Below are 115,343 nucleotides of genomic sequence, written 5' to 3' on the forward strand. Positions count from 1 at the left end.
TGTGCATTTTTGAGCCAGGCGCCATTCACATGGCGATAAAAATCTTCTTGTGGCGCAACAGATTTGTCCTGGAATTTGGTGTCTATACCGGACAGCAATACGGAGGGCGACGCCGCTTTGGCAGGTTCCGCGGCATAACTGGTGGCAGTGCTGGTTGTGCCAGCGATGAGCAGCGCGATAACGCTGATAACTTGGGCTTTCACGTAAGGTTACTCCTCTTTAGTAGCGGGTCACAGATCTGGCTTTGTTGTATTCGTGACCTGATTATCGATATGGGTATGACAAAGTACGGCTGAAGTGTTTACTTCGACGTCAGAAAACACGTAAAGTTCAGCGTCAGCCTGATATTGACTGCACGCGCAAGCGTTTGCCAAATTGCAGGCATATTCACTGACGCACAGCAGTGTAACTGTATTGAGCATGAACACAATAAGCAAGGTGTCTGGTTTGGAAAAAAATGAGATAAAGCGTGCATATACGCTCGATTTGCCAGCAGGAAGCGGCCCCTTTCCCTGTCTGGTGTTGGCTCCCGGTTTGCGTTATGGGATGCAAAGAGAACTTTTCCTGGCTATCTCAACCGGGTTAACCCGCGCTGGGATAGCGGTCGCCAGATTTGACTGGGATTTTTTTCAAAAAAATCCTAAAGAAGGCCAACCTTCAGCAGATCTTTCAGCTGAAAGCAGGCAGCTACGCGAAGTAGTGCGCCAATTGCGGCTGGATGACAATATCCATTTTCAGCAGATTGCTCTGGCCGGGAAGTCTTTTGGTTCCGTGGTGGCCTGGCGTGTTTTATGTGAAGACGCCAAGTTTAAAGCAGGCATTTTTCTGACGCCCTTATTTGATGAAAAAAAAGATGGGCCAGAAGCCAGCTATGTCGCAGCGCGCTATTATCCGTATGCGTCTTCTTTGCGCTTGCCGCTCATGATGATTACCGGTGATCAGGATGCGCATTGTTCAGCGCGTAGTTTATATCGCTTTGCATTTGAAAATACCAGCGCGATCCGTATCGCCGTCGTTAGCGGCGACCATGGATTTAGTCAGGCTGCAGATGCGAAAATAAGTGAGAACAGCCATCCATTGGTGGCTGCCCATATACTGGATTTTCTGCGTCACACCGCTTTTGCCTGAACACAGCCAAACTTAGGTATCGATGTGTTCAACCAAGAGCTGTACCTTGGTCACGCCATTGTATTCATTCGCATCCAGGCGGAAAGCGACATTGACGACTTCATCCAATTCATCGGTATGTCCGAACCAGATCGCATCAAAACGCTGGCCATTTTTTTCCAGCACCAGCTTCAGATGACGTTCTTTCAGTATGCGTTGAGAAATCAGCCGGAACTGATCGCAAAACACGGGAGGAGGGAAGTGCTGCCCCCAGACTTGCTGGTCCAGTAGCTGAATAAAATCAATGCTGAAATACGCATCCTCCAGTGCGCCATCGGTTTCTATGATGCGCTCCAGCTGGTGCTTTTCCAGCCAGGATTGCCCGACTGCCTCAAAGGCTGCCTGAAACACGGCTAAGTCCTCATGCGCCAGACTGAGTCCTGCTGCCATCGCGTGGCCACCAAATTTGTGTATGACGCCGGGGATTTGCTTAGACACCAAATCTAATGCATCGCGCAAATGAAAGCCAGGGATAGAACGGCCTGAACCTTTGATCAGGCCATCGCCAGCCGGGGCAAAGGTAATGGTAGGGCGGTAAAATTTATCCTTGAGGCGGGAAGCCACTATCCCGATCACGCCCTGGTGCCAGCTCTCATCATAGACGCTGATGGTGTGGCTGTCTGCCACCTGCAAGTCATCCAGATGCAGTAGCGCGATGTCCTGCATCTCGCGCTCTATATCTTTACGATCGCTGTTGATCGCCTGCAGTTGCTGCGCAATGTGCCAGGCATGGGCCTCATCATCGGTCGTCAGGCAAGCGATGCCGAGTGCCATGTCCGCCAGTCTGCCTGCGGCATTCAGACGTGGCCCCAGGGCAAAGCCCAGATCAAATGGACTGGCTTTCTGCGCCTCACGTCCGGCGACACGAAACAGCGCGGCAATACCGGCACACATGCGCCCAGCACGCATACGTTTCAGGCCTTGCGCCACCAATACCCGGTTATTCGCATCCAGACTCACCACGTCTGCCACGGTGCCGAGTGCAACCAGATCCAGCAAGCTATCCAGCTTAGGCTGGGTTTGCTGATCAAACAGTCCGCGCTGGCGCATCTCAGCGCGCAAGGCCAGCAAGACATAAAACATCACACCTACACCGGCCAGGTTTTTACTTAAAAAGGTGCAGCCCGGCTGATTCGGGTTGACGATCACCGCGGCGTCCGGTAATTCTTGTCCGGGCAAATGGTGATCCGTGACCACCACCTCCACCCCCAGCTCTTTCGCACGTTTGACGCCATCGACACTGGCGATGCCATTGTCAACCGTGATAATGATGTCGGGTTGTTTTTCCCTGACCGTCAGTTCCACGATTTCCGGCGTCAGGCCATAGCCATATTCAAAGCGATTCGGCACGATGAAATCGACTCGCGCACCCAGCATACGTAAGCCACGGATACCAACTGCGCAAGCGGTGGCGCCGTCGCAATCGTAATCTGCCACAATAGTCATGATTTTGTGGCTGGCGATTGCATCGGCCAAAAAGCAGGCGGCTTCTTTGATGCCCTTCATTTCTGCCGGAGCATGCAGTCCAGACAGTTCAGTCGATAAATCTTTTTCAGTCGTCGCATGGCGTGCCGCATACAGTCGGGCTAACACCGGATGCATGCCGCGCTGACGCAAGAGTTCGGCTTCACGGAAGGCGTAGGGACGGGTCGCAATTCTGGTCATGCTGCGAGCCCTTCAAACAGAGGTGACAAGCTGGGCTTTTTCCAGAATTTCCACTTGCTGCTGCGCCGGATATGAAATTCAACGCAGCGCCGTGTATCTGTGCAAATTAAACGCAGGCTGTCGATTTCGCCGCTATTCAGGGCATCCAATGCAGGCTGCATAAGGTGCTGTTCCATTGCGTGGAAATGATCCAGCCAGCTGGCCCAGTCGCTATTGAGTGCGGTACTGATCAGCGCATCGTAATGCCACAATCCACTTTGCGTGGGCTGGCAGTGCGCACTCAGCCAGTGCGGCACATCCGTCTCTGTCACTGTGGATGCATTCAGATTTTCCGGCGTCGTGCCGCCATATAACCAAAGTGAGTTAACCGGCTTCAGGCCGCTCAGCTCGCGGCGTTGGTTGACTTCGTGCTCAAACCATTGCATCTGTACTTCATTTTGAAATTTGCGCCAGGCGCGCGCTGACTCGCCTTGCGGCATCCAGACGTCAATATTGTGACCGCAAGCCGCATCCGGCGTCGCCGTTTTCAGGTCGCGCCATTGATCGGCACGCAAAAACCAGTGGCTGCTATCATGCGCCAGCAATTCCAGCCCATATTCTTGCGCGGTCTTACTGGCGATTGCAAACAGTTGCGATGAATGCTCATCTGTCAGTGCCAGCTGGCGAAGATCGGTCAGTACCAGATGATCACGTGCGATATGGATGTGTACCGGTTGAAGGCTAAACCAGTAGCCCTCACGCAGAGCAGAGTGGGCTTGCAAGTGTTGAGGTGTAATGTAAGAAGGGCTCTGCAGCGTGCTTTCAGGCGGAAAACGGCCTGTCAGCCAGTATTCATGCGGTAAAGCACGCGCAAATGCATCCAGATCCGGGTGGCGCTGGCGCTCTGCCCAGCCTAGCAAGCTTGCTGTCGCGGGGGTGTTCAGATTGCGCAGCAAGTCTTTTTCAAGTCCGGAAGGCGGTATGCTGAAGGGAATAATCAATGCTAAATTTTTCATATTGAGTATTGTATGGCAAACTGACGCCACCTTAATTGATAACCCCAGATTTGCAGTGAAAAATCTCTCTTTTGAATGGCTGGTCGGACTACGCTATACCCGTGCCGGTAAACGCAGTGGCCGCAATGGCTTTATTTCCTTTATTTCTATGATTTCCATGTTTGGCATCGGTCTCGGGGTAGCAGCCCTGATCATCGTGCTGTCTGTGATGAATGGTTTTCAAAAAGAAGTACGCGACCGCATGTTGTCGGTGATCGCGCATGTGGAAATTTTTGATGCCACCGGCGCAATCCCCGATTGGCAGCAAACTGCTGCTGAAGTGCAGAAAAATCCGGCTGTGCTGGCTACGGCACCCTATGTAGACGGGCAATCCATGATCATCCATGACGAGGTGATGCGCGGCGTGATTATCCGTGGCGTATTGCCGGAACTGGAGCCTAAAGTCTCGGAAGTGGCTGACAAAATGAAAAGCGGCCATTGGCAGGATTTACGCTCAGGAGAATTCAATATCATTCTGGGCTCCGCACTGGCTGCCGGTTTGCGGGTGCAAGTCGGCGATAAAGTCACGCTGGCTGCGCCGGAAGGGCAAATGACGCCAGCCGGCATGGTGCCACGTCTGAAGGCTTATACGGTAGTGGGTATTTTTGAGGCTGGCCATTATGAATATGATTCTGGTATGGCTTTCATGCATGTCGATGACGCACAAAAGTTTTTCCGCCTCGCCAGTCCTTCTGGCCTGCGTGTCAAAATCAAGGATATGTTAAAAGCACCGCTGATTGCGCTGGAATTGTCGCGCAGTCTGAGCGGTGACTTGCTGATCCGCGATTGGTCACAACAAAATAAAAACTACTTCGCTGCGGTAAAGACAGAAAAAACCATGATGTTCATCATCCTGACGTTAATCGTAGCGGTGGCAGCATTTAATCTGGTCTCCACGCTGGTGATGACGGTGACGGATAAGCAGGCGGATATCGCGATTTTGCGTACTCTGGGTGCTTCTCCGGCTTCAATTATGAAGATTTTTATGATACAGGGCGGTATTACCGGCCTGGTTGGTACCGGGCTCGGTGTCTTGTTCGGGGTGCTGGTTGCGCATAATATCGACGTCATCGTGCCGTGGATAGAGCATACGATGGGCGTCGCTTTCCTGCCTAAGGAACTGTACTTTATCACCACTTTACCTTCCGATCTGCGTTCTGCCGATGTACTGCAAATCAGTGCTATCGCTGTCGTTCTGGCCTTCGTTGCCACCCTTTATCCGAGCTGGCGCGCTGCCCGTGTCAAACCAGCTGAGGCTTTACGTTATGAGTAATCGTTCTATGGAATCCCCAGTCGTGCTGTCCTGCCATCAGTTGAGCAAAAGCTTTAACGAGGGCAGCGATGCTGTTCATGTATTGAGCAATATTTCCTTTAGTGTCAGAGCAGGTGAAAGGGTCGCGATTATCGGCGCCTCCGGCTCAGGCAAATCCACGCTGTTGCATTTGCTGGGCGGGCTGGATACACCCAATAGCGGCAGTGTGAAATTGCTGGATAAAGAGCTGGCGACGCTGAGCGAAGCTGAGCGCGGCAAAATGCGCAATCAGTCGCTGGGTTTTGTGTATCAGTTCCATCATTTGCTGCCTGAATTTTCTGCACTCGATAATGTCGCCATGCCACTCATGATCAGACGCGTGCCACGCGCTGAGGCACAGCAAGCCGCGCAGCGCATACTGGAGCGTGTCGGTCTGGGAGAGCGCGTTAAGCATGTGCCGGGTGAGTTGTCCGGTGGTGAGCGGCAGCGGGTGGCACTGGCGCGTGCGCTGGTGGCGAATCCGGCCTGTGTACTGGCTGATGAACCAACCGGCAACTTGGACAGCGATACCGCGCAAAAGATATTTGCCCTCATGCTGGAGTTATCGCAAACCCTGGGCACTGCTTTTGTGATCGTGACCCATGATGCAGAACTGGCCGGGCGTTGTGACCGGGTTTTACGACTCAACCGGGATGGCTTGCTGCCAGCCTGAACCTATGATGAAGACCAACAAATATCTGCCTCAATTAGTCTGTGTGCTGGCCGTATTACCATGTCTGCCTGCCTCTGCGGCCAATGAATTGGTGCTGCAACTGGAGACTGCGCTGACCCGCGACACCAATCCTTTGCGTTTCACGGATCAGGCAAACACCGACCCTGGTCTTGTCAGCTCTGCGCAAAAACAGGCAGATACTGTGGCTGCTGCGGATTTGCGCTTTGGTGCTATCGTGCCAGTGCTATCCGATCAAACCAGACTGGTGCTGACCGGCTCGCTTGGTAATCGTCACTATAAAAACTATAGCCAGCTGGACCACCAGACAGGCGGTGCAGATCTCGCATTTGACTGGGTGGCAGGACACGCACTGTCGGGGCGCATCAGTGCTGGCAAGTCAAAACGCCTGTTCCAGTACATCAATGGCAGTCTGACTGAGCGTGATTTGTCGCATGAGCAGCGTGCAGGCAGCGATTGGCGACTGAGAATTAATAATGATTTCCTGCTGGCGGCCAGTCTGAGCCGGTCTGGTCTGGATTATGATTTGCCTGTGAATCAGCTATACAACTTCCGCGAACACAGCAAACAAGCGGGTCTCAGGTACACATCCACCACCGGCTCTATGCTGGAAGGCGGGCTGCGCTGGTCGGATACCGAATTCCCACAACGCACTGAGGCACAAATTACCCAGCTGGACCGCGCATACAAAGAGCGTGAAGCCTATCTGGATGCAGAATGGAATTACAGCGTCAAAACCGTATTCAGTACCCATCTGGGTTTGATCAAACGTAGCTATGAAACCCTGAGCGAGCGCGATACCAATTTGCTCAACACCATCGTTCGTGGCACCTACCTGTATTCACCGCAGCTTAGATTTGATCTGCAACTGTTTGACCGTCCGTTTTCCATCGTCGATCCTGCCATCCTGTATGTGCAGACTAAGGGGATAAGACTCGACAGTAGCTGGAAATACAGCCCTAAGTTGCAATGGAATGCCTCAGTGCTATGGCAGGACAGTGATCAAAAACTGATACCGCGTTTTGATACCGCTGCGGCGCTGCAATCGCGTAAAGAGAAGCTGCAACGACTAGGATTCGGTGGCAGCTATCTGATCGACCGTGGTTTCAGGCTGTTCCTGGACAGTGCTTATGAGCGCACGCAGCGTGAAGCCGATGGTGTGCAGCTAAAGCAGGCCATCATCAAGCTTGGTTTTGAATATACCTATGAAAACATCGCCGGTTCCGCAGCACGTATGGGCTTGAACCGCTACCAGCAATTCTATAGCGCTACTGAGGCCACTAAATGAGTGTCAGGACGCATTCCTTGATGCGCAAAGCCAGTCGTTTTGCGGCCAGGCATACGCTGCAGCGCTGGCTGCCACTTAGGCGTCAACGCGCAGTGATCAGCTTTTCATTTGATGATGTCGCACTCAGTGCCTGCACCACAGGCGCAGCGCTGCTGCAGGAATATCAGGCCAGAGCAACGTTTTTTGTCTGCGGCGGATTGGAGAATCAACTGGAGCAGGGACAACTCTGCCACCATGGCGCACAACTGCAACAACTGCACAGCGACGGACATGAAATCGCCTGTCACACCTATTCGCATTTGAATTGCGAGCTACAGCCGCTGTCTGTACTGCAGGCTGACTGGGATAGAAACCGCCAGTATTTGGCGGAACTGGGCATACCGGCCTCGGGTTTTGCTTTCCCGTTTGGTGCCTACGATCTGGGCAGTAAACATGCAGCGGCTCAGCGCTTCAGCTATAGCCGGATTACCGGCGGCGGCATGCAGCAGGGCAGGGCAGATTTGCATGCTTTGCGCGCGCAGGCTTTATACGCGGGTAAAACCACTGATGAGGAAATTAGTCATTTGATTGCGGAGGCCGCGGCACAAGGTGCCTGGCTGATTTTTTACTCACATGAAGTCAGCGATCAGCCTGGCCCCTGGGGGACCACGCCGGCACAGCTGCGTTTCGCGCTGCAGACCGCGCGCGATGCAGGTTGTGAATTGCTGAACATCCGCGATGCGATTCAAGCCTATCAGGCTTTTTCTGCGTGAAATGACTGCGGATGTTACAGATATTTACTGTATAAAAAAATAATTAAGTTAAACTCTGGGACTTACGAAAAATTGTTCAGGCAAGGCTTGGCGACGCAGGCAGTACGCAGTGTACAGGCTGTGCAACCTGGAGCCATAACGCCGCTGGGGCGTTTTTGCGTAAGTCCCTAACTCCCATTGTTTCGTAGATAGGATATGTAATGAGTCAACAAAGTCAGTTTGCCCTGATGACCCAGCGTCGCTTTGCGCCGTTTTTCTGGACTCAGTTTCTCGGCGCTTTTAACGACAATGTATTTAAGACTGCTTTACTGACCATATTGACTTTTGATGCACTCAGCTGGACCACGCTGGATGTTGGCTTGCTCAATCAGTTGATACCGGGCTTGTTCATCTTGCCGTTTGTGCTGTTTTCTGCGACTTCTGGTCAGTTTGCCGATAAATTTGAAAAAGCCGGGCTCGCCAGAAAAGTCAAACTGCTGGAAATCGCCATCATGAGCATGGCTGCATTTGGCTGGATGACGCATAACCTGTGGGTCCTGGTCGCTGCAGTCGCTGGCATGGGTATTCATTCCACTTTATTTGGCCCGGTCAAATACGCTTATCTGCCTCAGCATCTGAAAACCGATGAGCTGGTCGGTGGCAACGGACTGATAGAAATGGGTACCTTCGTCGGTATCCTGATCGGTGAAATTCTGGGGGCTATGCTGGTGGTCCATCAGCCTTGGGGGGGACAGCTGGTGGCTTTCGGTGCGATTGCGATTGCGGTGCTGGGTTATCTGACCAGCCTGAAAATTCCAGTCTCGCCAGCACCTGAGCCTGAACTGAAAATCAACTGGAATCCAGTCAGCGAGACCATACGCAATATCAGTTTCAGTCAGCAAAATCGCCCGGTCTTCCTGTCTTTGCTCGGCAATTCCTGGTTTTGGTTCTATGGTGCGATCGTACTCGCACAGTTCCCGCTGTATGCCAAGAATTATCTGCATGGTGATCACAGCGTATTTGTGTTGTTACTGACGGTATTCTCGTTCGGCATCGGTGCTGGCTCACTATTGTGTGAAAAATTATCGGGTCATAAGGTAGAGATAGGCCTGGTTCCTTTCGGTGCCATCGGTCTGTCTTTGTTTGGTCTGGATTTGTATTTTTCCAGTGTGTCTTACACCAATACCTTGACGGTTGGCGCGCTGGATTTTGTGCGCCAAACCGGTAGTCTGCGCATATTGGCGGATATCGTTTTACTCGGTATTTTTGGCGGTCTGTATATCGTGCCGCTGTTCGCCTTGATACAGACCCGTTGCGATCCTAAGCATCTGTCGCGCACCATCGCTGGTATGAACATCCTCAATGCATTGTTCATGGTGGTGGCTTCACTGGCCGCTTCCGTCATGCTGCTCAAGGGTTTCACTATTCCGCAAATCTTTATGGCGACCGCTATTCTGAATGCACTGGTTGCAGTCTACATCTTCAGCCTGGTGCCCGAATTCCTGATGCGCTTTATCGCCTGGTTACTGATACACACCGTTTATAAAGTCAGAACCGTGAATGCAGACAGCCTGCCTGCTGAAGGTGCAGGGGTGATGGTCTGTAATCATGTCAGCTATATGGATGCGATCGTGATCGTGGCTTGTAGCCCACGTCCTATCCGTTTCGTGATGGATCACAGAATATTCAACATACCTTTCCTGTCCTGGGTATTCCGTACAGCGAAAGCAATTCCGATTGCACCTGCCAAAGAAGATCCATGGCTGATGGAAAAAGCCTATGTCGACATCGCCCAGGCTTTGCACGAAGGTGAGCTGGTCTGTATTTTCCCTGAAGGGAAACTCACAGCGACTGGCGAATTGAATGAGTTCAAAGGCGGTGTCATGAAGATTCTGGAACGCACCCCGGTGCCGGTCTATCCTATGGCCTTACGCGGCCTGTGGGGCAGCTTTTTCTCACGTGATAAAACCAATCCGTTTGAGCGCGCGTTCAGACGCGGCCCGTTTTCCAAACTGGAACTGATCGTCGGTGATGTGATGTTGCCGACAGAAGTGACACCGGAAGTATTGCAAAAAGAAGTCAAATCCCTGCGCGGTGACTGGAGATAAAAAATGAAGAAGCATGTCGCAACTGTGTTGACCGGACTTACACTCTGTCTGCTGAGTGCCAGCGGGCTTGCTGCCAGTATTAGCAGCTTTTCGCCGCAGGGGGAAATCGCCAGCGTCCGGCAGGTCAGAGCGACATTTTCTGAGCCAGCGATTGCCTTTGGCGATCCCAAGGCCGACAGTCCTTTTGAGATTAAGTGCAGTGCGGCAGGCAGTGGTCGCTGGGCCGATGAAAAAAACTGGATCTATGATTTTAATCAGGATCTGGGGCCGGGCAGCAAATGCAGCTTTCAGCTGAAACCAGGATTCAAACTCAAGTCTGGTGCTGCGGTAACTGGCAAGACCCAGTTTCAATTCAATACCGGTGGCCCTTCCGTCAGCCGCGTACTGCCTTACACTGGCAGCGGCATCGAAGAAGATCAGGTCTTTATGCTGTTCCAGACCGGTGCCGCAACTGAGGCCAGCATTAAACAGCATACGTATTGTGAAATCTCCGGTGTGCAGGAACGCGTGCCGGTCAAGCTGATCAGCGGTGATGTACGTAAAAAACTACTGGAAAATTTCGCCAAAGGCAGCACGGCTGAGGCCGTCACGACCCTGCAGTGCCAGCAGAAATTTCCCGCTGAAGCGGATGTGAGACTGGTCTGGGACAAAGGTATAGCGACCACCAGCGGCATAGTCACCTCATCGAAACAGGAATTCAGTTTCAAAGTCAGAAGAGACTTCACTGCCAGCATGTCCTGTCAGCGCGAAAACGCCAATGCAGCGTGTACGCCTATTTTGCCGATACAGTTGTATTTCAGTGAAGGCATCAGTCGTAAACTGGCTGAGAAAATCGTACTGAAAAGTTCGAAAGGCAGCGTCAAACCTGACTTGCCGAAAGCCGAAGATAATCAACAAATTCAAAGCCTGAGTTTTACCGGTCCTTTCCCGGAAAAAACGGAATTGAGCATAGAGCTGCCTTCTGATCTCAAAGATGAAAGCGGACGTGCACTCGCGAACGCAGGGCAATTCCCGAAAAAATTCATGACGGCTGATTTCCCGCCACTGGCAAAATTTCCTGCCGCGCCATTTGGTATCGTGGAATTGAATGCAGATGCGACGCTGGCCGTCACGCTGCGCAATGTTGAAAACGATATCTTGATGAAGTCAGCCGATGGTAAACAGCCACCGGTCAAGCTCGCGAATTTGAAACTGGCGGAAGATGCATCCATCATCGAGTGGATCGCGAAACTCAATAATTATCACGAAACCAGTATCTACATTAACAAGGAAGCGGTTGAAACCCGCAGTCTGTCCTTGCTCAAAAACGAGACTAAGGCAGTCAAGCTGAATTTACCTTCGGTCGAGAAAAAGAGCGAACGCCCGTTTGAAGTGGTGGGTATACCGTTTAAAGACCCTGGCTTTTATGTGCTGGAACTGGAGTCTCTGAAGCTGGGCAGCTCTTTATTGGGCAAAGCTGCGCCTATGTATGTGCGTACCAGCGCCTTAGTCACCAATCTTGCTGTGCATATTAAGACTGGCCGTGAAAATGGCGCGGTCTGGGTTACCCAGCTGGATAACGGCAAAGTTGTTCCCGATGCGGCGATCCAGGTCTCTGACTGCAGTGGCGAACTGCTGTGGAAGGGTAAAACCGATAGCAAGGGTATCGCCATGCTGCCAGCAGGTTTGAATACCCGTTGCGAGGAAAGCAGCGGCCGTGCTGGTAAACGTAAGGTCTCGAAAATTAACGGTTATTTTGTCAGCGCGCGCAAGCAGGATGCGCAAGGCAGAATGGATATGGCATTTGCCTTATCGTCCTGGAATAATGGCATAGAAAGCTTCCGTTTTAATTTGCCGACTGATTTCAGTCCGGCATCCACGCTTAAGGCGCACACCATACTCGATCGCAGCCTGTTCCGCGCTGGTGAGACGGTATCGATGAAACACGTATTCCGTGCCGAGAACATGAAGGGCATGGCCTTCGCGAACGATACGGATTTACCTAAGCGTGTCAGGATCATACATCAGGGTAGTGGTCAGGAATTTCAGTTCCCGCTGAGCTGGCGCAAAGGTGGCGTGGCGGATAACCGCTTCGCAATTCCTGCCCAGGCCAAGCTAGGTCAATACGATATTTTGCTCGACCATGGCACGGCAAAAACGAATACGACTGAGAATGAAGGGGGTGAAAATGCCCCCATGTATGGCAGCCGCACTTATAGTTCGGGCAGCTTCCGGGTCGAGGAATTCCGCTTGCCACTGATGCAGGGCAAGCTGATACCGCCTAAAGGACCACACATCAGCCCGAAAGAATTACCACTCGGATTACAGCTGAATTACATCAATGGCGGCGGCGCTGCTTTACCGGTGCAAGTGACCAGCCTGCTCAGAAATAAATTCCTGCAATTTTCAGGCTACGAACAATTCACTTTCAATCATGTTGAGACGGAAGAAGACAGCCAAAAGATCGTGGCTAATAAACTGGCCGTCACACTGGATAAAAACGGCAGCGGTAAAACAGTGATAGGCAGTTTGCCTGCGATTACCCAGCCTCAGGAATTGCTGACTGAAATGACTTATGCCGACCCTAACGGCGAGGTACAGACCATTTCCAATGTGACTGCTCTATGGCCAGCCGGCGTGGTCGTCGGTATTAAGAGTGAAGACTGGGTTTCGGCCAAAAATAAAACCCGCTTTATTCTGGTGGCGCTGGATACCGCTGGCAAACCCTTAGCGGACGTGCCTTTGCAGGTCAATGGCACGCTGCGTCTGAATAACTCGCACAGAAAACGCATAGTCGGTGGTTTTTATGCCTATGAAAATGCAGAGTCGTCCAAAGACTTAGGTCAGTTATGTGCAGGTAAATCGGATCAGCGTGGCTTACTGCTGTGTGAAATTGAGCTTAAAGAGTCGGGCAATGTTGAGTTACTGGCTAAAGCCAAAGACGCCAACGGCAAAGTTGCGTCTGCCAAAAGCTCGATCTGGGCTACAGGTAAAGGCGAAGTCTGGTTCGATGGCGAAAATCAGGACAGAATGGATGTGCTGCCTGAGAAAAAACACTATAAGGCTGGTGAAGTGGCTAAATTCCAGGTGCGCATGCCTTTCCGCAGCGCGACCGCCCTGGTTGCGATAGAACGTGAAGGCGTGATCGAAACCATCATCGCAGAATTGCGTGGCAGTGATCCAAGTATCTCGGTGCCGATCAAAGCAGAGTATGGCCCGAATGTGTTTGTATCTGTGCTGGCTGTACGTGGCCGTATGCGTGAAGTGCCTTGGTATTCATTTTTCAGCTGGGGCTGGAAAGAACCGGTCAACTGGTGGCATGAATTCCGTGAATATCAGGCTCCGACTGCAACTGTCGATCTGGCTAAACCGGCCTATAAATTCGGTATTGCTGAAATTCAGGTCGGAACCGAAGGCAATCAGCTGAAAGTCAATGTCAGCGCCGATAAACAGCAATATCCTATCCGTGCCGTGTCTAAGGTGAAGGTCTCAGTCACCTTGCCGGATGGACGGCCAGCCGCAGGTGCAGAGGTCGCCATTGCGGCAGTCGATGAGGCTTTGCTGGAACTGCAGCCTAACGAGAGCTGGAATGTATTGAGCGCCATGATACAAAGACGCAGCTATGGCATAGAAACTGCGACTGCACAAATGCAGGTGATCGGTAAGCGCCATTATGGCCGCAAAGCGGTTGCTGCCGGTGGTGGTGGCGGCAAGGCGCCGACCCGGGAATTGCTCGATACCCTGTTGTTATGGAAGCCGGATCTGGTGCTGGATGCCAATGGCCAGGCCAGTATCGACGTGCCGCTGAATGATGCCTTGACCAGCTTCCGTATCGTTGCGGTCGCACAGTCTGGTGCTTCGCAATTCGGAACCGGCACCACTGCTATCAAGGCAACACAGGATTTGCAAATCATTCCAGGTTTGCCACCCGTGGTCAGAGAGGGCGACAGTTACCAGGCGATGGTGACAGTCCGTAACTCCAGTGCACGCACGATGGAAGTGCTGGTACAAGGGAAAATCCTGACCGCCAGTTCGCTGCCGGATCAGAAAATTAAACTGGCCGCCGGTGAATCGCGTGAGCTGAGCTGGACTGTGCAGGCGCCTGAACTGACGGCAGATGTGCTCAGTCAGCAGTTACAGTGGGAGTTGTCCGCGAAAGAAACGGCGCCACCGCAGGGTCAGGCCGCTGTGGCAGATGCGATTAAATGGAGCCAGAAATTGCTGCCAGCTACGCCAGTCACGGTGCAGCAGGCGACGATGCTGCAACTGGATCGCAGCATGAGTTTGCCAGTTGCACAGCCTGCCGACAGTCTGCCTGGTCGTGGTGGTTTGCAATTACATCTGTTGCCGAGTTTGCTCAACAGCGGAGAAGGCTTGAAACGTTATTTTGAAAGCTATCCTTACAGCTGTCTGGAACAAAAAACCTCCAAGGCGATAGGTTTGCACGACAATTCGATGTGGCAGAAAATCGTGAATGATTTGCCGGCTTATCTGGATGCAGATGGGCTTGCTTACTACTATCCACCTTCAGACAGTGCTGCGCGTCTGGGTAGTGATACGCTGACCAGCTATCTGATTTCAGTCACGCACGAAGCAGGGCTGAGCCTGCCGGACAGCGCCAGACAAAAAATGCTGGCCGCTTTGTCTGCTTTCGTGGAAGGCAAAATCACGCGTGATTTCTGGTCGCCACGCAAAGATCTGGAAACCCGTAAGCTGGCCGCATTGGAAGCCTTGTCACGCTATGGCATGGTACAGCCGCGTATGCTGGGTTCCATACAGATCACCCCAAATCTGTGGACGACCAGCGCCATTCTCGATTGGTATGCGATCCTGAAACGTACTGCAGCGATACCGAATCGTGATGCGGCTTTGAAAGAGGCAGATCAGATTCTGCGCAGCCGCCTGAATTACCAGGGAACACGGCTGGGCTTTTCGACAGAAAAAGACGATTACTGGTGGTGGCTGATGAGTAATACCGACGTCAATGCCAATCGCCTGTTACTGACGATGATAGACAATCCAGCCTGGAAAGAAGACTTGCCTAAATTAGTCAACGGCAGCATACAGCGGCAACACAATGGCGTCTGGATGACCACGAATGCCAATGTCTGGGGCTTGCTGGCACTGGAAAAATTCGCGCGTCAGTTTGAAACAGAAAAAGTGGCTGGTACATCTAAAGCCATGCTGCTGCAAACTGCCACAGCGACTCCGGTTCCTCCACTAAGCTTTAACTGGCCAGTCAGTGGCGGTGGCAAGCTGAATCTGCCTTGGCCAGCCAAAGCTGCTGCGGATGATAAGCTGAGTCTGAGCCACGAAGGCAAAGGCAAGCCTTGGATAGTGCTGCAAAGTCTGGCTGCAGTACCTTTAAAGACGGCATTCTCCAGTGGCTATCGCATCAAAAAAACCATCACGCCGGTAGAGCAAAAAGACAGCAAGCTGATGCAGCGCGGTGATGTCTTCCGGATTACGCTGGAAATTGATGCGCAGACCGATATGACCTGGGTGGCCTTGACTGATCCGGTACCAGCGGGAGCCAGCGTGCTGGGCTCAGGCTTAGGTCGTGATTCTGCCATCGCTGCCAAAGAGGATAGCAATGAGCAGGGCGGTGCCTGGCTGGCCTATGAAGAGCGTAGCTTTGAGGCCTATCGTGCGTATTACCAATTTGTCCCGAAAGGCAAATTTGTGAAGTCTTACACCATACGTCTGAATAATGCAGGCCAGTTTAAGCTGCCACCGACGCGGGTAGAAGCGATGTATGCGCCCGAGATGTTTGGCGAGTCACCTAACGCCGCAATACAGGTGAAGTAAGACGTGATTTCTGCTTTATGGCGGCAAGCGGCGCTTGCCTGTATCTGTAGTCAGCTGTGTAGTCTGCTGCCATATGCCGTCAATCCGGCATATGGCAGCGAACTCAGCGATTTTGCACGCTTCAAAGCGGCCTCTTTGTCTTCAGACGCGACGCTATACGATAGAAATGGCCAGGTTTTACAGCGTCTGCGGGTCGATATGCAGGAACGCAAGCTGGCCTGGGTCCGGCTGGAGGATATCTCTCCGGCCGTCAGAAATGCGCTGATCGCCTCGGAAGATAAGCGTTTTTATGAGCACTCTGGGGTGGACTGGAGTGCCGTTGCTGCATCGGCCTGGGGGAATCTGTGGAATACCCGCACCCGCGGTGCATCCACCATCACCATGCAATTGGCTGGCCTGCTGGAGCAGGATTTACGCCGCAAAGCTGGCAGCCGTAGTCTGGCACAGAAAGTGAATCAGGCCTGGGTCGCACAAACCCTGGAACGCAACTGGAAGAAAGACCAGATATTGGAAGCTTATCTGAATCTGGTGCCATTTCGCGGCGAACTGGTGGGTATTCATGCGCTATCTCAAGTCATGTTTCAGAAGCACCCCAGCGGACTCGACTATATCGAAGCCGCAATCGCCGTAGCCTTATTGCGCGGACCGAACGCAACTGAAGCCAAAGTCACTGAGCGTGCCTGTCTGATTTTGCGTGAACAAAAACAGCCCGGCTTATGCACCAATCTTGAAGGCCAGATCAGGCTCGCATTTGCTCAGCTGAGTCGTGGGCTTGCGGTAGCAGGCAACTTCAGCAACGAAACGGCGGTCGCCAATCTGGCGCCGCATTTTGCGCGTAAGGTCTTAAGTCTGCAACAACGCGAATTCCGCTCCAGTTTGTCGCGTCCTTTGCAGGTTTATGCCAGAGACAGCCTGGTCCGACATTTATCAGCGCTGGTCGAGCGCAATGTCGAAGATGGCGCGGTGCTGGTGCTCGATAATGCGACCGGAGAAATCCTGGCCTGGGTTGGCTCCAGCGGGCAATTATCGGATGCCAGTCAGGTCGATGGCGTGCAGGCTTTGCGCCAGGCCGGATCGACGCTGAAACCGTTTTTATTTGAAATGGCGATAGAAAACCGTTTGATTACGGCGGCCTCGGTGCTGGATGACACGCCAGTCAATCTGAGTACCAGTAATGGGCTGTACATCCCGCAGAATTACGATAAGCATTTCAAGGGCCTGGTCAGTGCGCGTACTGCATTGGCTTCTTCACTGAATATACCCGCAGTGCGCTTATTGGTATCGCTGCAGCCGGAAGCTTTTTTCCAGCGTTTGCGTGCGCTGGGCATGGATTTGCGTGAATCTGGAAATTACTATGGCTATAGCCTGGCTTTAGGCAGTGCTGATATCAGTTTGCTACAACTGACCAATGCCTATCGTGCGCTGGCCAATCAGGGTAGCTATACACCGGTCAAATGGTCAGTCGCAGAGCAGGAGACTACTGCTAAACAAGTGATGCAGGCCGGAGCCAGTTACATCATCAGCGATATCCTGAGCGACCGGGCAGCACGCTCTGTGACGTTTGGATTGGAGAATGCTCTGTCTACCCGGATATGGACCGCAGTCAAAACCGGTACCTCCAAGGATATGCGCGACAACTGGTGTATCGGTTATTCCGACCGCTATACAGTCGGCGTCTGGGTGGGCAATGCATCCGGCGCACCGATGTGGGATGTATCTGGTGTGACCGGTGCGGCACCCGTGTGGCAGGACGTGATGCATTATCTGCACCGCTCACGTCCACAGCGCGCCATTGCGCCACCGAATGGCCTGGTCAGACAAACGATACGCTATGACAATGCGCTGGAAGCAGAGCGCAGCGAATGGTTTTTAGCGGGCACTGCGCAAAGCCAGATACAGTTAGGTACATCAAACCAGATACAGCCACACATCCTGTATCCCAAAGCCGGCATGATCGCCGCGCTGGACCCCGATATCCCGCTCGAACGCCAGCGCATACGCATCGCTGCCTATAGTGAACGCGGCATGCTGGTATTGGATGGAAAAAAGCTGACTGCCAGCCTGAATCCGAAAAAAGAACTGAGCTACGACTGGTTCCCATTCCCGGGGCGACATATGTTGAGCCTGCTCGATGCAGAAGGCCATCTGCAAGATCAGATTATGTTTGAAGTGCGTGGCGCGCAAATGAAGGCGCCACGCTAAGCACTGTTAATGCGCACCACCCGCATCAACCGGCGCAGAAGATTTTTTTGGTCTGGTGAGCCAGACAAAGCCGATCAATACCAGGAAAATCATCGCTGCCATATAAAAGATATCGGTTGCCGCCATGGTACTGGCTTGCACGCTGATGCTACGGTCCAGCACGGCATATGCAGCCTGATCCGGCAATCCCGCTTGCTGCATGGTTTGCATATTCTGCACAAATGCAGGTGAGGCATAACCGGTGGCTTCGGTCAGTCTCGCATGGTGCAGGGTGCTGCGATCATCCCACATGGTGGTCATGATAGAGGCCCCCATGCCGCCACACATAATCCTGACAAAATTGGACAGACCCGATGCCGCAGGAATTTTTTCCGGTGCCTGACCAGACAGAATGATAGAGGTCAGCGGAATAAAGAACATAGACATAGCCGCACCTTGTATCAGGGTGGGGATCAGCAAACTGACGGTATCGACCTCGGTATTGAAGCGTGCACGCATAAAGAACACCAGCGCAAAACCGAGGAAGGCAAGCGAGGCGATGCGGCGTGCGTCAACTTTAGGCAGGATCTTGCCTATGATGGGTGACAAGATAATCGCAAACACACCAACCGGCGCCATCACTTTACCGGCTTCGGTTGCAGTGTAGCCAAGCTGAGTCTGCAGCCACAGAGGCATGATCACCAGACTGCCAAAGAACAGGCCATAGCCAACTGAAATCGCAAGCACCCCGGCGGAGAAATTTCTGCCTTTGAACAGCGAGAGATCGACCACAGGATGATCCTGACCGTTTTCCCAAACAATGAAATAGATCAGACCAACGACAGCGATCACGGTCAGCAGAATAATTTCGCCGGAATTAAACCAGTCCAGTTCCTTTCCTTTGTCCAGCATCAGCTGCAGGGCACCGACCCAGATTACCAGCAGTACCAGACCGATTTTATCTATCGGAATCGCGCGCGTGACAGATTCCCGTTTTGCATAGATGGACCAGGTGGCCCAGGCGGTAAAGAGTCCGACCGGAATATTGATATAAAAAATCCAGGGCCAGGAATAATTATCTGAAATCCAGCCCCCCAGCAGTGGCCCCATAATCGGTGCCACCAGCGTCGTCATACCCCATAGCGCGAGCGCCATCGAGCTCTTTGCGGGCGGATAGCTGCCCAGCAGCAGGGCCTGGGATAAGGGGATCATCGGTCCTGCGACTGCGCCTTGCAAGATACGCGCGGCAATCAGTGTTTCTATATTCGGTGCCATGCCACACAGCCAGGACGACAGTACGAACAACAGGATGGATGCCATAAACAGTCTGACCTGACCGAACTGCATGGTCAGCCAGCCTGTCAGCGGTACCGAAATCGCGTTCGCCACCGCGAATGAGGTAATGACCCAGGTACCCTGTTGTGGCGAGACGCCGAGGTTACCGGAAATGGCTGGAATCGAGACATTCGCAATCGACGAGTCCAGCACATTCATAAACACTGCCAGTGACAACGCCAGCGTGCCCATGGCCAGCTGGCTGCCTTGCAAAGGCGGATGGGGAATGCGGGCAGCTGCGCTCATTACTTCGCCTTTGTGCTATGGGATGCCAGATTGGCCTGGATGATGTCAGCGATACGGCGATCGGCATCCTGTGCGCTTTGTTCAAAGACGCGGGTCTGGAATGCCGGAATACTGCGTGCAGCCGGAGCAGCACTCAATGCCTGTCCTTGCTGTTGTGAGATATCGACTTTGACCTGCATAGAGACGCCTACGCGCAAAGGATGGGCAGCCAGTTCTTTCGGGTCCAATGAAATTCTCACCGGTACACGCTGTACCACTTTGATCCAGTTGCCGGTTGCATTCTGTGCTGGCAATAAGGCGAAGGCGGAACCGGTACCAGCTGACACACCCACGACCTTACCGTGAAATTCCACGTCGCTGCCATACACATCAGAATGCAGAACCACATCCTGACCGATGCGCATTTTAGCCAGTTGTACTTCTTTGAAATTGGCATCCACCCACAGACTGTTCAGCGGGACGATAGACATTAAAGGACTGCCAGCTGCGACGCGTTGACCGATCTGCACCGCACGCTTGGCGACATAACCGGAAATGGGCGCTGGTAAGCTGGTGCGGCTTTCGGCGATCATCGCTTCTTTCAGACGCGCAGCAGCGCGCAGCACGTTAGGATGCTGTTCTATGCTGGTGTTTTCGGTCAATACTTTATTGGAAGCGAGCTGCTCTTTGGCAGTGTTCAATGCTGCTTCGCTTTGTTTGACTGCATTGCGTGCGTGTTCGATTTCTTCGACTGACACCGCGCCGCTGTTACCGGCTGCCATGCGGCGCGCCAGATCTGCTTTTGCACGTTCCAGCTCTACACTGCGCATATCGGCCATTGCTTGCAGGCTGTTGTTATTGGCAAAGGTCAGACGAACTTCCCTGACGGTTTGCGCCAGTTGAGCTGCAGCCTGAGTGCTGCTGACTTTCGCATCGGTGTTATCGAGTGCAATCAGGGTTTTGCCAGCATCCACCAGGTCGGTGTCATCAGCATGGATGGCAACCACGGTACCGGCGACCTGCGAAGTCAGCTGCACCAGATTACCCGCCGCATAGGCATCTTCGGTGTGCTCGAAATTCTTCAGCACGGTCAGCCAGTAATAGCCGTAAGCTGCAGCGGCGATGAGCAGGATGATACTGATGATGATCAGGCGGGATTTGCGTTTAGCCGGTGCAGCTTCTGGTGCGACAGTCGCATTCTGTGTGTTTGCTGCGTCTTTATTTGTGGTGTTCATGAGGTTCTGAATTAAAGTTTAATTTGGCCGTTGGCTTGCGCTAACAGCGATTACTTGAATTATTCGCAGGACTTACGCAAATTGTCCCAACAAGGCATGGCGACGCAGGCAGTAGCTGTGTACGACAAGGAGCCATAACGCCGCTGGGGCGGTTTTGCGTAAGTCCTAATTCGTTTGAGTCTGGCTGAATTTACTGCTGGGCTGCCGGGTAAGCGCCACCAAGCGCTTTGATCAGATTCACACGCGCATCAAGCTGACGGGCGCTGAGTTCAGCCATGTTTTTCTGCTGACTGATGAGCGCTAATTCAGCACTGATGACAGGCAGACGGTTACTGGTGCCGGTCTCGAAGCGCTGACGGTTGATGGTCAGCACTTGTTGCGCAGCCTGTTGCGCCTGCTCCTGTTGCGCGATCTGTAATGAGGTGCTTTGCAGCGTCTGTAACTGTTCCGCTGCGTCCTTAAGGGCGTTCAGCACAGCCTGGTTATACTGTAAAACTGCGCTGTCAGTGTCTGCCACTTTGCCTGCTAACTGAGCACGCAGCCTGCCACCTTCGAACAGTGGTAAATGAATGGCTGGTCCGGCACCAATGATGGCGCTGTCGGATTTGAGTAGTTTATCCAGACCCAGACTGGATAAGCCCGCAAAGCCGACCAGATTGATATTCGGATAAAAACGATTTTTCGCGAGATCAACTTCGCCACGCAAGGCTTCTATGCGCCATTTTGCAGCGATGATTTCTGGCTTACGGCCTATCAGATCGAGTGGCAATTCGGCAGGTAGATAAAAATCCACTTTACGGGAGGTAGCAGGCGTCGCAATGCTGTTGGCAAATTCCGGTGTTTGTCCGGCCAGCAAAGCCAGTTGCAGTTTGGTCTGCGCGATGGCTTCGCGCCAGCTCAGCGCTTCCGCTTGCAGGTTGGCGACCGAAACCAGATTTTGCTGTAACTCAGAACGGTTATCCAAACCTGCTTTCAGACGTTGCTGACTCAGGCTATCCCAGTCTTTTCTGAGTTTTAGTTGCTGCTCTGTGAGTGCAAGCTGGCCAGCCTGTTTCTGTAACTGCACCCATTGCCGTGCAATCGCATTGGAGAGCAGTAATTTGGCACTCTCGGTTTCAGCTCTGGCCGCCTGTTCGGTAGACAGGCCTACGCGAGACTGGGCTTGATGCTTACCCCAGAAGTCGAGTTCATAACTCAGATTTACCGTCATCTGGTTATTCGATTCAGAACTGCCAGCCAAAGGTGGTGGCACCATGCCATTCTTAGTGAAACGCTGATACGTGCTTTCGGCGTTCCCGGTCAGGCTCATCTGACTGTCTGCGGCTAACTGATCTTGCAAAGCCCGGGCATTCGCTATACGCGTGGCAGCAATCTGTACGCCGGGATTGTGCGTCAGCGCAGTCTCAATTAACTGACTCAGCTGGGTGCCGCCCAGCTCCGCACTCCAGTTGGTATCCGGCCAGCGCACGGTATCTGCCTTGCCCGATTGACTGACTTTGAGTTCTGTTGCCTGCTCTTTAATGCCTGAGAAGTCAGCGCAGGCGGATAACAGCAATGCCGCGCTCAGGCTGGTCGCGATCAGACTGAGTCTGGCCGGACTGGTATTGGAAGTTTGCTTCATAGGATAAGTGATATTGAGATTATTGATTGCCTGAGCAATTAATTTGATAGGTATCGAGTTTGTCGCGATTAGCGAGTAATTTGCGTAGCAGGCACTTTAGAAAGCCCAGCTCTTCCTGCGTAAAGCCAGTCAGGGCCACATCCATCACCTCGCGGAATATCGGCGGCAGCTGTACTGCGAGTTGCTGACCTGCCTCAGTCAACTCCAGCCGGAACAGACGCTTGTCGGATAGATCTGCAACCCGCGTTATCCAGCCTTTTTCAGCCATCTTATCCAGTGTGCGCTTCATGGCTGCTGAGTCGATGAACAGGTCGCGTGCTAATTCGGCTGCAGTTGAGCATTTCTGCATATGCAGCATCATGAACACGCTGCCCTGAGCATGGGTGACGCCGAGGCGACTCAATGCTGCGTCGATAGAGCGCGACACCATGGTGCGTGAACGTGACATTAAATAGCCGACGCTATCCTCAATCTGGGTTACGTCGAACTGCAAAGGAGTGGGGGTGTCGTGCATATTTCCTCAAGTTAAATCATTGCCTAGGCAATAGTATAGTGCATCTGAAAATTTTCTGCAGGACATAAAAAAAGCACCGCGTACGGTGCTTTTTAAAGAGACTGGAAAGTACTCAGAGGATTTCACTAGCATGATCCGCCAGCCTGGAGCGTTCACCCCGGGCCAGCGTGACATGGCCGCTATGGGCCCAGCCCTTGAAACGATCTACAACATAAGTCAGACCACTCGAACCTTCGGTCAGGTAAGGCGTATCAATCTGCGCGATATTGCCGAGGCAAACGATCTTAGTGCCAGGACCGGCACGCGTGACCAGCGTCTTAACCTGTTTTGGGGTCAGATTCTGAGCTTCATCGATAATCAGGAACTTATTGACGAAGGTACGGCCACGCATGAAGTTAAGCGATTTGATCTTAATCTTGGAACGGATCAGATCCTGGGTCGCAGCACGGCCCCAGTCGCCGGCATCGTTATCGGATTTATTCAATACTTCCAGATTGTCGTCAAATGCGCCCATCCATGGTGACATCTTCTCTTCTTCTGTGCCTGGCAGGAAGCCGATATCTTCACCCACCGGTACAGTCACACGGGTCACGATAATCTCGTTATAGGTCTTGGTTTCCAATACCTGCGCCAGGCCAGAAGCCAATGCAAGTAAGGTTTTGCCAGTACCAGCCTGACCCAGCAGGGTAACAAAATCGCATTCCGGATCCATCAGCAGATTCAGTGCGAAATTCTGTTCACGATTGCGTGAGGTGACACCCCATACGCTGTGTTTCACATGCCCATAATCGCGCAGGGTTTGCAAGACTGCGGTTTTGCCATTGATCTGTCTGACCTGACCATAGAAAGAGGCTTCGCCGTTTTTAGGTTCCAGATAGACAAACTGATTGACCAGCAGGCTGGGAATCACAGGGCCGGTAATGCGGTAGAAGGTGGTGCTGATACCGTTTTTATTTTCCTGCCAGGTCTCTATGCCCTTGCCATGTTTATTCCAGAAATCGTCAGGTAACTGCACGATGCCGGTGTACAGCAAATCCGAGTCTTCCAGCACATGATCGTTGAAGTAATCTTCAGCAGGCAAGCCCATCGCACGCGCTTTAATGCGCATGTTGATGTCTTTGGAGACCAGTACGATAGGGCGGCCCGGGAATTCTTTTTCCAGTGCCTGAACCACACCCAGTATCTGGTTGTCGGCTTTACCTTGTGGCAGACCACGCGGCAGATCGATATTCTGTAATTTGGTCTGGAAGTAGAGGTGGCCGCCTGCATCCTTATTGCCAAGCTTGGACAGCGGGATGCCATGCTCGATTGCGTCATGGCTGATGTCTGCCACCAGGCCATCTAAAGTACGTGAAACCTGGCGTGCATTGCGTGCGACTTCAGACATGCCTTTTTTATGATCGTCCAGCTCTTCCAGTGTGATCATGGGCAGGTAGACATCATGTTCCTCAAAGCGGAACAGGCAAGTCGGGTCATGCATGAGCACATTGGTATCGAGTACGAACATTTTGCTGATACCGGATTTGTCCGCCGCGCGGCTGATGCCGGATTTCGCTTTATTTTGCGGATTTTTGGCTTTGACAGCAGCCACCTGTTGGGTCGCTTCACGCGCGTTCTGCGCAGGTGCTGCCGCTACCGCAGCAGGCGCCGGGCTGACGGCTGGTTTAGCTGGGGCCGCTGGTTTCGCGGCGGGCTTTTTAGCGATAGCTTCAGTTTTAAATACGGTTTTTTCCTTCTCTACAGCGACTTTTGCTGTTTTGCCTGTTTTCGCCTTCTCTGCGGTCGGATAGTCCTTAGGCGAGAGCAGGGCAGCTGGTTTTGTCGGCATTTTGGGCAATGGCATGAAAACCTCAATCAAAAAGTGAGAGCAGAAAAAATCAAAGCCACAGCGGCAAGCTCCTGTTGCTTCAGGGGCTTAGCCGTTGTGGCCTGAATAGATGAGAAAGCGAAGGAGTTCAATTAATTAGGGGCACTCACAAATTTAAGTACTTCATCGACGTGACCTGCAACTTTCACGCCTCTCCATTCTTTCACCAACTTACCTGTTGCGTCAATCACAAATGTGCTGCGTTCGACACCGCGCACCTGTTTGCCATACATGTTTTTGAGCTTCATCACATTAAACATGGTACACAGCGCTTCGTCAGGGTCAGAGATTAATTCAAACGGTAAGGCGAGTTTATTTTTGAAGCCTTCGTGTGAGCGCAGGCTGTCACGGCTGATGCCGAATACAACGGCGTTATGCGCTTCAAATTCGGCATGCAGATCACGGAAAGCGATGCTCTCCGTGGTGCAGCCCGGGGTATTGTCTTTCGGGTAAAAATACAGCACCAGGGTTTTTCCACTGTAGTCATTCAGGTCAAAAGGCTTCTGACCGGTCATGGCGGCGCTAAAGTGGGGAACCTGGCAATTTAGTGCAGAGGGGGTGTCAGCCACTGTCATCTCCTGAGTAATTGAAAGGAGACTGTTGCTGCCACCTCAGATGACAGCGACCAGATCTCCGGAACGTCCTGGTAAGCTTGCCCAAGTTAAGGGCTTAATTGGTAGTGCATCTGCTTTCAGGCCGGCAGAATAGTCAGCCATCGATATGCAACGGTATCCCAGCTGCTTCCAGCCAGTTAGCAATTGCTCGAATATGGGGGCAAGTTTCTGACCTTCAAGCTCGGCATGTAAAGTAAATACATGATCGCGCTGATCGCGGCATAAATCCAGAATGCAGGTGGCGATGTTCGAGGTCGTGATTTCTTTGCCTTTGATTTCACGTCCCAGCAATTCATCCAGCGTCGGCAAAGTGGTCGGCATTTGTATGCATTGCTGCAGCTTGCCATTCACTTGCAGCCGGTAAGGGCCTGCGGCTGGATCAGTCAGGCTGCCATCTTCATTGAGCATCGCTCTGCCATCAGACGCATACTGCATGCCAAATGCATCGAGTTTATCGAAGGCATACGGATTCATTTGCCAGCCTGCCGCTCCATGAGTGCGTGGCGCAGAGCCAAAGATGGAACTGAAACGTGCATATGCTGCATCCAGCTGACGCTCGGTCCAGGCACGGTCTTTGGTTCTGACATTATCCTGCCACACCACATGATCCCAGGTATGGATGCCGCATTCAAAACCGGCCTGCTGAACTGCGCGCATTTCAGTGACACAGGCACCGATATCGGGCGCCGGCAAAAAGACTCCATACATCAGGGTCTTGATGCCGTAATGTTCGACTACCGAAGTGCGCGACACTTTTTGGAAAAAACCCGGCCGGAACGCGCGCCTTAAGGCCCAGCCGGTATGGTCTTTACCCAGCGAGAACAGAAAGGTCGCGCCAGCCTGATGCTGGCTCAGAAGGCGTACCAGATTCGGTACGCCTTCTTTCGTGCCGCGATAGGTGTCTACGTCAATTTTAAGAACGATACTAGGCATGCGTTGCGACATCAGTCCATCAATGCGCGTGCTTCCGCAACCTGGGAACGGTATGCGTCGAAAATATTACGCATAGTGTCCTGCATGGTTGTCACTGGCTTCCAGCCCAGTTCTTCGCAAGTATTGGTGATTTTCGGCACGCGGTTTTGTACGTCCTGATAGCCTTTGCCATAGTAAGCAGCCGATGTGGTTTCGGTCAGCTCTACTTTTTTCGCGGTTTCAGCGTATTCAGGATATTCCGCAGCCAGATCCAGCATCATGTGCGCCAGTTCACGGATTGAGTAGTTGTTAGTCGGATTGCCGATGTTGTAAATCTTGCCGCTGGCGACACCATCTTTGTTATCGATGATACGCATCAGTGCGTCAATGCCGTCATCGATGTAAGTGAACGCACGTTTTTGCGCGCCGCCATCGACCAGAGAGATATTTTCGCCGCGTACGATATGACCAAAGAATTGGGTCACTACGCGTGAGCTGCCTTCTTTCGGTGTATGGATATTATCCAGCCCGGCGCCGATCCAGTTGAAAGGACGGAACAAAGTGAAGTTCAGGCCTTCCATGCCGTAGCCCCAGATCACGCGATCCATCAGCTGTTTAGCGCAAGAGTAAATCCAGCGTGGTTTGTTGATAGGGCCGCAGATCAGTTCAGATTCTTCCGGATCAAACTCTTCATCGTGGCACATGCCATACACTTCGGAAGTGGATGGGAATACCAGATGCTTACCGTATTTAGCTGCCGAACGTACGATAGGCAGATTGGCTTCAAAGTCCAGCTCAAACACGCGCAAAGGCTGTTTGACGTAAGTGGAAGGGGTTGCGATCGCTACCAATGGCAAAATGACGTCGCATTTTTTAACGTGATATTCCACCCATTCTTTATTGATGGTGATGTCACCTTCAAAAAAGTGCATACGCGGGTGATTGATCAAGTCGCCCAGACGTTCGGTCTGCATATCCATGCCGTAGACTTCCCAGTCTGTCGTTTCGAGGATGCGCTTGGACAGATGGTGACCGATAAAACCGTTCACACCGAGAATGAGGACTTTTTTCATAATGGTTTCTTCTTTAAAAAGGATGATTGCTATGTTTTTTATGTTGCTGCTTCAAGGGCCTGACTGTTTGAAATAGTCAGTAGCTTTAAGAAGCCAGCATGTCACGCAATTCTTGCGCTGTAAGGGCACGTGGTCCATTCAGCAATTCTAGTATTTTCACTGCACGGCCATCGCCGCACACGCCAAATATCATATTATCTAACACATGTAAGCCAATCGCCAAATTTCCGACTTCCCGGTCAGTTAATCTTGCCTTTCCAATCACGAAACGATGGCCGTTCTGATCAAAAAAGGCACCAGGGTAGGGCGGAGCGACAGCGCGATGCAGATTGTAGACCTGTTGCGCGGTTTGGGACCAGTCTATACGACCATCTTCCGGTTTGCGACCACCAAAATAACTGCCTTGTTCCAGCTGGTTAGGCAAGGGATGAACTCGTCCACTCAGCAAACCCGGCAAAGCCTGCCATAAAGTCTGTTCTGCCGCGACGGTCAGCTTGCCGAATACTTCATAAGCGGTATCGTCGGACAAAATAGGCACAGCAACTTGCGCGATGATCGCACCCGCATCCGGCTTGGCCGCCATTTCATGCAGGGTCGCGCCGGTTTCAGTTTCACCATGCAGTACCGCCCAGTTAACCGGGACGCGTCCGCGATACTTAGGCAGCAGGGAACCATGCAGGTTGTACGCACCGCGTTTTGCGAGTGCCAGCAAATTCACTGGCAGCATGTGGCGGTAGTAAAAGCTGAAAATAAAGTCGGGCGCGATGGCCGCGACTTGCGCATACAAGTCTTCAGACTTGGGGTCTGCTGGCGTGATGCTGGGTATGCCATGTTCTGCACACAGTGCTGCGACCGACTCAAACCAAATGGTTTCAGCCGGATTATCTTCATGGGTAACCACCAAAGCGATATCTATGCCTTTGGCGAGCAGGGTTTTAATGCTGCGTACGCCAACATTGTGATAGGCAAAGACAACGGCTTTTGCGTTTGTAGTCGTCAATTCAGTTTCCTTCTTTTTCATTCAGCGCATTATCTTGCAGGATAGTCTGCACCACATAGCGTGGACGACCTCTGACTTGCTGGTAAATCCTGCCTACGTATTCACCGAGCAAACCGATGCCGAACAGGATTACGCCCATCAGGAAAAAGGCGATTGCAAATAAAGTGAACAGACCTTCAGCCTCAGCACCAAAGACAAAGCGGCGTATCAGCAATAAACTGACCAGACCGCCGGACAATAGCGAAAGCATCATCCCCAGCATAGAGAACCATTGCAAAGGCATGATAGAGAAGCCAGTCATGAGATCAAAATTAAGCCGTATCAGACTGTACAGCGAATACTTCGATTCACCGGCGGACCGCTCCTCATGCTCCACCGTGATTTCGGTGGGTTTGCGTGCAAAGGTATAGGCAAGTGCAGGCACAAAGGTATTCACTTCACTGCACTGATTGATCAGGTCGATCACATTGCGGCCATAGGCGCGCAGCATATTGCCTTGATCTGTGATTTTGATACGGGTGATTTTTTCGCGCAGGCGGTTCATCGCCTTCGAGGCATAAGTACGCCAGGCAGAATCCTGACGTTTGCGGCGGATAGAACCGACATAGTCATAACCCTCGCGCATTTTATCGACCAGTGCACCGATTTCTTCCGGTGGATTCTGCAAGTCGGCGTCGAGTGTGACCACGATGTCGCCACGGGTGGCTTCAAAGCCAGCCAGTATCGCCATGTGCTGACCATAATTCCCGTTAAATAGCACCACCCGCGTCACATCAGGACGGGCGCGGAACTGATCGGCCAGGATCAGTGCCGTATTGTCGCGACTGCCATCATTGACAAAGATGATCTCGTAGCTCACGCCACGTGTCGCCAGCTGATCCAGTGCAGGATACAAACGGGCGAACAGATGGGCGAGGCCAGCTTCTTCGTTATAAACGGGAATAACAACGGAAAGTTCAGGTTTCATCGTGGTCGTAACTTAGGGCAAATTCAAAGAAGGCAGGATTTTACCGCAGACACCACTCTTTCGACATCTGCATTTGTCATCGCCGGGAATAAAGGCAGCGTCACGATCTGTTTGCCTACCCGCTCCGCGATAGGGAACATGCCTTCTTTGAAGCCGCGCTCACGGTAAAGTGTGAACAAATGGATGGCGCGATAGTGGTAACCCAGGCCGATTTTCACATCCAGCATTTTCTGCATGAATTCGCCACGATTCACAGTTTCCGGCAACACCACATGGAACATATGCCAGTTAGAGTTTTCAAAATCAGCCACCGGTAACTCAGCACCGCTCAGGGCTTCAAAGTCAGCACCGAAAGTGTCGAAATAATGCTGTGCCAGCGCTTTACGCTTGCCATTGAATTCTTCCAGGCGCTTTAGTTGTCCGAGACCGATTGCTGCCGCCATATCGGTCATATTGTATTTACCGCCCAGCACATCGACATCGATACCATCCAGACCCTGGCGTGACACGCCTTGCAGGCGGTATTTTTCTGCCAGTCTGGCTTCTTCCGCATTGTTAAGAACCAGGCAGCCACCTTCGCCTGTCATGATGTTTTTATTGACCTGGAAACTGAAAGAAGCAAAGTCGCCGAAAGAGCCGATACGCTTGCCTTTCCAGGTCGAGCCTATGGCCTGGGCCGCATCTTCAATTACGCGCAGCTTGTATTTCTCAGCAATGGCATATAAGTGATCCATGTCACAAGGCAGGCCACACATATGAACTGGAATCACCGCTTTGGTTCTTGGCGTGATGGCTGCTTCCAGCATATTGAGGTCGATATTATGCGTTTTTGGATCGATGTCCGCGAACACTGGCGTTGCGCCGACTTCGATAATCACATTCGCGGTCGCGACCCAGGAATTCGGCGTTGTGATGACTTCGTCGCCCGGGCCTATGCCCGCGATACGCAAGGCGATTTCCATGGTGCAGGTGCCTGAATTAAAAGTACGAACCGGACGGCCACCAAAAAATTCAGACAGCTTAGCTTCCAGTTCCTGTACTTTCGGTCCGCTGGTCAGCCAGCCTGAGCGCATCACATCGGCCACAGCGGCGATCATCTCTTCGTCAATAGTCGGTTTGGTAAAAGGCAGAAAAGCCAGTTCATTACTCATGATTTTCCTTTCAGGTCTGCGCAGGCGCAGGAATTTTTTATTGTTTGATGGGTAGTATTTTTCTTGACGCTTCCTGGAATCAGCTTTTCACCAGCAGTGCCACGCCGATGATAATGATGCCGATGGCCAGCATACGCTGCAGGGACATCACTTCACCAAGAAAATACCAGGCACCGATGGCGTTCACGATATAGCCTATGGACAGTAAAGGGTAGGCGATAGTCACATCGACGCGGGACAAGCCAATAATCCACACCACCACGGAAATGACGTAGCAACTCAGACCGCCTATGATCGGTAACTGAGTCGCCAGTTGCAGGCCGGTAGACAACCAGTTTTCTGCATTCAGATGGATAGCACCCACTGCATTGGTGCCTTTTTTTAGTAATAACTGAGCGACCGCATTGAGCAGAATGCCGGTCAGGATAAAGCCGAAAGTTTGGATATTCATTATTTAGTTTGGTCGATATTGAGTCTTATTTCGCAAGCGGAACTGCCACGATAATACGTTTAGGATCCTGAGCGATGACGCGCATAGCGACACCAGCTTTGTTCAGGTCGTCATACACATCATCACGCATGATGGCGACCGCAGGTTCGCCCGCTTGCTGATGGGCCTGCCATTTTGCGACAAAATCTTCGCGCTTTGGTATCCACAATTCAGGCTGCTGTTGTAAGCCGAATTGCATCTCGTCCGGGAATTCAACCAAAATCACTGTGCGTTGCAAATAGAAGGGTAAGGCTTGTTCATAGCGACCGACCGCATAAATCGGCGTTGTGGCGCTGACTAATTCTTTTTGTATCGCCGGGATGTGCGCGCTGCCTGCGATATACCGTCCCCAAGGCTCGTGACCCAGGAAAGCGATCTGGCCGAGCAGATAGCCGGACGTCGCCAGCACGATAATGGCCCAGTCTTTGCCGTTGCCAGGCTTACGCGCCAGCAGCCAGCTCACAGCACCGCCCAGCAAGGCCAGTGCAGCGACGACATACAGCCAGTTGGCATAAGCAGCACTTAAAGCCTGTTCCAGCGCCGGTTTATTTTTACTGATGTCGATTGCTTTGCCTACGCCCAGCAATCCGCCCAGTCCTAACAACACCATTAAGATGGCAGCCACTTGCAGGCTGCGGCTGCCACTTTGCTCAAGCTGCACTGCTATCAGCAGGGCGAGAGCAGGGAAGATAGGCAGGATATAGCCTGGTAATTTGGAACCGGAAATACTGAAAAAGAAAAAGAAGAACACTGCCCAGATCAATAGCATCAGCGAAGGTTGAAAGCGTGTTGGCGTTTTTTTCATCCCGCTCAGCAAGCCTTGTATCAGTGCGCCCAGCCAAGGAATGATGCCCAGTGCCAGCAAAGGGAAAAAGTAATGCCAGGCGCCGCCGCGCTTATGCACGCCGCTGGTGAAACGGTCAAAGTGCTCGTGGATGAAGAAAAAGTGCGGATGCTCAGGATTTTTCAGCGCAATCAATATGAACCAGGGCGCAGTGATGGCGAAAAACAGCAGCAGTCCTTTGCCAAAATGCAGCCGTGTCCACAAACGCCAGTCACGGGTAATCAAGGTGTATAGGATCAATACCGTGCCCGGCAACACAAAACCTATCAGGCCTTTAGACATGGTTGCCAGCGCCATACCGGCCCAGCAAATCAGCATCGCATTTCTTTGTTCAGTCGCGCTGACGCCGTCACGTTGCCCCAGCAGCAGACCGCACATGGTCAGTGTCATCATGCCCGACAAGCCCATGTCCAGCGAATTCACATGCCCCATGCCGGCCCAGTAAAAGCTGGAGCCCAGCACCAGAGCGGCAATCACACCAACCCGGGCAGAATATACGCGCTTGCCGGTCAGCCAGACTGCAGCCACACCGATCAAACCGCACAATCCGGTCCACAGGCGCGCCTGCCAGTCACCCAGGCCAAACAACGCAAAGCTGATTGCATTCATCCAGTTTTGCAGCGGTGGTTTTTCGAAATATTTAATGCCATTCAGGCGCAGCGTGATCCAGTCTCCGCTGGCCAGCATCTCCCGTCCCATTTCGGCATAGCGACCTTCATCAGTAGGCACTAAGGTACGGGCACCCAGCATATAGAACCAGATGATCAAAAAACTGATGGCTAAGGCCCATAGCGTACGCGTTGATTCCAATGGTGATTTGTGCCGTGACTTAAGCGTTGTGTGACTCATGCCTGCTCCATAATCAGCGCCAGTGCCACTTTGCGGCCTTCTGCCATCAGAATATTATAGGTGCGGCAGGCTGCCTGACTATCCATGCTCTCTACGCCTATACGTTTAGCGGTAAGCGCCTGTATAAGACGCGGATGGACAAACTGCTGTTTTGCACCGGTACCGAGGATGACCACATCTGGCTGGTGTGCCAACACCTGTTCAAAACTGGCCTCAGTTAACTCTGCAAAGCGATTGACCGGCCAACTGACGGGTTTAATTTCCGGCAGCACGATCAGGCTGTGTTGGTAGACGATAGCGTTAATTTCAACACTGTCCGTTTCGTACCCGGTAATGGTCTGGTACTGTTGTGTAGGCGTTGTGTGCAGCTTCATAGTGTTGCGGTATTCCAGCTTAGTTGACCGGTTGTTCCGGAAAGTGCGGCATTGTAACTTTTTTTCAGCCCAACGAAAGCGGCATTCATCATGCGAATCGTTTCCGCTTTCCTGATGCACGGACTTATTGCAAACAGGCATGGCGGGCGTTAACAGAAAAAGCAAACGATTTCCTAGGTAAAAACGACATAAGCTTATATGGATTTGGAATTAAATTCGGTGAAAATGCAATTTAAGTTTATCTAAATGCAGAAAACGAATTGATTTAAGTGCTTACCTTGGGCAAAATGCATCGTTCGGCAGTGCAGCAAATTCGCTTGATCCTTGCGGCCACAGACAGTGTTTGCGTCGTGGTGTCATCTTGGTGGCGGCAGCTAAGCTTGCACGCAATACTCGTATTGAATCTCGTGTTGCGTCTCTGGTGGAGATAGTCAACTGAAAGTTAAAAGGAATTCTGAGTGCGTCCTATTCAAAAATCACAAAAATTAGCCGATGTCTGTTACGACATACGCGGACCAGTTCTGGAAAAAGCCAAACAAATGGAAGATGAAGGGCATAAGATCATTAAGCTCAACATCGGCAATCTGGCGGTCTTTAACTTTGATCCGCCAGATGAAATCGTGCAGGACATGATACGGAATATGCACGGCGCTGCGGGCTACACGGATTCCAAGGGCATGTTTGCGCCGCGTAAAGCAATCATGCATTACACCCAGCAAAAGCATATCCATGGCGTGACGATAGAAGATGTGTATATCGGCAATGGCGCGTCTGAGCTGATCGTGATGGGCATGAATGCCTTACTCAATAGCGGCGATGAAGTGCTGGTGCCTGCGCCTGATTATCCATTGTGGACTGCAGCCGTCAGCCTGTCTGGCGGTAAGCCTGTGCACTATGTGTGTGATGAAAGTGCAGACTGGATGCCGGACATCGACGACATCAAGAAAAAAATCACACCGAATACCAAGGCTATCGTCGTCATCAACCCCAATAATCCTACCGGTGCGCTGTATCCGGTCGAGGTGCTGCAGCAAATCGTCGACGTCGCACGTGAACATCAGCTGATCGTGTTTGCTGACGAGATTTACGATAAGACCTTGTATGACGGCGAAGTACATACCTCGATCGCCTCGCTGGCGGACGATGTCTTATTCCTGACCCTGAACGGCCTGTCTAAGAACTACCGCTCCTGCGGTTATCGTGCTGGCTGGATGGTGGTGTCCGGTGAAAAGCGTCACGCCAAGGATTACATCGAAGGTTTGAATATGCTGGCTTCCATGCGGCTGTGCGCTAATGCGCCCGGTCAGTTTGCGATTCAGACAGCATTAGGTGGCTACCAGAGTATCGATGACCTGGTGGGCCCCGGAGGTCGTTTGCTCAAGCAGCGCGATCTAGCCCATAAACTGCTGACGGAAATACCCGGCGTAAGCTGTGTAAAACCGAAAGCAGCTTTGTATATGTTTCCGAAACTGGACCCCGAGATTTACCCGATCAAGGATGACCAGGAATTCATACACGAATTGCTGACTGAGCAGCGCGTGTTGTTAGTGCAGGGCACAGGTTTTAACTGGATCAAACCGGATCATTTCCGGGTTGTGTTCCTGCCAAATACGGATGATTTAACTGAGGCGTTCGGCAGAATTTCTCTTTTCCTCGAATCTTACCGAAAACGTCACGGTACTTATTAATTTTTTTTAGTCAGAGCTCATATGAAACCCATCAAAGTTGGTCTGTTAGGTATAGGAACCGTTGGTTCCGGCACATTCAATGTCTTAAAGCGCAATCAGCAGGAAATTATGCGTCGCGCTGGCCGTTCGATTGAAATTACCATGATTGCAGACCTCAACACTGAGCGGGCACGTGAGCTGGCTGGCGACAGTTGTGAAGTGGTGAATGACGGCAATCTGGTGGTCACGCATCCTGATATCGATATCGTGATCGAGCTGATAGGTGGCTATGGCATTGCCAAGGATCTGGTGTTAAAGGCCATCGCAAATGGCAAGCATGTGGTGACCGCCAATAAAGCCTTGCTGGCTACCCACGGCAATGAGATTTTTAAAGCCGCGCAAGAAAAAGGTGTGATGGTGGCCTTTGAAGCAGCTGTCGCTGGGGGCATCCCTATCATTAAGGCACTGCGTGAAGGCCTGACCGCCAACCGCATCGAATGGATAGCTGGCATCATCAATGGCACTACCAATTTCATTTTGTCTGAGATGCGTGATAAAGGGCTGGATTTCGCGACTGTGCTCAAGCAGGCCCAGGCTTTAGGATATGCCGAAGCAGATCCGACTTTCGATATTGAAGGTGTAGATGCAGCGCATAAAGCCACCATCATGGCTTCGATTGCGTATGGCATACCGATGCAGTTCGATAAGGCCTATGTGGAAGGCATCACCAAACTGGAAGCCAGCGATATCCGCTATGCTGAAGAATTAGGCTATCGCATCAAGCTGCTGGGTATTACCAAACGCACACCGGATGGCATAGAATTGCGCGTTCATCCTACCCTGATCCCGGAAAAACGCCTGATCGCCAATGTAGAAGGCGCGATGAATGCGGTACTGGTACAAGGTGATGCGGTCGGCGCGACACTGTATTACGGTAAAGGCGCAGGCTCTGAGCCAACCGCATCAGCCGTGATTGCTGATCTGGTCGACATTACGCGTCTGGCGACGGCTGATCCGGAACACCGTGTGCCGCATCTGGCTTTCCAGCCCGACGCGCTGAGCAATCTGCCTATTCTGCCTATGTCAGAAATCGTGACCAGCTACTACCTGCGTATGCATGTGGAAGATCGTCCTGGTGTATTGGCTGATGTAACGCGCATATTGGCTGATTTGACGATCTCTATTGATGCGATGCTACAGAAGGAGCCAGGCGATGGTGAAACCCGTACTGACATCATCATCCTCACGCATCAGACGAAAGAAAAAAATATCGTCGCTGCGATAGAGAAAATCGAGCAGTTGCAAACTGTGTTCGGTGCAGTCACTAAGTTACGCCTGGAAGAGTTGAGCTGAGTCCAGCTGCCGCTCCGTGGCAGCTTCTGACAAAAAAACGCGCCCATGGCATCATGGACGCGTTTTTTTATTTCTTCCACTCATGAGCCAATTACCCAACTGTGATGTAGCTGTGCTGAGCCGCTGGCAAATTCTGGCCTATGCCTTGTTTGCGTATCCGCTCGCCATCCTGGCCTTGCCAGTGTATGTCTATCTGCCGCAGTTTTACTCAGAACAGTTTGGCCTGAGTCTGTCGCTGATAGGCAGTATCTTGCTGGTATCACGTATGCTGGATGCTTTTTTTGATACGCTGGCCGGACAGTATATCGATCGCTATTCACCACAAGTTGGATTCCGCCGCTTTTTACTGCTTGCAGTGCCAGCTTTGCTCACAGGTTTTCATGCCTTATTCCATCCACCAACCTGGTCTGGCACGGCTTTACTGAGCTGGCTATGTGGCTCACTCTTGCTGGTGTACGCTGGATTTAGTCTGGCCAGCATCGCTTATCAAAGCTGGGGCGCAACGCTGAGTGCTGATCCGGCATGGCGTACCAGACTCACCGCAAGCAGAGAGTTTGTTGGTTTGCTGGGGGTCATTTCGGCCGCCTTATTCGTACAGTTTGCACCGGTTCAGCATCTGTCCTGGCTGCTGCTGATCAGCAGCGCGATCGCGCTCAGCAGTCTGTTGCGCTGGACCCCGGATCGCCGTCAGTCATCAACACCCGCTGCAGCCAGGAACAATGCGCTGTCTTTGCGCCAGCTATTTGCCGGGCGCGACTTCCGCAAACTGTTTTTGGTCTTTGTACTCAATGGGATAGCCGCAGCAATTCCGGCCACCTTATTTCTGTTTTTCGTGAAAGATAAATTAAGGCTGGAACAAAGCGCAGGGCTGTTATTGCTGGCCTATTTCTTAAGTGCTGCTATTTCTATGCCCGTCTGGAGCTGGCTGGCCGCGCGTATCCATGAGAGCCGCGCCTGGGCGCTGGCCATGCTGCTTGCGATCAGCAGCTTTGTCTGGGCTACGCTATTGTCTGCGGGCGATCTGACTGCATTTGCAGTGATTTGTGTGCTGTCCGGTTTCGCACTTGGCGCAGATCTGGCATTGCCACCAGCCTTGCTTGCGGGTGTGATACAGGCAGCCGGACATCATGATCAATACGAGGGCAGCTATTTCGGTGTCTGGAACTGGGCAAACAAAATGAATCTGGCACTGGCGGCAGGCTTGGTTTTGCCCGCGCTGGAATGGTCGGGTTATACACCGAATACAGTCTCAGGCAGCGTACAAGGTTTGAGTGCTTTGACGATTATGTATGCGGTCGTGCCGAGCATCCTGAAAGCAGCCGCACTGGCCGTACTGATGCGCGCAAAGCTGGATAAGGTTTAAGGCAAACACTTTAATCCAGCGCGAGAGATTCGCACTCAGCGCAAAGTTTTTTCCATAAATTCTGTGCTGCCATCGTGGTGAATTCTGAGCAGGGTTGAAACCCGGGTGCCATAGTCTTGCGACACGATGCAGGGGGAGGACAACAGGCGCTCGCGTTCGAAAGAAATGCCAGTATCGGGTAAACGGCAATCCGGAGCCTGCGTGGTATTTGACAGCATTTCAAAAAATGCGTCTTGCGGTGCCAGCTGACAAATCAGGCTCGCGAATTCTGCCTTAGTGCGGACTACTTTATGCCAGCAAGTATCGAGTGCAGCATTCGACACGCCATAAATGCCCGGTGCTAAAGCAATGCCATTCTTGGCATTGTCGCGGTGACGATTGGAATACCAGATCATGTCCTGACCATCATTGACCAATAGATTGTAGCCATTGTATTCATCATCAAAGGCCGCAATCTGACGCACGTATTCAGCCGCAGAGATGTCATTTTCGAGGAAGCGGCTGACCAGTTCTCCGCGGCTGCGTGCCGATTCTTTCGATTCAGAAGGCGCACGCACATTGGTTACGGCGGCAAACTTAGTCGCCTGCAGCGCATCCTGACTCAGGCTGCGTATGCCCAGCCAAGTGCCATGAGACTGTAAATCGCGACCAGCGAAAATACCCGGTTTATCTTGCCAGTGATGCGCCTCACTGGCGGCGCGGGCGTAATACTCATCGCGGTTGGCCGCAACAACCAGCGGTGTATCGGGGAGTAACTTCCAGGCAAAAACAATCAGGCACATACCACTACATCCACAAAATATTCAGCGTGACGCTCAGCATACTGCAACTCAGGAAAATCCACATGTTGCAATGCGGAGCGCAATTGCGCTTCAAAGTTGTCCGGCACCTCACGGTAAATTTCCATCCAGGTGATCAGTCCCTGCTTTAAATCGGGGCGGCGCTGCAATGCCATTCCTGTTTGCTGCAGTTCAGGAGACAGTGCGCGCAGACGCTGCTGCAGCAGCGCGACTTCCGCAATGACTGCAACGGCCTTTGCGTCCGGCATCTTAAAGTAAATATAGCAATCCATACTGATCTCTCGCTTTGCCCTGAAGTTCAGCGCATCATTAAGCTCAATCGCGCGTAACATCCACAATCGCGTAGGGCAGAGGCATCAGACTGATGACTGGGCCATCTGGGCTGCCTGCATGCAGTATGCCTGCTTCCTGATCAGCCAGCGTGGACTCGAATAAAATCAGACTGCTATCAGCGCCCGCATTTTCCGCGTTCACGATGGTGCCGCAGGCTTGCTCAGGGTGGTCTGCGTGATACACATCCATGCCAGCCGCCAGATCCGGCGTCGCTACCTGTCCCAATGCCATACGACGTTTTAATTTGCCCAGATACTGGCTGCGCGCCACGATTTCCTGGCCCGGATAGCAGCCTTTTCTGAAATTCACACCGCCGACTAATTCGAAATTAATCATTTGCGGGACAAATTTTTCTTGTGTCGCCGCCTGTATATGCGGGATGCCAGCCAGGATATTACTCAGATACCAGTCACTCGAATTACAGACCGCCAATTGCGCTGATAACTCAGTCCAGGCCTGATCCGCCAGCGCGACCGGGCATATCCAGATCAGGCGCAGCAAACCTTGCACGCCGTCCTGTCGTATCAGAGTGCCAGCCGCATTGCTGCGCTGTTCACCATCTGCTGGCAACTCCGGAAACCAGCTTTGTACCGCTGCGTGTGCCTGAGCTCCGCCAAGGGCGATGCTGACATACTGCTCGTTACAGTCAGCCAGCTTGGCTTTTGCACGCAGTACAAACATTTGCAAACGCTTTTGGGTACTGGCCTGTAAGTCACGCGCCATTTGCAGCATGATGCCTTGTTCGGTTTTCCAATACAAAACACTGGCCAGCATACGGCCCTTGGCTGTGCAATAGGCGGCGCGGCGCACGGCGTTTTGCGGCAAGCGCTCGACATCATTGCTGATCTGCCCGTGCAGAAAGCTGGCAGCATCGTCGCCGCTGATCAGTGTCAATCCCTGATCAGCCAGCAGGCTCACAAATCCTTGCTGAAATGCGGGCTGATTCCAGGCCGGTGGATAGCCATGAAGACGGTTTTCTGAAAATGTTAATTGGTGGCGGGCAGCGAATTCTTGCGACATAGTGAAGCGTAACCTTATAAAACAATTCGATATAGGGCGATATATATCATAATTGCTCAATTCGTGTATGACTGCGGGTTCTGCGCCCGCAGTGAAGCAATAAAATTTACAGCGATCCGCGCTCGATAAGCTCAACTTCGCAAGCGACATGCGGTAAACTACGCGCCTTACAAAATCCCGTTCTGCCACCCCCTGTTTGAGACTGATAAGACTGATGAGACTGATCAAAAACCTGATCGTGCTGTGTTTTTTAATCGCTGCCAGCGCAGCCGGCGGCTTCTATTACTGGTCTCAGCTGGCTATGGACATGGATAGCGCAAAAAAAGAATTCACGATACAACCCGGTAGCAGTGTGCGTGCTGCTGCACGTCAGATCGAGGCCGCAGGTGTGCCAGCGCCAGCATTGTTATTCGAGGCATTGGCACGTTGGTCAGGCAAAGCTAACCGGCTCAAGGCTGGCTCTTATGAAATTGAATCAGGCAGCACACCATTGGCACTGTTGGACAAGCTGGTACGCGGTGATTTTTCACAAGCGAGCGTGGCGATCATTGAAGGCTGGACTTTTGCTCAGATGCGCAAGCTGATTGATGCACATCCCGGCCTGCGTCACGATACCAGCCAGTTAAGCGAAGCCGAACTGATTCGCAAAATCAATCCTGAACTCAGCTATGCCGAAGGCATGTTTTATCCGGATACCTATCTGTTTGCCAAAGGTAGCAGCGACTTACAGGTGTATCAGCAAGCCTATGCATTGCAAATGAAAAAACTGGATGAGGCCTGGCAGGCGCGCGCCAATGGACTGCCTTATAAAAACAAGCAGGAAGCATTGATTATGGCTTCCATCATAGAAAAAGAAACCGGGCAACAAGCCGAGCGGCCCTTAATCGCTGCTGTGTTTGTCAATCGCCTTAAAACCGGCATGCTGTTACAGACAGATCCGACCGTGATCTACGGCATGGGCGCTAAGTATCAGGGTAAGATTTACAAAAAAGATTTGTTGACTGACACTCCCTATAACACTTACACACGGCCAGGCTTGCCACCCAGTCCTATCGCTTTGCCGGGGCTGGCATCCATTACGGCAGCTTTAAACCCGGCCAGCAGCGATGCGCTGTATTTCGTGGCGCGCGGCGATGGAACCAGCCATTTCTCGACCAATCTGAGCGAACATAACCGCGCCGTGAATCAGTATCAACGTTAAGGAATTAAGTATGCGTGGAAAATTTATCAGCTTTGAAGGTATCGATGGCGCCGGAAAATCGACCCATATCCGCTATGTGGCGGACTACCTGCAGCAGCGCTTGCAAGCATATGATCATCAGGTGATTTGCAGCCGCGAACCTGGCGGCACGCCGCTGGGCGAGCAATTGCGTGACATACTGCTCAAACAAAGCATGCATCTGGAAACCGAAGCCTTGCTGATGTTTGCGGTCAGGCGTGAACACATCGCTCAAGTCATACAACCTGCACTGGAGCGCGGTGACTGGGTAATTTCAGATCGCTTTACCGATGCCAGTTTTGCCTATCAGGGCGGGGGGCGTCATCTGTCGCTGGATAAACTGAATCAACTGGAACAATGGGTGCATCCTGATCTGCAGCCTGACATTACTTTTTTGTTTGATGTGCCCTTGGAAGTGGCGCGTGCCAGACTGGATGCGACACGTGAGCTGGATAAATTCGAACAGGAAAAGGCTCAGTTTTTTGCGGATACCAGAAATGAATACCTGCGCCGCGCCGCGCAATTCCCGCAGCGTTTCCGGATTATTGATTCCACCCGCAGTATTCCTGAGATTCAGCAAGAGTTAGCTGTTATCCTCGATCTGTTACTGCAGCAGGCAGAGTAAGTCTATGAATCCTTTATACAGCTGGCAATCCGGCTCCTGGCAGTATTTTCAGGGCTTGCGTGAGCGTTTGCCACATGCCTTCCTGCTCTATGGTCCGCAAGGCATAGGCAAAACCCGCTTTGCCGAGCAGATGGCGCAATCCCTGTTATGCGAAACGCCGGATAGTGCCGGCCACGCCTGCCAGCAATGTGCTTCCTGCGGCTGGTTTAGCCAATACAGTCATCCTGATTACCGCCGTGTGCGTCCGGAATTGCTGGATGAAGAAGAGGCTGCTGCGCAAGATGTGGAAGCTGACAGCAGTACCAAGTCAGCGAAAGCCAGTAAAACGCCATCCAAAGAAATCGTAATCCATCAAATCCGCGCCTTGTCGGATTTCATGAATATTTCCACCCACAGGCAAGGACGGCGTGTGATTGTGCTTTACCCGGCGGAAGCGCTGAATATTCCAGCAGCTAATGCCTTACTGAAATCCCTGGAGGAACCAGCCAAAGACACCGTCTTTATTTTGGTTTGCCACAGCATCGATAAGCTGTTGCCGACTATCCTGTCGCGCTGCCATAAATTTCCCATGAGTTTGCCTGAGCACACTCTGGCGCTGGACTGGCTCAAACAACAAGGCGTCGCCGACGCTGATGTCTGGCTTGCGCAACAAGGCGGTGCGCCGCTGGCGGCCATGGAGATGGCGCAGTCCGAAACCCGGGACGCAATGCAGGATTTTTTAAATCACATTGCGCAACCGGGTAGCGATATGGCCTTAAAACTGGCCGACAAAATGCAGAAAATGGATATACCAACCACGATCGCATGGATGCAACGTTGGTTATATGACCTGTTTTCTTACAAACAGAGCGCCAGAATCCGGTATTATCCGCGATATGAAAAAGAAATTGCTGGCCTCGCATTGCGCGTCAATATTGATCGTCTGATGCAAATGATCAAGGCTAACAATGAAAGACAAGCGATTGCCACCCATCCTTTGTCGCCCAAATTATTTCTCGAAGATATGTTGCTGGAATACGCAGCAGCCTTCGCTTAACATCAGGATATTCAGCTATGTCAGATATGTCGAATGATAGTGCCGCCGTCAGCGCACCTAACCGTCCCTCTGTTTTATCGCTCGCTATTAAGGAAAAGGCGGCGCTGTTCGCAGCTTACATGCCATTCCTCAAAAATGGCGGCATCTTTGTGCCGACCAATAAAAATTACCGTATTGGTGAAGAAATCTATTTGATTCTGACCTTGCTGGATGACCCGGCAAAATATCCGATAGCAGGCAAAGTCGCCTGGATCACACCAGCCGGAGCCGGTAACAATAAATCGCAAGGCATAGGTGTGCATTTCCCGCCGGATGAAACCGGTACCCGTATCCGTTTGCGCATAGAAGAGGCTTTAGGCGCAGCGATACGCTCCAGTCGTGCCACCCACACTATCTGATCACGAAAGTAGTTTGATGAGTTCCTGTTTCCATTATCGTCTGGCCCAGCATAGCGATTTACCTGCGATAGTTGCTATCTATAATTCCACTATTGCGTCCCGCCAGGTAACAGCAGACACGGAAGAAATTACAGTTGCCTCCCGTGAAAGCTGGTTTGCTGAGCATACGCCGGACCGCAGACCCTTATGGGTAAGTGAGGAAGATGGTAAAATCACAGGCTGGCTTTCGTTTTCCAATTTTTATGGACGTCCGGCTTACTCCGGAACAGCGGAGCTGTCTATTTATCTGCATGAAGACGCGCGCGGCCGCGGTTTGGGAAAAAAATTCCTGCAACTGGCTATAGCGCACGCCCCAACTATTCAGGTTCATACCTTATTAGGCTTTATTTTTGGACATAATCAGCCTAGTCTGGAATTATTTAAACGCTTCGGTTTCGACACCTGGGCCAATATGCCGCGCGTTGCCAATTTGGATGGCATAGAACGGGACTTACTGATACTGGGTAAGCGCATCGCCTGATCAGGTCCTCGACAGGCTACATCGCTGACGCTATCCGGATTCAGCAAACTTAAGCGAACTACGGCAATCTGCTTTGCAGCTTGCCTTTCATTTTTTATAGGAATACCAATCATGTTCAGCTATCGCCACGGCTTTCATGCTGGCAATCATGCCGACGTGTTAAAGCATTTTGTTCTGGTTCAGTTAATTCAATACCTGAATCAAAAAGATACCGCCTACACGTATGTTGACACCCATGCCGGTGCCGGCCTGTATGCCTTAGACAGCGGCTATGCCACCAAAAATGCTGAATTCGAGACTGGCATCGGCCCGCTGTGGGGTAAAACTGATTTACCGCCAGCCTTGGCAGAGTACATGAATCTGATCAAGGAAATGAACCCGAGCGGCAAGCTGCGTTATTACCCGGGTTCGCCATTTTGTGCGGAGAAAATACTGCGCGAGCAAGACAGGCTGCGTCTGTTTGAATTGCATCCCAGCGAAATCAAAGTGCTCAGCGAGAATTTCCGCAAGCTGGACGCGCACCAGGCAGAGCAGGGCAAGCGTCCTACCGTACGTGGCAAGCGGATTATCATCTCCGATACGGACGGTTTCGACAGTCTGAAATCCCTTTTGCCACCGCCATCACGTCGCGCATTGGTACTGATCGATCCACCTTACGAAGTCAAAGATGATTATCGTCGCGTTAAATCAGCGCTGGATGAAGCGGTCAAACGCTTCCCTAGTGGTACTTATGCAGTCTGGTACCCCATCTTGCAGCGTATGGAATCGCGTGAACTGCCAGAAAAGCTGAAACGGGTTGAGTGCAAGGAATGGCTGAATGTGAGTTTATCGATCAGCGGTCCGGCACCAGACGGCTTTGGCCTGCATAGCAGCGGTATGTTCATCCTGAATCCGCCCTGGACGCTGGTGGCAACATTAAAAGAAGTCATGCCTTACCTGGTTGCCGTATTGGGGAAAGACAAACAAGCTAAGTTTGAAATCCAAACCGGTACGCCTTTAACGGGGCAAAATCCACGCTTTAAGAAGCCCGGAGCCGTAGCCTGATTCCAGCACATACAAAACCGTAGCGTAAGCTGCGGTTTTTTTTTGCATTTTGTCGGTCAAATAAGGTACAAAAATAGCACGTAGATAAAGCATTAAATTTCGAAAGAAACAGTTGCTGCATTGCAAAATGAATAAAGATTGACCTTTCCGCACGGTCGTACAAAAATCTGCCATGAATTTAATTTAGTCTTTTCGCTCTAAAACCAACAAAACACTAACCAACCAGAATTCATACGAGGAGAACAGATGTCAGCCTACCCTAAGAGTCCTTTAATGGGTCAAATGATGGAAAAACCGATGCTGATTTCCAGCATTATTGAGCATGCTGACCGTTATTTTGGTACGAGTGAAATCGTCTCCCGCCGGGTAGAGGGAGATATTCATCGCTATAACTATAGCCAATGTCATCAACGCAGTAAGCAACTGGCCAATGCACTGACCCAGCTTGGGGTAAAGCTAGGAGATCGCGTGGCGACTATCGCCTGGAATGGCTACCGCCACCTGGAGGCCTATTATGCGGTGTCGGGCTCAGGCGCTGTATTGCATACGATTAATCCGCGTCTTCATCCGGAACAAATCGTCTACATGATCAACCATGCGGAAGACCAGTACCTGTTTTTCGACATCACTTTTCTGCCCATCGTGGAAGGGATTGCCGCCCACTGCCCAAGGGTGAAGGGCTTTGTCATGATGTGCGACAGATCCCATATGCCTGCAGACAGCAAACTCAGCAACTTGCTGTGCTACGAAGAGCTACTGGCGGCACAAAGCAGCGACTATCACTGGCCTTTGTTTGATGAAAACTCTGCGTCCAGCCTGTGTTACACCTCTGGCACAACCGGGCATCCGAAAGGCGCCCTGTATTCACACCGTTCCACCATCTTGCATTCCTATGCATCCGCCATGCCGGATGGCTTGAACGTATCGGCACGCGATACGGTATTGCCCGTCGTTCCTATGTTTCATGTCAATGCCTGGGGCTTACCTTATTCGGCACCACTGACCGGCGCGAAACTGGTGTTTCCGGGACCATTTCTGGATGGCAAATCTTTATACGAACTGTTTGAGCAGGAGCAGGTCACTTTCTCAGCTGGTGTACCTACCGTCTGGTTGGGGTTGTTAAACCATGTTAGCCAGCATGGCCTGCGTTTCTCCAGCTTTAAACGCACAGTGATAGGCGGTTCTGCCTGTCCACCTGCGATGATGCATACACTGCGGCACACCTACGGTGTCGAAGTGGTGCACGCATGGGGCATGACTGAAATGTCGCCTTTGGGTACATCCTGCACCTTACTTGCCAAGCATGCGGGATTGCCTGAAAGTGAAAAAGAAGCGGTTCTCACAAAACAAGGCCATGTACTGTACGGCGTAGAGATGAAGATCGTTGATGATGCAGGTGAGGAACTGGCATGGGATGGCAAGACGTACGGCAATTTGATGGTCAGAGGACCATGGATAATTCGCTCCTACTACAAAGCAGAGGGCGGTAATGTGCTGCAAGACGGCTGGTTTGCGACGGGGGATGTTGCAACTATAGACGCTGATGGTTTTATGCAAATCACTGATCGCAGCAAAGATGTGATCAAATCAGGCGGCGAATGGATAGGCAGTATTGATCTGGAAAACGTCGCGATGGGCCATCCGGCAGTCATGCAGGCGGCTTGCATAGGCGTATTTCATCCGAAATGGGATGAGCGCCCACTGTTGTTGGTTGTAAAAAAACAGGGCACTGAGGTTACAAAAGAAGAGCTTTTACATTTTTTTGAGGGTAAAGTGGCCAAATGGTGGATACCGGATGACATTGCTTTCATCGAAGCATTGCCGCTGGGGGCAACTGGCAAAATCCTGAAAAATAAGCTGCGTGAACAATTTAAAGAACATCAGTTACCGACCATCTGAATTTCTGTGAACAGGATCAGGCCAGACCTCAGTCTGTTCAGTGCAGACTGAGTAAGTTGCTGCTGGCAAACCGATAAAGACGCAAATTAAGAAAGAGTAGCAACATAGTTTCATGCAAGGCTGTACCCGTTTTCATGTAGTCCTTTCAGACCATCATACCGGAGAGTGAGCATATGAAATATAGCAATCCTGCAGTACACATCGCATTGGGCACATTGTTTTGCGCCAGCGCTTCCCTGAGTCAGGCCGAAACTATCAAAATCGCCTATATCGATCCTCTCTCTGGTCCATTCGCGCCAGTCGGACAAAACATTCTTAACTCCTTCCAGTACGTGGCCGACAAGGCAAACGCCGAAAAATGGGCGGGCGAACATAAGCTGGAGGTAGTTGGCTTCGACAACAAAGGCAGTCCTCAGGAATCGCTGAATGTACTGAAAACCGTGATAGATAAAGGCTTTCGCTATGTCACCCAGGGCAATGGCTCTGGCGTTGGGATGGCCTTGCTGGATGCTATTAACAAACACAATGAGCGTAATCCCGGTAAAGAAATTGTTTACCTTAACCATGCCGCAGTCGATCCGGATATGACCAATAGCAAGTGCAGCTTCTGGCACTTCCGCTTTGATTCGAATTCCGACATGAAGATGGAAGCCCTGACCACTTATATGGCGGCAGATAAGAACATCAAAAAAATCTACATCATCGGTCAGAATTATTCCTTCGGCCAACAAGTCACCCGCGCCGCCAAAGAGTATCTGGCCCGCAAACGTCCCGATATCCAGATAGTCGGTGATGATTTGCATCCTATCGGTCAGGTCAAGGATTTTGCTCCATATATCGCGAAAATCAAGGCAGCCGGTGCGGATACCGTCATTACCGGTAACTGGGGTGCGGATCTGGCACTTCTGATTAAGGCTGCTAAAGACGCAGATCTGAAAGCGAACTTCTATACCTACTACGCATCCACCACAGGTGTGCCGACCGCGATGGGCGCGGCCGGTATCGATCATGTGAAATATGTGGCCTATTGGAATCCGAATAACGAGACTTTCTCCGGTAAAGATATCGTGGAAGGATTCAAAGCGAAGTACAAAGACGACTATTATTCGATTGCGACTTATTCCGTGCTGTTAGGGCTGTCGAACGCGATGAAACAGGCCAAATCTACCGATCCGGTGAAGGTTGCTTTCGCGCTGGAGGGACTGAGCTTCCGCAGTCTGAACGGGGAAGTCACCATGCGTAAAACCGACCATCAGTTGCAGCAGCCCCTGTATATCGCCACCTGGGTAAAAACCAATGGTAAAGACGTCAAATACGACCAGGAAAATACCGGGCTGGGCTGGAAAACTAATCAGAAAATCGACGCTTTTGTCGCCTCCCAGCCATCTTCCTGCCAGATGAAACGGCCATCGTAAGCAAATCTGAAAGAGAGCCGCACTGCAGTGCCGGCTCTCTTTTTTTGCCTGTATTTGTCTGAAATCTGCCATTCGCGAAGAGTTAAGTACGCATACCAGTAGTTGGAAAGGATGTGTTGTGGAATTTATTTTGATTAGCCTGCTTAATGGCGTCAGCTACGGGCTGCTGCTGTTCATGCTGTCTTCGGGTCTGACTTTGATTTTCAGCATGATGGGGGTGCTGAATTTTGCGCATGCCAGCTTCTACATGCTGGGCGCATATTTCGCCTATATGCTGAGTAGTCGTTTCGGCTTTTGGCCTGCTTTTTTTCTGGCACCCTTGCTGGTTGGTGTATTGGGCGCGTTGGTGGAGAAGTACGGTCTGCGCCATGTCCATCGCTATGGCCATATTCCCGAATTGCTGTTCACCTTCGGTTTGTCTTATGTAATTGTGGAGCTGGTACAACTGATCTGGGGCAGATCCAATGTGCCCTATGTGATCCCGACCTCGCTGGAAGGTCCCTTGTTCACCATTTACACCACCACTTTTCCGGTCTACCGTGGCTTTATGATGCTGGTCGCGCTGGCGATGCTGCTAGCGATTTATCTGCTGCTGACCAGAACCCGCATCGGCCTGGTGATACAGGCGGCGCTGACCCATCCTGACGCTGTTGAAGCGCTCGGCCACAATGTGCCACGCGTATTCATGCTGGTATTTGGCGGTGGCTGTGCACTGGCCGGGCTGGCGGGGGTTGTGGGTGGAAATGCTTTCGTGACTGAGCCTGGCATGGCAGCCACACTGGGCAGTATTATCTTTGTGGTGGTCGTGGTCGGTGGCATGGGTTCGCTGGCAGGTGCGTTTGTCGCCTCACTGCTGATAGGCATCGTGCAGACCTTTGCGGTCGCCATGGATTATTCGCTTGCCAGCGTTCTGCTCAAAGCCGGTATGCCGTTGACGCCGGATTTGCCCGGCTATGCCTTAGCCCAGGTCACCATCTCTCAGGCTGCTCCGGTCATGCCGTATTTGCTGCTGGTGTTAATACTGATCTTCAGGCCACGCGGCTTGCTGGGTAACAGAGAGGGCTAAACGATGTTGACAACAATAAGATATAAGCCTTTGAATCTGGCACGCTGGCTGATCTGGAGCAGTTTCGCGCTGCTGTTACTGGCCGCCCCTAAGCTGTTCACGCATGGCGCTGCGCTCTCGCTGCTGTCACAGATAGGTACCCTGATGATTTTCGGCCTGTCTTTCAATATGCTGCTGGGGCAGGGTGGCATGCTGTCTTTCGGACATGCGGTGTATTCCGGACTCGGTGCTTTCTTTGCGATTCACGCCATGAATCTGGCCAGTGCCGGCCAAATCCCAGTGCCGCTGCCCCTGATACCTTTGATAGGTGGCCTGGCAGGTATGGCTTTTGGCATTTTATTTGGATATGTGACGACCAAAAAATCCGGCACCACTTTTTCCATGATCACGCTGGGAATGGTGGAACTGGTATTTGCCTGTTCGCTGATGTTTCCTAAATTCTTTGGTGGCGAAGGCGGCATCTCGTCTAACCGGGTGTATGGCGAAGCCTTATTCGGCATCAATTTTGGTCCCCAGATACAGGTGTATTACCTGATTGCGGTCTGGTTGTTTATCTCTACCGTCGCCATGTTTGCGTTCACCCATACCCCGCTGGGCCGCATCTGTAATGCCGTGCGCGACAACCCGGAACGTGCCGAATTTGTTGGCTATAACACGCAATGGGTACGCTATCTGACGCTGATTGTGTCGGCTTTTTTTGCCGGCGTATCGGGTGGCTTATCAGCGATCAATTTTGAAATCGTCACTGCTGAAAATGTGAGTGCCGTTCGCTCAGGTGCGGTGCTGCTGTTCACTTTCATCGGTGGTATTGGTTTTTTCTTTGGGCCAATGATAGGTGCTGTGATAGGCGTCTTCCTGACGGTGATGTTGTCCGATCTGACCAAGGCCTGGCAATTGTATCTTGGCTTGTTTTTCATCTTGATCGTGATGTTTGCTCCCGGCGGTATCGCCAGCCTGATCATGTTGCAGTTACGTGTGATGGCGCATGGCATGCTGCGTCGTATTGCCTTGCCTTTACTAAAAGTCAGCCTGAGTTGTGTATTGGCTTTTTGCGGCTTAGTCATGCTGATAGAAATGCTGTATCAACGCTCGCTGGAGCAGGCTGCAGAACCGGTATTGCATTTACTCGGGATCACACTCTCAGTACAAAGCTGGCAGGACTGGACACTGGCCATGCTGGTATTGCTAAGCGGTGCGGCTGGTTTCTTTTTCTTTAGCAAACCCTATATGCAAGTCTGGAGCCTCGTTAACACCGAAATAGAAGAAAAAATCAGGAGATCGCAGGCATGAGCTTCGCTTTGGAATTACAGGATGTCAGAAAAAGCTTTGGGCAAGCCGAAATTATCCGGGGTGCCAGTCTGCAGGTTCCGGCTGGCCAGAGGTTTGCCATCATCGGCCCGAATGGCGCTGGGAAATCGACTTTATTCAATCTGATTTCGGGGCGCTTTGGTATCAGTAGTGGCGATATACGCTTAAATGGCGAGAGCATCGCAAACCTGGCGCCATATCAAATCAACCGGCGCGGTCTGTCACGCAGCTTTCAGATCACCAATATCTTTCACAGGCTCAGCGTATTTGAAAATCTGCGCTGTGCCGTTTTATGGTCCTTAGGTTACCGCTATTCGTTCTGGCACCGTCTGAATGCCTTGAATAAGGTCCGCGACCAGGCGGAGCAAGTGCTGGAAGAAATAGGTCTGAAACGCAGGCGCGACGTGATCGCCGGGTCACTGACCTATGCGGAGCAACGCGCACTGGAAATCGGCATCACAATCGCAGGTGGCGCGCAGGTTATCCTGCTCGATGAACCGACAGCTGGTATGAGCCGCTCAGAGTCGGATGCGGCGGTCGAGCTGATCCGTCGTGTCACGGTTGGTAAAACCCTGCTCATGGTGGAGCACGATATGAGTGTAGTGTTTGGTCTGGCAGATCAGATCGCAGTGGTGGTGTATGGGCAGGTGATCGCCTGCGATACACCTCACAATATTCGTAACAATCCCCAGGTGAAAGAAGCCTACCTGGGCGGCCATGCCCACACAGGAGAACAGGTATGAGCCATTTACTTGAACTCCGCGATGTGCATGCGTTTTACGGCAAAAGTCATGTGCTGCACGGCGTGAATCTGCATGTTGACGCGGGCGAGATTGTCAGTCTGCTCGGACGCAATGGCGTCGGGCGCTCCACTACCGTTAAAGCAGCCATGGGCCTGGTCGATGCGCGCGGTTCGGTACTGTTTAAAGGCCAGCAGTTGTTAGGCTTGAAGGCATTTGAGATTGCGCATAAGGGTTTGGGCTATGTACCAGAAAACCGCGATATTTTCCCTACATTGACGGTAGAGCAGAATCTGCGCTTAGGTGAAAAATCGGGCAAAACTGCTTCCTCGCGCTGGCAGATCGATGACATGTATCAAATGTTCCCGCGACTGAAGGAGCGCCAGCATACTCAGGCTGGTGTGATGTCGGGCGGCGAACAGCAAATGCTGACCTTGTGCCGCACCCTGATGGGGGACCCGGACCTGATCATGATCGATGAACCCACAGAAGGACTGGCGCCGAAAATTGTCGATCTGGTGGCCGAATATCTGATGACATTGCGTCAAAAAGGCATATCCGTGCTGTTGGTGGAACAAAAGCTGGCGATTGCACTCGACATTTCACAACGTGTGTATGTGATGGGACACGGCAGCATCGTATTTGAAGGCAGCCCGTCAGACTTAAAGCAAGACCAGCGCATACGTCAGGAATGGCTGGAAGTGTGAAATGCAATTTCTGTGTATTCACCGTCCGAAAATTTTTCTTCGATTAAAAACAATAAATAATACGATCGTACTATTTTTAAGGTATAGTCAGACCCAGACCGGAAAATACATTGCTGGCATAACGCTTATATGCTGCCAACAATAACCATAGAATGACCGGCATGTAGATCTGAGCTAACACATCCCATCTATCCAACAAAGCTGAGGAAGAGACATGAGCGCTGAATATCAAGTACAGGGCAATCTGGCTGTCATTACCCTGAATAATCCACCGGTCAATGGTCTGGGTCACGCGACCCGCCAGGCCATCGTGCAAGGCATCAGCCGTGCGCAGGAAGATGCGGCCGTCACCGCCATCATCATTACTGGCGCAGGCAAAGCGTTTTCGGGTGGCGCGGATATCAAAGAATTCAATTCACCAAAAGCCTTCGCAGAACCCAGCCTGCATACCGTGATCAGCGTGCTGGAAGAAGCAGAGAAACCAGTCATCGCGGCCATCCACAGCGTGTGCATGGGTGGCGGACTGGAGCTGGCGCTGGGCTGTCATTACCGCATTGCGAGCCCGGGAGCGCAGATTGCACTGCCGGAAGTGAAGCTCGGCATCTTGCCTGGCGCCGGTGGCACGCAGCGCCTGCCACGTGTAGTCGGGCTTGAGACAGCCTTGAATATGATCGTTTCCGGCAATCCTGTGAGCTCAGAAAAGCTGGCGCAGACAGCGCTGTTTAATCAAATCGCCGAAGGGGATTTGATGACTGCCGCTACCGCCTTTGCTAATCAGGTGGCTGCCGTCCGTCCTTTGCCTAAAGTGCGCGATATCCGCATTGACTACCCCAACTACGAAGCTTTCCTGCAGTTTTCCCGAAACACCGTCAAAGCCATGTCCGGCCCATTCCCTGCGCCTCTGGCTTGCGTAGAGGCAGTCGCTGCAGCGGTCAGCAAGAAATTTGACGATGGCATACAGTTTGAACGCGAGTTATTCCTGAAACTGGTGCAAACCACAGAATCGAAGGCATTACGTCACGCGTTTTTCGCAGAACGTGCGGCCAGCAAGCTGCCTGACGTGCCAGACGATACCCCGGTACGCACCATTAAATCGGTGGCCGTGGTTGGCGCCGGTACCATGGGCGGCGGCATTGCAATGAATTTTGCTAACGCCGGCATACCGGTACGCATCCTCGAAATGAAGCAGGAAGCGCTGGACAAGGGCCTGGCGACTATCCGTAAGAATTACGAGAACACGCTCAAAAAAGGCAAACTGACGCAAGAGAAGTTTGAGCAGCGTGTGGCGCTGATCAGTGGCACGCTGGATTATCAGGAAATCGCTCAGGCAGATATCGTGATTGAAGCCGTATTTGAAGACATGTCGGTGAAGCAGCAAGTGTTTCAGCAACTGGATGCAGTCATGAAGCCCGGAGCGATACTGGCGTCCAATACATCCACGCTGGATGTGGATCAGATCGCCGCCTTTACCCAGCGTCCGCAGGATGTGATCGGCACGCATTTCTTCAGCCCGGCCAATGTGATGAAGTTGCTGGAGATCGTCAGAGGCAAGCTGACTGCGAAAGATGTACTGGCGACGGTTATGGCTTTATCGAAGAAAATCCGTAAAACCGGCGTGGTATCCGGCGTCTGCGATGGTTTCATTGGTAACCGCATGATAGAACAGTACAGCCGCCAGGCAGGATATTTACTGGAAGAGGGCTGCACACCTGAGCAAGTCGATAAGGCCGTTGAAAAACTGGGCTTCGCGATGGGCCCGTTCCGCATGGGCGATCTGGCTGGTAACGACATAGGCTGGTATATCCGCAAACGCCGTTATGTGGAGAAACCACACATCATCTATTCGAAAACCGCTGATCTCTTGTGTGAAATGGGACGCTTCGGTCAGAAAACCGGCGCTGGCTGGTATGACTATAAACCGGGTGATCGCAAGCCTTATCCATCGACAGTGGTCAATGACATGATCGTTAAGCACTCTGCGGATATTGGTGTGGAGCGCAGAAAAATCAGCGACCAGGAAATCACGGAACGCCTGATTTATGCGCTAGTTAACGAAGCTGCCTATATCCTTGAAGAAGGCATCGCTAACCGTGCTTCCGACATCGACATGGTTTACCTGACTGGCTATGGCTTCCCGCTGCATACCGGCGGCCCTATGTTTTATGCCGACACTGTAGGTCTGAGTAATGTGGTCAGAGCGATGGAAAAATACGCCAAGGGTCGCCACGGCGAAGCCTGGAAACCCGCGCCATTACTGGCTAAACTCGCAGCGGACGGTAAAACCTTTAACTGAAGCCGGGTCAGCATCAGAAGCTGATTTACAGACTGGCCTCCTGCAAAATTGCAGGGGGCTTTTTTATGTGGCCGATTTATCTGCCCGGCAATATCTGAGTATTTCTGCTAGACTCGGCCGAATTCTACTGACATCGATCAATTAAATTTGCACTATGAACCTGAGCACTTATATAGAACGCAGCGGCCTTCAGCAATATGCAGCTAACCCGGAATTTGAACAACAAGTTGCGGCTTACGCTGCAGAGCTAAAGCTGACATTGGCACAAAGTGGAGCTGCCGAAGTGCAATGGCAGTATCAGGTGCCCGAGCTGGGTGAGGGCGGAGCCTGTTCTTTGTTTGGGCAATTAGCGGCGCAGCCCTTTGATCTGGCCAGCGCACTGGGCGGTGTCAATGCGCAAAACACGCAGATGCTGCAGCAAGTCACTGCGCTGGTCGCCTTTTATCAGGCCCGCAGCGCCAGTCATTGGTTTGGTGTGTACCGCAAACAGGAACGTGCAGGTGCTGACGCGGTCTTGATGAAGCTGGCTTACTTCGGCGCTGCATCCCGCGCAGAATTTCCATTGACCCCCGAATTTGCAGCGATCAGTAACAACAGCACCGTGGGCTTATCGGGGAAGGGCAGGATTATCAATGATGTCGCGAGCTATGTCGCAGGCGGTGGCGAATACTATACCTGTGACCCGAAAGTAAAAGCGGAAGCCTGCCTGCCTTTGCTCGATGAACAGGGCGAAGTAGTCGGCATTATCGACTCTGAAGCTTTTGAACAAAACCTGTTCAATGGGCAAGAATTGGCCTTATTGCTGGCGGTGGTACTCGCATTGCCTGAGATACTGCAAGCCTGAGCCTGCTTGCCTGCGCCAATCAGCAGGCAGAATCAAATACTAAAGACGGGGAGTCCATGCTGGCCCCCGTCTTTTTGCCATATGACACCCGCAAGCGATGTTATAATGCAAGGTTAAATCCCATTCGTAATTGCTTTGTATCCTACAGATCACGCGGCTCTATGCAGCGCCTGATGGAGACAAACCGGTTCACTTTCTATTGCAAAAGGTTCTTCAGTGCTCTCAACAGCTAATATCACCATGCAGTTTGGCCCCAAGCCACTGTTTGAAAACATCTCAGTTAAGTTTGGCGAAGGCAATCGTTATGGTCTGATTGGCGCCAACGGCTGCGGCAAGTCTACTTTCATGAAAATCCTGGGTGGCGATCTGGAACAGTCCTCCGGTACCGTCATGCTGGATCAGAATGAGCGTCTGGGTAAGTTACGCCAGGATCAGTTTGCATACGAAGAAATGCGCGTACTCGATGTGGTCATGATGGGCCATACCGAGATGTGGGCTGCAATGTCTGAACGCGATGCGATCTACGCGAATCCGGAAGCAACGGATGAAGACTACATGAAAGCGGCTGATCTGGAAGCCAAGTTTGCTGAGTACGATGGCTATACGGCTGAGGCGCGCGCCGGTGAGTTGCTGTTGGGCGTAGGCATCCCTATCGATCAGCATCAGGGACCGATGAGTGCGGTTGCCCCAGGCTGGAAGCTGCGTGTGTTGCTGGCTCAGGCACTGTTCTCCAATCCTGACATCCTGCTGCTGGACGAACCAACCAATAATCTGGACATCAACACCATTCGCTGGCTGGAAGAAGTGCTGAATCAGCGCAACTGCACCATGATCATCATTTCCCATGATCGCCACTTCCTGAATCAGGTCTGCACCCACATGGCGGATATGGATTACGGCACGCTGAAAATCTATCCTGGCAATTACGATGACTACATGCTGGCATCGTCCCAGGCACGCGCGCAGCAACTGGCGAACAATGCCAAAGCCAAAGAGAAAGTCGCTGAATTGCAGGACTTCGTACGTCGTTTCTCGGCCAACAAATCCAAGGCGCGTCAGGCTACTTCACGTGCTAAGCAGATCGACAAGATCAAAATCGAAGAATTCAAACCTTCCAGCCGCCAGAATCCTTTCATCCGCTTTGACGGTGAAAAGAAATTGCATCGTCTGGCGGTAGAAGTTCAGGGCCTGACCAAAAAATACGATCGCACGCTGTTCAGCGGCTTTGATCTGATGGTCGAAGCCGGTGAGAAAATCGCGATTATCGGTGCCAACGGCGCAGGTAAAACGACGCTGCTGCGCTGCATAGGCGGCACAGACATCGCCGGTCTGGAGGCAGATCATGGCGTAGCAAAATGGGCTGAAAACGCCAATGTCGGCTATATGCCTCAGGATCCTACTGAAGAATTCGCGGTCGATAAAAACCTGACTGACTGGATAGGTGAGTGGACCCAGGAAGGCGACGATGATCAGGCGGTACGCTCCATCCTTGGCCGTTTGCTGTTCGGTGGTGATGATGTGAAAAAGTCGGTCAAAGTGCTGTCCGGTGGTGAAAAAGGACGCATGATGTACGGCAAGCTGATGCTGGGCCGTCATAATGTCTTGCTGATGGATGAGCCGACCAATCACATGGACATGGAATCCATCGAGTCACTCAACGTGGCTTTGGAAAAATATGCAGGCACACTGATTTTCGTATCGCATGACCGTGAATTTGTCTCTTCGCTGGCGACCCGCATTCTGGAAATCAAAGATAAAGAAATTATCGACTTCCATGGCACCTATGAAGAGTATCTGAACAGCCAGGGCATCGAGTCTTAATGGCTTAAGTTTCTGCCCCATAAAAAAAGCCAGGTTCGCCTGGCTTTTTTGTTTTTGTGACCTGTGTACTTGACCGCTTAGTGTTCAGCTGGCGCAAACACGCGCAAGCGATGGCCATCCGGATCCAGTGCCACAAAGGTATAGCCAAAATCCATCTGCGTCGGTGTTTGAGCAATCGTCAACCCGCGTGTGCACCAGCTCGCATACAGTTCATCCACTTCCTGATCGCTGCCGATTGCAAACGCTAATTCGCCGCCAAGCCCGTGCGCAGGTACCGATGGCTCTACAGTATGGCGACTCCATAAGCCCAGCATCATGCCGGAAGAAAGCGCAAACATTGCAAAAGTAGGGGAGGATTCTATCGGTGACTTACCCATTAAATCGGTATAGAAACGGGCGCTGGTTTCCGGGTTGTTGACGTACAAAAGAATGAAGTTAGGATCGATCAAGATAGTCTCCGCAATGGTGAGGTGAGTAATGAATAGGAATACGGGGTTAGCTGCCCGGTATTCAGCATCATAAGACTGGCTACTGTCAGTTTTTGTCAGTAGTCGTCACTACCCTTATTGCAGAGGAAGGCCCTCAGTTTCACGCCAGGCTTTGAGCAAGGCCTGGCGACGGCGTGGATAGCGCTGTTCTGTGACCCGCAGCGATACAATTCTATCGGTGCGAAAATGCCGGAAGCCTTCGCGTATTTCGCACCAGCCAACCAGGACTTGCGCCTGATCAAAATAGCCCAATGCAAATGGCCAAATGGTGCGCAACGTGGCCTTGCCTTTGAGGTCGCGATAATGCAGCTCTAATTTGCGTTCAGAGCGTATCGCATGACGGATTTGTTGCAGCGCTTCGTCGCTGTGGGGATGGCCGGTAGCAGGGCCTATCAGTAAGGCGGAAGCATCGAGTATATGCCTGAGTTCATCCGGCAACACGGCTGCAATCTTGGTGAGAGCATTTTTCGCTGCGGCAGCCAGCCTGTCATCTGTGCGTTGTGCGACCCAGCGCGAGCCCAGCACCAGTGCTTCTATTTCGTCTTCAGAAAACATCAGCGGCGGCAACACGAAACCGGGCCGCAAGACATAACCTAATCCGGGTTCGCCCGCGATATCGGCGCCTTGCTGCTGCAGGGTGGCAATATCGCGATACAGCGTGCGCAGGCTGATACCAAGCTGCTTCGCCAGCTCGGTGCCGGTCACCGGAAAACGATGGCCGCGCAGAATCTGAATCAGATCAAGCAGGCGTTGGGCACGTGACATGCGGTAAGAGGGCGCTATGTTGTAGATTGTAAAATCAGTTCGATCGCCTATTCGTCGTCCAGCACGGTGTGTCCGTGTATCTGGCGGCCCTGATACAACAAGATATCGAGCTGATCGCGCAAGTTGCGCGCAAAATCACGCCCTTTTGCCTTCATGACCGCTTCCAGAAAAGGAATGCGTAAGTATTCAAAGTCTTCCAGATTGCCAGCACGCTCCACCTTAAGCTGCAATGCAAAGCCTCGAAAGCCCAGATTGGCTTTTATCGTTTCATTGAAAAACCGGTAGACCGCCTGAAATTGTTCAGCACCAGATAATTCTGGTAATGGGACATCAGAAACCGAAGTCGATACGGTGGAAGGATCAGGCGAGCCCTGCTGATGCTGCACAGGCTCAAGCGCGTCGGGCGTAACTGGAAGGGTAGTCACAACTTCAACGCTGTCTTTTATCGGAGAAATGAAATCCCCATCGATCAGTTCCTGTACGCTATTTTCATCCAGACCCAAAGCCTGAACTTTGCGTAACAATTCAGCAGCACTTTGTTTGCCATCCACCATCACCAGTAGCGTACGTAAACGGTTTTGCAACTGGAATTGCCGGGTGGCGATTTCTTGTCGCCCTTTGTCAGTCTTATCGTAAATACTTGCGAACATGCAACAACGTCTCCATCAGTTTTTCATTCTTTTAACTTTCAGAATGATAATTTCAGGAAAGCATACCCGAGAGCATTAAGTTTGGCTATGTATCGTGGGGAATAGCAGGAAATTTCGTTGGTTACAGGCTATTGCTTTTTCAGATAAATCACTGTTTTCCCCTGCAATCTTGAGTCAATATCAGCTGAAACTGCTTTGACCTCCGATGAAGCGCAACCACCGCAACCTGATGAGCAGCTGTCGCCGCAAGTACGGGACAGTGCACGGAAGCGGCGGGCCGATGCAGGAGATATCTTTTGCAGACGCAGGTGTAAACGCGTCGCCCATGGCCCTGGCAACCACTTCAGCAACAAATACGCGGCAGCCATAAAAACCAGAGAAATCGTAATAATGGTCTGCAGCATTTTAGCTTCCCAATAAATAACGCGACACCTGATAAGTGATAAATGAAGCGGTGTATGCCAGACCGAACAGGTAAGCTGCCATCAGCAGTGGATAGCGCAGAGTATTGGTCTCACGTCTGACCACACTCAGGGTCGCGATACATTGCGGTGCAAACACGTACCAGGCAAGCAAGGACAATGCGGTTGGCAAGCTCCAGGATTGGGCGATCAGCGGCTCCAGCGAGTGCGCCAGTTCCTCACCGTTCTGGGATAATGCATACACCGTACCCAGTGCGGCGACAGCAACTTCACGCGCTGCCAGTCCGGGAACCAGTGCAATACAAATTTGCCAGTTAAAGCCAATAGGCGCAAACACTACTTCCAGCATGCGGCCAAGGTAGCCAGCAATACTGTAGTAAATCGCAGGCTGAGTTGCATTGTCCGGTGCACCCGGGAAGCTGCTCAGGAACCAGAGCAAGACCATGAGCGCAAGAATAATCGTGCCAACGCGGGTCGTGAAAATTTTCACGCGCTCCCACAAGCCCAGTAACAGGTTGCGGCCATTTGGCAGGCGGTAGTCAGGCAATTCCAGCATCAGCGGATGCTTCTCAGAGCTACCCCATTTTTTCTTGAAGACCAGTGCCACTAACATCGCTGAAACGATGCCAGCCAGATACAGACCAAACAGCACCAGACCTTGCAAGCTGAGTACACCCAACACTTCACGCTCAGGGATGAAGGCGGCAATGATTAAGGCATACACCGGCAGACGGGCAGAGCAAGTCATCAGCGGAGCAATCATGATGGTAACCAGACGATCACGCGGATTTTGTATGGTGCGGGTTGCCATCACACCCGGAATAGCACAGGCAAAGCTGGACAGCAGGGGAATAAAGGCACGGCCAGACAAACCGACCTTACCCATCACTCTGTCCAACAAAAACGCAGCACGTGGCAAGTAACCGGAATCTTCCATTACCAGGATGAAGAAGAACAGGATGATAATTTGCGGCAAGAACACCAGCACGCTACCGGCACCGCCTATCACACCCTTGACCAGCAAGCCCTGCAGCATACCTTCAGGCATATGGGTTTCTACCAGTGTACCAAAGGCTTCCATACTGGACTTGATGAACTCCATAGGAATCTGGGCCCAGGCAAATACCGCCTGGAATACCAGGAACATCAGCAGTGCAAAAATAAAGGGACCGATTATGGGATTCAATACCCACTGATCGACGCGGAAACTGAGTCTGTGCAATTCTGCCTGTTGCGCTGCCGGGCTGCGCACGCATTTTTCGAGCACTGCATTGACTTGTGCCTGTATCGCCTCTGGTGTCTGCTTATCCAATGCCAGTGGCAATTCGCGCTGCACAACGCTTAGCTGCTTTGCCAGCACTTCGAGTTCACCAAGCAAACTATCTATGCCATGATTGTCAACTGCGACTGTTTCCACGACTGGGATGCCAAGCTCTGTTTGCAGGCCAGCCACATCAATTTCCAGGTGGTGGCGGCGCGCTACGTCCATCATATTGACGGCCAGGATGCAGGGTAGATTCAGGCTTTTTAATTCAAACACCAAACGTAAGCCGCGCTTGAGGTTGCTCGCATCCACCACGCACAGCACAGCATCCGGCAGCGCTTCATTGGCGCGCTGCCCGGTAATGACTTCTTCGGTGATTTTTTCGTCCGGCGTAATCGCATGCAGACTGTAAGTGCCTGGTAAATCCAAGACCTGCCAGTGGCGACCGGAAGGAGAAGTAAACTTACCTTCTTTTCTTTCTATGGTGACACCGGCGTAATTGGCGACCTTTTGGCGTGCACCAGTCAGGCGGTTAAATAATGCAGTTTTCCCACAGTTTGGATTTCCTACCAGGGCAATACGGGGTGAGGCGAGGGTGGAACTTGTCATTAGCAGCTACCAGGCAGGGCTACACCTATCAGTGCAGCTTCAAAATGTCGTAAAGCAAAAGTGGATTGACCAACGCGGACAGCCAGCGGCTCACCACCAAAATATCCCTTGTGCAAAATCTGCACCATTTCACCGCTGACAAAGCCCAGTTCTTTCAAGCGTCGGGCAATTTCAGTATGGTTTCCCGGCTGATCATGCTGCTGACTGCTGACATCGGTCACAACTGCCTGGGTGCCAACACGCAAGCGATCCAGCGTAGTGGGAACGCCATTCAAAAAAGCTTTCATAGAGAGCCATTCCAAAGTAGGGTGAGGGAAGTGGATCACAACTTGATTGCCATGTGAACAAGAAACAACAGGCCCGGCACACAGGCGTCAAATTACTGGTCTTTTCCACTTCTAAATGATAATGAGAATATATCTCAATATCACTCAGTGTACAACACTTCTATATCGCATACTGGACGTGTCGGCCTGATCGCCCCAAAGAATGATCTGTATCAATAAAGAGGGGTGGCAAAGCGCCAGATGAATTATTCGCTTTGAAGCTTGCCAGCAAGTCTGGCTGCCGCAACGGATATTTCCCTTTGCATTTCCTGCGTCAGCTTCAACAGGCTGGCTTCGTATTGACGTCTTTCTGCTTCATGCAATTCACGCATTTCCAGTTGTTCAAGCTCTAATTTGCGACACTGTTTCTCCTGCTGTACATGCATGTGGCGCGTTATTTGCAGCTCATCATGCAATTGCTGGCGTTTTTGCTCACTGAGCGCCGTCTTGTCCGCCATTCCGGCCAATTCCTGATCGCGCAGCCGTATCGTGAACTGCAACTCTTGCAAGCTGAGCTTATCTTGCTCTGCGCTGAGTTTCAGTTGCTGATGGCTATTCAATAGTGCTTCATACAATTGCATCAGACTGGATTGTTCCGAGCTTTGACGCGCAAATTGCTCTTGCAGTGCCTGCTGTTGCTGGCGGGCTTGCTGCAGTTGTGCTTCTAATTGTGATGACCTGGCTTCAAAGCTTGCTCTTTCTTCCTGGCGCTGGGTCAGTGCGGCTTGTTGCAAATGCTCGAATTGCCTGATTTGCTGCGTATTTTGCTGCTTCAATTCAGTCACTTGCTGTTCCTTGTCAGTGAAACGCTGCATTAGCGCCTGATGCTCGGCCTGCAGTTGTTGCAATGACTTTGACATGTGCGCGCATTGCTTTTCTGTATCTCTGGCGGATTGCCGCCATTCCGCCAGCTCTGTACGCAATTGTTCATTTGTTGCGTGCAATTGCTGCTGCTCGGCCTGCCATGCGGCGCGTTGCGACGCAAAGTCAGTTTCTTTCTCTGCAAATTCCGCCTCCTGTGCCTGCATATTCAGCGCTGCGTCTTCTTTCAATGTTGCATACAAGGCCTTGACCTGATTCAGCAAGCCCTCGGGCAGGCTGGATTGCTGTAAGCGCGCTTCGCCTTCCTGGCTTTCTTTCCATTGTTTCAGATAGGGCGCAATCGTACTTTTGCTGCCGGTATCACCCATGGCTTTTCGCACATTGTCGACCGTCACCGTTTTTCCCGCCGCCAACAATTCGCTCGCTGCGCGGACTACATCTGAATACAGTATGCCAGCTCTCGCCATGATATCCTCAAATAAGATGCGTTATTACGTAATACGTAATAGTACATTAATTATTCATAAAAATTCGGTTTCTCAAAACAAAATGTAACACGCGATAATGTATATTATCGCGTGTTATAATCGAATAAGAAGTAAATTCAGGTGTAACGCCCGGCTACAGAAAAACAAAACCCCACATTCGGAATTTTCTCCACCAAATGAAGCTCACGCCCCAATCAAAACAGGAAAATGCCATCCATCCCGAGGAGGAGAAGGGTGTAACGATCGCAAATGGCAGGGCAGGGGAGTTGGTTTTGCGTCAGGCCGCTTATATCCAGGCAGCCAGTTCAGACAACACCAGGCGTACCTATCAGTCTGCGGTGCGTCACTTCTTGAAGTGGGGCGGCGTATTGCCTGCGAGTGAAAATCAACTACGGAATTACCTGCTTGCGCATGCTGAACAGCTGAATCCGCGCACCCTGGCATTACGATTGACGGCACTTTCGCAATGGCATCACCATCAAGGCTTTGCCGATCCGACCGCGCATAGCGGGCTGCGTAAATTACTGACTGGCATACAGCGCGTCAGCGGCAAGCCTAAAAAGAAAGCCAAGGCCTTAGAGCTTGAGCAATTAGAAGTACTGGTCACTTATCTGGACAGTCGGGATGAACTCAGCGCGCGGCGTGACAGCGCTTTGCTGCAGCTAGGCTTTTTCGGCGGCTTCCGGCGTTCTGAGCTGGTGAGTTTGCGAGTCGAACACATACAGTGGGAAAAAGCCGGTATACGCATCCTGTTACCACGTTCTAAGACTGATCAAAGCGGGGAGGGGATAAGCAAAGCCATCCCCTATGGTGAACATATTTGTTGTGCCGCGCGCGCCTTGAAAGTCTGGCTGGCCGCCGCCGGTATTACGCAAGGCCTGATTTTTCGCGGGATTAATCAATGGCAGCAAGTCGCAGAAGCAGGCCTGCATCCGGCCAGCATGAATACCATCTTAAAAAAACATGCAGGCAATTGCGGTCTGGGCGAGACAACTGGCTTCAGCAGTCATAGTCTGCGACGCGGCATGGCGACCAGTGCTTATCGCGCCGGGGCCAGTTTCCGCGACATCAAACGCCAGGGCGGCTGGCGTTTTGATGGCACGGTACATGGTTATATCGAAGAGGCGGATTTGTTTGAGGAAAATGCGATGATGAGTCTGCTCAGTCTATCCGCAGCAGGAAAAACTGAGCGCAAGAAATAAGTGCTGAGTTGCATCTATTTAGCGTCACCTTAGCACTTGTGTTTGACTCAGCCCGACAAGCGCTCTGAAAAGAAGAGCCCTTTGAGCCGTTTTCTGAAAATCGCCGTCAGCAAAGCCAGGCTGAAAAAGACCATATTAAAACCGAGTATCTTACTGCCACCATAATCCACAAATGGCACAGAATTCGACGGCATGGTCGCCGCGTTTAAGCCATGATCGTAACTTGCACCAATAACCTGGCCCTGATTATTTATCGCATTTGTCAGATACAGGCTTTTACCACTTGGATGCAAAATCATTTTGTTATCACGCCAGACAAAGGCGAGGCGCATGTCCGGCACATCGACAATACCAACCACATGCCCTTGATTATTAATGCCGGTCGCAAAGCTATCGCCAAATCCGATTTTTGCACCCAGGTCTATCATGCGCGTGCCATCGTGAATGAAAGCATGCCAGCGTCTGTCTTTAGTGAGGGAAGAGCCGACGACGACGCCATGGTCGTTCAGTGCAGTGGCGGAGCTGAGTTGTCCGCCCAGAGTGCCCAGGTCGCGCATCCCCGTCGCTTCGTCATACAAAAAAGCGTGACGATAACCATCATTGTCCATCGCCGTACCGACAACCTGATCACGGGCATTGACACTGCTGGCATAACTGACCTTGCCACCCAGTGTCCCCAGGTCTTTCACCGCTTGTCCATCTTTCTGGATAAAGGCATGCCAGTCACCGTCTGGTGTATCAGAAAAACCCACTGCAGTACCACTATTATTTAATGCAGCGCCATAGCTGTGACGGCCGCCGAGGCTGTCAATTTCTCGTCTGCCATTGGCATTGCTGTAGATGAATGCACGCCAAATTCCATCGCGCTTAGCCGAACCGATGATGTCGCCTTTTTCATTGATGCGCTTCGCTTCACTTTCTGAGACGTCATCTGCTTCCAAACGTGTCAGCTTGCCTTTATCGAGGACAACGGCGTGCGAAATGCCGTTTTTCTCCTTAATGACAGCGGCTACCTGACCGGACGCATTCATATCGTAGGCAATTGATTCGCCATAGATTTTGCGTTGTATGCCGAGTGAGTTCGTTGTAGCCAGTGCTTCAGCGCATAGGACGCTGAGCATCAAAATGAGCAGGGCGGGGCGGTAAGTGTAGCAGCGCATAACATCATCCTAAATCAGCGAAGTGAATCAATGAGTGACGGTGAATTGCTTCGTGCCAAATAATTTGGCAGTCTTACAAATATAAAGCGTTTTTCCTTAATGGCAAGAATTATTCTGTCATTAGTTGTATGTCTGATACGGATAATGTTGATCTTAATCTGGCGCAGATGCTGATTTTTATTGTATTTATCAGACTAAAGCGAAGGGCAATTGCCAGAAATCCTCAGCACTGGCTGGCCTTCAAAACGCTGTGCCAGCTGCAAGGGATCGATGGCACAGCCATCTTTTCATACAGCTGGATTTGTTAATGGAGAACGCAGCAAGTGGTCCGATACGAATTCATTGCTTTGCACCGGAGACCTGCTCGTGCTCCCCGGGCTTATTGCAGGGCCTCTGCCGGGCCGAAAAATTCATAACGGCGATTTTCCTCAGGCACGCCAAGCGTCTTCAGAACCTGATGAATAGCTCGCATGAAAGGCTTAGGGCCCAGAAAATAAGCATGGGACTGCGCCGGTATCCAATGCTTTAAGTGCGTCAGCGAAGGGCGGCCGGCAACTACATCATCCGTGCCATCTTCCAGCACAATATATTTCCGGAACTGCGGATATTCTCGCTCCCATTGCGACAAAGTAGCACTGAAAGCCTGCACTTCTGCATTGCGCGCATAATGGATGAACACGACTTCGCGATCTCCTGCCAACAAGGCCGCCTCACTCATTGCCAGCGTGGGCGTAATGCCGACGCCGCCAGAAATCAACACTAGGGGCGCAGTACCAGCTTTCAATACAAACTCACCAGCAGGCGGAAAAACCTCCAACACCTGACCAATCGCGACCTGATCGTGCAGATAGTTAGACACGATGCCACCGGCTTCACGTTTGACACTGATGCGTAAAGAACGACCATCAGCGTGCTGCGATAAAGAATAATTACGGCGCACTTCCTGTCCGTCTATCAATAATTTCAGTCCCAGATATTGACCCGGCTGATATCGAATCACCGCTGCACCATCCAAAGGCTCCAGATAAAACGAGGTGATTTCGCTGCTTTCTGGCTGCTTAGCGGCTACTTTGAACTGACGGGCACCACGCCAGCCGCCGGGGGCTGAAGCGAGTTTTTCATATTCACCCGTTTCAGCCGCAATCAGGATATTCGCCAATTGCCAATACGCTGCACCCCAGGCATCGATTACAGCATCCGTGGCGACTTCCGCGCCTAACACTTCGCGAATCGCACGTAACAGACAGGTGCCAACGATAGGATAGTGCTCAGGCAAAATCTGCAAAGCCACATGTTTTTGTATGATCAGCGCTGGCAAGTTTCCCATTGCACCCAGATTGTCGATGCAGCGTGCATAGCGCAAAATTGCGTTTGCCAAAGCTCTGGCCTGAGTTCCCTGTTGCTGATGGGCCTGGTTGAATAAAGAGCGGACTTCCGGATAGTCGCTCAACATGATTTTGTAGAAGTGTGTGGTCAGCGCCTCACCACCGGTTTCCAAAATCGGTACTGTGGCTTGAATAATAGAGATTTGTTCAGGTGACATCATCGTTGGCTCTTTTCTTAATAAAAGGAATAAGGGAAAGGGATTAAAGGGATTTGCTGGCGTTGCAGGCGCGGGCAGGGCGGGGATCGCTGTGATAAAACTCCACACAGACACTGACCTTGCCTAAGGGCTCAACAAAGTGATCTTGCTGCGGGGCCAGGTAGCCGGGATTGCTCGCATCAAGTACTTGTTCGGAATGGGGTTCCAAAAAGGTCAGCTTCAACTGCCCCTGTTTCACCCGGACCACACCCCATACGCCACTGGCCGTGTTATGGCGTCGTTTCAAAGCAGCCGGTAAGGTCGTTTCATTGAAATCAGCGGTCTTACGGTAGGGCGTGATAGCTGGTTTTTCAATTTCCAGCGTAGATGCATGCCAGGGGTAGGGCGCCAAATCTGGGCTGAGATCGAGGTCGACTGCGTGATCGCCCAACTGCGCTGCAAAGCCGTGATTCACATCGCGATGATGTGCCTCATCTGCCCTGACCACTAAAACCACATCGCGCAAAGTCGCATTGGCAGGCAAGCCCCAATACTGCAGCGCGATTGCCGGTGCCGGTACATTGGCACTGCGACCAGCATCGATTTCATTCAAATAGTGGGTATAACTGATGACCGCTTCCTCTTCGAAATAGCCAACCAGCCTGTGCGCGGTACGTGCACTGAACAAATACAAAACAAAGAAGCCGATATAAAACAGCCATTGCACCAACAAGATCAGCCAGCGCTCAAACAGCGTAGGCTGAGCGACGGCGACAAAGGTCATCAAGTGCATGCGCTCGTTTTCCGCTTCCTCCATTAAGGTACGGATCCAGCCCCGGTCCGCTTCCAGCTTGCGCAAACAGCGCAAATGGGTCAGCGTTGCGCCTACCATGCCTGGTACCGCAGCCACCGTTTCTAATACGATCGCTCTATGTCCATAGCGTTTCGCAAAAAAGGTATCCGCACACCAGCGCAACAGCTTGGTCACGCTCAATGCAAAGCGGTCAGACATATCGCCAGGTTGATGATGTACGCTCAAATCAACCACAGGAATAGTGGGGGTGTTATCTCGTTTCATGATCTTGTCCTCTTCAATTATTCAATGAATTCCTGATGCCAGATTTACCGATGCCGGCGAATTGGTGGCAGAACGTGGAATGTCCTGGTAAATACCGAACAGCGAAAATTGCAGGCTCTTGGCGATGTTCTCAGCCTTACTCAGCATTGCCTCAGCCAAGTCCGGCACCAGCAGTTCAGTACAGGTTTGCGACCATAGCCCCAGCCAACTGATAAACATTTCCGGCTGTATCGACTCAAGGTGACGCATATGCACCTGCATAGGTTTGCCGTGATAACGCCCGCGGCCCAGCATGATGGAAGACCAGAAGTCAACCATCAGCGCCAGATGTTGCGGCCATTTAGCCGCAGGAATAGCTGCAGCGAACACCGTCGATAATTCCTTATCCTGCAGCACCCGCTCATAGAAACGGTGAACAAGCTGAGTAATCTGTTCTTCGCTCACAACCTTAGCAGCTTCATTACTTTCAAATGCCATCATTACCTCCATGAAATTCAAAAACATTCATTTAAAATGAATTTTAATGCGAAAAAGAATTAGGTGCAAATTAAATGAATCTTTATATGCAGGAGTCTGGAACCTGAATATTGATTATTGGAAACTGGTATTTCAGCTTATACGCAAAAGTTCGTTGAAAATTAGTGCTTTACGCTAGTTTTCTGGAAGTCAGTTTATTAGAATCGAGCGATGATATAAGAACAATAATTATTAAGAACAGACCCGATAGTCGAGGTATCTATGCTGAACCTCAAATATCTATTCATTCCAGAGGTACATCGATGAATTTAGAGCAATGTTTTAAACAGCCTGAAAATGAACGTAAGGGATGCGTAGACTTGGAGCTAAATAACATCAAAGTACGTGCAGAGATTCAGGAAATTTATGCTAAGAAGGGACTTGTCTGGCAAAAATATTTCACCGTATATGAGGCCGCTCCAACTTTTGAATTTAATTATTTTTACTTTGATGGACGTATTTTCTTTGATTTTTATTCTGCTGCATTTGTTCACGTTAAATTGCCACAAGAATTGGTCACGGAGTCACCAAAAATACCGCCATATATTTCGGGCATCGAGCAATTATGCGGAGTTGCAGCACTATCAGTGATGCTGATTACTTCCGCGCTGATAGCGACATATAAGCGATATACGTCCCAGACTGGAGCGAATGCTAAAGACAAGGTAAGTCTACCTGGTGCCGAAACATGAGTATGCGTTTAAAAAAAGAGATTGCTGATCTTTCAGCGCCAAGCAGGATTAGCCCTTGCGTAGGCAAGCGCAGCTCAAACTGCATTTAACAATCCAGAGCCGTTTCCTGATGTAATTTACTGTAGTTAGTCAATAACGCATTTTACATAATATAAATTATGCGAAATCTACTACCTTGTAAAAATTTACCTCTTGTCAAAATGTTTTTCTCAGGCCGGACTAGAATCCGGCCTTTTCATTATCAATAGGACATTATGAAGTATCCAAACCTGCGCTACGGTGACGCTGAACAATTCCGCTATTTCCTGCAGTTTTCCACCGTCACGGCGATGGCTAAACGCCTAAGGCGATCTGAGAAAATCATCAGATTGTGGTCAACCGGAAAGCAGCCTGTCCCTTGGTGGGTAATCGAAATTTTGCGCCTGCAGGAACAGGAACATGCAGCCCGCATGCGTCTGATGACTGGCGTAAAGCACCATCAGCGCCTGGGTGTCGTTTCCGGCTCTGTTATTGAGTTCCCTAACATTTACCAGATTCAGGCGCGATCAGCAGAACGCAAACGCAAAGAGACTACCATCAGTGAAATCATTACAGAAATCAGTCAGCCCCTGCAGGCATAAAAAAAGCCCGCGATCTTGCGGGCTTTCCTCATTTCGTCATTGCTTTGGCTTCCACAATGGAATTTTGAATTTTTCTGCCTTTTTCACTAAATCTACGTCTATTGCTGCAATCGGAACATCCAGCTTTGCCGCTAAGTCAAAATAAGTCGCATCATATGCTTTCAGTTCCCACTTCAGCGCCTTCTGGATATTTTCCTCAATGCTCAGATTTGACGGTACAACGTCCGCCGTCACTAAATCAATAAATCGTGCCGCTTGATTTAATGTCGTCTGAGAAATTTTATTTTTATTGAATGCCTTCATTAGGACATATGGCACCTCAACAAAAAAAATATCCGGTACGATAAAACTTACTTTGTTCTTTTTTACAGCTTCCAGCAATGCTGCTGCGTATTCCTGCCGCTCGCCTATTGGATCAATAAACCATGCCAGCGCGACTCCCGCATCTAACACAACGACTTCAGCCACGCTCATTCCTTGCGTCTTCAAGAATTTCCCGTGAGTTCAGTCCTGTCTTTCGATTATTTGATTCCACCAATATTTCAGCCGCCATTTTCCTAGCTTCAGCCAGATTGCTTCTACGGTGAATAATTAAAATATCACCATTCGCAACGTTGATATTACGCATGCTTTTACCCGATTCGGCTGCGGTATTTTTTATACGTCTTTCTGTCACCATGACCATGATGCACCTCCATTTGTTAGCACTGATTATATATCATGAAAAGATCTCCGGAATATAAAGAAACAGCCGCTACTACTACGGCGGCTGTCATGGTTTTTTAATCATTTGCTTGGCTCCTTTTCGAAAAGAGTGCAAATCTTAGATTGCTATTGCAATTTAGTCAGCAAGTATCGGCTGAACACCCATGCACCGACTGCAGCAATTGCTGCATATTTGATGTATCTCATTTTGTCCGCCTGGCTTCCAGCGCCCTCAGGCGCACTTCGACACTGACACCCCATTTCATTACCCCTATTCCACCGGTGAACACACCCAACGATGACAGCAACTGCAACACTTCGATAAATGACATGCCGCCCATTTTAAGCCCCACTATCTACCGGAAAGCCCATCGGGTCACGTGGAAAGAACGGCAGCGCCACATCATTACCACCGGTCAGCAACTGCTTGAAACCTGGCTGCACAATTCCTGTATTCACGGTATCAACCGGAAATCCCATCGGGTCACGCGGTTCACGTGGAAAGAACGGCAGTGCCACATCAGTGCCACCGGTCAGCAACTGTTTTAAGCCCTGCGGCACAATGCCGGCATTCACGGCCTCTACCGGTTTTTGCACAATCGTAGTTGCGCCGGTCGTAATTGGCACTGTTCGTTTTTTCCAGATCACGGCAATTGCGACCAGCGCGCCGATCAGCATCAGGTTTTGCTTATTCATGCGCCTGTGACTCCCGAAGTACCATTGCCAACCCACCGCAGGCCACCGACAGACCATCGAACACAAGTGCCATAGTTGGCACTGCCACTTTCAAACCCTGCAGCACTGCTGCCAGCCCTGCCCATGTGCTGGGCTCTTTCAGTTGCTTCATCTGTTCCCCTTAGAAAATTGTATTTCCTGCTTGGTCTTTGACCGTCAGCGAGTTGGATTCGACAAACTTTTTGGCCTGAGGCCAGCGCGAAATGATGAACGCTGCCAGCAGGATGCCGCCCAATGTAATCAGCCCCTCGCGCACTATGGAAGTCGCAGGAGGCATCACGTTTTTAATATTCATAACTTCGAACCTCTCCAATCGCCCACCGCTGGCGCGACCACATTGCCTTTTTTGTCTGTTTCTGCCTTGAACGGGTCATAACCTGGCTGGCCTGCAATATTGGTTCCCAAGCCAGACATATCCGGATGCAGCCAGTCATATAAATCCGTTCCTATTGTCCCTTTGCTGCCCGTTACCTTCTGGTACAAGTCAATGGCTCCCGTGTTAATCACATTGTCATCATTCAGCGGATTGATCGCGTTGAGCGCCTCCCCTGCAGTGTCGATTACGTCACCAGCAATACCCGTTACACGCTGGTAAGCGTAATAGGCCACGCCGATAACGGCGATTCCGGCCACGGCATAACCAACTAAGCGAATATTCAAGGCGCACTCCAGATCAGTTTGCCGTTCAGGTAGTAATTGCCCTTAGGGTCAATCTCTGTGCCGTCCGAGAATACCTGCCAGCCCTTTTTACCTGTTTCAATTTCTACGGGCTTATCAGTGCTATCGCGCCAGAAAAACCACCATGCCGCACCGCCTACCGCTGCCAGTGTCAGCCCCAACATAATCAGTTCACCCTGTTTCATGCAATATCTGCGCGGATTTCTGCCGCCTTGATATGGCCTGTGTGATGCACCCACATACGTTTGATGAGGCCACCTGCCTGACCGTTAGGCAAGATCAGATCATTTTCACCGATGAAGGACAGCGCCTGCGTCATGCACTGGCGGCGCATGATGAAAGGGTTTTGAGTTGGACCACGGTAGTCACACTCAGCAATGATTGCACCAGCTTGCGCAACTGTCAGACTAGCATCCAGCGTGATTTCAAACTTTAACGTTTTCATCAGGTTAGCTGGCAACGAAGTCAGATACTGTTCAGGCGCACCACCGCGAGCACCTGGCTCTGTGAAGTCCAGCGTAATCACCTGAGGATCCACAAACGAGCCATTACCGGACAGGTAATTGTCACGCACGGTGACGTTATCGCCTGTGTCTTCGAAGAAGCGGCGATCATTGATCTTGCCTTCAATGCGGGTGATCTTGTTTTTGGTCACACCTGCAGGCAGTCGCAAGTGGATTTTGTCCACTGTACGATTTGGTGGAATAGTCAGAACCGCCACTGCACCTGGCGCACGGTTCTGAAAATCATTTAATTTATCAAACATGGCTTTTCCCTGTTCTTGATTGGTTTAACTTCGACTTCGCTCAGGCAGGCTTAGGCTGCTTTTTTAGCGCCTGGCAGGAATTCACCTACGACAGGTATCGTCATTACGTTTGCCTGAAAAAATGCGACAGCAGCAATGGCAGCTACGGCGATCAGGGCAGTGTGTAAAACTTGCTTATTCATGGTCACGACCTCAAAAAAATTAATGGATTTAATCCGACTGAAAACGCCCCCACTGTGCAACATCAGCCCGCCCCTGAAAATGCCCTGTATCGGTAACTAATCCGTTACCGTTACCGTTACAGGGATTTATTGACGCCGCGCCCGACCGTCAGATCTGGGTTTTTGTGGAAAAAATTAAAATTCGGCAGGTCTCGCAGTTGCTTTTGTGGGCGAATTGCGACAGCCGCGCCCTTTTTGCCGCTTCCGTAATCGGTCTGCAGGCCAAGCGCATCAGCCATTACCTTTGCGTCCGTGTCGTAGTTCACGCGGTAGCATCGTATTTCTGTGCAGTTGCCCAAAAAATCCTTGTCAATGTTCGCAGGCCGCTGACTGGTCCCGATCAACGTCAGGCCACGATGCCGCCCCGCTGTAGATAGGTTTTTCCATGCAGGCGGAGCCCATGACGCCATCGTGACGCGGCTCAACTCTTCTACCAGCACATGCGCCCCGTCGACTTCCCAGACGCATCGGCAGAATCGGTCAAACTGCGTCTTTACTTCCTTGTCAGACCCCTTCGGGAAATAGACAATTGACTTTGTTCCGGCTTTTATCTGCGCAATCAGATCAGTGATTTTTTTGACGACCACGCCCCCGCAAAAGCTGGCGTAATTGTCCGTTTCTTCCAATGGCGACCAGATCAGCAAACGGCTGTAGCGCTTCAGCAATTCGCCCTTGATGTACGAGCTTTTGCCCGTGCCTGACGCGCCAATCACCGCAATGATTGACGCCTTATTCATCGTTCCCTTAGCCTGCTGATTCACCGAAGCCCCCTACTGGCTGTGCCTCAGGTTCCGGCTGTTTGGTCAGTTCCGGCGCTTTCTTGGGCTGGTCTTCTTTTTTTGCATCCTTGCGCGCTTTGATTGCGTGATAGACAGGCACCGCCATCGGCAGAGTTGCTATACCCAGCGCAATTTCTGGTGCCCACTTCGCCATCGTGTCTTCAGCGGACCAGCCGTATTTATCAGATACCAAGGCCATCGCAGACCCCCAGCGGGTGCAGGCTGCTGGCGTAAATACTGCGTTCAGTTCCGGCATGACACTACCCAGAAACATGCCGATACTCATTGGTATCTGCGCCCATGCGTCTGCCGCTGGCATGCCTGGCGGTGTGTCATCCTGTGGGTTTAATATCGCATCTTGCGCGGCCTGTGCCGCCGCTTCGTCCCGCATGGCTTCCATGCCGATCATGTCCAGCGCGTCAAGCGTCTGGTCTGTGTTTTGTTGGTCTTCGCTCATCACGCCCCCAGAATTGGCTGGAACCAAGAGGATTTTTTAACAGGCTCAGGCTTCACAGGCAGCGCGTCAGGCTGTTTTTTTTGTACGGCTGGCACTTTGTCTGCTGCCGCTGGTTTTTTGTCCTGTGCGGGCTGTATTGGCTTTTCTGGCTGTTCCGGCTGTTTTGTCTGTTCCTGTACCGTTACCGTAACAGGGCGAATGTGTCCCATCAGAAGTTTATGGCGGTGCTCATTTCGAGTGAAAGTCTGCGCCGCGCAATCAGGGCAAAATATGAAGGCATGCCCGTTTTTATCCGGCTTTACTTCTGCGTCCGCATGTCTGCAGATTGGGCATGCTGTATGCCCTAAGATTTCTTTTTTCAATGGTTTCTCCCGTTTGGCGCGACCCGGTAAGGCCGCGCCTATGGTGTCTCTGCGCCCCTTATGAGGACGGTTCGACCTGGTAAAACTTACTTGATGAACTCTTCGATCTTTTTCAGGCGATCAGACAGACTGACGACCTCCTGAGCCATATCGATCAGGCCATCTTTCAAGTGCATCTTGTCCTGACTGGTAAAGTATTTTTCGATACGTTCCACCAGTTCCGGCTTTTGTTCGCCCACTACTTCGGCTTGTTCACTCATCGTTGCAACTCCTTTTTAAGGTTTTCCCACTTGTTAAAATCCGCGACATCGCGGAAAAATTTTTTTGTCTCTGGTTTCAAGGACAAAAAAAACCGGTTTTCGCGCCATAGTCGTATGGCCTCCTGCTCTAACTCTTCCGAACTTGACATTTTCTCGCTACCTCCAATAACCACACTGCAAAATCATCTGGTGTTGCTTCCCGCTCTCTTTTTGTAATCTCTGGCCGGCGCTTACTTCTGGTTCCATCTTTCCGGCGGCCGGCACTTGCCACGACACACGGTGCCTCACCCATCACGAACGGTATTTCTGGCAGTTCGCAAGGTTCAATGCCCACTATGTACAAAATCGTTTTTTTCTCAGCGCGGTGCCCCCACCAATGCTGATTCACTACTATTGAAAATCCGCCGAATTCATCGCGTTCACCTGGTTGAGGCAATCCCGCAGCTGCCCACAGCCTTGACTTTGCCGGGTGCTCAAGCACCCCCCCCACTTCACGGATTTTTTTAACTGCAAACAGTGCCAACTCTTTTTCATCAGGCCGTGGCTTTGCCATGTGCGCCAGCTGACCCCATGCCCGGCATGGCGGATGCGCTACTACTGCGCCGGTCGCTGCATACTTTCTCGCGTCGCGCTCAATGTCGTAACAGTCAACACCTGGCAAACGCTTGTAAATTGAGTCCTTCCGGACGAACAGAGCACCAATCATTTTCTATTCTTCCAATCCCTTACGAATTCCTCAATTGTTTGACTATGGCACTGGATTTTTATAGCCCCAGACCTCACACCTTTTGCGCGTTCACTCACTTTTTCAATGAACTCCTGCACATCTGGACCACCTGACTGCGTACAGTTATTTACACCAGTCCGAGGCAGGTCAAAGGCAACCCCGCCCTTTTTTAAAACTGTCCACTGATAGCGGATAGATTCGTACACAGCATCAGGCTGACTGACGCAATAAACCCCGCACGGCTTAGGCTCTGTGTAAGTCGCATACTTACCAGTAACTTCCGTGTCACGCCGTGCGATCTTGACCGCATAGCCACGGCCAACAGTTGCCCCGCCCTGAGCGCGGATATAGTCGGCAAAACATGCAAGAGATTCACCGTTTCTCTGTGCGGCAGACCAAGCCTGCTTAACTGCCGCTGGAGCCTGCAGCACAGCATCGTATTTAATCCTGCGCAGCTCACGCCACACAGAAACAGGAGCTCCGCCAATTTGCTGAAACTGTCTAATGCCATGAACCTGACTCCAGAGTGTTACGCGCTGGCTTGGCGTAATTTCTTGATTGCCCAACATATCCGGCGCGACTATCCAGCCGTCCGCCGTCTTATGGTCGCCCACGTGAGCGCCGTCAATATTCTTCGCAACGTACTTGGCGATATAGCCCGCCGCGCTGCCCTTCCCTGCTTCGATTTTGACCAGCTTGACGCGGTTTTCTGCCGCGCCCGCTTCTGTGCCGTCTTCGCGTAATGCGTAATCCCGAATGATCTGTTCCATGGCCTGCGCCTGTTCCGGCGCGACAAATAACAACATGTGCCAATGCGGACAGCCATCGTGATGCGGTTCCGCTATCCTGAAGCCATACGGGGCAATGCCGCACCGCTTAAACTTTGCACGTATCCGTTGCCATACTTTGCACAGGTAGTCCTGCGCCTCACGTGGTGAAAGGTTTTGATACTTCGGGTTCGACTCACCGGACTTTGCCAGCGAGCCATGAAATTTTGAGGGGCATGTAATTGTCCAGAACATGCCTACGTGTGACAGTTCTTTTGCTATCTCTTCCATTCCACGAATCCGCGTCATCATTTCACCACGGCGATTGGCGTTGTTTGACACACTCGTTTTTGATAACTCTTCCAGTGTGTAAATCTGCCCGTTTTCGTTCTGTACCTGAGTTTTCGCCAGCAAGGCCGCATTTTCTGCATTGCGCTTCATCTGCCTGACCGCGGATTCATTCGACAGATATACGCCTGCTTTGTAGGACACAAAGCCCAATTGAATAGCCACGTTCTCAAAGCGCCGAGCGTGTTCTTTTCTGAGGCCACGAATCCACCAACCACGATCAAGCGCCCGCGCCACCATTTCAGGGTAAGCATTGCCCTGCGGTGCTGCTATGCCCAACTGCCTGCACAGCATCGCAATGCCGTCAACGATCAGGGTATTACTCTGGTATTTCGCTGCATACGCGTAGACGCGCTTGACCATTTCGTCAGCACATTGATAGATCGCCGCATCACCAGCATCCAACGGGATACGCCCTGCATCTGCCTGGCGCTGTGCGGTGTACACCGCGTCACGCTTGCGCGGTTCGCAGTGATTCCATACGCGCACCATTTCCGCGCTGAATCTGCGCGGAATGCCTGGGATAAATCCAATGTCTTGCATATATCAGTGCGTATATTCGCCAGATGCAGCAGGCAACGAACCACCCTGCATGCAGCGGCCTATTTCTTCCAACTGCTTCAGCAATCGCTGCACTGAGATATTGATTTTTCCGCGCTCTAAGGCGTCGAACTTGTTTAGGGTGTCGTCTGCGCGTTCTTTCGGCAGATTGGCGGACATGACGGCAATACGGCGAACTGCAATCGGTAGCCGGTTCCAATGCGCGGCACGGACGGCCTCGCGGTCTGTTTTCAAAAGCGCAAGCGCCGCATCTATTGCGGCATTGCCGTTCGCATGGCTGAGCGCGTCTTGCTCAATGTTGTCTGTTTTCATGGTGTTACACTATTAATTTCATATTTAATTACGTAGTGCATCGACATAGGAGAAACGACATGCAGACCGTCTTGATCGCTGATAAACAAGTATCTAATTTCGACAGGCAAATCACGAGTGAGCTTGTTTTGGTAGTTGGCACCGAAAAAACCGTCCAACTTGAGCGCATGCAAATTGGCATACGAAACGAAAATGGAGATATCTACCGCGCCATCGGCATAACTGGCCTTGACCAGTTTCTCGATGCTATCGGCAAGCTGGTCAAGATTGGACTCGTTGACGAGCTCGAGCACGAACACAGCTCTAGATATGGCTACGACGCTATTTTCAAGCTGAGGAATTGAAGTTTTTTGATTGCTACTTTTAATCGCTTTCATGACACCCTCTCCTAAGGATTTCCCCGCCCTAAAGTTGCAAAATTAATACGGGGCGGGCTATGTTGCAGTACCTTAGGAGGGTTGATTGATCCCCGCCCCGATGCGAAATATAGTTCATCACTAACGAACGTGTCAACATGTAACGAACGTTCACAATCAACATATCTTGAACGTTCCCAGCCGTTAAACTACTATTCGGCTACAAACTACCTATAGGAGGGTAAAAAATGAACACCGTAGAATACTTAAACCATGCAAAAGAAAAGCTTGGCATTACATCTGACTATGCACTTGCAAAGTCCCTTGAGATGAGTCGCAGTGGCATGAGCGCACTTATTAACGGTAAGGTGACAATGAGCGATGAGACAGCAATGAAAGTCGCCGAAATTCTGGGAAAACATCCGGCAATAGTCCTTGCTGATATGCATGCAGAACGCGAAAAGAACCCAGCTATTCAAGCCGTTTGGCATGGAATAATGGAAAAGTTTTCCTTGGGTTTTGATGTCCTCATATCATGCGCTACCCCGCGCCGTTGCTCACTCTCGGCGTGATGATATGAGGTAAAGGGTAGTAGATACGCAATATAAATTATGCGAAATTAATGTAATTCCCGATGTGTTGCGTCTTTTGGCTTGCGCAACAGCTCACTCATCACTAGGACTTACGTAAAATCGACCCAGCGGCGTTATGGCTCCTTGCCGTACAAATGTAATGACTGCGTCACCAGCCTTGCCGGGATAATTATGCGTAAGTCCTAAATCTATGGGCGATTTAGGCGATACCATCGGCGAATCGTTCACGCAACACCTGGCCACGCTCATGGGTATATCTATGTCGAGGGAGTTGCGTACACGTGCTCAATCCTCGCAACAGTAGAAATGCTCTATTTGTGTGAAGTGCCTTTATTACTGGCGGTTCAGGCGCAGCAGTGAACCAAAACAACCAAGAATGTGAATTAAACTCATTAGAGAACATAGTTAAAATCGTGCACAAAGTTAATCACAAACGCCACCACTACAAATGCCGCCGGATAATCCTGGCCAGTACATCAAATGCTGGTGCGATGTTGGCGTCGTTGACGCAAGCGTAGCCTAGTACCAGCCCTGCGTTCCGGCTATCGGGAACATGGTAATAGGATGAAAGTGGCCTGACGATTACCCCTTGCTCCCTGGCCTGGCCGGCGATGAGTTGATCGTCGCATTTCTCTGGCAGGCGCAGTGCCAGATGGAGGCCGGCGTCGGTGCCGACAACTTGTACATCATCCGCAAAATGCCTTGCTATTTCTTGCTGTAGGATTTCCAGTCTGGCGCCGTACAGCAGACGCATCTTGCGAATGTGAGAACTGAAATGGCCTTGTATCATAAATTCGGCCATCGTCGCCTGTAACGGTGCCTGCCCGGAACGGTGCAACTCTTCCATTCCTGTGACAAAGGGTTGTTTTAGAGATGGCGGCAATACCAGGTAACCGAGTCGCAACCCAGGAAACATCGTCTTACTGAAGGTGCCCATGTACAGCACGCGCTCATCGCTATCCATCCCTTGCAACGATGCCAGTGGTCGTCCGTTATAGCGGAATTCGCTGTCATAGTCGTCTTCGATGATCCAGCATCCGTGAGTCTTCGCATATTCGAGCAAACTGCGGCGCCGAGCCAGACTCATCACCATACCAAGTGGATATTGATGCGACGGGGTGACAAAAATAAAGCGTGGTACCACAGCAAGATCGGCGTGGTCCGGGCATATGCCTTCCGGATCGACGCGTATCGGGCGTATGGTGATGCCGGATGCCGTGAGCAGGTTGCGCGCGCCCCAGTAACAAGGGTCTTCGACCCACGCGACATCACCTGGGTCGCTCAGTAAACGCAAACATAAATCTATCGATTGGTGGATACCATTGGTAATCACCACCTGCCCTGCCTCGCAATCTACCGAGCGCGAGCCTTTGAGGTATTCAGCAACCACTTCACGCAAGGGCTGATAACCGCCGCCGCCGCCATACGTTAGCGTGGCAACTGCAGGGTTACGCCATATTTTGCTTTGTAAGCTACTCCATATCTTGTGTGGGAACCGGGTCACATCCGGGACACCAGGCACGAATGCGCCCCATTGTTGCGGCGACGCGCCGGCATGCGCGACAAGGCGATGGCCGCGCTGTGATAATTGCGCCCAATCTGACACCGCAGCATTACTACCCCTTGGCGTCGGAGGCATAAACACGGTATCCGGAACGGTGTCTGCGACATAGGTTCCGCTGCCTGCACGCGCTTCAACATAGCCCTCGGCCAGTAATTGCTCATAGGCGTACAACACGGTATTGCGGGATATCTGTAACTCATTCGCCAAATCACGACTGGAAGGCAAGCGTGTGTCCGGGGGTAAAACACGATCCAGTATGGCTTGACGCATTAAGCGGTAAAGTTGTCGGTTACGTGGCGTATCGGACGTCTTATCGAGATATTGCAGTAAATAGTCGGAAAGATTAAACGTACGCATGCATCACCATGAATGGGATAGAAGACGATCCATTATAAATACATTAGCTTAATTGGCACCATCAAAATATCATAACCGGCACTATTTAATAGAGCCAAATCGAGGCACCATCCTTGTGCTTACTCAATCAACAGACAAGGAAAATCATGAGCTCGAATCTTGAATGGAAAGCACGCAAGGACAAGGCAACGCCACGCGGCGTCGGCGTGATGGCGAATTTTTATGCTGCACGGGCAGAGAATGCTGAAATCTGGGATGTTGAGGGCAAGCGTTACATCGATTTTGCAGCGGGAATCGCGGTGTTAAATACGGGTCATTGCCATCCGAAAATTATCGCCGCCATCATTGATCAATTGCAGCATTTCACGCATACCTGTTATCAGGTGGTTCCTTACGGTAGTTATGTAGCGTTGGCAGAAAAAATCAATTGTCTGATGCCAGGCATTCATGCCAAGAAAACGACTTTTTTCAGCACTGGTGCCGAAGCGGTAGAAAACGCGATAAAAATTGCACGTGCTGCCACCGGACGGCCGGGCGTGATCGCGTTTTCTGGCGCATTTCATGGGCGTACCATGATGGGGATGGCGCTGACAGGCAAAGTGGACCCGTATAAGCTGCATTATGGCCCCTTCCCCGGCGAAATCTATCACGTCCCATTTCCCAATGCACTACATGGCGTCTCTGTCGACGACGCGCTGGATGCGATACAGGTGCTGTTCAAAGCCAGCATAGATCCTAAGCGCGTTGCCGCCATCATTATCGAACCGATACAGGGTGAAGGTGGCTTCGTGGTCGCACCGCAAGCATTGATGCGGGCACTGCGTGCTATTTGTGATCTGCACGGCATTTTATTGATCGCCGATGAAATCCAGACCGGCTTTGCACGTACCGGTAAGCTCTTTGCAATGGAACATTACGATGTGCAGGCGGACCTGACTACCATGGCTAAGAGCCTGGCTGGAGGCCTGCCGCTGTCCGGCGTTTGTGGCCGCGCTGAGATCATGGATGCGCCCTCACCTGGCGGACTGGGCGGCACCTATGCCGGAAACCCGCTCGCAATTGCATCGGCATTGGCTGTGCTGGAGGTGATCGCAGAAGAAAATCTTTGCGAGCGTGCTAATACCTTGGGGCAAAGACTCGCAACACGCTTACAGCTAGTGCAAAAAGATGTGCCGCAGATAGCAGAAATTCGCGGCTTGGGCGGCATGCTGGCAGTCGAATTCAGGCATGCCGACACGGGCAAGCCAAATCCCGAATTTGCCAAAAAAGTGCAAGCCCACGCACTGGCTCAAGGCCTGCTGTTGCTGACTTGCGGCGTGTACGGCAACGTGATTCGCTTCCTGTTTCCAATCACGATTTCAGACGCAGTGATGAGCGAGGCGCTAGATATACTCGATGCAGCATTGCGTGCCTGAGGCGCTGCCTAATTCCAGCGTCACATAAAAACTCAACACCCAAAGACTGAACACTCATACCAAAGAACAAACAGGAGACTGCTGTGCTGAAACTAGAAGACCCCGAATTATTCCGGCAACAAGCATTCATCAATGGTATTTGGTGCGATGCCGATGATGGCGGCACGATCACTGTTAGCAATCCTGCGACTGGCGAGGCGCTGGGACAAGTTCCCAGAATGGGTGCCGCAGAAGCCAGCCGCACAATCAATTATGCCAATGCCGCGTGGAAGGTATGGCGCAATTTACTGGCGAAAGAGCGTGGTGCCATACTGCGCCGTTGGCATGATCTGATCATCCGGCACAGCGAAGATCTGGCACGCATTATGACTGCCGAACAAGGCAAATCCTTGGCGGAAGCGCGCGCTGAGATTGCCTATGGCGCGTCTTATATCGAATGGTTTGCAGAAGAAGGCAAACGCCTGTATGGCGATACGATACCGGCCACCTTACCGGGCCGGCGTATTATGGTGACTAAGGAACCGGTCGGTGTATGTGCTGCTATCACACCATGGAACTTCCCATCCGCCATGATTACCCGCAAAGCGGGCCCAGCCTTAGCCTCAGGCTGCCCGCTGATTGTCAAACCGTCTGAGCTGACGCCTTTTTCAGCACTTGCACTGGCTGAATTGGCGCAGCGTGCCGGTATGCCGGCAGGTATATTTAACGTCCTGACCGGGAACCCGGAGAGCATAGGAGCAGAATTCACCTCGAATTCTATCGTCCGGAAACTGAGTTTTACTGGATCAACCGCAGTTGGCCGTTTATTAATGCAACAATCCGCCAGTAGCATCAAGAAACTGTCCTTAGAACTCGGCGGTAATGCGCCATTCATTGTTTTTGATGATGCCGACCTGGATGCTGCTGTAGAAGGCGCTCTCGCCTCAAAGTATCGCAACTCAGGGCAAACCTGCGTCTGCGCAAATCGCATCTATGTGCAAGATGCCGTGTATGAACAATTTGCCGATAAACTGGCAGCAGCCGTGCATGCAAGCCTGGTCGTTGGAAATGGTGCCGACGCTGGCGTCAATCAGGGACCATTAATCAACGAACAAGCGGTACAAAAAGTAGAAAGCCATATTGCTGATGCGTTTGCCAAAGGTGCCCGTGTCTTGGCGGGTGGCAAACGACATGCTTTAGGACGGACTTTTTTTGAGCCCACGATACTGGCCGATGTCACGCAAGATATGTGCATCGCACGCGAAGAAACCTTTGGCCCTGTCGCCCCGCTATTCCGCTTTAAGACCGACGGCGACGTCATCGCTATGGCAAACGACACAGAATTTGGCCTGGCCTCTTATTTCTATAGCCGCGATATTGGGCGTATCTGGCGCGTCGCTGAACAGCTCGAGTACGGCATGGTCGGGATCAATACCGGCATTTTGTCGACTGAAGTGGCACCGTTTGGCGGCGTCAAACAATCCGGGCTGGGACGGGAAGGCTCAAAGTATGGAATCGACGATTATCTGGTCATTAAATACTGGTGCCTCGCCGGACTCTGAACCGGTCAGCAGCGGCCTTTGGGTCGCCAGGCAAACCCGCATCATGCGCTATTGAGTCAAGGTCAACTATGTCGAACTGTACAACAAAATCCCCCCTTCGCAAGCCTGTCGTTCTGATGCCTATGGGAGCGCAAGAACGTGCTGGTCATGACTATCAGGTGATGACCAAAAAATATATGCGCCCGCTGGTTGAGCATGCCTGCTGCACACCGGTTTTAGTTCCCAGCTGTTTTGGCAGCGACGATATTGAGCAATATTTGTCTATGGCGGATGGCATTTACCTCACTGGTGCAGGGAGTAACATAGACCCTGCCCTGTATGGACAAGACAATCTCACCCCTGAAAAAACTCAGGATCAGGACCGCGACCGGTTTGACCTGCCTTTGATCCATGCCGCTTTGGGATTGGGTTTGCCTTTATTTGTGATTTGCCGTGGCATGCAAGAATTGAATGTGGCACTGGGTGGCGATTTGCATCAAAAATTGTATGCCATACCCGATATGCTGGAACACCGGGAAGACTATGGTGCCAGCGTAGAACAGCAATACGCCGACGTACATAAGGTAAAGATAGTGCCGGGTACCTGGTTTGCCGGGCTGATGCAGGCCACTGAAATTTCCGTCAACTCCCTGCATGGTCAGGGCATCAAAACGCTGGGGTGTGGGCTGGAAGCGCTGGCACACGCTGAAGATGGTTTAATCGAAGCGCTGCATCTGCCACATTACAAACAATTTAGCCTGGGCGTGCAATGGCATCCAGAGTGGCAAGCAGCGCACAACCCCTATTCGATACGCATGTTCTCTGCATTCGGAGATGCGTGCCGACAGCGGCTTGCAGGCAGTTTGCAGCGCCAGAATAAGTTCTGATGGAATACTCACACTGCTTGTACCAGATGCTGAAATCAGCACCCTTGCTTATGCTCCTCCCTTTCATCCCTAGAAAATAAGGTAGTTTATGTCTTCCACGACTTCCAGTGACGCACATGCGCCCTCTTATTATGCGGCTTCCGCCAGCGTCAGCCCAGCTCGTCCGCCTTTACGTGGCGCAGTTGAAACGGATATCTGCATCATCGGTGCCGGGTATACCGGTCTGAGTTCTGCCCTTCATCTGGCGGAAGCCGGATTCAAAGTGGTGCTACTGGAACAGGCAAGAGTCGGCTGGGGAGCATCCGGACGAAATGGCGGCCAGATTGTGCATAGCTACTCACGGGATATCGACGTCATCGAATCGAGTTATGGTCATGACGTAGCAAAACCTTTAGCCGCGATGATGTTTGAAGGTGCACAAATCATCCGTGAACGCGTGGCGACTTACCAGATTGATTGCGATTTAAAAGATGGCGGTGTGTATGCCGCATTGACCCCTAAAAAAGTGTATGCGCTGGAAGAACAAAAGGAGTTATGGGAAAAGTGGGGTCATCAACATCTGACGCTGATCGACAACGCGGCTGAGATCAAAAAAGTCGTGCACACCGATCACTATCAGGCTATCCTGGTCGACAAAACCGGTGGCCATTTTCATCCGCTCAATCTCGCACTGGGTGAGGCCGCCGCAGTTGAGCACAATGGCGGGGTGATCTACGAACACAGTGCAGTGACCAAAATAGTACGAGGTGCAAACCCCGTGATTCATACTGCGGATGGTCAGGTGAAAGCCAAATTCGTCATCGTGGCCTGCAATGCCTATATAGGTGATCTGGAGCCAAAACTCGCTAAAAAGTCTATGCCTTGCGGAACTCAGGTGATTACCACTGCCCCATTAGGCCAGTTGGCGGATCAGCTCATTCCGTCTGACTACTGCGTTGAGGACAATAATTTTTTACTCGATTATTATCGTCTATCGGCAGATAAACGCATGATATTTGGTGGCGGTGTGAATTATGGTGCTCGCGATCCTGCGCATATCGAGTCCATCGTTGTTCCCAATATGTGTAAAGTTTTTCCTCAACTCAAAAAGGCTAAGATCGATTATGCATGGACCGGAAACTTCTTACTGACCTTGTCACGCTTGCCGGAAGTCGGTCAGTTAACTGACAACATTTATTATTCACAAGGCTGCTCTGGCCATGGCATCACCTTTACCCATTTGATAGGGCGATTACTGGCCGAAGCGATCAAAGGACAAGCGGAGCGCTTTTCTGCATTCGCCTGCCTGCCGCATTATCCCTTCCCCGGTGGCCGTCTGCTGAGAGTGCCGTTAACCGCCATGGGCGCAGCGTGGTATGACCTACGAGACCGCTTAGGGGTCTGATAACCATCGGTCATCACTGCACTGATAGCTGCTGCCGCCTTTGCTTAGCCGAAGATCAGGCAGCAGCCTAAGGCAAACTCAGGCGATCAGCTCAGGCCGGACTGAATCACAGAAGCAAGGATTTTTCCGTAATAAACAATCTTATCCGGAGTGACATAGGCATAGCCAACCAGCAGGCCGCGCCGCACTGGTAGTGAAAGATAGTAGGCCGAAAGTGCCCTCACCTCTATGCCCGATTCCGCCGCCAGTTTTTCCAGCGCGACATCATCGACGTGATCAGGCACTTCTATGAGCAGGTGCAGGCCTGACTCCTCATGGGAAATTCTGACTTGCTGATTCAACTGAGAACCAAATTCCCCAGCCAGGGTTTTACGCAGCAATTCGCGCCGTGATCCATAAATTTGACGGATTTTACGGATATGCGTTGCAAAGTGCCCAAGTGAAATGAAATCTGCCAATGCCGCTTGCACCATCAACTGACCAGGCCGCTGTAAGTCATATAAAGCACTCTTAAACGCGTCTGCCAAAGCGGCAGGAACCACCATATAGCCGACCTTGATGCCGGGATAAAGCACTTTCGAAAAAGTCCCCAGATACACTACGCGCTCATCCTTATCCAGCCCCTGCAATGACGCCAGTGGACGGCCTGTGTAGCGAAATTCACTGTCATAATCATCTTCCAGTATCCATGCATTTTTACGCACAGCGACATCCAGTAACTCACGTCGGCGGGCCAGGCTCATAATGGCACCGGTTGGATATTGATGCGATGGTGTGACGTAAATCAGACGCGGATCACATGCCAGATCGGCCGGCTTCAATGCCATTCCCTCACCGTCCACTGTAATTGGATGTAAATTCAGGTCGCAGGCTTCAAACACGCGTCTGGCACCCCAATAACAAGGATCTTCCACCCAGGCAGTGTCACCTACATCAGCCAGCAATTGTGCACACAGATCCAGCGATTGCTGCGTGCCAGAGGTAATGAGTATATTATGAGCCGTAGCCTTCACAGATCGCGATGCGGCGACGTATTCCGCGATCGCCTGGCGTAAGGGCAAATACCCGCCTGCACGCCCATAATCCAGCAAATCAGGGTGTATGTCACGCCAAACCCGGTTTTGCAAACGCTGCCACACCTTGAATGGAAAACTGCTGAAGTCATCGTCCGCCGGCACAAATGGAAAAATCTCGAAGCGCTCCCCTGCCCCAAACGCCGTGATATGCGCGCCACGCCGCGATAAAAGTGTGGTCTCAGCACCTGGAACCTCAGAGGCAAGTGGCGCTGGCATGACTTGCGCCGCCAGCTTCAATTCAGTCAGATTTGCAACATAGGTACCGCTGCCCTGGGCACTGGTGACATAGCCTTCCGCCATCAATTGCTCGAAGGCCGCGATGACAGTGTTGCGTGCCATTCCCAGATCGCGCGCCAGTTCCCGACTTGAAGGCAACTTACTTCCCGCACTCAGTTGTCCAAGATGAATGCTCACTTTTGCTACTTCATAAAGTCGCTTTTGCTGCGGCAACCTGGGGAAAAAATCAGGTTGAACCAATAATTTGGAAAATAAATCAGATGTGGCAGACATAAGCTGTAAGTGGTTCTATTAAAATCAATAAAGTGGAGCTAACAACAATACCAAATTCCCTATAAACTAATTTTCATATTGCAAAATCAACATAAAACATATTTTCCACATTGTAATTGGTGCAAAGCAGAACAATTAAAGATTTATAAGTGGATCTATTAAGGCTATTATTTTATTTATTATTATAAACCAATATATTTTTTCAAAGCAAAAATATAATCAAAATCATGCATAAGCCCATCGTCATAGTTCCAGCTTGCACGGCACAGATTGGTGCCCATGCGTTTCACGTTGCGCAGGCGAAGTATTTGGAAGCGGTGCAATTTGGAGCCGATTGCCTGCCTCTGATTTTGCCAGCTTTTGGCACAGCGACGGATCTGGACTCGGTGCTTGCCAGTGCTGACGGGATTATGCTGACAGGTGCCTACTCCAATGTACATCCCAGCCATTACGAGCAATCAGTCATCAATCCATCTCTTCCACAAGACTTGGCACGCGATGCGACTACGCTTCCTTTGATACGCGCCGCTCATGAGCGTGGCTTGCCATTTTTTGCAATATGCCGCGGTTTTCAGGAGGTCAATGTTGCACTGGGTGGCAGCTTGTACCAGGCAGTACAGCAAGTCGACGGTAAATTTGATCATAGAGAAGACAAAACACGACCTCAAGAGCAACAGTACGCGCCAGCCCATCTGGTCAGGCTCTCAGCCAACGGTGAACTAGCGCAAATACTGGATGGCGCATCCGAATTAATGGTCAATTCTTTGCATGGCCAGGGCATAGACAGGCTTGCCGCAGGTTTGCGCATAGAAGCCCGTGCAGACGATGGCCTGATTGAAGCCTACAGCTTTGGCAAAGAAGCTGGGTTTGCGATGGCTGTGCAATGGCATCCGGAATGGAATCTGGTCAACAACCCAGAGTCACTCAAACTGTTCCGGGCGTTTGGCCGTGCCTGCCGTGATTATCAAACCAAACGCGGACGGCAGCCATGAGAACTGATGAATTATGGGCGCGTGGCGTTCCTAAGCGCATCGTCAGCTAGCCTACGCAGCCCGCAATTGATGCACAACATAACGCCATCAGCGCCAGACATAAAAACAATATACAGAATTCAGAGAGACGATTATGGGAATACGCGACAACTTTACATATACCGACATGGACTTGTGGCTCAACGAAAACAGAGTCACTGAAATTGAATGCCTGGTACCTGATTTAACCGGCGTTGCGCGTGGAAAGATACTGCCGCGTGGAAAATTTACCCAAGAACGCGGCATGCGGATCCCCGAAGCAGTATTGGGTATGACAGTCACCGGCAACTATCCGACAGAAGATGAAGCTTATGACAGAGCCATATCTTCAACTGACCGCGACATGATTTTAAAAGCCGACCCCAGCACCATCACGATGGTGCCATGGGCCTGCGACCCAACCGCACAAGTGATCCATGACTGTTATTTTGCAGACGGCAAACTGGTGGATTTTGCGCCACGTTCGGTACTGCGTCGTGTGCTCAAGCTGTACGCAGATAAAGGCTGGAAGCCGGTGGTTGCCCCTGAACTTGAATTTTATCTGACTGCAAAAAATACCGACCCCGATTTACCTTTGAAACCGCCTATCGGGCGCAGCGGTCGCGCAGAAACCAGCCGCCAGGTGTACAGCATAGATGCAGTCAATGAGTTTGATCCTCTGTTTGAAGATATTTACGATTACTGCGAATTAATGAACCTCGATGTCGACACCTTGATACACGAGATCGGTGCTGGCCAGATGGAAATTAATTTTTTGCATGGCGACCCGCTCAGTCTGGCTGACAAAGTATTTTTCTTTAAACGTACTTTGCGCGAAGCCGCACTCAAGCATGATATGTACGCGACTTTTATGGCGAAGCCCATGGCTGGTGAACCTGGTTCAGCCATGCATGTGCATCAAAGTGTCGTCGACTGTAAATCCGGCCTGAACATTTTCAGCAATACGGATGGCTCGCCGGCACCTATATTCAAACACTACATAGGCGGACTGCAACGCTATATGCCTGCAGCGATGGCTATCGTCGCCCCCTATGTCAATTCTTACCGGCGCATTGTGCGTCACACCGCAGCGCCTATCAATATTCAATGGGGCATGGATAACCGTACTGTCGGTTTCCGCTTGCCTGAGTCTGGCGTACAAGACCGACGCGTCGAAAACCGCATCATCGGCGCTGATGCCAATCCCTATCTGGCTTTGGCCGTCACCCTTGCGTGTGGCTATCTGGGGATGGTGGAGCAATTAGAGCCCACCCCGATGACAGTCAACAGTGCCTATGACTTGAAGTTTGAATTGCCGCAAGGCTTGCCGGAGGCACTGCAACTGCTGCGTGCAGAAGACAAGTTGCGCAGCGTGTTAGGAGAACGCTTCATTGATGTGTATGCAGCCATCAAGGATCTGGAACACCAGGAGTTCATGACCGTCATCAGCCCCTGGGAACGCGATCACTTGCTGCTCCATGTGTAAGCGACACCGTTAGCTGAAAATTGCTTAAAGATTTTCGTATGAATGACAGAATTTAAAATTCAGGATTCCCATGCACTCTTTAAAACCAGGTTTTTCTGCAATCGCCAATCTAAATCAGGTGACTGAACCAGCTCAGACTTTCGATACAAAAGCGATACAGGCACTCGACACTGCGCACTATCTGCATCCTTTTACTGATTTCAAAGACTTGAATCAAAAAGGTGCCCGGGTCATGGTCAAAGGGGATGGTATCTATATTTGGGATTCGGAAGGAAAAAAAATACTGGATGCTATGTCAGGCTTATGGTGCGTCAATGTGGGCTATGGTCGCAACAGCATTTCAGCAGCCGTGTATCAACAAATGGAAACCCTGCCTTTCTATAACAGTTTCTTCAACACGACCAATGTGCCAGCCGCACAGCTGGCTGCCAAACTGGTAGAGATTTCTCCGCCTCAGTTCAGTCATGTATTTTTCACCAGTTCCGGTTCAGAAGGTAATGACACCAATCTGCGTATGGTCAGGCGCTACTGGGATTTGCTTGGATATAAAGACCGACATGTGATCATTAGTCGTCATAACGCCTATCACGGCAGCACCGTGGCTGGTGCCTCGCTAGGCGGCATGCGTGCAATGCATGCACAGGCTGGCCTGCCTATTCCCGGCATAGAACACATAGGGCAGCCAAATTACTTAGAGAGCGGCCGCGGTATGACTGAAGCCGAGTTTGGCATCAAAGCGGCGTCCTGGCTGGAAGACAAAATCCTTGAAACAGGACCCGAAAAAGTCGCTGCCTTCATCGGCGAACCAATACAAGGAGCCGGCGGCGTCGTGATTCCACCAGCGACCTATTGGCCTGAAATTCAACGTATCTGCGACAAATATGGAATTTTACTCATCGCCGATGAGGTCATTTGTGGATTTGGTCGTCTTGGCACCTGGTTTGGCTCAGAGCGCATGGGTATCAGGCCAGATTTAATGACCTTCGCCAAAGGCGTCACCTCTGGTTATATCCCTCTAGGCGGGGTCATGGTCAGTGATCGTGTTGCGGATATCTTGATCGAAAAAGGCGGTGATTTCAATCATGGCTTTACCTATTCCGGGCATCCGGTTGCATGCGCAGCCGCATTGGAAAACATCCGCATTCTCGAGCAGGAAAAATTAATCGGGCAAGTTGCAAACCAAACTGGTCCCTATCTGCAGCAAGCATTCGCGCAATTGGCCAGTCATCCCCTGGTTGGCTTTGCCAATAGCTGTGGGCTGGTCGCGGGTCTGAATCTGGTCAGGCAAAAAGCAGAGCTGCAACATGATTGTGTCTTATTCGGGACTGAACAAAACGTGGGAATGATTTGTCGTGGCTATATGTTCAGCCAGGGCATCATCATGCGCGCTGTTGGCGACAGGATGATCATCGCTCCCCCTCTGTGTATTAGTGTGATGCAAATCGATGAAATGACAGGACTGATCCGCTCTGCTTTGGATCAGACGCTAGAGGATTTACAAGCCCGTGGATGGGTCTAGTTGTTATGTAAAGAGCCGGACAGCTGCCAGTTAAGAGGCGCTGTCAATAATGGAAACGCATAGTAAGCATTTAAATTCATAAATTCATAAATTCAAATTAAAAAGACAGGAGACAAGCATGTGGACTTCTTTTAAAGATTTACGATTTACCCGACAGATGATGCGCAGCGTATCAAACGCTCTGGCAGCCAGCGCAGTCAGCTTTATCACACTCTCCACAGCGTACGCGCAAGAAGAAAAGGTACTCAATATCTACAACTGGTCAGACTATATTGCCGAAGATACGATTAAAAATTTTGAAAAGGAGACGGGTATCAAAGTACGTTATGATTTATTTGATACCAATGAAATTCTGCATGCAAAATTAGTCGCTGGTAAAACAGGTTATGACATCGTCGTCCCCTCTGCAAATTGGGCCAATTTGCAAATTCAAGGCGGCTTGCTGACTAAGCTCGACAAGAGCAAGTTACCTAACCTGGCCAATCTGGATCCCATCATCCAGGCTTCGCTGGCGAAGCTCGATCCCAACAACGAACACGTAATCGACTGGCTCTGGGGTTTTACCACGATAGGCATCAATGTTCAGAAGGTCAAAGCTGCCCTGGGTGATTTAACTATGCCCGCCAATGCATGGGATTTGGTCTTTGATCCCAAATACATCTCAAAATTAAAATCCTGTGGCGTCTCCGTCCTCGACTCTCCTTCCGAAATCATTCCGCCAGCTATGCAATATTTAGGGAAAAATCCTTTCTCAAAAACAGCGGGCGAGTATCAGGAAGCTGCCGCTTTGTTGAAGAAAATCCGCCCCTATATCAGCTTATTCAGTTCATCGGGTTACATTAATGATCTGGCAAATGGCTCAATCTGCGTCGCACTCGGCTGGTCGGGCGATATCAACATTGCCCGTCAACGCGCGATTGATGCCAAAAATGGTAATGAAATCCAGGCTTTAATCCCAAGCACGCATGCCATCCTGTTTTTTGATGTCATGGCGATCCCGGCAGATGCCCCCCATCCCAACAATGCCTATCTGTGGATGAACTACATCATGCGCCCTGAAGTTCATGCAAGTCTGAGCAATAAAGTTTTTTACGCCAACCCCAACCTAGCCGCAACCAAGTTCGTCAAGAAAGACATCACGGAAAACAAAACTGTGTATCTGAGCGATGCTGACAAGAAGAAAATGATTGCGCCCGAAGCAGTCAGTTCCGACATACGTCGTTTAATCACCAGAATTTACACACAGTTCAAGACCGGCATGTAACTGGGACAGTCGTCCGAACCGGCGGACGACCAGATTCTGAAAGAAAGTGCTGAACAGTCATTGGTTACAACGACTGCGGCTGAACTCAAGCTTTTTTAATGAAGGTAACTTATGGCGTCATCTTCTCATGGCGAAACAGCCACTCAAACAACGCCAACATCGTCGGCAAATGCAGGCAATCGTAACGGCCAGGCTTTTTTGCAAATAAACAATCTGATGAAAGAATTCGGCGATGTGCGTGCCGTGGATAACGTGTCCATCGCTATCGATAAAGGCGAAATTTTTGCGCTGCTCGGCAGTTCTGGTTGCGGCAAATCGACGCTGCTCAGAATGCTGGCGGGGTTTGAGTCGCCAACTTCAGGTCAGATTTTACTGGATGGTAAAGATATCGTTGGTGTTGCGCCCTACCATCGCCCGATTAATATGATGTTCCAGTCCTATGCACTATTCCCGCATTTATCAGTCTGGGACAATATCGCCTTTGGTTTGCGCAGAGACGGCATGCCCAGGGACGAGATTGCAGCTCGCGTAGAGAAAATGTTGGCGCTGGTACAGCTAAGCGCCTTTGGCAAGCGTAAGCCACATCAACTCTCTGGTGGTCAGCAACAACGCGTGGCGCTGGCGCGCAGCCTGGCCAAGCGCCCGCAGCTGTTATTGCTCGATGAACCGCTGGCAGCTTTGGACAAAAAACTGCGTGAGCGTACCCAGCTCGAATTGGTCAATATCATCGAACAAGTCGGCGTAACTTGTGTGATGGTCACTCACGACCAGGAAGAAGCCATGACCATGGCGTCGCGCATTGCGGTCATGAGCGAAGGGGTAATCCGCCAGACCGGACGTCCAAATGATATCTACGAAACACCGAATTGCCGCTTTGTCGCGGACTTTATCGGCAGTGTCAACATGTTTTCCGGAACCGTCACTGTGGATGAGCCTGATCACGTCATCATCGACTCGCCGGAATGCCAGCACTACGTTGCACACGGCATTACCGGAACCATCGATATGCCTGTCTCTATCGCCGTGCGCCCTGAAAAAATCACGATCAGTGCGGAAGCACCCGAGCAAAGCCATAACCTGGTGTTCGGCGAAATTGTGGAAATGGCGTATCTGGGCAGCTATACGGTGTATCACTTAAAGCTTGCCAGCGGCATGTTACTGAAAGCAACCATCAGCAACACCTTGCGCCATGGCGCCTTCGACCCCAAATGGGGCGATCAGGTGTATGCAAGCTGGTCCGATATTTCCATGGTGGTATTAACCCAATAACGGAAGTCATTGTGAAAAATACGCTGAAACACCTCAAACAATTTAGCTGGCTGCGCGGCAGTACCATAGTCATAGGCATCCCCTATCTGTGGCTGCTCGCCTGCTCGCTGGTTCCTTTCATCATTATCTTGAAAATCAGCCTGGTAGAAATGGAGATCAATAATCCATTTGGCACACTGTTCAGCTATGCAGACGGCATCGTGTCATTAAAGATCAAGATCAGCAATTATCTGTTCATTGCAGATGACAATTTGTACGTGCTGACCTATCTGAGCTCGATAAAATTTGCAGCCATCACGACCATGTATTGCCTGATCATCGGCTATCCGTTTGCCTATTTCATGGCGCGGGCCAGGGCCGCAATACGTCCGACACTGATGATGCTGGTCATGCTGCCATTCTGGACCTCGTTTTTGCTACGCATATATGCCTGGAAAGGGATGTTGGCAAATAACGGTGTAATCAACTATTTCCTGATGTCTGCGGGAGTGATTGATAGCCCGCTGCACATGATGAACACACAGTTTTCTTTGCTGGTAGGGATGGTCTACACCTACCTGCCATTCATGATACTGCCGCTGTACACCAACCTGTCGAAAATGGATGCGCGCTTTATCGAAGCTGCTGCCGATTTGGGGTCGACGCCCTGGAGCACGTTCTGGCGCATCACGGTACCGCTGTCTAAGTCCGGCATTATCGCCGGCTCTATGCTGGTGTTCATCCCCTGCGTTGGCGAATACGTCATCCCGGAATTACTGGGTGGCCCGGAGACCCTGATGATAGGACATGTGCTGTGGGATGAATTCTTCAGCAATAACGATTGGCCCATGGCATCTGCAGTCACTATCGTCGTAATCTTGCTGATACTGGTACCGATGGGCGTCTTCACCAAATATCAACAAACAAAATGAGGGAGCCGACATGAATGTATATCGCTGGTTTGGACGTGCCTGGCTCTCTGTGGGATATCTGTTCTTATATATTCCTATTCTGATGCTGATCGTTTTTTCCTTTAATAGCTCGCGCCAGGACATGATCTGGAGTGGATTTACGCTTAACTGGTACTCGGCACTGACAAAAGATCAGGAAATCATTTCCGGATTTATGCTGTCGCTGAAAATTGCCTTGTTAGCGGCAAGCGCGTCAGTAATTCTTGGGACCTTTGCTGCGTTCAGCTTGAACAATTACCGCAAATTTTCCGGACGCGCACTGTTCAAAGGCATGGTCAGTTCCCCATTGGTCATGCCAGAAGTCATCATAGGCTTGTCGCTACTACTGATGTTCGTTTCATTTGAAAAAATGTTCGGCTTTCCGCAGCGGGGCATGTTCACGATTTTGTTTGGCCACACCGTACTTGGCATGGCATATGCGACCGTCGTGATTGAATCCCGCCTGCAGGAAATGAGCAAATCCCTGTCTGAAGCAGCAATGGACCTGGGTTGTAAGCCATTTCAGGTATTTACGCTGGTGACTCTGCCCAATATTACTCAGGCACTTGCATCGGCCTGGTTACTGACCTTCACGCTCTCGCTGGACGATGTCGTACTGTCTGCTTTTCTGACCGGGCCAGGCTATTCCACCATGCCTATCATTATCTTTTCCCGTGCCCGGCTTGGCCTTGATCCAAGGGTAAATGTCATCGCGACTCTGACCATTTTGGCCGTGAGTATAGGTGTCATCTTCTCAAGCTGGCAGATAGTCAGAGCAGAACGTTTGCGCCAGAAACAAATATCTGCTGCATTTCAAGCGGACACATCCAAGTAAAAAAAGACGTAATTTCGAATCATACCGAGGAGTCACCATGCATATTCTGAAAAAGTCCGTCATTGCCATCGCGCTTGCAATTCCAGCGTTCGCCATGGCCCAAAGTGCGCAGGAAGTGAAAGCTGAGCTTGACGCCATGAAAACGAAAATCAAGCAACTTGAATCCATGATGGAGGCGATGAATGCCAAGTCGGCTGAAGCAGCAGCAACAGAGGCGGAGAAACGTGCCGAATTTAATCGCATGAAGATCAAGACCGAGGCGATGGAAGACCAGATCGAGGTGGCCGGATTCAAAGGCTTCAGGATTTCCGGCTTTATCGACCCGACTTATATCTATAACCAGCGGCAGAACACTGCCAGCGTGGTATTCATGAAGAATTTCTCTGACGTGAACGGGACAGGCACACATACCAGTCAGCGCGCCAGCTATGCCTATGACAATGCATTCTTTGGAACTGCTGCACTGCGTTTCGAAAAAGAGATGGAAGGTGGTACCAAATGGTTACTGGAACTGATGCCACACAAAAGCTATGGTGATGGCGGCGGCTATAACCTGGGTTCGCTTGTGAATCAGGCAACGGTATCAATTCCGGTAGACGGCTTAAACAACCGCTTTTTGGCTGGACAGTTTGGTTCTTTCCCGGGCTACGAATATCAATTGCCGGCAGGACTGCAAGCCAAAAAAACCATTACCAATGGTTTGTTATTTGATTTCACCGAGCCCTCCTTCTTTACTGGTTTTGGCTATGAACACCTAGAGGGAAAATGGGACATGAAGGCCTTGGTCGGCAATCCAAACAATGGACGTGTCACTGACCGCCGCTCCCCTGCTTTGCATTGGCGTGTCGACTATGCCAAAGGTGAGTTTAATGGTTGGGGCGCTTCCGGCCTGCATGGCAAAACATCCGGCAATACCTCAATAAACTATCTGGAAACTGATGCGTATTTTATCCGTGGTGATTGGACCTTACAGGGACAGTTAGAGAGCGGGCAAATTAAGAACGGCGCATTTAATGGTGGTGATGCGAGGTGGACAGGCTTGTCTACCCTGGCGGCTTACAAGTTCACGCCCAGAGTAGAAGGCATCGCACGTTTTGATTACATCAAGAACAGTGCTAACGGCGGCGGTGTGCCCAGCATCACCTTCGGCAGCGGTTGCAGAGCGCAGGATCTGGATGCCGATCCCAGCGGCGCAAAACCTATGGCCTCGTCCTGCGGCGATTACCGTAACGGGTTTGGCCCAGGCATAGACAACGTAACTGGCTTGATCAATGACCCGAACAAAGGGGCGAACCGCTATGCCTTGACGTTTGGGCTTAATTTTATCCTGACACCGAATGCCGTACTGAAATTTGAATTGCGGCGCGACGGTGCGTCAGAAAACACCTTCTATGACGTGAATTCCAAGACCTACAAAAAAGATAATTTAATGTTCGGCGCATCGACGGTGGTCAGTTTTTAAACATATCTGAATATAAATTCTGGCTGGTTATCAAAACTTCATCACTGAAGTCTTGTCACTCAACTGTGCACAATGAGTTCAAGCAGCAAGGCAGCGTTGATGTGGTGGTCTTGTTGGCAACAGGTCTATATCAGCAACTGCAATCAAATCCAGTATTTGTTTTGAGAACAAACAATTAAAACGCGCATCAAGAACAAGGAAGCATGATGAAAAACCGACTTTGGCATGACCGGGCTGCGACACTGAATTTCGATGGAAGAGCATTTATTGATGGGCATCGAAAATGGGCGCTGTCAGAAAAGACGTTCGACAATCAATCGCCAGTCGACGGTCGTCGTTTAGGGAAAATAGCACGCTGCGAAGCTGCAGATATCGATCTGGCTGTGGCCGCAGCACGTCGCGCATTAAACGATGGCCGCTGGGCGGGATTGGCTCCGGCAGCACGCAAACGGGTATTAATTCGGTTTGCTGATCTGGTACAGAAATATGGTGAGGAACTCGCCCTGCTCGAAACCCTGGACATGGGTAAACCGATCAAGTACAGCCTCAGCGTTGATGTCAACGCGACCGCAAATTGCCTGCGCTGGTATGGCGAAGCAATAGACAAAATCTACGATGAAATCGCACCGACAGCCGCAGATAGCCTGGCCTTGATCACCCGTGAGCCAGTTGGTGTGGTCGGCGCGATTGTGCCATGGAATTACCCTATGATTATGGCGGCATGGAAAATCGCGCCAGCGCTGGCTGCGGGTAATAGCGTGATTTTAAAGCCGTCAGAAAAGTCGCCCTTGACTGCAATGCGTCTGGCAGACATCGCTTTGGAAGCAGGGATTCCTTCTGGCGTGTTCAATGTCGTGCCAGGTTTTGGTCATGAAGCTGGCGCAGCACTGGCTTTGCATATGGACGTAGATTGCATAGGGTTTACCGGCTCGACGAAGATAGGCAAACAGATACTGCAAATGGCCGGGATGTCGAATCTCAAACGGGCATGGACAGAATTAGGAGGCAAATCCGCGAATATAGTCTGCGCCGATTGCCCTGATCTGGATGCTGCGGTGGCCGCTGCCATCGGCTCCATCTACTTTAATCAGGGGGAAAGCTGTAATGCGCCTTCGCGCCTGTTTGTCGAATCCTCTGTCAAAGACCGCTTCCTGGAAAAAGCACTGGCAATGATACCGCTTTTTCAACCGGGTGATCCACTGGATGAAGACAGCATTATGGGCGCTATCGTCGATGCCACCCAACTCAACTCTGTCATGGCCTATATAAGCGCAGGCACCAGGGAAGGTGCAAAGCTGTTAGCCGGTGGCATACAGCTGAAAGCGGAATCCGGCGGATACTATATTGCACCGACCTTGTTTGATGAGGTTAACAACGAGATGAAAATCGCACGCGAAGAAATTTTTGGCCCGGTACTGTCGGTCATCGGTTTTACCGATATCAATGACGCAATCCGCCAGGCCAATGACACGCCTTACGGTTTACAGGCGGCGATATGGACCGCAGATTTGAGTCGTGCCATCAACATTTCGCGCGCCTTGCGCGCTGGCACGGTACATGTGAATCAATACGATGGCGATGACATTACGGTGCCCTTCGGTGGAATAAAGCAATCAGGCAACGGGCGGGACAAATCCCTGCACGCGTTTGATAAATATACCGAGCTGAAAACCACCTGGATACGCATCACTTAATAGATACCTGGCTTAACTGTGCTTGAGTAGTAGCGGCATAGCTAAGCCTGCGGCCAAGGTAAAGAGTTTTGTAAAGCCAGCGTGTCATATCAATGTCGATTGAATCCCATCTATCATGAACCCAATATCCCCTGTCCGCGTCAAGGCACCCTTGTTTCCTGCTTCGGACCATACTGACGTTCAGGCTACACTGCTCAAACACAATATCAGATTCGTGTTTGCACAATTTACCGATATTCACGGATCAGCCAAAGGCAAGCTGATCCCGTTGTCACACCTTGAGCAAATAGTCTGTCCGGGTGCAGGTTTTTCTGGCGCCTCAATTTGGGGAACCGGTTTACCACGCACAGGTCCACGTGCTGAATACTATGGCCGTGCAGATTTGAGCACGCTGCAAAGGATGCCATGGCTGCCCGGTTACGCAAGAGTGATTCTGGATGGTTATGTGGCAGGTCAGCCATTTTCGCTGTGTCCGCGCCAGATACTGCATCAACAAGTGGCGCGACTGGCTGAACGCGGTTGGACACTCAATGCGGGCCTGGAACCTGAATTTTTTCTACTTGAGGAAAGCAACGGCAAGTTCGATTCCGAAACGGGTGACAGACTGGATAAACCCTCCTACGATACCAAAAGCCTGTTACGCCGCAGCCGCTTTCTGGAAAAACTGAGCACCAGCTTGGATGCATGTGGATTGCAGGTGTTCCAGATAGACCATGAAGATGCCAACGGACAGTTTGAAATCAACTACCACTACGCCGATGCACTTAAAGCAGCGGACAATTTCATGCTGTTTAAAATGGCTGCACAGCATATCGCCGAAGAAGAAGGTCTGCTGTTCTCTATGATGCCTAAGCCCTTTGCTGAGCGGCCTGGCAGTGGTTTGCATTTTCATTTATCGGTCACGGATATTGATGGCAAAGCGATCTTCAGTGCAGAAGATGATAGCGATCAAACCGGCCTAGGCCTGTCACCACTGGCGTATCAATTCTTGGCAGGGCTGTTACAACATGCACCGGCGCTGACTGCGTTTTGCGCACCTACTGTCAATTCATATAAGCGATTAATGTGTGGCGAATCGCTATCCGGCACCAGTTGGGCGCCTGCGTTTATCGGCTATGGCGACAACAATCGCACCACGGTTGCGCGCATAGTCAGTCAAAGAATTGAGTGGCGTTTGGCAGACAGCGCTGCCAACTCTTACCTGGCACTCGCTGCTGTGATTGCGGCTGGGCTGGATGGCATAGAACGCGCACTGAACCCCGGACCTGCGGTCAATCGCGACATCTATCAGATGACGAGTGAAGAGCGCAGCGAACTCGGACTACACGCACTGCCTCAAAATCTGGGTCTGGCCAATGACGCGCTGCGCCGTGACCAGCTATTGAGTCAGGCACTGGGCTTAGATTTCATTCACGAATTCCTCAGGCTCAAGAATGCTGAATGGGTGGAATACAGCCAACACGTGAGTAGTTGGGAAACTGCACGCTATCTGAACAGGTTTTAATTATGTTATTAAGCAAAGAAGCACAACTGACAGAAAATTCATATTACGAAGCCAGCGTTACACGACCCGGCCCCGCGCCAGCATTGCGTGAGCCCATCCGTGTTGATGTCTGCGTAATAGGAGCTGGATTTGCCGGTTTGTCAGCCGCGCTGGAATTACGTGCAAAGGGCTACACGGTCGCAGTTCTTGAAGCAAAAACAGCAGGCTGGGGCGCCTCAGGACGAAATGGTGGTCAGGCTATCGTCGGCTATGCCAGCGATGACGCGATAGAAGCACAATTCTCCGCAGAAGATGCGCGCCAGGCCTGGCAGATCACAGTCGAAGCATTGCAATTGTTGCGCAGTCGTATAGCGCAACATGCGATTTCATGTGATTTCGTACCAGGCTTCCTGAATTTAGCAATTAACGCGAAGAAAGGCCGCGAACTGGCCCAGGCCAGCGACAATATTCGCCAGCGCTACAACTACCCTTTGCAGAGTATCAGTCCGGCAGAGATCGGCAACTGGATAGACAGCAAGCGTTTTCATAGCGGTAGCTTCGATCCGCAATCGGGACATCTGCATCCACTCAAATATTGTTTGGGACTGGCTGAAGCAGCGAAGCTGGCCGGCGTGCAGATTTTTGAAAACTCAGCAGTGCTGCAATTGCGACGCGGCAGTCAGGTACGGGTAAAAACTGCGCAAGCTGAACTTGTGTGTGATTTTGCTGTATTAGCCGGCAACGTGTATCTGAATGAATTTAGTCACAAGCTGGCGCCGGAGCTGAACAAACGCATCATGCCGGTCGGCACGTACATTATCGCGACCGAGGCGATGGAGCCACAACGCGCCGAAGCATTGATACGCCAGCGCTGCGCAGTATGCGACAACAATTTTGTACTTGATTATTTTCGCCCGACTGCCGATCACCGCATGCTGTTCGGTGGTCGGGTCAGCTACAGCGCAGCAACGCCCAGAAATCTGGTCAGCAGTATGCGTCAGCGCATGCTCAATGTCTTTCCGCAATTAGGCGATCTGAAAGTGATCTATGCCTGGGGCGGTTTTGTCGACATCAGCATGAACCGCGCACCGGATTTTGGGCGGCTAGATCACAACATCTATTACTTACAAGGTTTTTCCGGACATGGACTTGCGCTGACCGGTATGGCAGGCAAACTAGTCGCCGATAGTATCGCTGGACAGGCTGAGCGTTTCGATTTACTGGCACGTGTCAAACATTATCCTTTCCCAGGCGGGAAGCTGATGCGTACACCAGCCCTGGTACTCGGCATGTTGTATTACCAAATCAAGGACTTGCTCTAGCACAGAAGCTAGCTGGCCTATGCCGCTACCAATACCAACATCCTTGCAGCATTCCTTATTAAACGGTCTCTGACACTGTCGTAACTATTAAAAACATGATGACTCTTCAAGAATTGAACGATTTTTTTCAGCGACATCAAGTTCGCGATGTTGAATGCATGTTCCCTGACATATCAGGCTATCCGCGCGGTAAGCTTATGCCTGCCAGTAGTTTTGCCAGAGGCGATGAACTGCGTATCGCCCAGGCTATTCCCATGCAAGCAATCACCGGCGAGTATTCGCTCAACCCGGTTTTTCCGGATACCGACCCCGATATCCGTCTGGTGCCCGATTACAGCAGTGTAAAACTGATCCCCTGGAGCAACGTACCACGCGCATTTGCCATCCATGACTGCTATGAGTTAGATGGATCCCTATGCCAGTTTGCCCCCCGTTCCCTATTGAAAAACGTATTGGCACGCTATACCGCTCTCGGATTGACGCCCGTACTTGCGCCGGAAATTGAATTTTACCTCACGGCGCCGAATGCTAATCCTGATTTACCCCTGAGCGCACCGGTAGCAAGAAACGGCAGGGTTGAAAATGGGCAATCAGCCTTTAGTATGAATATGCTCAATGAACTAGCTCCATTTTGGGATGAGTTTAATGCAGCCTTAGATGCGTTGGGCATACAGGCCGATACCTGGATCCATGAAGTAGGACGCTCGCAATACGAAATCAATCTGGTGCATGGTGATCCGCTGGCCCTGGCTGACCAGGCCTTTCTATTTAAGTACGCCGCCAAGGAGATCGCGATCAAACACGGTATCAACGCGGTGTTTATGGCTAAGCCTATCGCTGGCGAAGCAGGCAGCTCTATGCATTTACATCAGAGTGTGGTCGATGAACAAGGGCGGAATATTTTCTGCAATCCCGATGGAAGTAACAGTAAGAATTTTCATTATTTTATCGGTGGATTGCAAAGGTATCTGCCAGATATGATGCTGATGTTTGCACCGTCAGTGAATTCCTTCCGCCGCTATATATCCGGCAGTCAGGCACCGGTTAACTTGCACTGGGGCGTAGATAACCGCACTACCGGTTTGCGCGTACCACTGGGCGGACCAGCCGCACGTCGGGTAGAAAACCGGATTGCAGGTGCTGACGCAAATCCCTATCTGGCCATTGCGGCCTCACTGGCGGCCGGCCTGGCAGGAATTCAGGAACAGATTATGCCGGGCGCCGCAGTTGATGGCAGTGCTTATGCCTGCAGTCATGATCTGGCACCAGGCTTTATGGCGGCGCTCGCACAGATGGAAGCCAGCCCACTGGCGCGCAGCTTGCTTGGCGATGCTTTTGTAACCGGATACTGTGCAGTCAAACAAGTTGAATACCAAAGCTATCTGTATGAAATTGGGGCGTGGGAAAGGCGTTTCCTTGCGCCGCAAACCTGAACCTATGCTAAGCATGTCCTGGATTGGCGTCTGCCCGGCAGAGTGAGGATACAACTAATCAAAAGCAAGCTCTTCCTGGCATATCGAGGCTGTTTAGTTCAATGGAAGCATGCCGTATCAGCCAGTAGCAGCCACAAGCAACACAGTTCCGCCGAAACACTGTAAGCCCGGCGATTTTTAATCAACAGCGCGAGACACATGATGACAAATCACGATTTTGCTTATCGTTCCAGCGGTACTTACCTTAACGTAGCAAGGCGCGAAACCGCAGCAGATATGCCTTTTGCCGTGGCCGGCCTCAATTTTGATGGCGCCGTCAGCAACCGTCCCGGCGCGCGATTTGGCCCGCAGGCGATACGGCTGGCATCACAAATGCTGTGCGATGCAATCCATCCCTATTTTGACACCAGCCCCATAGGCTTACTATGCGATGCAGGTGATCTGGCGCTGCCGAATACCGGGATAGAAGCGATGCGCGCCGCGTTAATGCCTCAGGCGCTGGCTTTATTGGCGGCACATCATATGGTGTGGCTGGGGGGCGATCATTCGGTCACGCTGCCTGTGTTACGCGCGCTCAATCAGGTACATGGCGGTCCAGTTGCGATGCTGCATTTTGATGCCCACTGCGATACCTGGACGAATCACTTTGGCGAACCCTCCGGCCACGGCACCTGGGTTTATGAGGCGATGCAAGAGGGATTATTGATACCGGCAGCGTCCATCCAGATCGGCATACGATCCTCGGGCGAACGCGACGCCAGGGAATACGTCAATACCGTCGGTGGCAGGGTATTTACCGCACGCGAATTACGCGGTTTGGACAGTCCGTCCCAACTCGCCTCAGTACTGGCCGAGATACGCAACAGAATGGCAACTGCTGGCAACCCGCCAGTCTACCTGACACTGGATATCGACTGCCTGGACCCAGCCTTTGCACCCGGTACAGGTACTCCTGAACCAGGGGGCATGTCGGCAGCGCAAGTGCTGTCCATCATCGAAGAATTGGCTGATGTAAACTGGTGTGGCATGGATTGCGTCGAGGTGTCCCCGCCCTATGACCACGCGGAACTCACCAGTAACGCTGCCTCAGCCTTTGTATGGACTTATCTGTGTGCTCAAGTAAAGAAGCGCCAGTCAGACGCCAGTGCAAACTGACGCAAAAACGATGTTCTGCTCAAAATGCCAGGCTTGAAAAATGCGTTGATCAAAACAAAAAAAACCGCTGACTGCTGTCAGCGGCTTCCCGGAAAAACTGTTCGTATCAGGATGGAGTATTCAAATCCGCCAGTTTTTTATTGAACTTGAACAGCCAGATACGGTTAGGACGTTCACTGTCCGCACCGCGTGCAACGCGCATGGTATTGCCAGCGGTACAGCCCAACGCACCGGCGGTCGTCGTCAGTGCGCCGTTCGCGTCAACAGTACATTTCGTGACATCAGCACCCGGAATGATCGCACCGTTAGGATCAAGGATGACGGTTTTCATGCCAAAGTCATTATCATTGGTCAGTGCCAGGGTGTATTCATCGACCAGTGCCAAACCTTCGGCTTTTTCTGCCAGCCAGCCTGCATTGTTCAGATCAAATAACTGCGTCTTTTTAAGCAGCACGATGTTTGCATAATTCACGCCATTCACCGCTGCGCCAGTCATGCTGCTCTTTTCCAGATCGGTACCCATGGCCGCAATATCTGTGACATTGGCGGGTACCTGAACCAGCATCAGCTTATTGAAGGCTTTGCCATTCGGGTCTGTGCCCTGCTCGATCACGATGAATTTGCCATTGCCCAGCGAGACCATGTCACCCAGTTTGGCATTGCCGGTTTTGCCTGCGCTGTATTGCGTGCTGTCGATAGGATAGGCGTACAGCCTGGTTTTTTCAGTGGCTGGATCGAATTCGACCCAGCGGTTGAATTTTGCGTAATCTTTGATGCTTTCATTAGTCGCGACATTCGCACCGGGCACGATATAGCTGGCTTTACCATCATCGAGTGGGCTCTGCACGAAACCATTGAGCTTACCGGTTGCCACGTCCAGCGACAGGCCTTCCATGCCACGGTTAGCACGGCGTTTGAGCAATACCGCAGGCAAATCACCCGCATTGCTGCCTGGTTGGTATTTTTTCTGGATGATGCCGGTATTTACATCGATCTTCAAAATAAAAGGACCGTATTCGTCGGAGACCCATACCACACCGCGCGCAGCGTCATAGACGATGGATTCGGTATCGAGGCCATAATCGCTAAACGTCGTTTTGCTATTAGGATCAAAACGCGCGGCGTCATTCAAAGGTACCTCAGCCGAAGAGCCAACTTTGCCGGCAGCGATAGACAGGCCAGATGCGTTGATAGTGCTGCTGAACTTAATCGGCGTGCTTGATTTCAGAACTGCGCCGTCTTTTCCTATGCTGATCAGACCAAATGAAGGCGTAAAACTTGGCGATGGAAAGAATTTCGCATCGCTGGTTCCTGTTGCACCGGGCGTCACGACAGAATTCGGCACCTTAGGGCCATCGCCATTCGGACCACGGTCGGTGATGCCATAAAACTCCAAAGAGCCATCGGCTGCCTTACCTTTGAAGGTCAGGCCAGAGCCATAAGAAGGCAGGAAACCCTTAGGAAACGCGGCCTTGACCGCGGCATTACTGCCTTCGTAAGGAACAAAGAAATTATCTGCAGCCTGTATCTGATAACGGGTGACACTGGCACTGATACTGCCCAGCGCATTGGTTTGGGTCACGGTATGCACCACAGGTGCGCCCAACTTGGACGCCAGAGTGTCTTCAAAATGCTCGCGTACCAGGGTGCGGCGATCAGCATCGACACTAGGCTTTTGTACATTCGCTGGCAGCTTGTCCAGCGTTGCCGTCAGCGCGGCATTGAAAGCAGTGGCACTGGCATTGAAATCCAGTGTTTGTGTAGCTAATGCAGTTTTGACGGCAGCCGGGATTTTGATGCCAGTCGCCGTATCATTATCCTCGTCCAGCAATTGCAGGAACAACAGACGATTGACCACATTGTCATCCATCACATTGGTGGATGCAGCCAGTGTCAGTGGTGTGATGCTGGCCGCGCAAGGCGCAGAACCGAGTGCGACGCCACCAACAGAGAACGTAAGCGTTTCACCCTGATTGCAGCTAAAGCCGCCATTGGCCGTGGTGCTGAGTTTGCTGCCTGCGCCTGCCGTATAGTCCAGGCCTTCTACTGCAGCATCCAAAAATACGCCATTCACAGCGACAGGCGGTGTCGCTGGCGTGCTGTTAGAGGTGCTCGAATTGTTGCTGCCACAGGCGGTCAGCAGTGTGGCGGCGGCCAGGCTGCTCAACATCAGGGTCTTGCTGCTTTGCTTCATTTGATTAACCTCAAGAGTAGAAAAGTTTGCACAAAAATGAATGCCCGCAATGTACTCCTGACGCATGACTTGGCGATGACAAGGCTAAATTGCCCTGTCATCGTCAAGTCACCTACTGCTCTTACAGTATGCGCTCCTCACTCAATGGAGTCGCTGCCATGTCGAATTCTGCTTTCCCCCGTGTTCTTTACAGCGCCGCGCTGAGCTTAGCGCTCAACATCGCGCTGCCACTCTGCCCTGCTGTCGCCGCCAGCAATATGGTGCCCGACTACGAAGTCAAGTTACTTATGAACCCGAATGTCGTGCTGGATGCTGACCACAAACTGAAGAGCACAGTCCTGGCCACCTTTAATATGCCCGCCAGCGTCACCAAAATGAACGTGCAGTTCATGGATAGCAATGACAAAGAAATTTATAACAATGGCTGGATCGCGCGCATACGCAAAATCGAGGGCGACAAGGATTTTGAACTGAGCTACAAAAAACGCTACGCCATCGACAATGGCAATATCAATGAAGCTCTGTACAAGGCCAACGCAGAAGGATTTGACGTATCGGATAAGAATTACGAAGCCCAGATCGAATGGGGCTACCAGAAGAAAACCTTGAGCATTACTAACAGCAAGATGGATAGCAAAGCCGGTTACAGCGGCATGGACCTGCCATCCAACAGCGATGCGCGCAGCCTGCTCAAAAAGAATGTGCCGGGCAAAATGAATAACTGGCTGTATCCGGGTTGGGGCTTGTCTATGCTCGATAACTCGCGTAAGTACGGCCCGGTACTGGCCAAACGCTCAGTCGGCAGCTGGAGCGGCATGACCCTCTACATCGAAGTCTGGCCCATCCTGAACGCATACGGCACAGGCACCGACTACATCGTCGAAGCCTCGTTCAAGACCAAAAGCGAAGCCACCGCATCGGCCAAACACAACGAATTACAAGCCTACCTGATCGCCCGAGGCTGGTTCGTGGCCGAAGACTCCCTGAAAACCCAGCTCATCATGGACCGCTACTAAGCCTGCGCTGGTCTGCGCTAGCCTGAGGCACAAACAGCAACCTACGTAATCAGAAACCGGGCCAGCTCAGGCGGCCTGGTAACTCCTGCATCGTGCGTATATCTTGCCCACGCTGTAACAAGGGGTGCAAAGTCAAGGTGCGAAGGCTGAAGAAATCTTAAAATCTTTGACTGGTAACGATGGCAGTGCAGACATTGGCCGCTTGTGGCTCTATGTCAAACCAGGCGCAACTAAATAATTCAGAAAAATCAGTTCAACGGGCCGCAAACTTGCGGCCCGTTTTTCATCCCAAACTACGTTTCTCTGGTCGCCCCTGTTCATCAACCAGGACAACATGCGTCAAGCCTGAAAATCGGTGGCGTTTAATGTCTTCTTCAACTCCTTCGCCGTGCGTCAAGTTGACCCATAGTTGATTTGCTTCGACTTGCACCAAAGCTTGCATGTGTTTAAGTATATCGGAGCGTTTGGATTCAGCGATATGTAAGGCATAACGATGTAAATCTGCGTTGGGCGTGAAGTGTGCTCCCCAACTAGCTTTATACCAAACTATGCCATTCCCAAACACGGGTGGCGTAATACCCAGATTAATCGCAGAAAAACCTAGCTCTATGTTTAGGCTGATCATCTTGTGATACAACAGAGCATTCAATTGACGCATACGCTCTTTGTCCGCGTACACTGCTGGATGTAAGCCCAATTTATTGAAATATGTCGCCCCTGAAATACGCGGTTTAAGCAATAGAAAACCACCCAATCTCTGTCCATTTTGCGTAACAAAAATCAAATGCGAACGTTCAGCTTGCGCATACAGATTTTCAAGCGTATCCAGATACGCATACTCGCCATGACGTGTACGCAAATAAGGAATCAACATTTGTGTATGAAATTCACGATAGTCGTCTAAGCTCAGGCCTTCCTCAAAGTAGGCCTCGCTTTTCAATGCCTGCTGTACGCTACGCCGCGTATTGCCGCGCAATTGCGCCATGAAACTCTCCATGCTGGCTGGCAGCGGCAAGATCGCCTCTAAATAGTCGGGCAACAGCAATGTTGGACGCGTTTGCCAAGGCAGATGCGGAGTCAAGACTACATCAGCGGAACCATAACGTTGCATTGCTGCTTGCAAGCGTAAAGGCTGAAAAGAGCCCAAGGACTCTTGCTGATAGCCCGGATTCAAAAACGCATCGGCTAATAAATTGCTGGAACCATAGAACAATAAATTCAAAGGCTGATCGGTTTGCCTTAAGCTACCCGTAAAACGGGTGACGCTCCATTCGGATCTGCTCAATAAACTTTGAGCGTAGCGCAGGTATTTGCGTAATTCCAATAAGTATGCCTGCATAAAAATCCGTAAAAAAATTGATCGAATAACTTGCGAGCATTCAAGCTGGATTTGGATAAGAGTCAAAGTCCTGTTCGATGAAAATTCACAATACTTGTGCCGCATTTTAAAGAAGCTTGGTGTAAATTTTCAAGCCCCTGCACTTCAGGTGTATATAAACGTTAGGCACATCGTATTGATTGAGTGAGTTTTCAGGCCATCAGTCAAAACATTACACACCAGACTCACCTTCGTTTTTGACACAAGCAACTGCTGATAGCCTGTTTCTTTATTGCCAATTCCATCTCCCCGCTTTACAATCATTCATCTTTTTTTTCAGAGTCAGCATGCGTTATGGGTCACCGTTCAACTACCAGCCTAACGAACCGTTGCAGCGGATCGTCTGCGGCGCCCGCTGAACTCATACGTTAGAGCGCACGTAAATGGAACGCGTCAAAGGCTTATCTACCGCCCCGACTGAGGTCGACGAGCTACAAGAAATCGCTCGAATAGCAACCCGAGTAGCACTTGAAGAATACGAGCGCATTCCAGTAGAGTGGGACAAAAACCTCACTCTGGGCACTTACTTTGATGGAGACGACAAAATCTTTGAGCTTTACATTGCCGCTGAGCGCCCTTCGGAGGCTGTAGTAATTAGTTCGGCCCGCGTAAATCGCAAAATAAAGACTGCGAGCGTTGCCATCTCAAATCTGGCAAAGAAAGCAACTCCGTGACCTTGCAGTCAAGGCCGCTCCCTCCGGTCGCTGGACGCAGCGCGATAAAGCGCCGCGCAGCGCCACTTACCTACATCGTTAGGCGTCACCAAGAAAGAACTCATGACCTTCACCTGCCGTAAACCTCTCCTGCTGGTTGCAGTTGCTACTTTGCTTTCCTCATGCACCTCGACCCCGGCACTGAACGAACCGGACGAGGCCTCGTTGGGCCGCTCAAAATTCTCGCCGGTCGAAGTTTGCAGGATCTCCGGCAAAGACGAGTATCTGGCTCGCTTGGTCTGCGAGTCTGGCGACCGGATTGAGATCGGGCAACGCGGGAATGTCGGCCCACGCACCGAGATGAAGTCGAACGCGACTCAAGATGAAGTGCGCGAGATGATTCGCCGCAATCTCCAGTACTCGTCGCCCGCCGCTGGTGTACCCGACTACCACATAGTCGATGTCTATCCCGTCAAGTGCGGCGCAACGGTCCGATTTGTTTACCTGGACATGTACCACTGCGACAAACCGTCGCCACAGAATGCTCCACGTGGGTTCAAGCTTCTGCCCACTCAACGCTAGTGCCGCGCGAGTTACGCCTAACCACTCGCTCAACCGGACCCGCTACGGCAGGCAGCGTAAGGCGCTTCCTCATGCCACGAATGAAAGTACTCGCTCGAACAACGCTGATGTGCGCGTTGGCGCTCACAGCTTTTTGCTGCCAAGCGCACCTGATTACCCCCTATGCAAGAGCGCAGGAAAACATCAAATACTTCAACGAGGCTCTTGCGCAGCCGGAAAAATCAGACTATTTCCGAATACTCGTAGAAGTTCAGCGCGGCAAGCTGAACGAACACTTGTGGCTGAACCGAGTGAGGTTGGACGGAAACATCTGAGAAGAATCTGCCGAACAAATGTCATACTGGAACATCGCATGCAAGCCCCCAAAATAAGCAACAAGTCAATCTTCGCTTGGGGTTTGCGTCTAACTGGGCGTTCAACAGGACGTCAACCCGCTTCGCGGCTTACCACCTGTTAACTCTGCGTTAGGCAGCTGTAGAGGAGCCACACGAATTGGCGATGCAAATTTATCCATTCCCGGTGATGCCAACTCGCCCGTGTGCTTTCTGTCTATGCTTACAAGATGGGCGCGTGTTTGCCGATTTTGATTTCGATGCCGAAGGACTTGTATCTCTTCGGAGGATCTCATTTGATGGCTACGGGTGCTGCAAACCGACCCTCCCAACCCAAAAAATAAACCTTTCCGATTCAGTCCAAATCAGATCAATGGTCGATTCTCACACTCAGGAGCAAGATGGGGTCGAATATCCTGAAATTGAGCAGATTCTGCGCAACTACTTCAAGGCGAACTTTGAGGTTCTTTGGGAAGATGCTTTGAAAGATCACGAGCTGGTTTGATTCAGCGCCTGGAGCCAAAGAATGCGTACAGAGATCTCGCACCAGCCGCCTAACCGCCCAATGCACTCGACGGTACCGCTGCGCGGTCCCGCGAGTGATTGCGATCGTTAGGCACATCGTCTTGATTAAGTGAGTTTTCAGGCCATTAGTCAAAACACTATTCGGAACTTTTTACACCAGGCTCACCTTAGTTTTTGCCCCAGGCAACTGCTGACAACCTGTTTCTTTATTGCCAATCTCATCACCCCGCTTTACAATCAGTCATCATTTTTCATCAGGGTCAGCGTGCGTTATGCATCACCGCTCAACTAGCAGCCTGACGAACCGTTGCAGCGGATCGCCTGCGGCGCCAGCTGGACTTTCACGTTAGGTTGTACAGGTCACCATGTACCAATACCGCATAACAAAGTACGACCCAAACCATCGCGATCCTAGTGGCGCTTACCCCGTTGCTGGTTGGACTTCGCGCTCAGACATAGGGAAGTCATTCGGTGGCGTACGTCTGACCGAGGAAAACTATCTCCACGTTGAGCAGGCTTATCTAGAAGCTGCAGCGGTATTTCTACGTGAAGCGAGAATCTCTGAGCTCACAGTCATTGGCCTCGAAAATCACGGCCAAACACCCAATGTACCGCAGGACGGGAGCTGCATAAGGGCTGAAGATGTGCCAGCAGTCTTGCGATCGCTACTGAGAGAAGATTTCTGGTGCAAGCTGGAGTCTCCAACCGCATTCATCCACGTTGGCTACGACTACTACATGTACATCGGAACTTCAATTCAGAGCACGGACGCCTGTGCCATCGCGCAAGCCAATGGGCTTTTCGCAGAGGCGTTCAAGTCTCCATATGCGCAAAGTGCGGCCTAACCCTTCCTTCAAGCGGCCCCGTCCGGCGGCGCCCGTTAATTCGAACGTTAGCCTCCTGAAAGGAATCACATAGTGTTTCTTCTAGTACTAAACGAAAATCAATCTTCTGCATTTTTAGGCAGGCCTTGGATATCCATAGCTGTGGGAAGCGCGCTTACCGGAATAGCCGCACTCTTTGGTGGGCTCTCTCTCTATTTGGCCGCTGCTCTGATACTTCCAATTCTTGAGTGCGCGCTTCGGTATGGGGCGCGACTTCGGGTGCCACGCGCAGCACTGCTTCCGTTGGCGGTCACTGTATTTCTCGCTCACGCAGCATTTCTCGCCTTTATGCAAGAGGGCGCGATTGGAGCGCAGAAACTCGCTGTTAACATTGCTTATGTCTTTACTATCGTTATCGGTGCTGGAATAGGCAGCTTGTTATTTCGGCGAGCAATCGTTGCTGCAAAGCTTCCTGAACATGCCGAGTAACTCAATGGCACAGCTGGCTAACCTGTCGTTCGAGCGGGACGCCGCAAAAGTGCGGTGCCCCTCAACTTTACGTTAAGTAAATCGTTTTGATTGAGTGAGTTTTCAGGCCATCAGTCAAGACACTCTCCGAAATTTTTTGCACCAGCCCCACCCCTTTATTTTGACACAAGCAACTGCTGATAGCCTGTTTCTTTATTGCCAATTCCATCACCCCGCTTTACAATCAGTTATCATTTTTCATCAGGATCAGCGCGCCTTATGTCTCATCGCTCTACGACCAGCCTGACGAGCCGTTGCAGCGGATCGCCTGCGGCGCCCGCTGAACTTAAACGTTAGGTGGCTCGTATGGCGCTTCAGTGTCCCCAATGCAAGAGCGAGTCGGTAGTACGTCATCCTGGCGAACCTAGGTCGATGGAACGGTTCACTTGCTCCACGTGTGGGAACGAGTTCTTCGTGCATTGCTACTACATTATTGGCGAACAACTCAACCCGGAACCCGTTGATCTACTACTTTGTAGCTATCGACCATCAGAGGCCATGAATCGTGCAAAGGCGAGAATTCATCTTGAGCACTTGCTTGCCAAGTACGAACCACATCGACGGGGGAGTCTGAGTCAGCAATACTTGATCAATGCTCCGGTTTGGGTTCTCGGTGTCTTGCGTCGAGATGAGTTCGAGAGCTTTTCATCGGAGGCTGCTGTGCTGGGTCTACACATCGAGGCTGAAATTGAACCGTCACGTTAGTCATTTGTTCACCCCGTCGCTAGGTTACCTTCTGGCGTCTAGTCGCGGCAGCAACCTAACATTCCCTCCCACGGGACTGCCTACGGAAGCCCGTGAAGTCAGGCGTTAGGCACCTTTATCCTTTATGTTAAGCCCGAGACAGGCAGCTACGTGTTAGTGGCAAATCATTTTGTTGAAAAAGCCAAAGCACTTGAACTTAGCATCGCGTTTAATCGCGCGCGTATTGAGTACGCAAAGACTCAGCTTCCAAAAGACATCACCATGTGTGCTCTCGTCTACGACATTCGTGGCCCAAAAGTAGCAGCAGGTGCCATTGAACAATTGCGTTCTGCTTTTTCTGATATTTCCGAGTTAAGGGTTAGTCGTAATGGCACTTCAATTCATTGTTCAATGCCAGAGCAGCAACGAAATATCTGCTATCCTTGGCAAGCTAGCCGAGTCTATCGATTTATTTCCGGTGTCTAGCGCATTGTGGGGCGTATCAATCCCTAGCAAAGTGGTCAATGTTGTTGGCGAAGAGCGCATTCGCAATAGCCTAGCGAAATTCAATGTTTACAACCTTTACACTGGCGAGTAGCGCTATACCTAACATTACGGTCAAGGCCACTCGCTCCGGTCGCTGGACACTGCGTGATAAAGTGCAGCGCGGCGCCCCTTAACTACAACGCTAGGCGTCAAAGGACACACCGTGATCATCGAAAGAATATTCATCAGCCCTGAGCACGGCGCTCTCCAAGTTGAGTGCGAGCGCATTACCGTCCAAGCCGGACTCGGTCCAATTGGAGATCGAAACTTCGGGGTCACTTTGCATCCGGGGCAGAACCTTACACTTGTCGAAGCCGAAGAAATCGAGCGTTTCTTTGCCCTGCACGGGCAAGCCCCTGACCTTTCAGTCACACGGAGAAACTTGGTCACTCGAGGCGTCCGATTGAATGACCTCATGCATACCGAATTCGTCATCGGCAACGTAAAGCTGCGTGGCGTCGAGCTGTGCGAACCGTGCTCTATCATGGGAAACAACATGCGCACCGAGTCGCTTACACCAGCGGCAATCATCAAGCACTGGGTCAGTCGCGGCGGACTGCGCGTCGATGTTCTTACTTCCGGAGAAATCGTCCGTGGTGCCCACCTGCAAACTGATGCCTGACCCATCGCCCAACCGGCCCTTCATCGGCATGCCACCTCCGGGCCTCATTTCATTCTGGCCCTTCAGCACCCTGCCGTCGCGGGCCGGCTAGCTCAAACAAAAGGACTTTGCCATGACGCACATACAATTAACTTTAGCTTTGCTTATCGTGCTAGTTTCCGGACTGGGTCAGTTCTTTATCAACAATTTCGTACACCACGCGCCATTACCTGAACATATAAAGTATTTCTGCCTGTTCCTCGGTGGCATCGGCACAGCGGTGGTTTACGTTACCGGTCTTCTGCTCAACTCACAAAACATACCAAAGACCAATTCTTCGCGTAGGCTCCCAGGACTATCTCTCGCACTTGGCTTTTTCATGATATCAGTGGGATTTTGTTTAGGGGCTATCGCCTACGCTTTCGCTGGTTCGTATCTTATGGTCCTTAGTAACATTCTCGGGCTCACGATGACACTGGTTATGTGGGTCGTTGCACGGAACTTTTTTCCCGCAAAAGAAGATGCTAACGATTGACCACTGGCCTAACCCGGCAATCAACCGGACCTGCGTGAAAAGCCGCGCAGGCTGGATATTTCTACATTACGCAAATCGTTTTGATTGAATGAGTTTTGAGACCATCAGTCAAAACACTACCCGAGATTTTTCACACCAGACTCACCTTCGTTTTTGACACAATCAAACTACTGTCAACCTGTTTCTTTATTGCCAATTCCATCGCCCCACTTTACAATCAGTCATCATTTTTTATCAGGGTCAGCGTGCGTTATGTCTCATCGCTTAACTACCAGCCTGACGAGCCGTTGCAGCGGATCGCCTGCGGCGTCAGCTGAACTCAAACGTTAGGCATAATTAAATTGGCGATGATTAACAAACAAAACAGTCCAGTTGGTTGGGCTATGCTTATGTATGAATTGGAAGATGCAAAAGAACACCTAAGCAACCTTATCAATCAGATTGAAAGTGACCCTGATTATGAGGAAGCAAATTTACGCATTGACCTTGGCCATGTTTATTCTCACTTAAACCGCGCATGGCATAGACGCGATAAAGCCGATGATGTTTCAGAACAAGAATGGATTGAAGCATCAAAGTTTCCTAGTGATTTGGAACCTATCTAAGTGCAATGTTGCCTAACACATCCATCAAGCGGGACGCCTTGCGATGCCCCTTATGTCAAACGTTAGGCACATCGTCTTGATTAAGTGAGTTTTCAGGCCATCAGTCAAAACATTACCCGGAACTTTTTACACCAGGCTCACCTTAGTTTTTGACACAAGCAAACCGGTGACACCCTGTTTCTTTATTGCCAATCTCATCACCCCGCTTTACAATCAGTCATCATTTTTATCAGAGTCAGCGTGCATTATGGGTCACCACTCAACACCCAGCCTGACGAACCGTTGCAGCGGATTGCCTCCGGCATCCGCTGAACTCAAACGTTAGGCATCATTAGGTCGGCCGCATGTCAAGCAAAGATAACTTCCCAAGAGAAAAGCGTTGGAAGAACTTGTACACCCGTTCGGTCAAACTCGCTCGAGCACAGCAGCTCGGGGGCGACTATCCTCGAACTACAGAGAAGCAGCTCATACAAGAAGAGGTCATGACAAAGTCTGAAGGGAAGATCAACTTACTGTTCATATGTAGTAGAAATCAATGGCGGAGCCCAACTGCAGAACAACTGTGGCGGAAGCATCCAAACATAAATGCTCGCTCCGCAGGAACAAGCCCGAATGCACGCCACAAGGTTTCAATCGAAGACATTCGATGGGCCAGCATCATCTTTGCCATGGAAGAGAAGCACAAATCAAGGCTGGTTGCTGAGTTCAACAGACTCCTCGAGAACAAGCCCATTCATGTACTTGACATACCCGACGAGTACAAATACATGGATCCTGAGTTAATCGATATGCTGGAGCAATCGGTGAACGGCATTCTGGGGGCCGAATGAAGCAACTCGAAGCGCCAAGGCACACATGCTGCCTAACTGGGCGTTAGAAGGCTATCGTGCACTACTGCTACGTCTGCGGGGCGCCCTGTGTAGACCCACCTTGGGGAGACGATGGTCGTACGCCGCTTTTCGAGATCTGCCCCTGCTGCGGTTGCGAGCATGGCTACGAAGATGCATCAATGAAGGGCATTGATGCTCTC

Annotated in this window: 111 protein-coding genes (1 of these 111 only partly in view); 59 read left to right on the forward strand and 52 right to left on the reverse strand. The window is 51.3% G+C overall.

Annotated features, from left to right (window positions below; translation table 11 throughout):
* A protein-coding gene (locus H8K43_RS01345; protein WP_186902181.1) for a M13 family metallopeptidase crosses the window boundary here: on the reverse strand, nt 1-203 show its beginning. It extends 1,858 nt beyond the left edge of the window; only the first 203 of its 2,061 coding nucleotides appear in the window; it begins with the start codon at nt 201-203; its stop codon lies off the left edge, out of view.
* A 217-nt stretch (nt 204-420) separates the two neighbouring features.
* On the opposite strand from H8K43_RS01345, the gene H8K43_RS01350 reads away from it, so the two are divergent.
* A complete protein-coding gene (locus tag H8K43_RS01350; protein WP_186902182.1) occupies nt 421-1,128 on the forward strand; it encodes an alpha/beta hydrolase in 708 nt (235 codons plus the stop codon).
* A gap of 12 nt (nt 1,129-1,140) precedes the next feature.
* On the opposite strand, the gene recJ is transcribed toward H8K43_RS01350, so the two are convergent.
* Both recJ and H8K43_RS01360 read right to left on the reverse strand, forming a co-directional pair.
* Entirely contained in the window at nt 1,141-2,832 is a 1,692-nt protein-coding gene (gene recJ, locus H8K43_RS01355) for a single-stranded-DNA-specific exonuclease RecJ (protein ID WP_186902183.1), read from the reverse strand.
* Complete coding sequence (locus H8K43_RS01360) at nt 2,829-3,827, reverse strand: hypothetical protein (protein WP_186902184.1); 999 nt, start codon at nt 3,825-3,827, stop codon at nt 2,829-2,831. Before H8K43_RS01360 ends, recJ begins: the two co-directional genes overlap by 4 nt.
* Nucleotides 3,828-3,882: 55 nt before the next feature.
* Here H8K43_RS01360 and H8K43_RS01365 point away from each other — a divergent pair, with 55 nt between their 5' ends.
* The 7 genes from H8K43_RS01365 (at nt 3,883) to pbpC (ending at nt 17,964) form a co-directional block, all read left to right on the forward strand.
* Entirely contained in the window at nt 3,883-5,139 is a 1,257-nt protein-coding gene (locus H8K43_RS01365) for a lipoprotein-releasing ABC transporter permease subunit (RefSeq protein ID WP_329604462.1), read from the forward strand.
* A complete protein-coding gene (gene lolD / locus H8K43_RS01370) occupies nt 5,132-5,830 on the forward strand; it encodes a lipoprotein-releasing ABC transporter ATP-binding protein LolD (RefSeq protein WP_186902186.1) in 699 nt (232 codons plus the stop codon). Before H8K43_RS01365 ends, lolD begins: the two co-directional genes overlap by 8 nt.
* Nucleotides 5,831-5,834: 4 nt before the next feature.
* On the forward strand, nt 5,835-7,136 hold the full coding sequence (locus tag H8K43_RS01375; RefSeq protein WP_186902187.1) for a hypothetical protein: 1,302 nt from the start codon (nt 5,835-5,837) through the stop codon (nt 7,134-7,136).
* Nucleotides 7,133-7,888, forward strand: coding sequence for a polysaccharide deacetylase family protein (locus H8K43_RS01380; RefSeq protein WP_186902188.1), 756 nt, complete (start codon nt 7,133-7,135; stop codon nt 7,886-7,888). The genes H8K43_RS01375 and H8K43_RS01380 overlap by 4 nt, the downstream gene beginning before the upstream one ends.
* 200 nt (nt 7,889-8,088) lie before the next feature.
* Nucleotides 8,089-9,975, forward strand: a complete 1,887-nt coding sequence (locus tag H8K43_RS01385; RefSeq protein WP_186902189.1) for an MFS transporter — start codon at nt 8,089-8,091, stop codon at nt 9,973-9,975.
* A 3-nt stretch (nt 9,976-9,978) separates the two neighbouring features.
* Complete coding sequence (locus tag H8K43_RS01390) at nt 9,979-15,762, forward strand: alpha-2-macroglobulin family protein (RefSeq protein WP_186902190.1); 5,784 nt, start codon at nt 9,979-9,981, stop codon at nt 15,760-15,762.
* Between the two features lie 3 nt (nt 15,763-15,765).
* A complete protein-coding gene (pbpC, locus tag H8K43_RS01395; RefSeq protein ID WP_329604463.1) occupies nt 15,766-17,964 on the forward strand; it encodes a penicillin-binding protein 1C in 2,199 nt (732 codons plus the stop codon).
* 6 nt (nt 17,965-17,970) lie between these two features.
* On the opposite strand, the gene H8K43_RS01400 is transcribed toward pbpC, so the two are convergent.
* The 14 genes from H8K43_RS01400 to H8K43_RS01465 form a co-directional block, all read right to left on the reverse strand.
* Nucleotides 17,971-19,524, reverse strand: coding sequence for a DHA2 family efflux MFS transporter permease subunit (locus tag H8K43_RS01400; RefSeq protein WP_186902191.1), 1,554 nt, complete (start codon nt 19,522-19,524; stop codon nt 17,971-17,973).
* Nucleotides 19,524-20,738: an HlyD family secretion protein gene (locus H8K43_RS01405; protein WP_186902192.1), complete on the reverse strand. Its 1,215-nt coding sequence runs from the start codon at nt 20,736-20,738 to the stop codon at nt 19,524-19,526. The genes H8K43_RS01400 and H8K43_RS01405 overlap by 1 nt, the downstream gene beginning before the upstream one ends.
* A 190-nt stretch (nt 20,739-20,928) precedes the next feature.
* On the reverse strand, nt 20,929-22,359 hold the full coding sequence (locus tag H8K43_RS01410) for an efflux transporter outer membrane subunit (protein WP_186902193.1): 1,431 nt from the start codon (nt 22,357-22,359) through the stop codon (nt 20,929-20,931).
* A 19-nt stretch (nt 22,360-22,378) separates the two neighbouring features.
* Nucleotides 22,379-22,873 (reverse strand): MarR family winged helix-turn-helix transcriptional regulator, encoded by a 495-nt coding sequence (locus H8K43_RS01415; RefSeq protein WP_186902194.1) that lies wholly within the window; start codon nt 22,871-22,873, stop codon nt 22,379-22,381.
* 112 nt (nt 22,874-22,985) lie between these two features.
* Entirely contained in the window at nt 22,986-24,716 is a 1,731-nt protein-coding gene (locus H8K43_RS01420; protein WP_186902195.1) for a PhoH family protein, read from the reverse strand.
* A 116-nt stretch (nt 24,717-24,832) separates the two neighbouring features.
* Nucleotides 24,833-25,315, reverse strand: coding sequence for a peroxiredoxin (locus H8K43_RS01425; protein ID WP_186902196.1), 483 nt, complete (start codon nt 25,313-25,315; stop codon nt 24,833-24,835).
* A 36-nt stretch (nt 25,316-25,351) separates the two neighbouring features.
* Entirely contained in the window at nt 25,352-26,287 is a 936-nt protein-coding gene (locus H8K43_RS01430) for a polysaccharide deacetylase family protein (protein ID WP_186902197.1), read from the reverse strand.
* Between the two features lie 11 nt (nt 26,288-26,298).
* Entirely contained in the window at nt 26,299-27,339 is a 1,041-nt protein-coding gene (locus tag H8K43_RS01435) for a bifunctional UDP-4-keto-pentose/UDP-xylose synthase (protein ID WP_186902198.1), read from the reverse strand.
* 85 nt (nt 27,340-27,424) lie between these two features.
* The gene (locus H8K43_RS01440; RefSeq protein WP_329604464.1) at nt 27,425-28,339 is read right to left on the reverse strand and encodes a formyltransferase; all 915 of its coding nucleotides are present in this window, start codon (nt 28,337-28,339) and stop codon (nt 27,425-27,427) included.
* Between the two features lies 1 nt (nt 28,340).
* Nucleotides 28,341-29,306 (reverse strand): glycosyltransferase, encoded by a 966-nt coding sequence (locus H8K43_RS01445; RefSeq protein ID WP_186902200.1) that lies wholly within the window; start codon nt 29,304-29,306, stop codon nt 28,341-28,343.
* A 23-nt stretch (nt 29,307-29,329) separates the two neighbouring features.
* Nucleotides 29,330-30,457, reverse strand: a complete 1,128-nt coding sequence (locus H8K43_RS01450; RefSeq protein WP_186902201.1) for a DegT/DnrJ/EryC1/StrS family aminotransferase — start codon at nt 30,455-30,457, stop codon at nt 29,330-29,332.
* A gap of 79 nt (nt 30,458-30,536) precedes the next feature.
* Nucleotides 30,537-30,908, reverse strand: coding sequence for an EamA family transporter (locus H8K43_RS01455; RefSeq protein ID WP_186902202.1), 372 nt, complete (start codon nt 30,906-30,908; stop codon nt 30,537-30,539).
* 25 nt (nt 30,909-30,933) lie between these two features.
* Nucleotides 30,934-32,640: a glycosyltransferase family 39 protein gene (locus H8K43_RS01460; RefSeq protein WP_186902203.1), complete on the reverse strand. Its 1,707-nt coding sequence runs from the start codon at nt 32,638-32,640 to the stop codon at nt 30,934-30,936.
* Complete coding sequence (locus tag H8K43_RS01465; protein WP_186902204.1) at nt 32,637-33,014, reverse strand: Mth938-like domain-containing protein; 378 nt, start codon at nt 33,012-33,014, stop codon at nt 32,637-32,639. The genes H8K43_RS01460 and H8K43_RS01465 overlap by 4 nt, the downstream gene beginning before the upstream one ends.
* Before the next feature lie 458 nt (nt 33,015-33,472).
* On the opposite strand from H8K43_RS01465, the gene H8K43_RS01470 reads away from it, so the two are divergent.
* From H8K43_RS01470 to H8K43_RS01480, 3 genes are all read left to right on the forward strand, one after another.
* A complete protein-coding gene (locus tag H8K43_RS01470) occupies nt 33,473-34,702 on the forward strand; it encodes a pyridoxal phosphate-dependent aminotransferase (protein WP_162018545.1) in 1,230 nt (409 codons plus the stop codon).
* A gap of 21 nt (nt 34,703-34,723) precedes the next feature.
* Complete coding sequence (locus tag H8K43_RS01475; protein WP_186881422.1) at nt 34,724-36,034, forward strand: homoserine dehydrogenase; 1,311 nt, start codon at nt 34,724-34,726, stop codon at nt 36,032-36,034.
* An 82-nt stretch (nt 36,035-36,116) separates the two neighbouring features.
* On the forward strand, nt 36,117-37,397 hold the full coding sequence (locus H8K43_RS01480) for an MFS transporter (protein ID WP_186902205.1): 1,281 nt from the start codon (nt 36,117-36,119) through the stop codon (nt 37,395-37,397).
* Between the two features lie 35 nt (nt 37,398-37,432).
* Here the strand turns inward: H8K43_RS01480 and H8K43_RS01485 are convergent, their stop codons facing one another.
* Genes H8K43_RS01485 through ygfZ form a run of 3 tightly spaced genes read right to left on the reverse strand, consistent with a single transcriptional unit; the run spans nt 37,433 to nt 39,550 of the window.
* Complete coding sequence (locus tag H8K43_RS01485; RefSeq protein ID WP_186902206.1) at nt 37,433-38,179, reverse strand: NRDE family protein; 747 nt, start codon at nt 38,177-38,179, stop codon at nt 37,433-37,435.
* Complete coding sequence (locus tag H8K43_RS01490; RefSeq protein ID WP_186902207.1) at nt 38,170-38,469, reverse strand: DUF4936 family protein; 300 nt, start codon at nt 38,467-38,469, stop codon at nt 38,170-38,172. Before H8K43_RS01490 ends, H8K43_RS01485 begins: the two co-directional genes overlap by 10 nt.
* A gap of 43 nt (nt 38,470-38,512) precedes the next feature.
* Entirely contained in the window at nt 38,513-39,550 is a 1,038-nt protein-coding gene (ygfZ, locus tag H8K43_RS01495) for a CAF17-like 4Fe-4S cluster assembly/insertion protein YgfZ (RefSeq protein WP_186902208.1), read from the reverse strand.
* Nucleotides 39,551-39,764: 214 nt separating this feature from the next.
* On the opposite strand from ygfZ, the gene mltG reads away from it, so the two are divergent.
* The 15 genes from mltG to H8K43_RS01570 all read left to right on the forward strand — a co-directional run bounded on the left by mltG (nt 39,765) and on the right by H8K43_RS01570 (nt 56,485).
* Nucleotides 39,765-40,751, forward strand: a complete 987-nt coding sequence (gene mltG / locus H8K43_RS01500; protein ID WP_186902209.1) for an endolytic transglycosylase MltG — start codon at nt 39,765-39,767, stop codon at nt 40,749-40,751.
* Nucleotides 40,752-40,761: 10 nt separating this feature from the next.
* Nucleotides 40,762-41,394: a dTMP kinase gene (gene tmk, locus H8K43_RS01505; protein ID WP_186902210.1), complete on the forward strand. Its 633-nt coding sequence runs from the start codon at nt 40,762-40,764 to the stop codon at nt 41,392-41,394.
* Between the two features lie 4 nt (nt 41,395-41,398).
* The gene (gene holB, locus H8K43_RS01510; RefSeq protein WP_186902211.1) at nt 41,399-42,430 is read left to right on the forward strand and encodes a DNA polymerase III subunit delta'; all 1,032 of its coding nucleotides are present in this window, start codon (nt 41,399-41,401) and stop codon (nt 42,428-42,430) included.
* 17 nt (nt 42,431-42,447) lie between these two features.
* Nucleotides 42,448-42,828 carry a PilZ domain-containing protein gene (locus H8K43_RS01515; RefSeq protein WP_186902212.1) on the forward strand — a complete coding sequence of 127 codons (381 nt, stop codon included), beginning with the start codon at nt 42,448-42,450 and terminating at the stop codon, nt 42,826-42,828.
* Nucleotides 42,829-42,844: 16 nt separating this feature from the next.
* Nucleotides 42,845-43,348, forward strand: a complete 504-nt coding sequence (locus H8K43_RS01520) for a GNAT family N-acetyltransferase (RefSeq protein WP_186902213.1) — start codon at nt 42,845-42,847, stop codon at nt 43,346-43,348.
* Between the two features lie 111 nt (nt 43,349-43,459).
* A complete protein-coding gene (locus H8K43_RS01525; RefSeq protein WP_186902214.1) occupies nt 43,460-44,392 on the forward strand; it encodes a 23S rRNA (adenine(2030)-N(6))-methyltransferase RlmJ in 933 nt (310 codons plus the stop codon).
* A 246-nt stretch (nt 44,393-44,638) separates the two neighbouring features.
* Nucleotides 44,639-46,291, forward strand: a complete 1,653-nt coding sequence (locus H8K43_RS01530) for a 3-(methylthio)propionyl-CoA ligase (RefSeq protein ID WP_186902215.1) — start codon at nt 44,639-44,641, stop codon at nt 46,289-46,291.
* Nucleotides 46,292-46,464: 173 nt separating this feature from the next.
* Nucleotides 46,465-47,706 carry a branched-chain amino acid ABC transporter substrate-binding protein gene (locus tag H8K43_RS01535; protein WP_186902216.1) on the forward strand — a complete coding sequence of 414 codons (1,242 nt, stop codon included), beginning with the start codon at nt 46,465-46,467 and terminating at the stop codon, nt 47,704-47,706.
* A 118-nt stretch (nt 47,707-47,824) separates the two neighbouring features.
* Complete coding sequence (locus H8K43_RS01540; RefSeq protein ID WP_186902217.1) at nt 47,825-48,772, forward strand: branched-chain amino acid ABC transporter permease; 948 nt, start codon at nt 47,825-47,827, stop codon at nt 48,770-48,772.
* Between the two features lie 3 nt (nt 48,773-48,775).
* Nucleotides 48,776-50,062 carry a branched-chain amino acid ABC transporter permease gene (locus tag H8K43_RS01545; RefSeq protein WP_186902218.1) on the forward strand — a complete coding sequence of 429 codons (1,287 nt, stop codon included), beginning with the start codon at nt 48,776-48,778 and terminating at the stop codon, nt 50,060-50,062.
* Entirely contained in the window at nt 50,059-50,823 is a 765-nt protein-coding gene (locus H8K43_RS01550; RefSeq protein ID WP_186902219.1) for an ABC transporter ATP-binding protein, read from the forward strand. The genes H8K43_RS01545 and H8K43_RS01550 overlap by 4 nt, the downstream gene beginning before the upstream one ends.
* On the forward strand, nt 50,820-51,527 hold the full coding sequence (locus H8K43_RS01555) for an ABC transporter ATP-binding protein (protein WP_186902220.1): 708 nt from the start codon (nt 50,820-50,822) through the stop codon (nt 51,525-51,527). Before H8K43_RS01550 ends, H8K43_RS01555 begins: the two co-directional genes overlap by 4 nt.
* 214 nt (nt 51,528-51,741) lie before the next feature.
* Nucleotides 51,742-53,820, forward strand: coding sequence for a 3-hydroxyacyl-CoA dehydrogenase NAD-binding domain-containing protein (locus H8K43_RS01560; protein WP_186902221.1), 2,079 nt, complete (start codon nt 51,742-51,744; stop codon nt 53,818-53,820).
* 154 nt (nt 53,821-53,974) lie between these two features.
* Entirely contained in the window at nt 53,975-54,664 is a 690-nt protein-coding gene (locus H8K43_RS01565) for a histidine kinase (RefSeq protein ID WP_186902222.1), read from the forward strand.
* Between the two features lie 216 nt (nt 54,665-54,880).
* On the forward strand, nt 54,881-56,485 hold the full coding sequence (locus H8K43_RS01570; RefSeq protein WP_186902223.1) for an ABC-F family ATPase: 1,605 nt from the start codon (nt 54,881-54,883) through the stop codon (nt 56,483-56,485).
* Nucleotides 56,486-56,562: 77 nt separating this feature from the next.
* Here the strand turns inward: H8K43_RS01570 and H8K43_RS01575 are convergent, their stop codons facing one another.
* From H8K43_RS01575 to H8K43_RS01605, 7 genes are all read right to left on the reverse strand, one after another.
* The gene (locus H8K43_RS01575; RefSeq protein WP_186902224.1) at nt 56,563-56,934 is read right to left on the reverse strand and encodes a VOC family protein; all 372 of its coding nucleotides are present in this window, start codon (nt 56,932-56,934) and stop codon (nt 56,563-56,565) included.
* Between the two features lie 114 nt (nt 56,935-57,048).
* On the reverse strand, nt 57,049-57,738 hold the full coding sequence (locus H8K43_RS01580) for a helix-turn-helix transcriptional regulator (RefSeq protein WP_186902225.1): 690 nt from the start codon (nt 57,736-57,738) through the stop codon (nt 57,049-57,051).
* A 47-nt stretch (nt 57,739-57,785) separates the two neighbouring features.
* A complete protein-coding gene (locus H8K43_RS01585; protein ID WP_186902226.1) occupies nt 57,786-58,388 on the reverse strand; it encodes a hypothetical protein in 603 nt (200 codons plus the stop codon).
* A 128-nt stretch (nt 58,389-58,516) separates the two neighbouring features.
* Nucleotides 58,517-58,792 carry a hypothetical protein gene (locus H8K43_RS01590; protein ID WP_186902227.1) on the reverse strand — a complete coding sequence of 92 codons (276 nt, stop codon included), beginning with the start codon at nt 58,790-58,792 and terminating at the stop codon, nt 58,517-58,519.
* 1 nt (nt 58,793) lies between these two features.
* On the reverse strand, nt 58,794-60,683 hold the full coding sequence (gene feoB / locus H8K43_RS01595; protein WP_186902228.1) for a ferrous iron transporter B: 1,890 nt from the start codon (nt 60,681-60,683) through the stop codon (nt 58,794-58,796).
* Entirely contained in the window at nt 60,683-60,970 is a 288-nt protein-coding gene (locus H8K43_RS01600; RefSeq protein ID WP_186902229.1) for a FeoA family protein, read from the reverse strand. Before H8K43_RS01600 ends, feoB begins: the two co-directional genes overlap by 1 nt.
* 245 nt (nt 60,971-61,215) lie before the next feature.
* A complete protein-coding gene (locus H8K43_RS01605) occupies nt 61,216-62,298 on the reverse strand; it encodes a DNA-binding protein (RefSeq protein ID WP_186902230.1) in 1,083 nt (360 codons plus the stop codon).
* Between the two features lie 197 nt (nt 62,299-62,495).
* On the opposite strand from H8K43_RS01605, the gene H8K43_RS01610 reads away from it, so the two are divergent.
* Complete coding sequence (locus H8K43_RS01610; protein ID WP_186902231.1) at nt 62,496-63,521, forward strand: site-specific integrase; 1,026 nt, start codon at nt 62,496-62,498, stop codon at nt 63,519-63,521.
* 47 nt (nt 63,522-63,568) lie between these two features.
* Here H8K43_RS01610 and H8K43_RS01615 read toward each other — a convergent pair whose 3' ends face one another.
* From H8K43_RS01615 to H8K43_RS01630, 4 genes are all read right to left on the reverse strand, one after another.
* A complete protein-coding gene (locus tag H8K43_RS01615; RefSeq protein WP_186902232.1) occupies nt 63,569-64,681 on the reverse strand; it encodes an HAF repeat-containing protein in 1,113 nt (370 codons plus the stop codon).
* Between the two features lie 379 nt (nt 64,682-65,060).
* Nucleotides 65,061-66,227, reverse strand: coding sequence for an NO-inducible flavohemoprotein (gene hmpA, locus H8K43_RS01620; RefSeq protein ID WP_186902233.1), 1,167 nt, complete (start codon nt 66,225-66,227; stop codon nt 65,061-65,063).
* 40 nt (nt 66,228-66,267) lie between these two features.
* Nucleotides 66,268-67,281 (reverse strand): alternative oxidase, encoded by a 1,014-nt coding sequence (locus H8K43_RS01625; RefSeq protein ID WP_186902234.1) that lies wholly within the window; start codon nt 67,279-67,281, stop codon nt 66,268-66,270.
* Between the two features lie 21 nt (nt 67,282-67,302).
* Nucleotides 67,303-67,761: a group III truncated hemoglobin gene (locus tag H8K43_RS01630; protein WP_186902235.1), complete on the reverse strand. Its 459-nt coding sequence runs from the start codon at nt 67,759-67,761 to the stop codon at nt 67,303-67,305.
* Between the two features lie 299 nt (nt 67,762-68,060).
* Between H8K43_RS01630 and H8K43_RS01635 the strand changes: the two genes are divergently transcribed.
* Together H8K43_RS01635 and H8K43_RS01640 are read left to right on the forward strand one after the other, a co-directional pair.
* On the forward strand, nt 68,061-68,489 hold the full coding sequence (locus H8K43_RS01635; RefSeq protein WP_186902236.1) for a hypothetical protein: 429 nt from the start codon (nt 68,061-68,063) through the stop codon (nt 68,487-68,489).
* A 254-nt stretch (nt 68,490-68,743) separates the two neighbouring features.
* On the forward strand, nt 68,744-69,109 hold the full coding sequence (locus H8K43_RS01640) for a hypothetical protein (RefSeq protein WP_186902237.1): 366 nt from the start codon (nt 68,744-68,746) through the stop codon (nt 69,107-69,109).
* Nucleotides 69,110-69,145: 36 nt separating this feature from the next.
* Here H8K43_RS01640 and H8K43_RS01645 read toward each other — a convergent pair whose 3' ends face one another.
* From H8K43_RS01645 to H8K43_RS01720, 17 genes are all read right to left on the reverse strand, one after another.
* On the reverse strand, nt 69,146-69,577 hold the full coding sequence (locus H8K43_RS01645) for a type II toxin-antitoxin system VapC family toxin (protein ID WP_186902238.1): 432 nt from the start codon (nt 69,575-69,577) through the stop codon (nt 69,146-69,148).
* Nucleotides 69,570-69,794: a hypothetical protein gene (locus tag H8K43_RS01650; protein ID WP_186902239.1), complete on the reverse strand. Its 225-nt coding sequence runs from the start codon at nt 69,792-69,794 to the stop codon at nt 69,570-69,572. The genes H8K43_RS01645 and H8K43_RS01650 overlap by 8 nt, the downstream gene beginning before the upstream one ends.
* A 362-nt stretch (nt 69,795-70,156) precedes the next feature.
* On the reverse strand, nt 70,157-70,510 hold the full coding sequence (locus H8K43_RS01655; RefSeq protein WP_186902240.1) for a hypothetical protein: 354 nt from the start codon (nt 70,508-70,510) through the stop codon (nt 70,157-70,159).
* Complete coding sequence (locus H8K43_RS01660) at nt 70,503-70,661, reverse strand: hypothetical protein (RefSeq protein WP_186902241.1); 159 nt, start codon at nt 70,659-70,661, stop codon at nt 70,503-70,505. The genes H8K43_RS01655 and H8K43_RS01660 overlap by 8 nt, the downstream gene beginning before the upstream one ends.
* 9 nt (nt 70,662-70,670) lie before the next feature.
* The gene (locus H8K43_RS01665) at nt 70,671-70,844 is read right to left on the reverse strand and encodes a hypothetical protein (protein ID WP_186902242.1); all 174 of its coding nucleotides are present in this window, start codon (nt 70,842-70,844) and stop codon (nt 70,671-70,673) included.
* Nucleotides 70,841-71,209, reverse strand: coding sequence for a hypothetical protein (locus H8K43_RS01670; protein WP_186902243.1), 369 nt, complete (start codon nt 71,207-71,209; stop codon nt 70,841-70,843). The genes H8K43_RS01665 and H8K43_RS01670 overlap by 4 nt, the downstream gene beginning before the upstream one ends.
* On the reverse strand, nt 71,206-71,412 hold the full coding sequence (locus H8K43_RS01675; RefSeq protein WP_186902244.1) for a hypothetical protein: 207 nt from the start codon (nt 71,410-71,412) through the stop codon (nt 71,206-71,208). The genes H8K43_RS01670 and H8K43_RS01675 overlap by 4 nt, the downstream gene beginning before the upstream one ends.
* Nucleotides 71,409-71,993 carry a major capsid protein P2 gene (locus H8K43_RS01680; protein WP_186902245.1) on the reverse strand — a complete coding sequence of 195 codons (585 nt, stop codon included), beginning with the start codon at nt 71,991-71,993 and terminating at the stop codon, nt 71,409-71,411. The genes H8K43_RS01675 and H8K43_RS01680 overlap by 4 nt, the downstream gene beginning before the upstream one ends.
* A gap of 50 nt (nt 71,994-72,043) precedes the next feature.
* Nucleotides 72,044-72,175, reverse strand: a complete 132-nt coding sequence (locus H8K43_RS19065; protein ID WP_268970137.1) for a hypothetical protein — start codon at nt 72,173-72,175, stop codon at nt 72,044-72,046.
* Nucleotides 72,176-72,291: 116 nt separating this feature from the next.
* Nucleotides 72,292-72,951: a hypothetical protein gene (locus H8K43_RS01685; RefSeq protein ID WP_186902246.1), complete on the reverse strand. Its 660-nt coding sequence runs from the start codon at nt 72,949-72,951 to the stop codon at nt 72,292-72,294.
* A gap of 7 nt (nt 72,952-72,958) precedes the next feature.
* Nucleotides 72,959-73,450, reverse strand: a complete 492-nt coding sequence (locus tag H8K43_RS01690) for a hypothetical protein (RefSeq protein ID WP_186902247.1) — start codon at nt 73,448-73,450, stop codon at nt 72,959-72,961.
* Nucleotides 73,450-73,812: a hypothetical protein gene (locus H8K43_RS01695; RefSeq protein ID WP_186902248.1), complete on the reverse strand. Its 363-nt coding sequence runs from the start codon at nt 73,810-73,812 to the stop codon at nt 73,450-73,452. The genes H8K43_RS01690 and H8K43_RS01695 overlap by 1 nt, the downstream gene beginning before the upstream one ends.
* A gap of 86 nt (nt 73,813-73,898) precedes the next feature.
* Nucleotides 73,899-74,072 (reverse strand): hypothetical protein, encoded by a 174-nt coding sequence (locus H8K43_RS01700; protein WP_186902249.1) that lies wholly within the window; start codon nt 74,070-74,072, stop codon nt 73,899-73,901.
* Between the two features lie 127 nt (nt 74,073-74,199).
* Complete coding sequence (locus H8K43_RS01705; RefSeq protein ID WP_186902250.1) at nt 74,200-74,778, reverse strand: hypothetical protein; 579 nt, start codon at nt 74,776-74,778, stop codon at nt 74,200-74,202.
* On the reverse strand, nt 74,775-76,457 hold the full coding sequence (locus H8K43_RS01710; protein ID WP_186902251.1) for a replication endonuclease: 1,683 nt from the start codon (nt 76,455-76,457) through the stop codon (nt 74,775-74,777). The genes H8K43_RS01705 and H8K43_RS01710 overlap by 4 nt, the downstream gene beginning before the upstream one ends.
* 3 nt (nt 76,458-76,460) lie before the next feature.
* Nucleotides 76,461-76,787, reverse strand: coding sequence for a hypothetical protein (locus H8K43_RS01715; RefSeq protein WP_186902252.1), 327 nt, complete (start codon nt 76,785-76,787; stop codon nt 76,461-76,463).
* Nucleotides 76,784-77,164: a hypothetical protein gene (locus tag H8K43_RS01720; protein WP_186902253.1), complete on the reverse strand. Its 381-nt coding sequence runs from the start codon at nt 77,162-77,164 to the stop codon at nt 76,784-76,786. Before H8K43_RS01720 ends, H8K43_RS01715 begins: the two co-directional genes overlap by 4 nt.
* 227 nt (nt 77,165-77,391) lie before the next feature.
* Here H8K43_RS01720 and H8K43_RS01725 point away from each other — a divergent pair, with 227 nt between their 5' ends.
* Nucleotides 77,392-77,715 carry a DUF3693 domain-containing protein gene (locus H8K43_RS01725; RefSeq protein ID WP_186902254.1) on the forward strand — a complete coding sequence of 108 codons (324 nt, stop codon included), beginning with the start codon at nt 77,392-77,394 and terminating at the stop codon, nt 77,713-77,715.
* Between the two features lie 463 nt (nt 77,716-78,178).
* Here H8K43_RS01725 and pdxR (H8K43_RS01730) read toward each other — a convergent pair whose 3' ends face one another.
* A complete protein-coding gene (pdxR, locus tag H8K43_RS01730) occupies nt 78,179-79,657 on the reverse strand; it encodes a MocR-like pyridoxine biosynthesis transcription factor PdxR (protein ID WP_186902255.1) in 1,479 nt (492 codons plus the stop codon).
* A gap of 146 nt (nt 79,658-79,803) precedes the next feature.
* On the opposite strand from pdxR (H8K43_RS01730), the gene gabT reads away from it, so the two are divergent.
* The 4 genes from gabT to H8K43_RS01750 all read left to right on the forward strand — a co-directional run bounded on the left by gabT (nt 79,804) and on the right by H8K43_RS01750 (nt 84,863).
* Nucleotides 79,804-81,072: a 4-aminobutyrate--2-oxoglutarate transaminase gene (gene gabT / locus H8K43_RS01735; RefSeq protein WP_186902256.1), complete on the forward strand. Its 1,269-nt coding sequence runs from the start codon at nt 79,804-79,806 to the stop codon at nt 81,070-81,072.
* A gap of 83 nt (nt 81,073-81,155) precedes the next feature.
* The gene (locus H8K43_RS01740; RefSeq protein ID WP_186902257.1) at nt 81,156-82,613 is read left to right on the forward strand and encodes an NAD-dependent succinate-semialdehyde dehydrogenase; all 1,458 of its coding nucleotides are present in this window, start codon (nt 81,156-81,158) and stop codon (nt 82,611-82,613) included.
* Between the two features lie 122 nt (nt 82,614-82,735).
* A complete protein-coding gene (locus H8K43_RS01745) occupies nt 82,736-83,479 on the forward strand; it encodes a gamma-glutamyl-gamma-aminobutyrate hydrolase family protein (protein ID WP_230403610.1) in 744 nt (247 codons plus the stop codon).
* Between the two features lie 88 nt (nt 83,480-83,567).
* Nucleotides 83,568-84,863, forward strand: coding sequence for an NAD(P)/FAD-dependent oxidoreductase (locus H8K43_RS01750; RefSeq protein ID WP_186902259.1), 1,296 nt, complete (start codon nt 83,568-83,570; stop codon nt 84,861-84,863).
* 86 nt (nt 84,864-84,949) lie between these two features.
* Here H8K43_RS01750 and pdxR (H8K43_RS01755) read toward each other — a convergent pair whose 3' ends face one another.
* Nucleotides 84,950-86,449 carry a MocR-like pyridoxine biosynthesis transcription factor PdxR gene (gene pdxR / locus H8K43_RS01755; protein WP_186902260.1) on the reverse strand — a complete coding sequence of 500 codons (1,500 nt, stop codon included), beginning with the start codon at nt 86,447-86,449 and terminating at the stop codon, nt 84,950-84,952.
* 227 nt (nt 86,450-86,676) lie between these two features.
* Here pdxR (H8K43_RS01755) and H8K43_RS01760 point away from each other — a divergent pair, with 227 nt between their 5' ends.
* The 13 genes from H8K43_RS01760 to speB all read left to right on the forward strand — a co-directional run bounded on the left by H8K43_RS01760 (nt 86,677) and on the right by speB (nt 103,310).
* Nucleotides 86,677-87,441 (forward strand): gamma-glutamyl-gamma-aminobutyrate hydrolase family protein, encoded by a 765-nt coding sequence (locus H8K43_RS01760; protein ID WP_186902261.1) that lies wholly within the window; start codon nt 86,677-86,679, stop codon nt 87,439-87,441.
* A 133-nt stretch (nt 87,442-87,574) separates the two neighbouring features.
* The gene (locus H8K43_RS01765) at nt 87,575-88,945 is read left to right on the forward strand and encodes a glutamine synthetase family protein (RefSeq protein ID WP_186902262.1); all 1,371 of its coding nucleotides are present in this window, start codon (nt 87,575-87,577) and stop codon (nt 88,943-88,945) included.
* Nucleotides 88,946-89,015: 70 nt separating this feature from the next.
* Entirely contained in the window at nt 89,016-90,464 is a 1,449-nt protein-coding gene (locus H8K43_RS01770) for an aspartate aminotransferase family protein (protein ID WP_186902263.1), read from the forward strand.
* Nucleotides 90,465-90,624: 160 nt separating this feature from the next.
* Nucleotides 90,625-91,728, forward strand: a complete 1,104-nt coding sequence (locus tag H8K43_RS01775) for a polyamine ABC transporter substrate-binding protein (protein WP_408058477.1) — start codon at nt 90,625-90,627, stop codon at nt 91,726-91,728.
* Nucleotides 91,729-91,839: 111 nt separating this feature from the next.
* Nucleotides 91,840-92,997 carry an ABC transporter ATP-binding protein gene (locus H8K43_RS01780; RefSeq protein WP_186902264.1) on the forward strand — a complete coding sequence of 386 codons (1,158 nt, stop codon included), beginning with the start codon at nt 91,840-91,842 and terminating at the stop codon, nt 92,995-92,997.
* An 11-nt stretch (nt 92,998-93,008) separates the two neighbouring features.
* Nucleotides 93,009-93,908, forward strand: coding sequence for an ABC transporter permease subunit (locus H8K43_RS01785; protein ID WP_329604466.1), 900 nt, complete (start codon nt 93,009-93,011; stop codon nt 93,906-93,908).
* Between the two features lie 10 nt (nt 93,909-93,918).
* Nucleotides 93,919-94,761, forward strand: coding sequence for an ABC transporter permease (locus tag H8K43_RS01790; RefSeq protein ID WP_186902266.1), 843 nt, complete (start codon nt 93,919-93,921; stop codon nt 94,759-94,761).
* 37 nt (nt 94,762-94,798) lie between these two features.
* Entirely contained in the window at nt 94,799-96,223 is a 1,425-nt protein-coding gene (locus H8K43_RS01795; protein WP_186902267.1) for a DUF3138 family protein, read from the forward strand.
* Between the two features lie 206 nt (nt 96,224-96,429).
* Entirely contained in the window at nt 96,430-97,917 is a 1,488-nt protein-coding gene (locus H8K43_RS01800; RefSeq protein ID WP_186902268.1) for an aldehyde dehydrogenase, read from the forward strand.
* A gap of 115 nt (nt 97,918-98,032) precedes the next feature.
* Complete coding sequence (glnT, locus tag H8K43_RS01805; RefSeq protein ID WP_186902269.1) at nt 98,033-99,421, forward strand: type III glutamate--ammonia ligase; 1,389 nt, start codon at nt 98,033-98,035, stop codon at nt 99,419-99,421.
* A 2-nt stretch (nt 99,422-99,423) separates the two neighbouring features.
* Nucleotides 99,424-100,722, forward strand: a complete 1,299-nt coding sequence (locus tag H8K43_RS01810; RefSeq protein ID WP_186902270.1) for an NAD(P)/FAD-dependent oxidoreductase — start codon at nt 99,424-99,426, stop codon at nt 100,720-100,722.
* Between the two features lie 197 nt (nt 100,723-100,919).
* A complete protein-coding gene (locus H8K43_RS01815; protein ID WP_186902271.1) occupies nt 100,920-102,155 on the forward strand; it encodes a glutamine synthetase family protein in 1,236 nt (411 codons plus the stop codon).
* A gap of 201 nt (nt 102,156-102,356) precedes the next feature.
* Nucleotides 102,357-103,310 (forward strand): agmatinase, encoded by a 954-nt coding sequence (gene speB, locus H8K43_RS01820; protein WP_186902518.1) that lies wholly within the window; start codon nt 102,357-102,359, stop codon nt 103,308-103,310.
* 106 nt (nt 103,311-103,416) lie between these two features.
* Here speB and H8K43_RS01825 read toward each other — a convergent pair whose 3' ends face one another.
* Nucleotides 103,417-105,504: an esterase-like activity of phytase family protein gene (locus H8K43_RS01825; protein ID WP_186902272.1), complete on the reverse strand. Its 2,088-nt coding sequence runs from the start codon at nt 105,502-105,504 to the stop codon at nt 103,417-103,419.
* 158 nt (nt 105,505-105,662) lie between these two features.
* On the opposite strand from H8K43_RS01825, the gene H8K43_RS01830 reads away from it, so the two are divergent.
* The gene (locus H8K43_RS01830) at nt 105,663-106,520 is read left to right on the forward strand and encodes a hypothetical protein (RefSeq protein WP_186902273.1); all 858 of its coding nucleotides are present in this window, start codon (nt 105,663-105,665) and stop codon (nt 106,518-106,520) included.
* A gap of 283 nt (nt 106,521-106,803) precedes the next feature.
* On the opposite strand, the gene H8K43_RS01835 is transcribed toward H8K43_RS01830, so the two are convergent.
* Nucleotides 106,804-107,844, reverse strand: a complete 1,041-nt coding sequence (locus H8K43_RS01835; protein ID WP_186902274.1) for a hypothetical protein — start codon at nt 107,842-107,844, stop codon at nt 106,804-106,806.
* Nucleotides 107,845-108,281: 437 nt separating this feature from the next.
* Between H8K43_RS01835 and H8K43_RS01840 the strand changes: the two genes are divergently transcribed.
* The 11 genes from H8K43_RS01840 to H8K43_RS01890 all read left to right on the forward strand — a co-directional run bounded on the left by H8K43_RS01840 (nt 108,282) and on the right by H8K43_RS01890 (nt 115,143).
* The gene (locus H8K43_RS01840; protein WP_186902275.1) at nt 108,282-108,572 is read left to right on the forward strand and encodes a hypothetical protein; all 291 of its coding nucleotides are present in this window, start codon (nt 108,282-108,284) and stop codon (nt 108,570-108,572) included.
* Nucleotides 108,573-108,674: 102 nt separating this feature from the next.
* On the forward strand, nt 108,675-109,133 hold the full coding sequence (locus tag H8K43_RS01845; protein WP_186902276.1) for a hypothetical protein: 459 nt from the start codon (nt 108,675-108,677) through the stop codon (nt 109,131-109,133).
* Nucleotides 109,134-109,213: 80 nt separating this feature from the next.
* Entirely contained in the window at nt 109,214-109,447 is a 234-nt protein-coding gene (locus H8K43_RS01850) for a DUF2314 domain-containing protein (protein ID WP_222610924.1), read from the forward strand.
* Nucleotides 109,448-109,631: 184 nt separating this feature from the next.
* Nucleotides 109,632-109,970: a hypothetical protein gene (locus tag H8K43_RS01855; RefSeq protein ID WP_186902278.1), complete on the forward strand. Its 339-nt coding sequence runs from the start codon at nt 109,632-109,634 to the stop codon at nt 109,968-109,970.
* Nucleotides 109,971-110,907: 937 nt separating this feature from the next.
* A complete protein-coding gene (locus H8K43_RS01860) occupies nt 110,908-111,303 on the forward strand; it encodes a hypothetical protein (RefSeq protein ID WP_186902279.1) in 396 nt (131 codons plus the stop codon).
* A gap of 345 nt (nt 111,304-111,648) precedes the next feature.
* Nucleotides 111,649-112,047, forward strand: a complete 399-nt coding sequence (locus H8K43_RS19245) for an IS1 family transposase (RefSeq protein ID WP_186902280.1) — start codon at nt 111,649-111,651, stop codon at nt 112,045-112,047.
* Nucleotides 112,048-112,197: 150 nt separating this feature from the next.
* Nucleotides 112,198-112,512 carry a hypothetical protein gene (locus H8K43_RS01870; protein ID WP_186902281.1) on the forward strand — a complete coding sequence of 105 codons (315 nt, stop codon included), beginning with the start codon at nt 112,198-112,200 and terminating at the stop codon, nt 112,510-112,512.
* Nucleotides 112,513-112,735: 223 nt separating this feature from the next.
* Complete coding sequence (locus tag H8K43_RS01875; RefSeq protein WP_186902282.1) at nt 112,736-113,194, forward strand: MOSC domain-containing protein; 459 nt, start codon at nt 112,736-112,738, stop codon at nt 113,192-113,194.
* 112 nt (nt 113,195-113,306) lie between these two features.
* Nucleotides 113,307-113,708, forward strand: a complete 402-nt coding sequence (locus H8K43_RS01880) for a hypothetical protein (protein ID WP_186902283.1) — start codon at nt 113,307-113,309, stop codon at nt 113,706-113,708.
* 347 nt (nt 113,709-114,055) lie between these two features.
* The gene (locus H8K43_RS01885) at nt 114,056-114,313 is read left to right on the forward strand and encodes a hypothetical protein (RefSeq protein WP_186902284.1); all 258 of its coding nucleotides are present in this window, start codon (nt 114,056-114,058) and stop codon (nt 114,311-114,313) included.
* Between the two features lie 482 nt (nt 114,314-114,795).
* On the forward strand, nt 114,796-115,143 hold the full coding sequence (locus tag H8K43_RS01890) for a low molecular weight protein tyrosine phosphatase family protein (RefSeq protein WP_186902519.1): 348 nt from the start codon (nt 114,796-114,798) through the stop codon (nt 115,141-115,143).
* Nucleotides 115,144-115,343 lie beyond the last annotated feature (200 nt).

The organism is Cognatundibacterium curvum (genome assembly GCF_014284235.1).
GTDB classification, from domain to species: Bacteria; Pseudomonadota; Gammaproteobacteria; order Burkholderiales; family Burkholderiaceae_D; genus Undibacterium; species Undibacterium curvum.

Excerpts from the sequence above, each read along its gene's own strand:
- H8K43_RS01350 (WP_186902182.1), top strand. The coding sequence starts at position 421 with ATGAACACAATAAGCAAGGTGTCTGGTTTGGAAAAAAATGAGATAAAG.
- recJ (WP_186902183.1), bottom strand. The coding sequence starts at position 2,832 with ATGACCAGAATTGCGACCCGTCCCTACGCCTTCCGTGAAGCCGAACTC.
- H8K43_RS01360 (WP_186902184.1), bottom strand. The coding sequence starts at position 3,827 with ATGAAAAATTTAGCATTGATTATTCCCTTCAGCATACCGCCTTCCGGA.
- lolD (WP_186902186.1), top strand. The coding sequence starts at position 5,132 with ATGAGTAATCGTTCTATGGAATCCCCAGTCGTGCTGTCCTGCCATCAG.
- H8K43_RS01375 (WP_186902187.1), top strand. The coding sequence starts at position 5,835 with ATGATGAAGACCAACAAATATCTGCCTCAATTAGTCTGTGTGCTGGCC.
- H8K43_RS01380 (WP_186902188.1), top strand. The coding sequence starts at position 7,133 with ATGAGTGTCAGGACGCATTCCTTGATGCGCAAAGCCAGTCGTTTTGCG.
- H8K43_RS01385 (WP_186902189.1), top strand. The coding sequence starts at position 8,089 with ATGAGTCAACAAAGTCAGTTTGCCCTGATGACCCAGCGTCGCTTTGCG.
- H8K43_RS01390 (WP_186902190.1), top strand. The coding sequence starts at position 9,979 with ATGAAGAAGCATGTCGCAACTGTGTTGACCGGACTTACACTCTGTCTG.
- H8K43_RS01400 (WP_186902191.1), bottom strand. The coding sequence starts at position 19,524 with ATGAGCGCAGCTGCCCGCATTCCCCATCCGCCTTTGCAAGGCAGCCAG.
- H8K43_RS01405 (WP_186902192.1), bottom strand. The coding sequence starts at position 20,738 with ATGAACACCACAAATAAAGACGCAGCAAACACACAGAATGCGACTGTC.
- H8K43_RS01410 (WP_186902193.1), bottom strand. The coding sequence starts at position 22,359 with ATGAAGCAAACTTCCAATACCAGTCCGGCCAGACTCAGTCTGATCGCG.
- H8K43_RS01415 (WP_186902194.1), bottom strand. The coding sequence starts at position 22,873 with ATGCACGACACCCCCACTCCTTTGCAGTTCGACGTAACCCAGATTGAG.
- H8K43_RS01420 (WP_186902195.1), bottom strand. The coding sequence starts at position 24,716 with ATGCCATTGCCCAAAATGCCGACAAAACCAGCTGCCCTGCTCTCGCCT.
- H8K43_RS01425 (WP_186902196.1), bottom strand. The coding sequence starts at position 25,315 with ATGACAGTGGCTGACACCCCCTCTGCACTAAATTGCCAGGTTCCCCAC.
- H8K43_RS01430 (WP_186902197.1), bottom strand. The coding sequence starts at position 26,287 with ATGCCTAGTATCGTTCTTAAAATTGACGTAGACACCTATCGCGGCACG.
- H8K43_RS01435 (WP_186902198.1), bottom strand. The coding sequence starts at position 27,339 with ATGAAAAAAGTCCTCATTCTCGGTGTGAACGGTTTTATCGGTCACCAT.
- H8K43_RS01445 (WP_186902200.1), bottom strand. The coding sequence starts at position 29,306 with ATGAAACCTGAACTTTCCGTTGTTATTCCCGTTTATAACGAAGAAGCT.
- H8K43_RS01450 (WP_186902201.1), bottom strand. The coding sequence starts at position 30,457 with ATGAGTAATGAACTGGCTTTTCTGCCTTTTACCAAACCGACTATTGAC.
- H8K43_RS01455 (WP_186902202.1), bottom strand. The coding sequence starts at position 30,908 with ATGAATATCCAAACTTTCGGCTTTATCCTGACCGGCATTCTGCTCAAT.
- H8K43_RS01460 (WP_186902203.1), bottom strand. The coding sequence starts at position 32,640 with ATGAGTCACACAACGCTTAAGTCACGGCACAAATCACCATTGGAATCA.
- H8K43_RS01465 (WP_186902204.1), bottom strand. The coding sequence starts at position 33,014 with ATGAAGCTGCACACAACGCCTACACAACAGTACCAGACCATTACCGGG.
- H8K43_RS01475 (WP_186881422.1), top strand. The coding sequence starts at position 34,724 with ATGAAACCCATCAAAGTTGGTCTGTTAGGTATAGGAACCGTTGGTTCC.
- H8K43_RS01480 (WP_186902205.1), top strand. The coding sequence starts at position 36,117 with ATGAGCCAATTACCCAACTGTGATGTAGCTGTGCTGAGCCGCTGGCAA.
- H8K43_RS01485 (WP_186902206.1), bottom strand. The coding sequence starts at position 38,179 with ATGTGCCTGATTGTTTTTGCCTGGAAGTTACTCCCCGATACACCGCTG.
- H8K43_RS01490 (WP_186902207.1), bottom strand. The coding sequence starts at position 38,469 with ATGGATTGCTATATTTACTTTAAGATGCCGGACGCAAAGGCCGTTGCA.
- ygfZ (WP_186902208.1), bottom strand. The coding sequence starts at position 39,550 with ATGTCGCAAGAATTCGCTGCCCGCCACCAATTAACATTTTCAGAAAAC.
- mltG (WP_186902209.1), top strand. The coding sequence starts at position 39,765 with ATGAGACTGATCAAAAACCTGATCGTGCTGTGTTTTTTAATCGCTGCC.
- tmk (WP_186902210.1), top strand. The coding sequence starts at position 40,762 with ATGCGTGGAAAATTTATCAGCTTTGAAGGTATCGATGGCGCCGGAAAA.
- holB (WP_186902211.1), top strand. The coding sequence starts at position 41,399 with ATGAATCCTTTATACAGCTGGCAATCCGGCTCCTGGCAGTATTTTCAG.
- H8K43_RS01515 (WP_186902212.1), top strand. The coding sequence starts at position 42,448 with ATGTCAGATATGTCGAATGATAGTGCCGCCGTCAGCGCACCTAACCGT.
- H8K43_RS01520 (WP_186902213.1), top strand. The coding sequence starts at position 42,845 with ATGAGTTCCTGTTTCCATTATCGTCTGGCCCAGCATAGCGATTTACCT.
- H8K43_RS01525 (WP_186902214.1), top strand. The coding sequence starts at position 43,460 with ATGTTCAGCTATCGCCACGGCTTTCATGCTGGCAATCATGCCGACGTG.
- H8K43_RS01530 (WP_186902215.1), top strand. The coding sequence starts at position 44,639 with ATGTCAGCCTACCCTAAGAGTCCTTTAATGGGTCAAATGATGGAAAAA.
- H8K43_RS01535 (WP_186902216.1), top strand. The coding sequence starts at position 46,465 with ATGAAATATAGCAATCCTGCAGTACACATCGCATTGGGCACATTGTTT.
- H8K43_RS01545 (WP_186902218.1), top strand. The coding sequence starts at position 48,776 with ATGTTGACAACAATAAGATATAAGCCTTTGAATCTGGCACGCTGGCTG.
- H8K43_RS01550 (WP_186902219.1), top strand. The coding sequence starts at position 50,059 with ATGAGCTTCGCTTTGGAATTACAGGATGTCAGAAAAAGCTTTGGGCAA.
- H8K43_RS01555 (WP_186902220.1), top strand. The coding sequence starts at position 50,820 with ATGAGCCATTTACTTGAACTCCGCGATGTGCATGCGTTTTACGGCAAA.
- H8K43_RS01560 (WP_186902221.1), top strand. The coding sequence starts at position 51,742 with ATGAGCGCTGAATATCAAGTACAGGGCAATCTGGCTGTCATTACCCTG.
- H8K43_RS01565 (WP_186902222.1), top strand. The coding sequence starts at position 53,975 with ATGAACCTGAGCACTTATATAGAACGCAGCGGCCTTCAGCAATATGCA.
- H8K43_RS01580 (WP_186902225.1), bottom strand. The coding sequence starts at position 57,738 with ATGTCACGTGCCCAACGCCTGCTTGATCTGATTCAGATTCTGCGCGGC.
- H8K43_RS01585 (WP_186902226.1), bottom strand. The coding sequence starts at position 58,388 with ATGTTCGCAAGTATTTACGATAAGACTGACAAAGGGCGACAAGAAATC.
- H8K43_RS01590 (WP_186902227.1), bottom strand. The coding sequence starts at position 58,792 with ATGCTGCAGACCATTATTACGATTTCTCTGGTTTTTATGGCTGCCGCG.
- feoB (WP_186902228.1), bottom strand. The coding sequence starts at position 60,683 with ATGACAAGTTCCACCCTCGCCTCACCCCGTATTGCCCTGGTAGGAAAT.
- H8K43_RS01600 (WP_186902229.1), bottom strand. The coding sequence starts at position 60,970 with ATGAAAGCTTTTTTGAATGGCGTTCCCACTACGCTGGATCGCTTGCGT.
- H8K43_RS01605 (WP_186902230.1), bottom strand. The coding sequence starts at position 62,298 with ATGGCGAGAGCTGGCATACTGTATTCAGATGTAGTCCGCGCAGCGAGC.
- H8K43_RS01610 (WP_186902231.1), top strand. The coding sequence starts at position 62,496 with ATGAAGCTCACGCCCCAATCAAAACAGGAAAATGCCATCCATCCCGAG.
- H8K43_RS01615 (WP_186902232.1), bottom strand. The coding sequence starts at position 64,681 with ATGCGCTGCTACACTTACCGCCCCGCCCTGCTCATTTTGATGCTCAGC.
- hmpA (WP_186902233.1), bottom strand. The coding sequence starts at position 66,227 with ATGATGTCACCTGAACAAATCTCTATTATTCAAGCCACAGTACCGATT.
- H8K43_RS01625 (WP_186902234.1), bottom strand. The coding sequence starts at position 67,281 with ATGAAACGAGATAACACCCCCACTATTCCTGTGGTTGATTTGAGCGTA.
- H8K43_RS01630 (WP_186902235.1), bottom strand. The coding sequence starts at position 67,761 with ATGATGGCATTTGAAAGTAATGAAGCTGCTAAGGTTGTGAGCGAAGAA.
- H8K43_RS01635 (WP_186902236.1), top strand. The coding sequence starts at position 68,061 with ATGAATTTAGAGCAATGTTTTAAACAGCCTGAAAATGAACGTAAGGGA.
- H8K43_RS01640 (WP_186902237.1), top strand. The coding sequence starts at position 68,744 with ATGAAGTATCCAAACCTGCGCTACGGTGACGCTGAACAATTCCGCTAT.
- H8K43_RS01650 (WP_186902239.1), bottom strand. The coding sequence starts at position 69,794 with ATGGTCATGGTGACAGAAAGACGTATAAAAAATACCGCAGCCGAATCG.
- H8K43_RS01655 (WP_186902240.1), bottom strand. The coding sequence starts at position 70,510 with ATGAATAAGCAAAACCTGATGCTGATCGGCGCGCTGGTCGCAATTGCC.
- H8K43_RS01660 (WP_186902241.1), bottom strand. The coding sequence starts at position 70,661 with ATGAAGCAACTGAAAGAGCCCAGCACATGGGCAGGGCTGGCAGCAGTG.
- H8K43_RS01665 (WP_186902242.1), bottom strand. The coding sequence starts at position 70,844 with ATGAATATTAAAAACGTGATGCCTCCTGCGACTTCCATAGTGCGCGAG.
- H8K43_RS01675 (WP_186902244.1), bottom strand. The coding sequence starts at position 71,412 with ATGAAACAGGGTGAACTGATTATGTTGGGGCTGACACTGGCAGCGGTA.
- H8K43_RS01680 (WP_186902245.1), bottom strand. The coding sequence starts at position 71,993 with ATGTTTGATAAATTAAATGATTTTCAGAACCGTGCGCCAGGTGCAGTG.
- H8K43_RS19065 (WP_268970137.1), bottom strand. The coding sequence starts at position 72,175 with ATGAATAAGCAAGTTTTACACACTGCCCTGATCGCCGTAGCTGCCATT.
- H8K43_RS01685 (WP_186902246.1), bottom strand. The coding sequence starts at position 72,951 with ATGAATAAGGCGTCAATCATTGCGGTGATTGGCGCGTCAGGCACGGGC.
- H8K43_RS01690 (WP_186902247.1), bottom strand. The coding sequence starts at position 73,450 with ATGAGCGAAGACCAACAAAACACAGACCAGACGCTTGACGCGCTGGAC.
- H8K43_RS01700 (WP_186902249.1), bottom strand. The coding sequence starts at position 74,072 with ATGAGTGAACAAGCCGAAGTAGTGGGCGAACAAAAGCCGGAACTGGTG.
- H8K43_RS01705 (WP_186902250.1), bottom strand. The coding sequence starts at position 74,778 with ATGATTGGTGCTCTGTTCGTCCGGAAGGACTCAATTTACAAGCGTTTG.
- H8K43_RS01710 (WP_186902251.1), bottom strand. The coding sequence starts at position 76,457 with ATGCAAGACATTGGATTTATCCCAGGCATTCCGCGCAGATTCAGCGCG.
- H8K43_RS01715 (WP_186902252.1), bottom strand. The coding sequence starts at position 76,787 with ATGAAAACAGACAACATTGAGCAAGACGCGCTCAGCCATGCGAACGGC.
- H8K43_RS01720 (WP_186902253.1), bottom strand. The coding sequence starts at position 77,164 with ATGAAAGCGATTAAAAGTAGCAATCAAAAAACTTCAATTCCTCAGCTT.
- H8K43_RS01725 (WP_186902254.1), top strand. The coding sequence starts at position 77,392 with ATGAACACCGTAGAATACTTAAACCATGCAAAAGAAAAGCTTGGCATT.
- pdxR (WP_186902255.1), bottom strand. The coding sequence starts at position 79,657 with ATGCGTACGTTTAATCTTTCCGACTATTTACTGCAATATCTCGATAAG.
- gabT (WP_186902256.1), top strand. The coding sequence starts at position 79,804 with ATGAGCTCGAATCTTGAATGGAAAGCACGCAAGGACAAGGCAACGCCA.
- H8K43_RS01745 (WP_230403610.1), top strand. The coding sequence starts at position 82,736 with ATGGGAGCGCAAGAACGTGCTGGTCATGACTATCAGGTGATGACCAAA.
- H8K43_RS01750 (WP_186902259.1), top strand. The coding sequence starts at position 83,568 with ATGTCTTCCACGACTTCCAGTGACGCACATGCGCCCTCTTATTATGCG.
- pdxR (WP_186902260.1), bottom strand. The coding sequence starts at position 86,449 with ATGTCTGCCACATCTGATTTATTTTCCAAATTATTGGTTCAACCTGAT.
- H8K43_RS01760 (WP_186902261.1), top strand. The coding sequence starts at position 86,677 with ATGCATAAGCCCATCGTCATAGTTCCAGCTTGCACGGCACAGATTGGT.
- H8K43_RS01765 (WP_186902262.1), top strand. The coding sequence starts at position 87,575 with ATGGGAATACGCGACAACTTTACATATACCGACATGGACTTGTGGCTC.
- H8K43_RS01770 (WP_186902263.1), top strand. The coding sequence starts at position 89,016 with ATGCACTCTTTAAAACCAGGTTTTTCTGCAATCGCCAATCTAAATCAG.
- H8K43_RS01775 (WP_408058477.1), top strand. The coding sequence starts at position 90,625 with ATGCGCAGCGTATCAAACGCTCTGGCAGCCAGCGCAGTCAGCTTTATC.
- H8K43_RS01780 (WP_186902264.1), top strand. The coding sequence starts at position 91,840 with ATGGCGTCATCTTCTCATGGCGAAACAGCCACTCAAACAACGCCAACA.
- H8K43_RS01790 (WP_186902266.1), top strand. The coding sequence starts at position 93,919 with ATGAATGTATATCGCTGGTTTGGACGTGCCTGGCTCTCTGTGGGATAT.
- H8K43_RS01795 (WP_186902267.1), top strand. The coding sequence starts at position 94,799 with ATGCATATTCTGAAAAAGTCCGTCATTGCCATCGCGCTTGCAATTCCA.
- H8K43_RS01800 (WP_186902268.1), top strand. The coding sequence starts at position 96,430 with ATGAAAAACCGACTTTGGCATGACCGGGCTGCGACACTGAATTTCGAT.
- glnT (WP_186902269.1), top strand. The coding sequence starts at position 98,033 with ATGAACCCAATATCCCCTGTCCGCGTCAAGGCACCCTTGTTTCCTGCT.
- H8K43_RS01810 (WP_186902270.1), top strand. The coding sequence starts at position 99,424 with ATGTTATTAAGCAAAGAAGCACAACTGACAGAAAATTCATATTACGAA.
- H8K43_RS01815 (WP_186902271.1), top strand. The coding sequence starts at position 100,920 with ATGCCTGCCAGTAGTTTTGCCAGAGGCGATGAACTGCGTATCGCCCAG.
- speB (WP_186902518.1), top strand. The coding sequence starts at position 102,357 with ATGACAAATCACGATTTTGCTTATCGTTCCAGCGGTACTTACCTTAAC.
- H8K43_RS01825 (WP_186902272.1), bottom strand. The coding sequence starts at position 105,504 with ATGAAGCAAAGCAGCAAGACCCTGATGTTGAGCAGCCTGGCCGCCGCC.
- H8K43_RS01830 (WP_186902273.1), top strand. The coding sequence starts at position 105,663 with ATGTCGAATTCTGCTTTCCCCCGTGTTCTTTACAGCGCCGCGCTGAGC.
- H8K43_RS01840 (WP_186902275.1), top strand. The coding sequence starts at position 108,282 with ATGGAACGCGTCAAAGGCTTATCTACCGCCCCGACTGAGGTCGACGAG.
- H8K43_RS01845 (WP_186902276.1), top strand. The coding sequence starts at position 108,675 with ATGACCTTCACCTGCCGTAAACCTCTCCTGCTGGTTGCAGTTGCTACT.
- H8K43_RS01850 (WP_222610924.1), top strand. The coding sequence starts at position 109,214 with ATGAAAGTACTCGCTCGAACAACGCTGATGTGCGCGTTGGCGCTCACA.
- H8K43_RS01855 (WP_186902278.1), top strand. The coding sequence starts at position 109,632 with ATGCAAATTTATCCATTCCCGGTGATGCCAACTCGCCCGTGTGCTTTC.
- H8K43_RS19245 (WP_186902280.1), top strand. The coding sequence starts at position 111,649 with ATGGCGCTTCAGTGTCCCCAATGCAAGAGCGAGTCGGTAGTACGTCAT.
- H8K43_RS01880 (WP_186902283.1), top strand. The coding sequence starts at position 113,307 with ATGACGCACATACAATTAACTTTAGCTTTGCTTATCGTGCTAGTTTCC.
- H8K43_RS01885 (WP_186902284.1), top strand. The coding sequence starts at position 114,056 with ATGATTAACAAACAAAACAGTCCAGTTGGTTGGGCTATGCTTATGTAT.
- H8K43_RS01890 (WP_186902519.1), top strand. The coding sequence starts at position 114,796 with ATGACAAAGTCTGAAGGGAAGATCAACTTACTGTTCATATGTAGTAGA.